The sequence below is a fragment of the Micromonospora sp. U21 genome, assembly GCF_018070045.1.
Taxonomy (GTDB): Bacteria; Actinomycetota; Actinomycetes; order Mycobacteriales; family Micromonosporaceae; genus Micromonospora.
This window is the reverse complement of sequence record NZ_JAGPYK010000010.1, coordinates 1-115,077: the sequence shown is the minus strand read 5'-3', so window position 1 is coordinate 115,077 and position 115,077 is coordinate 1. Positions and strand designations below refer to the sequence as shown.

101 protein-coding genes, 3 tRNA genes, 1 rRNA gene, 1 other RNA gene and 1 pseudogene (1 of these 107 only partly in view) are annotated in these 115,077 nt (G+C 72.4%); 52 read left to right on the top strand and 55 right to left on the bottom strand.

Annotation, left to right across the window (positions count from 1 at the left end; genetic code table 11):
* The 3 genes from eccCa to KBX63_RS15980 all read left to right on the top strand — a co-directional run.
* On the top strand, nt 1-3,472 hold the 3' portion of the coding sequence (eccCa, locus tag KBX63_RS15990; RefSeq protein WP_210912036.1) for a type VII secretion protein EccCa. It extends 512 nt beyond the left edge of the window; only the last 3,472 of its 3,984 coding nucleotides appear in the window; its start codon lies beyond the left edge, outside the window; its stop codon occupies nt 3,470-3,472.
* A 74-nt stretch (nt 3,473-3,546) separates the two neighbouring features.
* Nucleotides 3,547-4,881, top strand: coding sequence for a type VII secretion-associated serine protease mycosin (gene mycP / locus KBX63_RS15985; RefSeq protein WP_210912035.1), 1,335 nt, complete (start codon nt 3,547-3,549; stop codon nt 4,879-4,881).
* A gap of 53 nt (nt 4,882-4,934) precedes the next feature.
* Nucleotides 4,935-5,726, top strand: coding sequence for a phosphatase PAP2 family protein (locus KBX63_RS15980; RefSeq protein WP_210912034.1), 792 nt, complete (start codon nt 4,935-4,937; stop codon nt 5,724-5,726).
* Nucleotides 5,727-5,832: 106 nt separating this feature from the next.
* Here KBX63_RS15980 and KBX63_RS15975 read toward each other — a convergent pair whose 3' ends face one another.
* The 6 genes from KBX63_RS15975 to KBX63_RS15950 all read right to left on the bottom strand — a co-directional run bounded on the left by KBX63_RS15975 (nt 5,833) and on the right by KBX63_RS15950 (nt 11,101).
* Complete coding sequence (locus tag KBX63_RS15975) at nt 5,833-7,011, bottom strand: MarP family serine protease (RefSeq protein ID WP_210912033.1); 1,179 nt, start codon at nt 7,009-7,011, stop codon at nt 5,833-5,835.
* Nucleotides 7,012-7,074: 63 nt separating this feature from the next.
* On the bottom strand, nt 7,075-7,767 hold the full coding sequence (locus KBX63_RS15970; RefSeq protein WP_210912032.1) for a CoA pyrophosphatase: 693 nt from the start codon (nt 7,765-7,767) through the stop codon (nt 7,075-7,077).
* A complete protein-coding gene (locus KBX63_RS15965; RefSeq protein ID WP_210912031.1) occupies nt 7,764-8,378 on the bottom strand; it encodes a TlpA disulfide reductase family protein in 615 nt (204 codons plus the stop codon). The genes KBX63_RS15970 and KBX63_RS15965 overlap by 4 nt, the downstream gene beginning before the upstream one ends.
* Nucleotides 8,375-9,163, bottom strand: coding sequence for an endonuclease III (nth, locus tag KBX63_RS15960; RefSeq protein ID WP_210912030.1), 789 nt, complete (start codon nt 9,161-9,163; stop codon nt 8,375-8,377). Before nth ends, KBX63_RS15965 begins: the two co-directional genes overlap by 4 nt.
* Nucleotides 9,164-9,203: 40 nt before the next feature.
* Nucleotides 9,204-10,382, bottom strand: a complete 1,179-nt coding sequence (locus tag KBX63_RS15955) for a CapA family protein (protein WP_210912029.1) — start codon at nt 10,380-10,382, stop codon at nt 9,204-9,206.
* A 56-nt stretch (nt 10,383-10,438) separates the two neighbouring features.
* Nucleotides 10,439-11,101 carry an adenosylcobinamide amidohydrolase gene (locus tag KBX63_RS15950; protein WP_210912028.1) on the bottom strand — a complete coding sequence of 221 codons (663 nt, stop codon included), beginning with the start codon at nt 11,099-11,101 and terminating at the stop codon, nt 10,439-10,441.
* 143 nt (nt 11,102-11,244) lie between these two features.
* Between KBX63_RS15950 and KBX63_RS15945 the strand changes: the two genes are divergently transcribed.
* From KBX63_RS15945 to KBX63_RS15905, 9 genes are all read left to right on the top strand, one after another.
* Nucleotides 11,245-11,922 (top strand): Crp/Fnr family transcriptional regulator, encoded by a 678-nt coding sequence (locus KBX63_RS15945; RefSeq protein WP_007466162.1) that lies wholly within the window; start codon nt 11,245-11,247, stop codon nt 11,920-11,922.
* A gap of 135 nt (nt 11,923-12,057) precedes the next feature.
* The gene (locus KBX63_RS15940) at nt 12,058-12,801 is read left to right on the top strand and encodes a metallophosphoesterase (protein WP_210912027.1); all 744 of its coding nucleotides are present in this window, start codon (nt 12,058-12,060) and stop codon (nt 12,799-12,801) included.
* A 283-nt stretch (nt 12,802-13,084) separates the two neighbouring features.
* A complete protein-coding gene (locus KBX63_RS15935; RefSeq protein WP_210912026.1) occupies nt 13,085-13,690 on the top strand; it encodes a TetR/AcrR family transcriptional regulator in 606 nt (201 codons plus the stop codon).
* 37 nt (nt 13,691-13,727) lie between these two features.
* On the top strand, nt 13,728-14,537 hold the full coding sequence (locus KBX63_RS15930; protein WP_210912025.1) for a TIGR03084 family metal-binding protein: 810 nt from the start codon (nt 13,728-13,730) through the stop codon (nt 14,535-14,537).
* The gene (locus KBX63_RS15925) at nt 14,534-16,231 is read left to right on the top strand and encodes an acyclic terpene utilization AtuA family protein (protein WP_210912024.1); all 1,698 of its coding nucleotides are present in this window, start codon (nt 14,534-14,536) and stop codon (nt 16,229-16,231) included. The genes KBX63_RS15930 and KBX63_RS15925 overlap by 4 nt, the downstream gene beginning before the upstream one ends.
* Complete coding sequence (locus tag KBX63_RS15920; protein ID WP_210912023.1) at nt 16,228-17,424, top strand: acyl-CoA dehydrogenase family protein; 1,197 nt, start codon at nt 16,228-16,230, stop codon at nt 17,422-17,424. The genes KBX63_RS15925 and KBX63_RS15920 overlap by 4 nt, the downstream gene beginning before the upstream one ends.
* Nucleotides 17,421-19,022 (top strand): acyl-CoA carboxylase subunit beta, encoded by a 1,602-nt coding sequence (locus tag KBX63_RS15915; protein WP_210912022.1) that lies wholly within the window; start codon nt 17,421-17,423, stop codon nt 19,020-19,022. Before KBX63_RS15920 ends, KBX63_RS15915 begins: the two co-directional genes overlap by 4 nt.
* Nucleotides 19,023-19,091: 69 nt before the next feature.
* A complete protein-coding gene (locus tag KBX63_RS15910; RefSeq protein ID WP_210912021.1) occupies nt 19,092-21,176 on the top strand; it encodes a biotin carboxylase N-terminal domain-containing protein in 2,085 nt (694 codons plus the stop codon).
* Nucleotides 21,173-22,336, top strand: coding sequence for an acyl-CoA dehydrogenase family protein (locus KBX63_RS15905; RefSeq protein ID WP_210912020.1), 1,164 nt, complete (start codon nt 21,173-21,175; stop codon nt 22,334-22,336). Before KBX63_RS15910 ends, KBX63_RS15905 begins: the two co-directional genes overlap by 4 nt.
* A 27-nt stretch (nt 22,337-22,363) precedes the next feature.
* Here the strand turns inward: KBX63_RS15905 and KBX63_RS15900 are convergent, their stop codons facing one another.
* Nucleotides 22,364-23,554: a hypothetical protein gene (locus tag KBX63_RS15900; RefSeq protein ID WP_210912019.1), complete on the bottom strand. Its 1,191-nt coding sequence runs from the start codon at nt 23,552-23,554 to the stop codon at nt 22,364-22,366.
* Entirely contained in the window at nt 23,551-24,492 is a 942-nt protein-coding gene (locus tag KBX63_RS15895; protein WP_210912018.1) for a transporter substrate-binding domain-containing protein, read from the bottom strand. The genes KBX63_RS15900 and KBX63_RS15895 overlap by 4 nt, the downstream gene beginning before the upstream one ends.
* A gap of 207 nt (nt 24,493-24,699) precedes the next feature.
* Here KBX63_RS15895 and KBX63_RS15890 point away from each other — a divergent pair, with 207 nt between their 5' ends.
* Nucleotides 24,700-25,002 carry a hypothetical protein gene (locus tag KBX63_RS15890; protein ID WP_210912017.1) on the top strand — a complete coding sequence of 101 codons (303 nt, stop codon included), beginning with the start codon at nt 24,700-24,702 and terminating at the stop codon, nt 25,000-25,002.
* Here the strand turns inward: KBX63_RS15890 and KBX63_RS15885 are convergent.
* From KBX63_RS15885 to KBX63_RS15855, 7 genes are all read right to left on the bottom strand, one after another.
* Complete coding sequence (locus tag KBX63_RS15885; protein WP_210912016.1) at nt 24,989-26,485, bottom strand: serine/threonine-protein kinase; 1,497 nt, start codon at nt 26,483-26,485, stop codon at nt 24,989-24,991. The two genes, KBX63_RS15890 and KBX63_RS15885, sit on opposite strands and share 14 nt — an antisense overlap.
* Before the next feature lie 30 nt (nt 26,486-26,515).
* On the bottom strand, nt 26,516-27,040 hold the full coding sequence (locus KBX63_RS15880; RefSeq protein WP_247662453.1) for a hypothetical protein: 525 nt from the start codon (nt 27,038-27,040) through the stop codon (nt 26,516-26,518).
* 269 nt (nt 27,041-27,309) lie between these two features.
* Nucleotides 27,310-30,960, bottom strand: coding sequence for an adenylate/guanylate cyclase domain-containing protein (locus tag KBX63_RS15875; protein WP_210912015.1), 3,651 nt, complete (start codon nt 30,958-30,960; stop codon nt 27,310-27,312).
* On the bottom strand, nt 30,957-31,784 hold the full coding sequence (locus KBX63_RS15870; protein WP_210912014.1) for an MBL fold metallo-hydrolase: 828 nt from the start codon (nt 31,782-31,784) through the stop codon (nt 30,957-30,959). The genes KBX63_RS15875 and KBX63_RS15870 overlap by 4 nt, the downstream gene beginning before the upstream one ends.
* A gap of 121 nt (nt 31,785-31,905) precedes the next feature.
* Nucleotides 31,906-32,367 (bottom strand): RidA family protein, encoded by a 462-nt coding sequence (locus KBX63_RS15865; RefSeq protein WP_210912013.1) that lies wholly within the window; start codon nt 32,365-32,367, stop codon nt 31,906-31,908.
* A complete protein-coding gene (locus KBX63_RS15860) occupies nt 32,364-32,519 on the bottom strand; it encodes a DUF4177 domain-containing protein (RefSeq protein WP_088950574.1) in 156 nt (51 codons plus the stop codon). The genes KBX63_RS15865 and KBX63_RS15860 overlap by 4 nt, the downstream gene beginning before the upstream one ends.
* A gap of 44 nt (nt 32,520-32,563) precedes the next feature.
* On the bottom strand, nt 32,564-33,046 hold the full coding sequence (locus tag KBX63_RS15855) for a hypothetical protein (protein WP_210912012.1): 483 nt from the start codon (nt 33,044-33,046) through the stop codon (nt 32,564-32,566).
* A gap of 699 nt (nt 33,047-33,745) precedes the next feature.
* Between KBX63_RS15855 and KBX63_RS35225 the strand changes: the two genes are divergently transcribed.
* The 3 genes from KBX63_RS35225 to KBX63_RS15840 are packed head-to-tail and all read left to right on the top strand — an operon-like array spanning nt 33,746 to nt 36,450.
* Nucleotides 33,746-34,240, top strand: a complete 495-nt coding sequence (locus KBX63_RS35225) for a hypothetical protein (RefSeq protein ID WP_307871730.1) — start codon at nt 33,746-33,748, stop codon at nt 34,238-34,240.
* 26 nt (nt 34,241-34,266) lie between these two features.
* Nucleotides 34,267-35,244 carry an ArsA family ATPase gene (locus KBX63_RS15845; protein WP_210912010.1) on the top strand — a complete coding sequence of 326 codons (978 nt, stop codon included), beginning with the start codon at nt 34,267-34,269 and terminating at the stop codon, nt 35,242-35,244.
* 54 nt (nt 35,245-35,298) lie between these two features.
* The gene (locus KBX63_RS15840; protein WP_210912009.1) at nt 35,299-36,450 is read left to right on the top strand and encodes an ArsA-related P-loop ATPase; all 1,152 of its coding nucleotides are present in this window, start codon (nt 35,299-35,301) and stop codon (nt 36,448-36,450) included.
* A 6-nt stretch (nt 36,451-36,456) separates the two neighbouring features.
* Here the strand turns inward: KBX63_RS15840 and KBX63_RS15835 are convergent, their stop codons facing one another.
* Nucleotides 36,457-36,777: a WhiB family transcriptional regulator gene (locus KBX63_RS15835; protein WP_210912008.1), complete on the bottom strand. Its 321-nt coding sequence runs from the start codon at nt 36,775-36,777 to the stop codon at nt 36,457-36,459.
* A 405-nt stretch (nt 36,778-37,182) separates the two neighbouring features.
* On the opposite strand from KBX63_RS15835, the gene KBX63_RS15830 reads away from it, so the two are divergent.
* Complete coding sequence (locus tag KBX63_RS15830; RefSeq protein ID WP_210912007.1) at nt 37,183-39,618, top strand: transglycosylase domain-containing protein; 2,436 nt, start codon at nt 37,183-37,185, stop codon at nt 39,616-39,618.
* 140 nt (nt 39,619-39,758) lie between these two features.
* On the opposite strand, the gene KBX63_RS15825 is transcribed toward KBX63_RS15830, so the two are convergent.
* Complete coding sequence (locus KBX63_RS15825; RefSeq protein WP_210912006.1) at nt 39,759-40,214, bottom strand: GatB/YqeY domain-containing protein; 456 nt, start codon at nt 40,212-40,214, stop codon at nt 39,759-39,761.
* 25 nt (nt 40,215-40,239) lie between these two features.
* Between KBX63_RS15825 and KBX63_RS15820 the strand changes: the two genes are divergently transcribed.
* From KBX63_RS15820 to KBX63_RS15795, 6 genes are all read left to right on the top strand, one after another.
* Nucleotides 40,240-41,133: a metallophosphoesterase gene (locus KBX63_RS15820; RefSeq protein WP_210912005.1), complete on the top strand. Its 894-nt coding sequence runs from the start codon at nt 40,240-40,242 to the stop codon at nt 41,131-41,133.
* Nucleotides 41,134-41,325: 192 nt separating this feature from the next.
* Nucleotides 41,326-41,402 (top strand) — tRNA-Pro (locus tag KBX63_RS15815).
* 203 nt (nt 41,403-41,605) lie between these two features.
* Entirely contained in the window at nt 41,606-42,247 is a 642-nt protein-coding gene (locus KBX63_RS15810; protein WP_210912004.1) for a dihydrofolate reductase family protein, read from the top strand.
* 131 nt (nt 42,248-42,378) lie between these two features.
* On the top strand, nt 42,379-42,996 hold the full coding sequence (locus tag KBX63_RS15805; RefSeq protein ID WP_210912003.1) for a TMEM175 family protein: 618 nt from the start codon (nt 42,379-42,381) through the stop codon (nt 42,994-42,996).
* Between the two features lie 131 nt (nt 42,997-43,127).
* A complete protein-coding gene (locus tag KBX63_RS15800) occupies nt 43,128-45,725 on the top strand; it encodes an AAA family ATPase (protein ID WP_210912002.1) in 2,598 nt (865 codons plus the stop codon).
* A gap of 76 nt (nt 45,726-45,801) precedes the next feature.
* Entirely contained in the window at nt 45,802-46,620 is an 819-nt protein-coding gene (locus KBX63_RS15795; RefSeq protein ID WP_210912001.1) for a class I SAM-dependent methyltransferase, read from the top strand.
* 28 nt (nt 46,621-46,648) lie between these two features.
* Here the strand turns inward: KBX63_RS15795 and KBX63_RS15790 are convergent, their stop codons facing one another.
* On the bottom strand, nt 46,649-47,122 hold the full coding sequence (locus tag KBX63_RS15790; RefSeq protein ID WP_210912000.1) for a hypothetical protein: 474 nt from the start codon (nt 47,120-47,122) through the stop codon (nt 46,649-46,651).
* A 166-nt stretch (nt 47,123-47,288) separates the two neighbouring features.
* Between KBX63_RS15790 and KBX63_RS15785 the strand changes: the two genes are divergently transcribed.
* Nucleotides 47,289-48,572, top strand: a complete 1,284-nt coding sequence (locus KBX63_RS15785) for an MFS transporter (RefSeq protein WP_210911999.1) — start codon at nt 47,289-47,291, stop codon at nt 48,570-48,572.
* A gap of 169 nt (nt 48,573-48,741) precedes the next feature.
* Here KBX63_RS15785 and KBX63_RS15780 read toward each other — a convergent pair whose 3' ends face one another.
* From KBX63_RS15780 to KBX63_RS15770, 3 genes are all read right to left on the bottom strand, one after another.
* Nucleotides 48,742-50,448, bottom strand: a complete 1,707-nt coding sequence (locus KBX63_RS15780) for a bifunctional UDP-sugar hydrolase/5'-nucleotidase (RefSeq protein WP_210911998.1) — start codon at nt 50,446-50,448, stop codon at nt 48,742-48,744.
* A 297-nt stretch (nt 50,449-50,745) separates the two neighbouring features.
* Nucleotides 50,746-51,195, bottom strand: coding sequence for a hypothetical protein (locus tag KBX63_RS15775; RefSeq protein ID WP_247662452.1), 450 nt, complete (start codon nt 51,193-51,195; stop codon nt 50,746-50,748).
* Between the two features lie 229 nt (nt 51,196-51,424).
* A complete protein-coding gene (locus KBX63_RS15770) occupies nt 51,425-52,204 on the bottom strand; it encodes a phosphodiesterase (RefSeq protein WP_210911997.1) in 780 nt (259 codons plus the stop codon).
* 245 nt (nt 52,205-52,449) lie between these two features.
* Between KBX63_RS15770 and KBX63_RS15765 the strand changes: the two genes are divergently transcribed.
* Nucleotides 52,450-53,826 (top strand): sensor domain-containing diguanylate cyclase, encoded by a 1,377-nt coding sequence (locus KBX63_RS15765; protein WP_247662486.1) that lies wholly within the window; start codon nt 52,450-52,452, stop codon nt 53,824-53,826.
* Between the two features lie 144 nt (nt 53,827-53,970).
* On the opposite strand, the gene KBX63_RS15760 is transcribed toward KBX63_RS15765, so the two are convergent.
* Together KBX63_RS15760 and KBX63_RS15755 are read right to left on the bottom strand one after the other, a co-directional pair.
* A complete protein-coding gene (locus KBX63_RS15760) occupies nt 53,971-55,029 on the bottom strand; it encodes an aspartate-semialdehyde dehydrogenase (RefSeq protein ID WP_210911995.1) in 1,059 nt (352 codons plus the stop codon).
* 5 nt (nt 55,030-55,034) lie between these two features.
* Entirely contained in the window at nt 55,035-56,300 is a 1,266-nt protein-coding gene (locus tag KBX63_RS15755; RefSeq protein WP_210911994.1) for an aspartate kinase, read from the bottom strand.
* Nucleotides 56,301-56,565: 265 nt separating this feature from the next.
* Between KBX63_RS15755 and KBX63_RS15750 the strand changes: the two genes are divergently transcribed.
* The 3 genes from KBX63_RS15750 to leuA all read left to right on the top strand — a co-directional run bounded on the left by KBX63_RS15750 (nt 56,566) and on the right by leuA (nt 60,022).
* A complete protein-coding gene (locus tag KBX63_RS15750) occupies nt 56,566-57,351 on the top strand; it encodes a hypothetical protein (protein WP_307871728.1) in 786 nt (261 codons plus the stop codon).
* An 83-nt stretch (nt 57,352-57,434) separates the two neighbouring features.
* The gene (locus KBX63_RS15745) at nt 57,435-57,986 is read left to right on the top strand and encodes a nitroreductase family protein (RefSeq protein WP_210911993.1); all 552 of its coding nucleotides are present in this window, start codon (nt 57,435-57,437) and stop codon (nt 57,984-57,986) included.
* A 284-nt stretch (nt 57,987-58,270) separates the two neighbouring features.
* Nucleotides 58,271-60,022, top strand: coding sequence for a 2-isopropylmalate synthase (gene leuA / locus KBX63_RS15740; RefSeq protein ID WP_210911992.1), 1,752 nt, complete (start codon nt 58,271-58,273; stop codon nt 60,020-60,022).
* Between the two features lie 72 nt (nt 60,023-60,094).
* On the opposite strand, the gene KBX63_RS15735 is transcribed toward leuA, so the two are convergent.
* Nucleotides 60,095-61,588, bottom strand: a complete 1,494-nt coding sequence (locus KBX63_RS15735) for an MFS transporter (protein ID WP_210911991.1) — start codon at nt 61,586-61,588, stop codon at nt 60,095-60,097.
* Between the two features lie 107 nt (nt 61,589-61,695).
* Here KBX63_RS15735 and KBX63_RS15730 point away from each other — a divergent pair, with 107 nt between their 5' ends.
* Nucleotides 61,696-62,352 (top strand): HNH endonuclease family protein, encoded by a 657-nt coding sequence (locus KBX63_RS15730; RefSeq protein WP_210911990.1) that lies wholly within the window; start codon nt 61,696-61,698, stop codon nt 62,350-62,352.
* Nucleotides 62,334-62,828: a hypothetical protein gene (locus KBX63_RS15725; protein ID WP_210911989.1), complete on the top strand. Its 495-nt coding sequence runs from the start codon at nt 62,334-62,336 to the stop codon at nt 62,826-62,828. Before KBX63_RS15730 ends, KBX63_RS15725 begins: the two co-directional genes overlap by 19 nt.
* A gap of 136 nt (nt 62,829-62,964) precedes the next feature.
* Here the strand turns inward: KBX63_RS15725 and KBX63_RS15720 are convergent, their stop codons facing one another.
* The 9 genes from KBX63_RS15720 to ffs all read right to left on the bottom strand — a co-directional run bounded on the left by KBX63_RS15720 (nt 62,965) and on the right by ffs (nt 73,474).
* Entirely contained in the window at nt 62,965-64,068 is a 1,104-nt protein-coding gene (locus KBX63_RS15720) for an ABC transporter ATP-binding protein (protein ID WP_210911988.1), read from the bottom strand.
* Complete coding sequence (locus tag KBX63_RS15715) at nt 64,065-65,078, bottom strand: ABC transporter ATP-binding protein (protein WP_210911987.1); 1,014 nt, start codon at nt 65,076-65,078, stop codon at nt 64,065-64,067. Before KBX63_RS15715 ends, KBX63_RS15720 begins: the two co-directional genes overlap by 4 nt.
* Nucleotides 65,079-65,144: 66 nt before the next feature.
* Complete coding sequence (locus KBX63_RS15710; RefSeq protein ID WP_210911986.1) at nt 65,145-66,107, bottom strand: ABC transporter permease; 963 nt, start codon at nt 66,105-66,107, stop codon at nt 65,145-65,147.
* A complete protein-coding gene (locus tag KBX63_RS15705; RefSeq protein ID WP_210911985.1) occupies nt 66,104-67,108 on the bottom strand; it encodes an ABC transporter permease in 1,005 nt (334 codons plus the stop codon). Before KBX63_RS15705 ends, KBX63_RS15710 begins: the two co-directional genes overlap by 4 nt.
* Nucleotides 67,109-67,190: 82 nt before the next feature.
* Complete coding sequence (locus KBX63_RS15700) at nt 67,191-68,852, bottom strand: ABC transporter substrate-binding protein (protein WP_210911984.1); 1,662 nt, start codon at nt 68,850-68,852, stop codon at nt 67,191-67,193.
* A 313-nt stretch (nt 68,853-69,165) separates the two neighbouring features.
* A complete protein-coding gene (gene recR, locus KBX63_RS15695; RefSeq protein ID WP_074315222.1) occupies nt 69,166-69,759 on the bottom strand; it encodes a recombination mediator RecR in 594 nt (197 codons plus the stop codon).
* Nucleotides 69,760-69,767: 8 nt separating this feature from the next.
* Nucleotides 69,768-70,076 (bottom strand): YbaB/EbfC family nucleoid-associated protein, encoded by a 309-nt coding sequence (locus KBX63_RS15690; RefSeq protein ID WP_231931157.1) that lies wholly within the window; start codon nt 70,074-70,076, stop codon nt 69,768-69,770.
* Between the two features lie 366 nt (nt 70,077-70,442).
* Nucleotides 70,443-73,190: a DNA polymerase III subunit gamma and tau gene (locus KBX63_RS15685; RefSeq protein ID WP_210911983.1), complete on the bottom strand. Its 2,748-nt coding sequence runs from the start codon at nt 73,188-73,190 to the stop codon at nt 70,443-70,445.
* A gap of 194 nt (nt 73,191-73,384) precedes the next feature.
* Nucleotides 73,385-73,474, bottom strand: an RNA gene (gene ffs / locus KBX63_RS15680) — signal recognition particle sRNA small type.
* Between the two features lie 82 nt (nt 73,475-73,556).
* Here ffs and KBX63_RS15675 point away from each other — a divergent pair.
* The 3 genes from KBX63_RS15675 to KBX63_RS15665 all read left to right on the top strand — a co-directional run bounded on the left by KBX63_RS15675 (nt 73,557) and on the right by KBX63_RS15665 (nt 75,339).
* Nucleotides 73,557-73,641, top strand: a tRNA-Ser gene (locus tag KBX63_RS15675).
* Nucleotides 73,642-73,816: 175 nt separating this feature from the next.
* Nucleotides 73,817-74,410, top strand: coding sequence for a hypothetical protein (locus KBX63_RS15670; protein ID WP_210911982.1), 594 nt, complete (start codon nt 73,817-73,819; stop codon nt 74,408-74,410).
* Nucleotides 74,411-74,502: 92 nt separating this feature from the next.
* Nucleotides 74,503-75,339 (top strand): class I SAM-dependent methyltransferase, encoded by an 837-nt coding sequence (locus KBX63_RS15665; RefSeq protein WP_210911981.1) that lies wholly within the window; start codon nt 74,503-74,505, stop codon nt 75,337-75,339.
* Nucleotides 75,340-75,347: 8 nt separating this feature from the next.
* Here the strand turns inward: KBX63_RS15665 and KBX63_RS15660 are convergent, their stop codons facing one another.
* Nucleotides 75,348-75,587, bottom strand: coding sequence for a flavin reductase (locus KBX63_RS15660; RefSeq protein ID WP_210911980.1), 240 nt, complete (start codon nt 75,585-75,587; stop codon nt 75,348-75,350).
* Nucleotides 75,588-75,784: 197 nt separating this feature from the next.
* On the opposite strand from KBX63_RS15660, the gene KBX63_RS15655 reads away from it, so the two are divergent.
* Nucleotides 75,785-76,552, top strand: coding sequence for a helix-turn-helix transcriptional regulator (locus KBX63_RS15655; protein WP_210911979.1), 768 nt, complete (start codon nt 75,785-75,787; stop codon nt 76,550-76,552).
* Complete coding sequence (locus tag KBX63_RS15650; RefSeq protein ID WP_210911978.1) at nt 76,543-76,734, top strand: DUF397 domain-containing protein; 192 nt, start codon at nt 76,543-76,545, stop codon at nt 76,732-76,734. Before KBX63_RS15655 ends, KBX63_RS15650 begins: the two co-directional genes overlap by 10 nt.
* On the opposite strand, the gene KBX63_RS15645 is transcribed toward KBX63_RS15650, so the two are convergent.
* Entirely contained in the window at nt 76,709-77,944 is a 1,236-nt protein-coding gene (locus KBX63_RS15645; protein ID WP_210911977.1) for an MFS transporter, read from the bottom strand. The two genes, KBX63_RS15650 and KBX63_RS15645, sit on opposite strands and share 26 nt — an antisense overlap.
* A 154-nt stretch (nt 77,945-78,098) precedes the next feature.
* Here KBX63_RS15645 and KBX63_RS15640 point away from each other — a divergent pair, with 154 nt between their 5' ends.
* Complete coding sequence (locus KBX63_RS15640; RefSeq protein ID WP_210911976.1) at nt 78,099-78,653, top strand: hypothetical protein; 555 nt, start codon at nt 78,099-78,101, stop codon at nt 78,651-78,653.
* 103 nt (nt 78,654-78,756) lie between these two features.
* Here KBX63_RS15640 and KBX63_RS15635 read toward each other — a convergent pair whose 3' ends face one another.
* The gene (locus tag KBX63_RS15635) at nt 78,757-80,286 is read right to left on the bottom strand and encodes a hypothetical protein (RefSeq protein ID WP_307871727.1); all 1,530 of its coding nucleotides are present in this window, start codon (nt 80,284-80,286) and stop codon (nt 78,757-78,759) included.
* Between the two features lie 378 nt (nt 80,287-80,664).
* Here KBX63_RS15635 and KBX63_RS15630 point away from each other — a divergent pair, with 378 nt between their 5' ends.
* Nucleotides 80,665-81,159: a hypothetical protein gene (locus KBX63_RS15630; RefSeq protein WP_210912100.1), complete on the top strand. Its 495-nt coding sequence runs from the start codon at nt 80,665-80,667 to the stop codon at nt 81,157-81,159.
* A 105-nt stretch (nt 81,160-81,264) separates the two neighbouring features.
* A pseudogene (locus KBX63_RS15625) lies at nt 81,265-81,426 on the top strand (TetR/AcrR family transcriptional regulator C-terminal domain-containing protein); the annotation flags it as partial.
* Between the two features lie 17 nt (nt 81,427-81,443).
* Here KBX63_RS15625 and KBX63_RS15620 read toward each other — a convergent pair.
* Both KBX63_RS15620 and KBX63_RS15615 read right to left on the bottom strand, forming a co-directional pair.
* Complete coding sequence (locus KBX63_RS15620) at nt 81,444-82,076, bottom strand: TetR/AcrR family transcriptional regulator (RefSeq protein WP_210911975.1); 633 nt, start codon at nt 82,074-82,076, stop codon at nt 81,444-81,446.
* Nucleotides 82,077-82,258: 182 nt separating this feature from the next.
* The gene (locus KBX63_RS15615; protein ID WP_210911974.1) at nt 82,259-82,486 is read right to left on the bottom strand and encodes a hypothetical protein; all 228 of its coding nucleotides are present in this window, start codon (nt 82,484-82,486) and stop codon (nt 82,259-82,261) included.
* Nucleotides 82,487-82,598: 112 nt separating this feature from the next.
* On the opposite strand from KBX63_RS15615, the gene KBX63_RS15610 reads away from it, so the two are divergent.
* Nucleotides 82,599-82,862, top strand: coding sequence for a hypothetical protein (locus tag KBX63_RS15610; protein WP_210911973.1), 264 nt, complete (start codon nt 82,599-82,601; stop codon nt 82,860-82,862).
* A gap of 60 nt (nt 82,863-82,922) precedes the next feature.
* The gene (locus KBX63_RS15605) at nt 82,923-83,672 is read left to right on the top strand and encodes an SDR family oxidoreductase (RefSeq protein WP_210911972.1); all 750 of its coding nucleotides are present in this window, start codon (nt 82,923-82,925) and stop codon (nt 83,670-83,672) included.
* Nucleotides 83,673-83,765: 93 nt separating this feature from the next.
* Here the strand turns inward: KBX63_RS15605 and KBX63_RS15600 are convergent, their stop codons facing one another.
* From KBX63_RS15600 to KBX63_RS15590, 3 genes are all read right to left on the bottom strand, one after another.
* The gene (locus KBX63_RS15600) at nt 83,766-84,767 is read right to left on the bottom strand and encodes a CU044_5270 family protein (protein ID WP_210911971.1); all 1,002 of its coding nucleotides are present in this window, start codon (nt 84,765-84,767) and stop codon (nt 83,766-83,768) included.
* Nucleotides 84,764-85,228 carry an RNA polymerase sigma factor gene (locus KBX63_RS15595; RefSeq protein ID WP_374102225.1) on the bottom strand — a complete coding sequence of 155 codons (465 nt, stop codon included), beginning with the start codon at nt 85,226-85,228 and terminating at the stop codon, nt 84,764-84,766. The genes KBX63_RS15600 and KBX63_RS15595 overlap by 4 nt, the downstream gene beginning before the upstream one ends.
* Before the next feature lie 297 nt (nt 85,229-85,525).
* Nucleotides 85,526-85,612, bottom strand: a tRNA-Ser gene (locus KBX63_RS15590).
* Between the two features lie 75 nt (nt 85,613-85,687).
* Here KBX63_RS15590 and deoD point away from each other — a divergent pair.
* Nucleotides 85,688-86,395 (top strand): purine-nucleoside phosphorylase, encoded by a 708-nt coding sequence (deoD, locus tag KBX63_RS15585; RefSeq protein ID WP_210911969.1) that lies wholly within the window; start codon nt 85,688-85,690, stop codon nt 86,393-86,395.
* A gap of 648 nt (nt 86,396-87,043) precedes the next feature.
* On the opposite strand, the gene KBX63_RS35220 is transcribed toward deoD, so the two are convergent.
* A complete protein-coding gene (locus KBX63_RS35220; protein WP_247662450.1) occupies nt 87,044-87,469 on the bottom strand; it encodes a hypothetical protein in 426 nt (141 codons plus the stop codon).
* Between KBX63_RS35220 and KBX63_RS36735 the strand changes: the two genes are divergently transcribed.
* The gene (locus tag KBX63_RS36735; protein ID WP_374102228.1) at nt 87,425-87,622 is read left to right on the top strand and encodes a DUF559 domain-containing protein; all 198 of its coding nucleotides are present in this window, start codon (nt 87,425-87,427) and stop codon (nt 87,620-87,622) included. The genes KBX63_RS35220 and KBX63_RS36735 overlap by 45 nt on opposite strands.
* Nucleotides 87,623-87,725: 103 nt before the next feature.
* Here the strand turns inward: KBX63_RS36735 and KBX63_RS15575 are convergent, their stop codons facing one another.
* The 4 genes from KBX63_RS15575 to KBX63_RS15560 all read right to left on the bottom strand — a co-directional run bounded on the left by KBX63_RS15575 (nt 87,726) and on the right by KBX63_RS15560 (nt 89,685).
* Nucleotides 87,726-88,172 (bottom strand): nucleoside deaminase, encoded by a 447-nt coding sequence (locus KBX63_RS15575; RefSeq protein ID WP_247662474.1) that lies wholly within the window; start codon nt 88,170-88,172, stop codon nt 87,726-87,728.
* A gap of 196 nt (nt 88,173-88,368) precedes the next feature.
* Nucleotides 88,369-88,896 (bottom strand): tRNA adenosine deaminase-associated protein, encoded by a 528-nt coding sequence (locus tag KBX63_RS15570; protein ID WP_210911966.1) that lies wholly within the window; start codon nt 88,894-88,896, stop codon nt 88,369-88,371.
* 117 nt (nt 88,897-89,013) lie between these two features.
* Complete coding sequence (locus KBX63_RS15565; protein ID WP_210911965.1) at nt 89,014-89,181, bottom strand: hypothetical protein; 168 nt, start codon at nt 89,179-89,181, stop codon at nt 89,014-89,016.
* Nucleotides 89,182-89,292: 111 nt separating this feature from the next.
* Nucleotides 89,293-89,685: a hypothetical protein gene (locus KBX63_RS15560; protein WP_374102224.1), complete on the bottom strand. Its 393-nt coding sequence runs from the start codon at nt 89,683-89,685 to the stop codon at nt 89,293-89,295.
* On the opposite strand from KBX63_RS15560, the gene KBX63_RS15555 reads away from it, so the two are divergent.
* Complete coding sequence (locus KBX63_RS15555) at nt 89,678-90,514, top strand: peptidoglycan DD-metalloendopeptidase family protein (RefSeq protein WP_374102223.1); 837 nt, start codon at nt 89,678-89,680, stop codon at nt 90,512-90,514. The genes KBX63_RS15560 and KBX63_RS15555 overlap by 8 nt on opposite strands.
* A gap of 29 nt (nt 90,515-90,543) precedes the next feature.
* Entirely contained in the window at nt 90,544-91,614 is a 1,071-nt protein-coding gene (locus KBX63_RS15550) for a PHP domain-containing protein (protein ID WP_210911963.1), read from the top strand.
* Nucleotides 91,615-91,642: 28 nt separating this feature from the next.
* Here the strand turns inward: KBX63_RS15550 and KBX63_RS15545 are convergent, their stop codons facing one another.
* Nucleotides 91,643-92,623 carry a DMT family transporter gene (locus KBX63_RS15545; protein ID WP_210911962.1) on the bottom strand — a complete coding sequence of 327 codons (981 nt, stop codon included), beginning with the start codon at nt 92,621-92,623 and terminating at the stop codon, nt 91,643-91,645.
* A gap of 141 nt (nt 92,624-92,764) precedes the next feature.
* On the opposite strand from KBX63_RS15545, the gene KBX63_RS15540 reads away from it, so the two are divergent.
* Entirely contained in the window at nt 92,765-94,435 is a 1,671-nt protein-coding gene (locus KBX63_RS15540) for a DUF885 domain-containing protein (RefSeq protein WP_210911960.1), read from the top strand.
* Between the two features lie 75 nt (nt 94,436-94,510).
* Here the strand turns inward: KBX63_RS15540 and KBX63_RS15535 are convergent, their stop codons facing one another.
* Together KBX63_RS15535 and KBX63_RS15530 are read right to left on the bottom strand one after the other, a co-directional pair.
* Complete coding sequence (locus KBX63_RS15535; protein WP_210911958.1) at nt 94,511-95,977, bottom strand: DUF6114 domain-containing protein; 1,467 nt, start codon at nt 95,975-95,977, stop codon at nt 94,511-94,513.
* 77 nt (nt 95,978-96,054) lie between these two features.
* Nucleotides 96,055-96,678, bottom strand: a complete 624-nt coding sequence (locus KBX63_RS15530; protein WP_210911956.1) for a DUF6230 family protein — start codon at nt 96,676-96,678, stop codon at nt 96,055-96,057.
* A gap of 396 nt (nt 96,679-97,074) precedes the next feature.
* On the opposite strand from KBX63_RS15530, the gene KBX63_RS15525 reads away from it, so the two are divergent.
* Nucleotides 97,075-97,836, top strand: coding sequence for a class I SAM-dependent methyltransferase (locus KBX63_RS15525; protein WP_210911954.1), 762 nt, complete (start codon nt 97,075-97,077; stop codon nt 97,834-97,836).
* A gap of 87 nt (nt 97,837-97,923) precedes the next feature.
* On the opposite strand, the gene KBX63_RS15520 is transcribed toward KBX63_RS15525, so the two are convergent.
* Nucleotides 97,924-99,132 (bottom strand): DUF3068 domain-containing protein, encoded by a 1,209-nt coding sequence (locus tag KBX63_RS15520; protein ID WP_210911953.1) that lies wholly within the window; start codon nt 99,130-99,132, stop codon nt 97,924-97,926.
* A 111-nt stretch (nt 99,133-99,243) separates the two neighbouring features.
* On the opposite strand from KBX63_RS15520, the gene KBX63_RS15515 reads away from it, so the two are divergent.
* Together KBX63_RS15515 and KBX63_RS15510 are read left to right on the top strand one after the other, a co-directional pair.
* Nucleotides 99,244-100,503, top strand: a complete 1,260-nt coding sequence (locus KBX63_RS15515; protein ID WP_210911951.1) for an acyltransferase — start codon at nt 99,244-99,246, stop codon at nt 100,501-100,503.
* A gap of 88 nt (nt 100,504-100,591) precedes the next feature.
* Entirely contained in the window at nt 100,592-101,788 is a 1,197-nt protein-coding gene (locus KBX63_RS15510) for a glycosyltransferase family 4 protein (RefSeq protein WP_210911950.1), read from the top strand.
* Here KBX63_RS15510 and KBX63_RS15505 read toward each other — a convergent pair.
* The 3 genes from KBX63_RS15505 to KBX63_RS15495 are packed head-to-tail and all read right to left on the bottom strand — an operon-like array spanning nt 101,773 to nt 105,590.
* A complete protein-coding gene (locus KBX63_RS15505; RefSeq protein ID WP_210911949.1) occupies nt 101,773-101,967 on the bottom strand; it encodes a hypothetical protein in 195 nt (64 codons plus the stop codon). The genes KBX63_RS15510 and KBX63_RS15505 overlap by 16 nt on opposite strands.
* A 35-nt stretch (nt 101,968-102,002) precedes the next feature.
* Nucleotides 102,003-103,712, bottom strand: a complete 1,710-nt coding sequence (locus KBX63_RS15500) for a hypothetical protein (protein ID WP_210911948.1) — start codon at nt 103,710-103,712, stop codon at nt 102,003-102,005.
* Nucleotides 103,713-105,590: a hypothetical protein gene (locus KBX63_RS15495; RefSeq protein ID WP_374102227.1), complete on the bottom strand. Its 1,878-nt coding sequence runs from the start codon at nt 105,588-105,590 to the stop codon at nt 103,713-103,715.
* A 167-nt stretch (nt 105,591-105,757) separates the two neighbouring features.
* Here KBX63_RS15495 and KBX63_RS15490 point away from each other — a divergent pair, with 167 nt between their 5' ends.
* Both KBX63_RS15490 and KBX63_RS15485 read left to right on the top strand, forming a co-directional pair.
* Nucleotides 105,758-110,113, top strand: coding sequence for an alpha-(1->3)-arabinofuranosyltransferase (locus tag KBX63_RS15490; protein ID WP_210911944.1), 4,356 nt, complete (start codon nt 105,758-105,760; stop codon nt 110,111-110,113).
* Nucleotides 110,110-111,477, top strand: coding sequence for a lipopolysaccharide biosynthesis protein (locus tag KBX63_RS15485; RefSeq protein ID WP_210911943.1), 1,368 nt, complete (start codon nt 110,110-110,112; stop codon nt 111,475-111,477). The genes KBX63_RS15490 and KBX63_RS15485 overlap by 4 nt, the downstream gene beginning before the upstream one ends.
* Here KBX63_RS15485 and nudC read toward each other — a convergent pair.
* Entirely contained in the window at nt 111,374-112,300 is a 927-nt protein-coding gene (nudC, locus tag KBX63_RS15480; RefSeq protein ID WP_210911941.1) for an NAD(+) diphosphatase, read from the bottom strand. The two genes, KBX63_RS15485 and nudC, sit on opposite strands and share 104 nt — an antisense overlap.
* Nucleotides 112,301-112,480: 180 nt before the next feature.
* Between nudC and KBX63_RS15475 the strand changes: the two genes are divergently transcribed.
* The gene (locus KBX63_RS15475; RefSeq protein ID WP_210911933.1) at nt 112,481-114,298 is read left to right on the top strand and encodes a VanW family protein; all 1,818 of its coding nucleotides are present in this window, start codon (nt 112,481-112,483) and stop codon (nt 114,296-114,298) included.
* A 291-nt stretch (nt 114,299-114,589) separates the two neighbouring features.
* Nucleotides 114,590-114,781 carry a hypothetical protein gene (locus KBX63_RS15470; protein ID WP_210911924.1) on the top strand — a complete coding sequence of 64 codons (192 nt, stop codon included), beginning with the start codon at nt 114,590-114,592 and terminating at the stop codon, nt 114,779-114,781.
* A gap of 85 nt (nt 114,782-114,866) precedes the next feature.
* On the opposite strand, the gene rrf is transcribed toward KBX63_RS15470, so the two are convergent.
* Nucleotides 114,867-114,983, bottom strand: a 5S ribosomal RNA gene (gene rrf / locus KBX63_RS15465).
* Between the last annotated feature and the right edge of the window lie 94 nt (nt 114,984-115,077).

Sequence of the window (115,077 nt, the reverse complement as noted above, 5' to 3'; positions counted from 1 at the left end):
CGTCCCACCGGTCACCCGACCGCCGGAGGAGCTGGAGCCGATGACCGCCGGCGCGCTGCGCCGCTTCCTGGACACGTACTCCGTGGTGCCGGACCTGCCGGTGGCGCTGTCGCTGCGCAGCTTCGCCCGGGTGTACGTGCGGACCGCCGGCCGCACCGGCGGCGGCCCGCCCACCGGGGGTCCGCCCACCGGTGACCCGGCGGCACAGGCGCTGGTCCGGGCCGTGCTGACCCAGCTGGCCGTCTTCCACGCGCCCGACGAGCTACTGGTGGCGGTCTGCGCCGGGCCGGAACGCCGGGCCGTCTGGGAGTGGGTCAAGTGGCTCCCGCATGCCCACCATCCCGGCCACACCGACGCGCTCGGCCCGGTCCGGCTGGTCACCAGCTCCGCCGCCGAGCTGGAACGGCTGCTCGGAGACGTGCTGACCAGCCGGTCCCGGTTCAGCCCGGCCGGCCCGGCAACCGACGGCCCACACGTGGTGGTGGTCCTCGACGGCGGCGACCTGACCGGCGCCACCGACCTGACCGGCGACGGCGGCATCGACGCGGTCACCGTCCTGGACCTGGACACGCCGCCGCCGCGTCTGCTCGACCGGTACGCGCTGCTGCTGGAGCTGCGCGGCCGGCGGCTGCACTCCTGGTCGCTCGAGGGGCAGGCCGAGGTGGGCACCGCCGACCAGCTCGACCCCGCCGACGCCGAGGCGGTCGCCCGACGGCTGGCGCCACTGCGGCTGGCCGGCGCGGCGCGTGGCCCGGACGCCCCGCTCCAGGCCGAGCTGGGCCTGCCCGAGCTGCTCGGCCTCGGCGACCCGGAGAGCTTCACCGCCGAGCAGGGCTGGGCGCCGCGGTCGGCCCGGGACCGGTTGCGGGTGCCGATCGGGGTGGGCGCCGACGGCGGCGCCATCGAGCTGGACCTCAAGGAGTCCGCGCAGGACGGGATGGGCCCGCACGGCCTGCTCATCGGAGCAACCGGCTCCGGTAAGTCCGAGCTGCTGCGCACGCTGGTGCTGGGGTTGGCCGTCACGCACAGCTCCGAACAGCTCAACTTCGTGCTGGTCGACTTCAAGGGCGGCGCCACCTTCGCCTCGTTCGACCGGCTGCCGCACACCGCCGCCGTGATCACCAACCTGGCCGACGCGCTGCCCCTGGTCGACCGGATGGTGGACGCGATCAATGGCGAGCTGGTCCGCCGCCAGGAGCTGCTGCGGCGGGCCGGCAACTTCGCCAGCGTGCGCGACTACGAGCGGGCCCGCGCGGCCGGCAGCCCGCTGGCACCGCTGCCATCCCTGCTGCTGATCTGCGACGAGTTCTCCGAGCTGCTCTCCGCCAAACCCGACTTCATCGACCTGTTCGTGCAGATCGGCCGGCTGGGCCGGTCACTCGGCGTGCACCTGCTGCTCGCCAGCCAGCGCCTGGAGGAGGGGCGGCTACGGGGGCTCGACACCCACCTGTCGTACCGGATCGGGCTGCGGACCTTCTCCGCCCTGGAGTCCCGGACCGTACTCGGGGTGCCGGACGCGCACGAGCTGCCCCGCTCGCCGGGCCACGGCTACCTGCGCGCCGGCACGGACCCGCTGGCCCGGTTCAGGGCCGCGTACGTCTCCGGCGCGGTCCGTCGCCGGGCCACGCCGGCCGGTGGCACCGCCGGGAGCGGCGCCCGCCTGCTCACGTTCACCACCCACGTCGTGCCGGTGCCCGAGCCGGTCAGCCCGGCCGTGCCCGTCGTGGCCGAGGAGGAGAGCGGCCGGGAGACCCTGCTCGACCTGCTGGTCGACCGGCTCGTCGGGCAGGGCCCGCCCGCGCACCAGGTCTGGCTCCCGCCGCTCGGCCAGCCGCCGGCCCTGGACGACCTGCTCGGCCCGGTCGAGGTGGACCCGGCGCGCGGGCTCACCGTGGGCAACCCGGAGCTGCACGGCGCGCTCGGGGTGCCGGTGGCTATCGTGGACAAGCCGCTGGAGCAGCGCCGGGACCTGCTCTGGCTGACGCTGGACGGCGCCGCCGGGCACGTCGCGGTGGTCGGCGCGCCGCAGAGCGGCAAATCCACCGCGCTGCGCACGCTGATCTGCGCGCTGGCACTCACCCACACCCCCACCGAGGTGCAGGTCTACTGCCTCGACTTCGGCGGCGGAGGGCTGGCCGCGCTGCGCGACCTGCCGCACGTGGGCGGGGTTACCGGCCGCGCCGACCCGACGGCGGTGCGGCGCACCGTCGGCGAGATGACCACCCTGCTGGCCGACCGGGAGCGCCGCTTCGCCGAGCTGGGTGTGGAGTCGATGGTTGCGTACCGGCAGCGCCGGGCCGCGGCGGGGACAGCCGGCCAGCCGGGCGCCGACCCGTTCGGCGACGTGTTCCTGGTGATCGACGGCTGGAGCACGGTGCGTGGCGAGTACGACGACCTGGAGCCACTGGTCACCGAGCTGGCCACCCGGGGCCTGTCGTACGGGCTGCACGTGGTGGCCACGGCGCTGCGCTGGCTGGACTTCCGGCCGGTGATCCGGGACCTGTTCGGCTCCCGGCTGGAGCTGCGCCTCGGCGACCCGGCCGACTCGCTGGTGGCCCGGCGGGCGGCCGCGAACGTGCCGGAGCGGTCCGGTCGGGGGGTGACCGCGGAGGGTCTGCACTTCCTCACCGCGCTACCCCAGCTCGCCGCCGCGAGCGGGGACACCGCCGACCTGGTCAAGCGGGTCGCCGGCAGTTGGGCGGGCCCTCCGGCGCCCCGGGTGCGGCTGCTGCCGCCGGTGCTGCCGTACGCCGAGTTGGACCTCGCCGCGACGACCGGGTTGCGGCTGCCGATCGGCATCGCCGAGGCGGACCTGCGCCCGGTGCTGCTCGACTTCGCCACCGAGCCGCACTTCGTCGTCTTCGGGGACGCGGAGTGCGGCAAGTCGTCGTTCCTACACGCGCTGGCCACCTCGATCACCACTCGGTTCACCCCGGAGCAGGCCCGGGTGATCCTGGTCGACTACCGGCGCAGCCTGCTCGGCGCCATCGAGACACCGCACCTGATCGGCTACGGCACCGCTGCGGCGCACACCGCCGACCTGGTCGAGTCGGCCGCCGGCTACCTGGAGCGGCGGGCTCCGGGGCCGGAGGTCACCCCGCAGCAGCTGCGCGACCGGTCGTGGTGGTCCGGGCCGGAGCTGTTCGTGCTGGTGGACGACTACGACCTGGTGGCGACCGGGCCGGCGAACCCGTTGCGGGCCCTGGAGGAGCACCTGCCGCACGCCCGCGACGTCGGCCTGCACCTGGTGCTGGCCCGCCGCACCGGTGGCGCGGGCCGGGCCCAGTACGAGCCGATCGTGCAGCGACTGCGGGAGCTGTCCACGGCCGGCCTGGTGATGGCGGGCAGCCCGGAGGAGGGCGCGCTTGTCGGACCGGTCCGGCCCGGGCCGCTGCCACCGGGCCGTGGCCGGTTGGTCACCCGGCGGGAGGGCGTACGCCTCGTCCAGCTCGCTCAGCTGCCACCGCCGTGACCTGTCTCCCCGGTTCCTCCCGTGACAGGTGGGGAAACCGGTAATCTCCGATCGTCATGGTTCCGTCGGGATGAATGGCTGAGGATGTGACTGGGGTTCGGCACAGCTGTCCGGCAGCGGCCCGACGGGCAACCGGCCGGACGCTGCTCGGTGTGGTGGCGGCGCTCGCCGTCGTGGCCCCGGCCGCCGCGCCCGTCGCCGCGCCCGCCACCGGCGGACAGCTCGCCGGAGCGCCGGTGGCGTTCGCCCCCGGTGACAGCGTGAGCCGCACCGACCAGGTCCGCGACGAGCAGTGGCAGCTCGACGAGCTGCGCGCCGAGACGGCCTGGCGCAGCTCGACCGGGCGGGGTGTGACCGTCGCGGTGGTCGACTCCGGAGTGGACGCCAGCCATCCCGACCTGGCCGGCCAGGTGCTGCAGGGCGTCGATCTGGTCGGCCCGGACGGGGGCGCCGGCCCGGATCCGGTGGGGCACGGCACCACTGTCGCGGGCCTGATCGCCGGTCGGAAGGATGACAAGCGGGGCGTGGTCGGCCTGGCGCCGGACGCCCGGATCCTGCCGGTGCGCGTGCTCGACGACGAGAACCGCTACGACGACGCGCTGATCGTCGCCCAGGGGGTGCGTTGGGCGGTCGACCACGGCGCCCGCGTGATCAACCTGTCGCTGGGCGGCAGCGGCGACAGCCCCGCCCTGGCCGCGGCGCTGGACTACGCGTTCGCCCGGGACGTGGTGGTCATCGCCTGCACCGGCAACCTGGCCACCTCCAGCAACTCCAAGGTCTGGTATCCGGCCCGCGAGCCGGGCGTGATCGCGGTCGCCGGTCTGGAGCGCAACAGCGACAATCTGTGGTCCGGCTCGATCACCGGGCGGGCGACGGTGCTGACCGCACCCGCCACCGGGCTGGTCGGCGCCAAATCCCCGGACGGGTACTGGCGGGTGCAGGGCACCAGCTTCGCCGCGCCGCTGGTGACCGCCACCGCCGCGCTGGTGCGGTCCCGCTACCCGCTGATGCCCGCCGGCGAGGTGGTCAACCGGCTGCTGGCCACCGCGCGCGACCTCGGCCCGACCGGGCGGGACGACCGCTTCGGGTACGGGGCGGTGGACCCGGTGGCCGCGCTGACCGCAGAGGTCCCGCCGGTGACCGCCAACCCGTTGGACGACCTGACGTCGCCGGGCGTGGTCGGCTTCGGCCCGGCCCCCGGTTCCGCCGACAACGACCCGGTGACCGGCGCCGGCAGCGACCCGCTCGGTCTCACCGCACCCCGGCAGCAGACCCGGTGGACGGCCCGGGCGGCGGGCGCGCAGGCCGATTCGGCGCCGGAGCAGCTGTGGACCGGGGCCGCGCTCCTCGTCGCCCTGATCACCGGCGCGGCGTTGATGGTGCGGCGGTTCCGCCAGCGGACCCGCTGATCACTGCCGGAGCCGTAGGGCTGAGCGCACCGCCGGTGGGGTAGAACGTCCCCATGACCATGCCCGGCCCGCGCACCCTGGTCCGCGCCGACCACGCGTCCTGGCGGCGCCGCCGCCTCGACCCGGACCGTTCGCTGGGCCTGCGGCTGACCCTGGCCGCGACGGCGGCGTTCCTGGTCCTGGTGCCGTTCACGCTGCTCGCCCTGCTGGTGCTCGGGGGCTGGGCGCCGCTGCACCGGCTGGACGCGACGGTCACCGACGCGCTGCACGGCTACGCGCTCGATCACCCGGTCTGGGTCGCGCTGATGCGCATCTGGACCGAGGTGTTCGCACCGATGCCGCTGCGGGCCGCCGCCCTGCTCGTGGTGATCTGGCTGCTGCGCCGGGGAGCCCGCCGGCTGGCCCTGTGGGTGACCACCACCATGGTGGTGGGCGGATCGATCGGCCCGCTGCTCAAACTGCTCGTCGGCCGGGACCGGCCGGACCTGCTCGACCCGGTTGCCCGGGCAGCCGGCTACGCGTTCCCCTCCGGGCACGCGCTGAACGCCATCCTGACAGCCGGGGTGCTGCTGCTGGTGTTCCTGCCGTACGCCGGGCGGGGGCGATGGCGGGTCGCGCTCTGGGTCGCCGCAGTGCTGGTCGCCGTGCTGACCGGCCTGAGCCGGGTGGCGCTCGGCGTGCACTGGGCCAGTGACGTGCTGGGCGGCTGGCTGCTGGGTGCGGCGGTGATCGCGGCGACCACGGCAGCGTTCACCAGCTGGCGGGCGCACACCGGCCTGCGGCCGGTCCAGCCCACTCGCGGAGGCGTCGCGCCGGAGGTCGAGCGGCACCCGGGAGCGACCTGAGGCGTGCCGACGTCGGCCATGCGGGACCGGGGGTGCGGTGGGGCGGGCGAAGCTGCCCACGGCGGGCCGGCCCGCCGAGCCGGCCCGGAGCTGACCCGGGCGGCGATCAGGTGCACTCTCCGGTGCCGACACGCCGGTTGCGTTCCGCGCCGGCCAGGGCCACCGGGCGCGCCTCCGCGGCGGTCACCGCGAAGCCGGTGTTCGGGTCGTCGGCCGCCGCCGCGAAGATGACGCCGAGCACCAGGCCGTTGGCGGAAACCAGCGGACCGCCGGAGTTGCCGCTACGGACCAACGCCCGGATCGTGTAGATCTCCCGGGTGACGTCCCCGGAGGCGTAGATGTCCGGCCCGGTGATCCGGTCGACGTCGCGCACCCGCGCCGACTGGGCGTTGTACGGGCCGTCGAGCGGAAAGCCGAGCACGATGGCGTCCGTACCGCTGCCCGCGTCGCCGGCCGCGAACCGCAGCGACGGGCCGGGCAGCCCGGGTACGAGCAGCACGGCCAGGTCCCGGTCCGGGTCGTAGACCACCACCTCGCCGTCGTACCGGTCGCCGCCCAGCTCCACCGCCACCGAGCGGGTGCCGGCCACCACGTGCGCGTTGGTCATCACCCGGTCGTCGGCGTACACGAAACCGGATCCCTCGATCCGGCGCGAGCAGCCGGGCGCGGACCCGAGCACCTTGACCACCGACCGCTGACCGTTGACCACCACCTGGGAGCCGGCCAGCGCCGGGTCGGGAGGTTCGACCTGCCGGGCCCGGGTCGGTGCGAGGTCACCGAAGACGTCCGGGAAACCATCGGTGTCGACGGTGTCCCGCAACGCGGTGGAGAGCTCGTGGGCCTGCTCCGGCAGGACCTGGTTCACCACGGTGATCAGCGCGCTGTTGCGCACCGAGGCGGCGAGCCAGGGCACCGAGGACGAGCCGAGCGGCACGGCGACCAGCCAGGCGAGCAGGAGCACCGCGAACAGCGAGACGAACGCGCCGCCGACGTCGTCGACCTGCTTGCCGACGTCACTGGTGATCGTCTTGCGCACGTGCGAGCCGAGCCAGCCGGCGAGCGCCTGCCCGACCACGGCCAGCCCGAAGACGGCCACCAGCGAGATCAGCACCCGGATGCCGGGGTCCACGAACTGCCGCGCGAACAGCGGCCCGAGCTGAAGGCCCAGCAGCAGCCCCAGGAAGAAGCCGGAGAGCGACAGGATTCCGATGACGAAGCCCTGGCGGTATCCGCTGATCGCGAACACGAGCATGAGCAGCAGCAGTACGAGATCCACGACGGACACGGGTCCAGCGTACGGGCAGGGCGCCCAGCAGATGACCATCGCTTGCGGAAGGTGACCGCCGGGTCAGTGCAGGGCGGTCTCGTCGGCGTCGTCGGTGCCGGCCGAGGGCGCCGGCGTCGCCCCGGTCGGCGGCAGCTCGACCACCCGGCCACGCGGCCACGGGCGGGCCCAGCCGCCCATCTCCAGCAGGGTGGCCAGCACCCCGGCGGTGAAGCCCCAGACCAGCATGCCGCGCGCCGAGAACGCCGGCCCGATCCAGCCGCTGGGGTGACGGACGCCCAGCCGGTTGGCCGGGTCGACCAGCTCGCTGACCGGCAGCCGGGCCACGTGCGCCACCTCGGCGGGCTCCCGGGGGTGCACCGGGTGCGGGTCGTGCCACCAGGCCAGCACCGGGGTGACCACGAAGTCGCTGACCGGGATCCACAGCTTCGGCAGCTCGGCCAGCACGGTCACGCTCGCCGGGTCGAGGCCGACCTCCTCATTCGCCTCGCGCAGCGCGGTGGCGCGGACGTCGCTGTCCTCGGGGTCGGCCGCGCCGCCGGGGAAGGCCGGCTGACCGGCGTGGTTGCGCAGGGTGGCGGCGCGTTGCAGGACGAGCACGTCGGGGCCGGCGCCGGGCTGCTCGCCGAGCAGCACCAGCACGGCGCTCTCCCGGCCGCCCTCGGCCGGGGTGGTCAGCCGGGTGAAGTCCTCGGCGCGGGCGGTGCCGAGCCGGGCCAGCAACGGGTCGATCCACACCGGCGGGCGGCGGGTCACGCGGGCACCGCCAGACCGAGGTGCTGACGGACCAGTTCGGCGAGTCGGGCGTCGTCGAGCGCCCCGGTGGCGTCGATGTGCCGGATCCGGCCCTGGCCGTCGACGAAGAGGGTCAGCGGGATGGCGTTGCGGTTCAGCGCCCGTTGCAGCGCCTCACCCTGGTCCACCAGGATCGGGAACCGGACGCCGAAGTCCTCGCCGATGGACCGGGCGCCGTTGCGGCTGTCCCGGCTGTTCACCCCGACCACCTGGAGCCGGCCGGCGGCCCGCTCGCTGAGCCGCTGGAAGGCGGGCAGCTCCTTGCGGCACGGCGGGCACCAGGACGCCCACACGTTGATCACCGCCGGCCCGGCCACATCCCGCAACGTGACCGGGGCGCCGCCGGTGAAGCAGGTCAGGGTCAGCTCCGGCAGCGTCTCCCCGCCCGTGGCGGGTGCCGGCGTGCCCGCGCCGGCCGTGGGTGCCGTGCTCAGCGCGGCGCAGTCCCGGAACGGCGACGGACGCTCGGCGGCGGTCGCCCGGGGTGCGGGGGCGTCGTCCGCGGCCGCGGTGCACCCGGCGACGACGAGCAGCAGCAGCGGCAGGACCAGCAGGGCGAGGCGCCGGTTCACGGCACCTCCGCGGCGACCGCCTGGGCGGGCACCAACTCCGGGTCGACGCCGGCGGCCGCCGCGAGGTCGCGCGCCCGGGGCCCCTTGAGCAGCTTGGCGGCGGCGGCCGGCTCGGTCGGCCCGGTGCCGTACGAGGGGCAGAGCTTGGCCAGCGTGCACGCGCCGCAGGCTGGCTTGCGGGCATGGCAGACCCGCCGCCCGTGGAAGATGATCCGGTGCGACAGCATCGTCCAGTCGCGCTTGTCGTACAGCGCGCCGACCGCGTGCTCGATCTTGACCGGGTCGGTCTCGGCGGTCAGCCGCCACCGGTGGACCAGCCGTTGGAAGTGCGTGTCGACGGTGATGCCCGGAACGTCGAAGGCGTTGCCCAGGATGACGTTGGCCGTCTTGCGGCCGATCCCGGGCAGCGTCACCAGGTCGACGAGCCGGCCGGGAACCTGGCCGTCGTACCGGTCGAGGAGGGCCTGACCGAGCTTGAGCAGCGAGTCGGTCTTGTTGCGGTAGAAGCCGGTGGGCCGGATCAGCTCCTCCATCTCGCCCCGGTCCGCGCCGGCGTACGCCGCGGCCGTCGGGTAACGGGCGAAGAGCTTCGGCGTGACCTCGTTGACCTTCTTGTCCGTGCACTGCGCGGAGAGGATGGTGGCGACGGCCAGCTCAAGCGGGGTGGAATGATCCAGCTCACAGTGCGCGTCGGGGTGCGTCTCGGCCAGCGCCCGGCCGATCTTGCGGGCACGGCGTTTGCGCCCGAGGTCGGTCTCGCTGGCACCGGGAGGGCTACTGGTCACGACGGCCAGCCTACGTCGCGCACCGGACGTTCCCGCCGGGTCAACCGCCGGTCGGCGGGGAGATCTTGCCCTGCCCGTCGAACCGGGCGCCGCCCTTCGGGAAGTCGCTGCGGCTCAGCTCGGTGACCAGGCCCAGGCCCCGGTCGTCCGGGTCCATCGTCGGCTTGCCGGCGGAGTTCATGTACGTCGAGGTGAACGTGCCGCCAGACCAGCTGCCGTCCGGTTTGAGCGACACCTTCAGCACCCCGCCCCAGCCGAGCCGGCCGTCGTTGCTCAGCGAGTTGCCTCCACCGGCGAAGTTGCCCAGGCTGTACGCGATCAGCCGGCCCTTGTAGAACTCCATGCCGCGCAGCACGTGCGGCCCGTGCCCGACGATCAGGTCGGCGCCAGCGTCGATCATGGCGTGCGAGAACTTGACCGGATCGCCCCGGTTCTCGCCGAGGAACATCTCGGTGCCCGGCTTGACCCGGGTCTGCCCGGCGCCCTCGCCGCCCATGTGCACCTGCACCACGACCACGTCGGCCATGGTGGCGGCCTTGGCGACCACCGCCTTCGCCTTGCTGATGTCGACCAGGCTGTTCGACCAGACGTACGACGAGAAGCCGGCCACAGCGACCTTGACGCCCTTGACGTCGACCACGGTGATCTGGTCCGGAGCCCCGGTGTGCGCCAGGTCGTACTTCTCCAGCGCATCCTGGGTGTTCTGGTAACCCTTCGGGCCGTAGTCGTAGCCGTGGTTGTTGGCCTGGTTGAGCAGGTCGAAGCCGGCGTCCCGCAGGTGCGCGGCGTACTCGGGCGGGGCCCGGAACTGGAAGCATCGGGTCGAGTTTGCCCCGCACTTCCCGGTGCCGGTGTCCACCGTCAGCGGCTCCTCCAGGTTGCCCATCACCAGGTCGGCCTTGAGCGCCTCGGTGACCGAGGTGAAGAAGCCCTTCCCGCCGGCGGCGGGCAGCCGGTTCGGTGCGTTGCCCATGATGATGTCGCCGGTGGCGGAGAGCGAGATCGCGCCGCCCCCGCCGGAGGCCGACGTGCCGCCGCTGGCCTTCGGGCCGGCCGTCGCCACCGGCGCGCCGGTGCCACCGCCTCCGGCACCAGGCTGCCAGACGGGCCCCTCCCCGGAGTCGGCACAGCCGGCGAGGAACAGGGCGGCCAGCAGCGCCGCGAGGCCGAGGGCGACGCGGCGACGCGGGCGGGGCGTGAGGGGCTCGGGAGCGTACATCGTTCGCGACCCTACCGGTCGTTAAACGCGCCGACGAGGGCCGATCGGTCGGAAGTTCAGCCGGTCAGCTGGTCTGACCAGGGCACGACCGGTCGGTCGCCGCCGGCGAACACCGCGGCGTGCACCGCTCGGGCAAGTGGGGCGCCCCAGGCGGAGCGCGGCCCGCCGTACGCGGCCTCCGGCCCGTCCACCGGGCAGAGCACGGTGACCGAGTCGGTCGGCGTGCCGGTTCCGGGCAGCCCCAGCTCGGTGATCGCCTGGGTCTTCGCCTCGGTCGCGGTGGCCACCGCGTTGACCAGAGCCGAGTCGGCGAGCCGGGCCGGCACGTACACCACGATGTTGACCGTGCCGACCCGTTGGGTGAGCGCGGCCGGGGCCGGCGCGGCGGCCGGCACCGGGATGCCGAGCCCGACCGTCGCCCAGGCCCGAACGCCGGTGTCGGTCCGGGCCACCACCTCGGTCACATCGACACCGGTCAGCAGGCCCACCCCGGGCCCGTCGAGGGTCAGGTCGGTGGCGAGCACGGCCAGGTGCGCGGCCGGGTCGTCCCGGTCGTACGACATGGGCACGGTGGCGTTGAGCACCCAGCGCCGGACGCCGATACCACCCCCCAGCGGGCCGCTGCTGACGGCCCGCAGCGGCCCGTCCGCGCGCCAGACGAGCAGCGGGATGTCCCGCCCATCCTCGGTGCGGCTGGTCAGTGTCGGCTCGCTCAGCACGTCGGGCAGGTTACGCCCACCGATCAAGATTCCAGGGGCGACCTCTGATTCGTGCTCACGTGCGCCTAGACTTGGCGGCGCGCGAGGGGATCAGCGGACGGCGGACCCGGCCGACGGACGGCACGCGCAACCGGAGGTGCGCGATGGACGAGGTACTGGCCCGCAGCGGGATCTTCCAGGGTGTAGACCCGGAGGCTGCCGAGGCGCTCGCCAAGGAGATGGAGACGATCGAGGTCCGCAAGGGCGAGATCGTCTTCAATGAGGGCGAGCCCGGTGACAGCCTCTATATCCTGCTGTCTGGAAAGATCAAGGTTGGGCGCCGCGCGGCGGACGGCCGGCAGAACCTGATCGCGGTGATGGGCCCGTCGGACATGGTCGGTGAGCTGTCGCTCTTCGACCCGGGTCCGCGTACGGCGACCGCCACCGCGGTGACCGACACCCGGCTGGTGCGACTGCGCAAGCAGGCGCTGCGACCGTGGCTGAACAACCGCCCCGAGATCGCCGAGCAGCTGCTCCGGGTGCTCGCCCGGCGGCTGCGCCGGACCAACGACTCGCTCGCCGACCTGATCTTCACGGACGTGCCGGGCCGGGTCGCCAAGAATCTGCTCCAGATGGCCGGCCGGTTCGGCACGCGCGACGGCGGCGTGCTGCGGGTGACCCACGACCTCACCCAGGAGGAGATCGCCCAGCTCGTCGGCGCCTCCCGGGAGACGGTCAACAAGGCGCTGGCCGACTTCGCCTCGCGCGGCTGGCTGCGGCTGGACGGCAAGAGCATCATCATCCTGGACCCGGAGCGCCTGGCCCGCCGCGCCCGCGTCTGAGCAGCACGTCCGTCCCCGCCCGCCGTCGATGACGGTGGGCGGGGACGTCTCGTTGCGGCCTGGTGCTCACCGCTTCCTCCTCTGCCCGGCGCAGAATCGCTGGACGGGGTGCCGGTGCCCGGCGAGGGTGGAGCGATGCTGAACCGAGTTGCCGTCCTGTCCGACATCCACGGGGTACTGCCCGCACTGGAGGCGGTACTGGCCGAGCCGGACGTCGCCGCCGCCGACCTGATCGTGCTCACCGGCGACATCGCCGCCGGCCCGCAACCGGTCGAGGTGCTCGACCTGCTCGCCGGCCTCGGTGACCGGATCTGCTGGGTCGGGGGCAACGCCGACCGCGAGCTGGTCGAGGCCCGCGCCGGCCGGCCCGCCTCGATCGAGGTGTCGAACTGGGCCGCCGACCAGTTGCGCGAGGACCAGGTGGCCCGACTCGCCGCGCTGCCGGCGACGGTGACCCTGGAGATCGACGGCCTCGGCCCGACGCTGTTCTGCCATGCGACGCCCCGCGACGACGAGGAGATCGTGCTCGTCGACTCCCGGATGGCACGCTGGTCGGAGGTGTTCGCCGGCCTCCCGCCGGAGGTCGGAACGGTGGTCTGCGGCCACACCCACATGCCCTTCACCCGCCTGGTCGACCGCCGCCTGGTGGTCAACGCGGGCAGCATCGGCATGCCGTACGGCGGGGCGGGCGCGTGGTGGGTGCTGCTCGGGCCGGGGGTGCAGCTGCGCCGCACCGCATTCGACGTGGACGCGGCCTGCGCCCGGGTGGCAGCGGAGTCGACCTTTCCCGACGCCGCCGCCTGGGCCGACGAGTACCTGCGCTCGCAGCACAGCGACGCCGACGCGCTGGCCGTCTTCGGCCCCCGCGACGGCCGCTGACGCAGCAGCTGGGGGCATGGGTCAGGGTCCCTTTGGAGCTGAATCGTTTGCGACATCAGCCAACGACATCAACGGACGACATCAGCGGGCGACATCAGCGGGCGACATCAGCGGGCGAGATCGACGGATGACTCGTTTGTGACATCAGCTCCACAGCGAGCCAGCACACCGCAACCAACCCCGAGCCGGGCCGCCGCCGTGCCACCGCGTGCCCACAAGAGGGACGCGAGGCCCAGAAAAAGTCAGTCTTGACTGTTTGTTTCGTAGGCCGCAGGCTATGCCCGTGTCCACCGCATCGACCCGTGTCCCTCAGCAGGAGCGCAGTCGGGCCACCCAGGCCCGGCTGCTGGAGGCGACCGTCGACTGCCTGGTCGAGCACGGCTGGTCCGGGACCACCACGACCGTCGTCGCGACCCGGGCCGGCGTCTCGCGGGGCGCCCAGCTGCACCACTACCCCACCAAGGCCGCGCTGGTCACGGCCGCCGTCGCCCACCTGGCCGAACGCCGAGCCGACGAACTGCGCACCGAGGCGGAGGCGTTGCCGGCCGGGCCGCAGCGGCTCGACCGGGTGATCGACCTGCTCGGCGTGGCCTTCACCGGGCCGCTCTTCGTGGCCGCGCTCGAACTCTGGGTCGCCGCCCGCACCGACCGGGAGCTTCGGGACGCCCTGGTCCCTCTGGAGGCGACGGTCGGCCGGGAGATGCACCGGCTCACCGTCGCCCTGCTCGGCGTCGACGAACGCCGCCCCGGCGTCCGGGAGGCGGTGCAGGCCACCCTCGACCTGCTTCGTGGGCTGGGCGTGGCGAACCTGCTCAACGACGACTCCGCCCGGCGTACCGCCCTGCTGACCACCTGGAAGCGCCAGCTCGCCACTCTGCTCACGCCCTGACCGCCGGCCGCACCGGCCCGCACCGACCGGAGGCACCATGGTCGACCTCACCGACCTGCTCACGGACCTGGCCGACGAGTCCGCCGAGCTGGACGCCCTGGTGGCTCCGCTACCGGCCGACGACTGGACTCGGCCGACCCCCGCGCCGGGCTGGAGCATCGGGCACCAGGTCGCCCACCTCGCCTGGACCGACCACGTGGCGCTACTGGCCGCCACCGACGCCGCGGCCTTCTTCGCGACGGTGAGCGCCGCGCCCGAGCCGGCCCGACTGGTCGACCACGGCGCCGAGCAGTTCCTCGCCCCGCCGGCGGAGCTGCTGACCCGCTGGCGCGCCGGCCGGACGGCGCTCGCCGCCGCGCTGGCCGCCGTCCCGACCGGCGAGAAGCTGCCCTGGTACGGCACCCGAATGTCGGCCACCTCAATGGCGACCGCCCGAATCATGGAAACCTGGGCACACGGCGAGGACGTGGCCGACGCGCTCGGCGTCGCCCGCCCCGCCAGCGACCGGCTCCGGCACGTGGCGCACCTCGGCGTTCGTACTCTCGGGCACGGCTTCGCCGCGCACGGCCGACCGGCGCCGACGGCGCCGGTCCGGGTCGAGCTGACCGGACCCGGCGGCGACACCTGGAGCTGGGGTCCAGCGGACGCCGCCGACCGGCTGACCGGCCCGGCCCGGGACTTCTGCCTGCTGGTCACCCAGCGTCGGCACCGCGCGGACCTCGCCCTGCTGGCCACCGGGCCGGTCGGCGACGAATGGCTCGACGTGGCGCAGGCCTTCGCCGGTCCGCCGGGCGCCGGGCGGGAGCCGTCCGCCACGCCGGCCGGTGGGCACGGAGTACGGGCATGATCCGCATCGGCAACGCCTCCGGCTTCTACGGTGACCGGTTCACCGCCTGGCGGGAGATGCTCGACGGCGGCGAGCTGGACGTGCTGACCGGCGACTATCTGGCCGAGCTGACCATGCTGATCCTCGGCCGGGACCGGCTGCGCGACCCCGATCTGGGCTACGCGAAAACCTTCCTGCGCCAGCTGGAGACCTGCCTCGGCACCGCCCTCGAGCGGGGTACGCGGATCGTGACGAACGCCGGTGGGCTCAACCCGGCCGGCCTGGCCGCCGCCATCAACCGGCTCGCCGATCGGCTGGACCTGCCGGTGAAGGTCGGGTACGTCGGGGGCGACGCGATCCAGCGGCCCGACGCGCTGACGGCGAACGCCTACCTGGGCGCGTTCGGGATCGCCGCCTGCCTCGACGGCGGGGCGGACGTGGTGGTCACCGGACGGGTCACCGACGCGTCGCTGGTGGTCGGCCCGGCCATCGCCCGCTACGGGTGGGGCCGCGACGACCTGGACGAGCTGGCCGGGGCGACCGCAGCGGGGCACCTCCTCGAGTGCGGCGCGCAGGTCACCGGGGGCAACTTCAGCTTCTTCACCGAACTGCCCGACGGCGGGCACCGGCCCGGCTTCCCGATCGCCGAGGTGCACCCGGACGGTTCCACGGTGCTCACCAAGCATCCGGGCACCGGCGGTGCGGTCACCGTGGAGACGGTCACCGCCCAGCTGCTCTACGAGGTCGGTGGGCCCGCGTACCTGGGGCCGGACGTGGTGACCCGCCTGGACAGCGTGACGCTGCGCCCGGACGGGCCGGACCGGGTCCGGGTCTCCGGCGTCCGGGGCACGCCTCCGCCGGCCACCCTGAAGGTGGGCGTCAACAACCTCGGTGGCTTCCGCAACTCGATGACGTTCGTGCTCTGCGGGCTGGACATCGAGGCGAAGGCGGCCCTGGTCCAGGGGCAGGTCGAGGAGGCGGTGGGCAAGGACGGGCTGGAGTTCGTGCTGGCCCGGACCGACCATCCGGACGCCACCGACACCGAGGCGGCCAGCGCCCTGCTCCACGTCCACCTGCGCGACAGCGACCGGACGCGGGCCGGCCGGGCGTTCTCGGCCGCCGCGGTGGAGCTGGCGCTCGCCTCGTACCCGGGCTGCACCCTGACCACGCTGCCGGGCGACGCGACACCGTACGGCGTCTTCACCGCCGAGACGGTGCCGCAGGACGCGGTGGAGCACGTGGCCGTACTGCCCTCCGGCGAGCGGGTGCCGATCGCGCCACCACCGACCACGTGTTTGCAGGGGCCCCCTGTACAACAAAATCCGATAACAAGGGGCCCTTCCTTACCTCGAACGCGGCGGGGGGCGCTCGGTGAACTGGTCGGCGCGCGCTCCGGGGACAAGGGCGGGGACGCCAACCTCGGTGTCTGGGCGCGCTCCGACGCCGGGCATGCCTGGCTGCGGCACTGGTTGACGGTTGAACGGCTGGCCGAGCTGCTGCCGGAGACCGCACCGCTGACGGTGCAGCGGTACGAGCTGCCGAACCTGCGCGCGGTCAACTTCGTGATCGGGGGCCTGCTCGGGGCCGGGGTGGCCGCGTCCACCCGGTTCGACCCGCAGGCCAAGGCGCTCGGCGAGCTGCTGCGCTCGCGGATCGTCGACCTGCCGGTCGACGTGCCGAGCGGTCCGGCAACATCGGGCGGGGAGGCGGCGTGAGCATCGTGGACACCCCGGAGCGGCGGCAACTGCGCGAGCTGACCCGGGCCTTCGTGACCCGGGAGGTGCTGCCACACCTGGACGAGTGGGAACGGGCCGGCGAGGTGCCCCGGGCGCTGCACGCCACCGCCGCGAAGCTCGGTCTGCTCGGCATCGGCTTCCCCGAGTCGGTCGGCGGGAGCGGCGGCGACCTGCTCGACTCGATCCTCGTGACCGAGGAGCTGATCCGCTCCGGCGGTTCGTCCGGCCTGGTCGCGGCTCTGTTCACGCACGGCATCGCGTTGCCGCACATGGTCGCGGCATCCGGTGCGCGCACCGGTGGCTCGCTGGGCGGCCGGTTCGGCGGCGCGTCGACGGCCGGTGACGACGACCTGATCGAGCGGTACGTCCGGCCCACGCTGGCCGGAACGATGATCGGGGCGCTGGCGATCACCGAGCCGGATGGCGGTTCGGACGTTGCCGGCATCCGTACCGCCGCACGCCGGGACGGCGACCACTACGTGGTGAACGGGTCGAAGACCTACATCACCAGCGGGCACCGGGCCGACTTCGTGACCACCGCGGTCTGCACCGACTTCCCGGGCAGCGGAGAGCTCAGCCTGCTGGTCATCGACAAGGGCAGTCCCGGGTTCACCGTGGGTCGCCGGCTGGAGAAGCTGGGCTGGCACTGCTCGGACACGGCCGAGCTCTCCTTCGTCGACGTACGGGTGCCGGTGGCCAACCGGATCGGCGCGGAGAACACCGGCTTCCTGGCGATCATGCAGCACTTCGCCGCGGAGCGGCTCTCGCTGGCCACGCAGGCGTACGCCACGGCGCAGCGCTGCGTCGAGCTGGCGGTGCGCTGGTGCCGGGACCGGGAGACCTTCGGCCGCCCGCTGGCCAGCCGGCAGCTGGTCCGGCACCGGCTGGCCGAGATGCACACGCGTGCGGAGGCGGCCCGGTCGTACGTGCACGAGGTGGCCGGTCGGGTGGCGGCCGGCGAGCCGGTCGTGACCGAGGTGGCGATGGCCAAGAACGTCGCGGTGGCCGCCTGCGACCACGTCGTCGACCAGGCGTTGCAGCTGCACGGCGGCTTCGGCTACCTGCGCGACGCCGAGGTGGAGCGGCACTACCGGGACGCCCGGATTCTCGGCATCGGCGGCGGCACCACCGAGATCATGAACGAGATCATCGTGAAAGGCATGGGTCTATGACCACCCTGGACAGCGCGATCGACCCGTCCGCACCCGGGTACGCCGCGAACCGGGCGGCGCTGCTGGACCGGCTGGCCGAGCTGGACGCCGCACTGGACCAGGCGCGGGCCGGCGGCGGAGAGAAGTACATGACCCGGCACCACGCCCGCGGCAAGCTGCTGCCCCGGGAACGGATCGAGCTGCTGGTGGACGCCGACAGCCCCTTCCTGGAGCTGTCGCCGGTCGCCGCCTACGGCACGGACTTCCCGGTCGGGGCCAGCGTGGTCACCGGCATCGGCGTGGTCGAGGGCGTGGAGTGCCTGATCGTCGCCAACGACCCGACGGTCCGCGGCGGTGCGGTCAACCCGTGGTCGCTGGCGAAGACCCGGCGGGCCGGGGAGATCGCGCTGGCCAACCGGCTGCCGATGGTCAATCTGGTCGAGTCGGCCGGTGCGGACCTGCCCACCCAGGCGGAGATCTTCATTCCGGGCGGCCGGGTGTTCCGTGACCTGACCCGGCTCTCGGCGGCGGGCATTCCCACGGTCAGCGTGGTCTTCGGCAACGCCACGGCCGGTGGCGCGTACGTGCCGGGGATGTCCGACCACGTGATCATGACCCGGGACCGGTCGCAGGTCTACCTGGCCGGGCCGCCGCTGGTGAAGATGGCCACCGGCGAGGTCACCGACGACGAGTCGCTGGGTGGCGCGGCGATGCACGCGGGCACGTCCGGGCTCGCCGACTACCTGGCTGAGGACGAGCGGGACGGCATCCGACTGGCCCGGCAGTGCGTCCGGCGGCTGAACTGGCGCAAGCAGGGCCCGCCGCCGCGCACCGCCGTCCCACAGCCACCGAAGTACGACCCGGAGGAGCTGCTCGGCATCGCCAGCGCCGACCTCAAGGTGCCGTTCGACCCACGCGAGGTGCTGGCGCGGATCCTGGACGGCAGTGACTTCGACGAGTTCAAGCCGGCGTACGGTGGCGCGCTGGTCACCGGCTGGGGGGAGCTGCACGGGTACCCGGTGGGCGTGCTGGCCAACGCACGGGGTGTGCTGTTCAGCGAGGAGGCGCAGAAGGCGGCCCAGTTCATCCAGCTCGCCAACGCCGTCGACACCCCGCTGGTCTTTCTCCAGAACACCACCGGCTACATGGTCGGCACCGAGTACGAGCAGCGCGGCATCATCAAGCACGGCGCGTTGATGATCAACGCGGTGTCCAACTCGACGGTGCCGCACCTGACGGTGAACCTGGGTGCCTCCTACGGGGCCGGCAACTACGGCATGTGCGGGCGGGCGTACGAGCCGAGGTTCCTGTTCACCTGGCCGAACGCCAGGTCGGCGGTGATGGGCCCCGCGCAGCTCGCCGGCGTGTTGTCCATCGTGGCGCGGCAGGCCGCCGCCGCCCGCGGGCGCGACTACGACGAGGAGTCCGACGCGGCGATGCGGATGATGGTCGAGCAGCAGATCGAGTCGCAGTCCGGGGCGCTGTTCCTCTCCGGCCGGCTCTACGACGACGGGGTGATCGACCCCCGGGACACCCGGACCGTCCTCGGGCTCTGCCTCTCGGCGATCCACAACGGACCGGTGCAGGGCGCCGACGGCTTCGGCGTCTTCCGGATGTAGCCGGTGAGCGCGAGGAACGCACCGCAGCGGAGTCCCGCAGTCGCGAACGAGAGGCAGGCTCAGAGGAACATGATCACCCGACTTCTGGTGGCCAACCGGGGGGAGATCGCCCGCCGGATTTTCGCGACCTGCCGGGCGCTCGGCGTGGAGACGGTCGCCGTGCACTCGGACTCGGACGCCGCCGCGCCGTTCGTCGCCGACGCGGACCAGGCGGTCCGGCTGCCGGGGGACACGCCGGCCGAGACGTACCTGCGGGTCGACAGGATCCTAGCGGCGGCCCGCCGCAGCGGCGCGGACGCCGTCCACCCGGGTTACGGCTTCCTCGCCGAGAACGCCGAGTTCGCGGCGGCGGTGACCGACGCCGGCCTGACCTGGGTGGGGCCGCCGGCCAAGGTGATCGCCGCGATGGGCGACAAGCTGGCCGCGAAGGCGCTGCTCGCCGAGGCGGGCGTGCCGATGCCGCCCAGCTGGACCGACACCGACGAGATCACCGATTTCCCGGTGCTGGTCAAGGCGGCGGCCGGCGGCGGCGGGCGCGGGATGCGGATCGTCCGGGACGCCGGGGGGTTGGCCGAGGCCGTCGCCTCGGCGCGCCGCGAGGCGGCTGCGGCGTTCGGCGACGGCACGGTCTTCATCGAGCGGTACGTCGAGCGCGGCCGGCACGTCGAGGTGCAGATCTTCGGTGACGCCCACGGCACGGTCAACGCTCTGGGTGTGCGGGAGTGCTCGATCCAGCGCCGACACCAGAAGATCATCGAGGAGGCGCCGGGGAACCTCCCCAACGGGCTGCGGGATCGGCTGCACGAGGCGGCCGTGACCGCCGGGCGGGCGGTCGACTACGTGGGGGCCGGCACGGTCGAATTCCTGCTCGCACCGACCGGCGAGTTCTTCTTCCTCGAGATGAACACCCGACTCCAGGTGGAGCACCCCGTCACCGAGTTGATCACCCCGGGCGGGCTGGACCTGGTCCGGTTGCAACTGCTGGTGGCCGAGGGCGCCCCGCTGCCCGCGCACGCCCCCTACCCCGCCGCCCGCGGCTACGCGATCGAGGTGCGGCTGTGTGCGGAGGAGCCGGCGCAGGGCTGGCGGCCCGCCACGGGCACCCTGCACCGGTTCAGCGTGCCCGGGGTGGACCGCGAGTTCGGCTGGCTCCAGCGGTCGGGGCTGCGGCTCGACTCCGGCGTGGTGACGGGCTCGGTGGTGGGCGTGCACTACGACTCGCTGCTCGCCAAGCTGATCGCCGTGGCGCCGACCCGGTCGGAGGCGGCTCGGGCCCTGGCGGGCGCACTGGCCCGGGCCGAGCTGCACGGGGTGGCGACCAACCGCGATCTGCTGGTCCGGGTGCTGCGCAGCCGGGAGTTCGCGGCGGGCGAGATCGACACTGGTTTCCTGGACCGGCACCCGGAGGTCTTCGTTCCGCTGCTCCCCACCGACCAGCTCCCGGTCACCGCCCTCGCCGCGGCACTGGCGGGCGCCGCGCAGCGCCGAGCGAGCGCGCCGGTGCTTCCCGGGCTCCCCTCCGGCTGGCGCAACGTTCCCGCCTTCCCCCAGGTCGCCCGCTTCGCCGGCCCCGACGGCGACGAGCTGGAGATTCGCTACCGCCTGAACCGCACCGGAGGGCTCGACGACTGGTCCAGCACGCTGGCGGCTTCCGGTGCCGCCGGGGGATCCGGGGACCGGCCGGAAACGGCCGGGGCACCCATTGTGGCGCTGGTCGAGGCCACTCCGGACCGGGTCGTGCTCGACGTCGACGGCGTGCGGCGCGCGTACCGCGTACACCGGGTGGGGTCGGCGGTCTTCGTGGACGGCCCGGACGGGGCGGCGAGCCTGGCCGAGCTGCCGCGTTTCCCGCTGCCCACCGCGGAACTGGCCGCCGGGTCGCTGCTCGCGCCGCTGCCCGGCGCGGTGGCCCGGGTGCACGTTCAGGTCGGCCAGCGGGTCGCGGCCGGCGATCCGCTGCTCACGCTCGAAGCGATGAAGCTGGAACATCCCGTGCTCGCCCCGACCGACGGCGTGGTCGCGGAGCTGCCGGTGCCGGCCGGCGGTCAGGTTCGCACCGGCGCCGTGCTGGCCGTCATCGACACCTCCAGCTCGGCGCGTCCTGCGCCGGGCCGCGACCCCGAGCCGTCGAACCCCGAGGAGGACTCCCGATGACCTTCGACCTCACCCCCGAGCAGGACCAGCTGCGCGACGCCGTGCGGGCGCTGGGCCGCAGATACGGTCACCCCTACTTCGTAGCGAAAGCGAAATCGGGGCAACACACCACCGAGCTGTGGGCCGAGGCGGGCCAGCTCGGCTACCTGGGCGTCAACATCCCCACCGAGTACGGCGGCGGGGGCGGCGGCATCACCGAGTTGGCCATCGTCTGCGAGGAGCTGGCGGCGGCCGGCTGCCCGCTGCTGCTGCTGGTGGTCTCCCCCGCCATCGCGGCCACCGTCATCAACCGGCACGGCACGGAGGAGCAGCGCAAGCGGCACCTGCCCGGCCTCGCCGACGGCTCCCAGAAGATCGTCTTCGCGATCACCGAGCCGGAGGCGGGCTCCAACTTCCACCGGCTCGGCACGGTGGCCCGTCGCGACGGCGACGGCTGGCTGCTCTCCGGCCGCAAGTGCTACATCTCGGGGGTCGACGAGGCCGACCATGTGCTGGTGGTGGCTCGTACCGAGGACACGGGGACCGGAAAGCTCAAGCCGGCGCTGTTCCTCGTGCCGACCGACGTGGCCGGGCTGACCCGTTCCGAGCTGGACATGGAGATCCTGTCTCCGGAGAACCAGTTCCTGCTCTACCTGGACGACGTTCGCGTGCCGGCCGACGCGCTGGTCGGCGAGTCGCTGGACGCCGGGCTGCCGGCTCTCTTCGCCGGGCTCAACCCGGAGCGGATCACCGTCGCCGCCATGGGCGCCGGCACCGGCCGGTACGCCATCGAGCGGGCCAGCGAGTACACCGCCACCCGCAAGGTCTGGGGCGGCCGGAGCATCGGCTCCCACCAGGGGGTGTCGCACCCATTGGCGCACGCGGCGGTGCAGGTCGAGCTTGCCCGCTTGATGATCCAGAAGGCGGCGACCCTGTACGATGCGGGCCGCGACCTGGAGGCCGGGGTGGCCGGCAACATGGCCAAGTACGCCGCCGGGGAGGCCGCCGCGCTCGCCGTGGACACCGCCGTCCAGGTGCTCGGCGGGGCCGGCATGACCACCGAGTACGGGGTGGCCACCCTGCTCGGGGCGGTCCGGGCCGGCCGGATCGCCCCGGTCAGCCGGGAGATGATCCTCAACTTCGTCGCCCAACACGTGCTCGGCCAGGAGAAGTCGTACTGACCCGCATCGGTCCCCTGCCGGCGGGGCTCAGCTCGGGGCGCGGCAGGCGGCGTCGATCCGGTGCACCGGTCGGACCCGCCGGCCCATCCCCTCCAGCAGCGAGTCCTCGACGTGGAAGTCGTGGATCCGCAGCCGGTGCCGGGGCAACTCCTCCTCGCTGGGGCAGAGCACCTGGGCGCGGACCAGCTCGACCGGCACGTACCGCACGCCGCCCCGCTCCTGGAGGATCACCATGTTGACGTCGTCGGTGGTCACCACGTGCCCCCGTACGTCCTCGGTGGGCCCGTTCTCCGCGCCCACCGTGGTGACGGTCAGCGGCAGCACCGGCGTGCTGATCACCGGCAGCGCGGCCCAGACCAGCATGGCCAGCACTGCCACCTCGGTCACCGACGCCAGCGGCCGGATCACCAGGCCGGGCAGCGGCCCGGCGATGAACAGGGCCAGCACCGGCGGCACCACGATGAGCGCCAGCGCCAGCAGCTCGCCCTGCCCGCCGGCGTCGCGCAGCGTGGGCAGCACCAGCCAGCCGTACCCGGCGAGCAGCGCGACGATCAGCAGCAGCCGTGGCGCGACCCGTTCGTGCAGCCGCCCGGGGCGGAGCTGGAAGGCGGCCACAAACGCCGGCAGGAGCAGCGGCAGGTAGAGCAGCGGCCAGGTGAGCAGGGCGAGCAGGAAGCTGGCCAGCACGAGCCAGGCCGGGGTGAGGTCGGCCCAGCGGGCGAAGAGCGGGCGACGGCGGGTGCCGGGCGGCAACCGGTCCACGCTGACGCCCAGCACCGCGCCGAGCGCGAAGACGGCGACCAGCCCGGTGGAGAGCAGCCGGGCCGCCGTGGTCAGGAAGCCGGCGAGCAGGTTGACCGGCCCGACGTTGGCCACCAGCAGCAGCGTGGTCTGGAGTTCGCCGCCCGCCTCCACGCCGAGCCGGAGCACCGAGAAGATGGCCGGTACGCCCACCACCGCGGTCCAGAACGACTGGCTGGCGCGGGCCCGCCGCTCCGCCGGGTCCCACCGCACCCGCCCGGGCTCGACGTCGGCGACGACCGGCTCGTCGGGTTCGGCGGCCGGCACGCCCGCCGGCCAACCGGCGGCGCCCGCCTCGACGCCGGCCGGAACGTCGGCGACCGGCGAGACGGCGGTGCCGGTGGGCGCGGACGCCCGGGGCGGCGGGACCGGATCATCCGCGCCTGCTCCGCTGGTGACGGTCGGCGCCGTGCTCACCGCCGGGGCGCCTTGTCGTCGAAGTCGACCAGCTTCGGCACGTCCAACGGCTGCGGCTGCCGCTTCTCGGCGGGCAGCCAGGGGCCGAGCGTCCGGTTGTACGCGGTCTGCCAGGGGCTCGCCTGGCCGTCCCGGCCCTGCTGGTAGCTCTTCTGCAGGAAGAACGCGACCAGGTCGCGCAGCGCGGGATCGCCGATCGGAACGCCGATGCCCAGCAGCTCGCTGGTGCCGAACGGCATGTCCACGATCTCAAACTCCTTCGAAAAGGTGGCCAGGAAGCCGGCGAGAATCGCCTCGTCGGAGCTGACCGCGTCGTACCGGCCCTTCCGGATGCCGTCGACGCAGTCACCGACGTCCTTCACCACGAACGTCTTGACCTGGTGCTTCTCCAGCTCGGCCTCGGTCGTGGAACCGCCGCTGGTGCAGATCTTGTAGGCCGGGTCGCGGAGGTCCTCGATGGTGCGGATCCGGTCCTTGAGCCGGGTCGGCACCATCACCTCCTGCGTGGTGACGAAGTACGGCCCGGCGAAGCTGACCAGCTTCTTGCGGTCCTCGGTCATGGAGAAGCTGGACACCACCAGGTCGACCGTGCCGCCCTGCAGGGCCGGGATACGGTCCTCGGTGGACACCGAGACGAACTCGAGCCGTTGCTCGCCCTCGTAGCCGAGCGAGGCGGCGACGTACCGGCCGATCTCGACGTCGAAGCCGACGTGCTGACCGTTGCGCAATTCGCCCATCAACGGCTCGTTGGTGGCGACGCCGATGCGCAGCTTCGACTGGCCGTAGATGTGCGTCTCGCGCAGTTTCTCCTGCACGGACTGCAGGTCCGGCTCCTGCCGGCTGTCGCAGCCGGCCGCGGCGGCCAGGGTGAGGGTCAGGGCGACCGCCAGTGTCGTCGCGACCGAGCGGAGCCGGGACTGGGCACTGCGTGCGTTCATGGGCGACCTCGCTGACGGAACCGGCCTGCGGGACACCGAGAGTAGCGGTTTCGGTCCACTCCGTGTGGACACCGATCGGCCCTGTCGGTCGGTCCGGCTGGTCGCGTCGATCGGCACGCCGGGCGTCTCTGCGGTTGACAGCGGGCCGCGCGACGACATGCTGGAGAGGTGAGTCGATTGCCCAGGTCCGATGCGCGGACGGTAGCGGTGGTCGCAGCGCTGGGAGTCCTCGCGCTGCTGGTCACGCTGGTCGTCTGGCGCCGCCAGGACTTTCTCGGCGTGGTCCTCGCGTTGCTCTGTGTCCTGCTGGCCATGGTCGCCGGAGTGTCCGTGTCCGCCGCCCGGCAGGGCGACGACCCCAAGCCGGTGGACCGTCCGTTCGCCGCCGGGCCGCCGGAGCTGATGCCGTACGGAATCGACGCGGACACCCTCGAAGCCCTGGACAGCCGGGACGCGTTGCGTGCGGTGCGTGACCGGCGGCGCGGGTTGGGCGGGCTCAGCGACCGGTGAGTGTGGGCGCGGTGAGCGCGTCGACGCCTCGCCCGGCCAGGCACCGGTAGGTCCGGTCGAGGCTGCCGTCAATCGGCGGCAGCACCTCCAGGTGCCAGCCGACCGGCTCGGTGATCCCCGTGGTCAATCGGAACGTGGTCGCGCTGCACACCTGGCGCACCGGCTCAGCGGCGACCACGTCGTCATACTCGGCGCCGACCAGCGACACGGGCAGGATGCCCTCGGCGTACGTCTCCCAGGTGTGCCGCCCGGTGCAGGGGACACGGGCCGCCTCGGCGCGGGTGCCGCGGATCCGCACCGGGCCGAAGCACTCCAGCTCGGGCAGGCACCGGGCACCCTCCGGCAGAGTGGTCGGCGCGCCGGTGTCGGTCGTGCAGCCGGGCAGCGGCCCGGTCGCTGGCGCGGCGACCCGGCTGACCGAGGGGGACGGGCCGGGTTGCGGGCCGCCGCCGGCCATCCAGGCGCCGGCGCTGGCGGAGGCGGCGAGCGCGAGCGCCCCGGCGGCGCCGAGGAACCAGCGCCGCCAGCGCCGGCCGCCGGGGACCGTCGGGTGGACGTCCTCAACCGGGGGGCGGGGCATCGGCTGGCTGGCGACGTACGGGCCGGCGTGGCCCGTCGCGCCGCTGACCGGGGCGCCGCTGACCGGCGCCGACGGCGGGCCGAGCGGCAGGCTGGCGAGCAGGTCGTGCAGTTCGAGGGCGGACGGCCGATCGGCCGGGTCGTTGACCATGCCGGCGCGGAGTACGTCGATCAGCTCGTCCGGCACGCCGGGCAGGTGGGGGACCGGCTGGTTGAACATCTCCAGCACGGTGACGAGGCTGGGGTTGCGCTCGGACTGCCAGCGCGGCGGCCGGCCGTGCATCACCGCGTAGAGGGTGGCGCAGAGCGCGTACACGTCGACGGCCGGCGACGGTGGGCTGTGGTTGAACATCTCCGGCGGCGCGTACGCCGGGGTGAGCACCTCCAGGGTGACGGAGGCATCCCGGGCCTCGGCCAGCACGGCCAGCCCGAAGTCGGCCAGCACCGCCGAGTTGAAGTGCGAGTAGAGGATGTTCGCCGGCTTCACGTCCCGGTGCAGCACCCCGGCCGCGTGCGAGTGGGCCAGCGCGTCGGCGATCTTCAGGCCCAGGTCACGCGCCTCCACCGGACCCAGCGGGGAGGTGCGCATCCGTTCGGCGTACGACCCGTCGCAGAGCTCCATGATCAGGTAGGGGTGCTGGTCGACGGTGACCCCGACGTCGAAGAGGTCCACGACGTGCGGGTGCGACGACATCCGCCCGGCAGCCCGCGCCTCGCGCAGGAAACGGGCCTGGTCGCGCTCGCTGTCCAGCGTGCGGTTCTCCACCTTGACGGCGACCTCACGGCCCACCGAGATCTGGGTGGCCTGGTAGACGGTCGCGTAACCACCCCGGGCAAAAACCCTCAAATCAGTCAGACCGGGCACGTTCGGCACCCGCAAGCCGCCGTTCGGGGTGTCGGTCACTGCTCGAAAATACCCAACCCTGTCGGTGGCTCAGCGCACCGCGTCCGCCGGAGCGGCACCGGCCGCGCCGGGTCCCTCTCCAACGTCGTCCGCGACGTCCGTGCCGTCGGCCGTCGCAGCGGTGTGCTCCGGCGTCGCGCCGGCGCCGGCCGGCGCGCCCCTCCGGGCGTCCAGGCGCAGGCCGACGGCGGTGGCCAGCGCGCCCAGGCCCTCCCAGGCGGCCACGCCGAAGAACCGGTCGGGCGCGATGTCGGCCAGCACGGCGATGGTGAACACGGTGAAGGTCACCAGCCGGAAGACCACCGTGAACCGGTAGAACGCCCGCCACTCGGTCACCGTCGCGAGCAGGTAGTAGACGCCCATGTTGAACGCCGCCATCGAGGATGCCAGCAGGAAGGTGCCGGTGTGGTCACCAACGGCACGCGTCGCCGGCACCTCGAACCCGAGCATGCGCAGCTGCGCCTCCGGCCAGAGCAGCCCAACCGCGCCCATCACCAGCGCCAGCACGCCAAAGACCGCGATGGTCCAGCCCGCGATGGAACGCGGCAGCTTCATGAAGGGCCTCCCCAGGCACGGCAACGGTCACCACTGTGGACCGGCACACGGTGGTGACACGCTAGCCGCTCGCCCACGACCATCACATCCCCGAAACCGTCAGAACCGGATCCCCGTCCCGCCCGCCCCGCCCCGCCGATGCCCCGCCCCGCCGATGCCGCGCCTCGCCTCGCCTCGCCTCGCCTCGCCTCGCCGATCTAGGGCAAATCACGGCGAGTTGATCTCCTAGAGCAGCAATCGTCCCTAGATCGACGCGCGCCGGGGCGGGGTTAGGGGGTGGCGGCGAGCCGGGCGCGCAGGGCGTCCGCCTCGGCACGTTCGCTGCGCTGCTCGGTGGCGTACGCCAGGCGGACCGCCTCGTCCGCACAGGACAGGGCCTCCGCCGGGCGACCACAGGCAGCCAGCGCCTCAGCCAGCACGCTGGCCGCGATCACCTGGCTGCGTACGTCCTCGGCCGGTGCGGTGACCGCCCGCCGCGCCCAGTCCAGCGCCTGCTCCCGCTGACCGTGGGCGAGCAGCGCCGACGCGTACCGGGCCATCGTCTGGCGGCGGGAGAAGAGCAGCGACGGTGCGTTCGCGGCGGCGGTGGCCACCGGGGCGAGCAGCCCGACCGCGGTCGCCGGGTCGCCGGCCGCCAGCCGGGCGGTCGCCAGCAGCACCCGTGGCGCGACCTGCGCCGGGGCCTGCGGGTTGTGCGGTTCCACGGCGGTGAGCACCGCGCGGGCGGCCTGCTCGGCGGTCGCACAGTCACCCATGTCCAGCGCCACGAAACCACGCAGCGTGCCGGCCATCCCGGTGAGCAGCGGGTGCGAGGTCCGCTCGGCGTACGCCAGAGCGTCGGTGAGCAGGTCGGCCGCGTGCTCCGGCTCGCCCAGCCCGCGCGCCACCACGGCCCGGACCACCAGCGCGAACCCGCGCCCCCAGTCGTCGGACGCCTCGGCGAACTCCCGGTACGCCCGACGGGCCTCCCGATCCGCCTCGGCCAGCTCGCCCAGCTCGGCGGTGGCGAACGCCACCACCGCCCGCAGTGTGCCCACCGCCCACGCCTCGCCGACCCGCTCACCGAACGGCAGGAAGACCTGCGCCAACCGGCACGCCTCGCCGAGCCGGCCGGCGAGCAGCCGGGCGAACGCCGTGGTGCCCCGCAGCCAGGCCCGCCCGTACGGGTCCTTCAGCTCGGCGAAGAGCCGGGCGGCCCGGCCGAGCACCGCGTCGGTGCCGGCGAAGTCGCCCCGGGTGGTGGTCACCCAGGCCAGGTTCTGCAGCGACCAGGCCTGCCCCCGCCGGTCCTGCGCGCCGAGGCTGACCTGGTACGCGGCGGCCAACCGGCTGCTCGCCTGACTCAACCGCCCGGTCACGAAGTCGGCCATGCCCAGCCGGCGCATCGCCGAGGCTCGCAGGGTGGGCAGCCGACCGGCTGTGGCCACCTGCAACGCCTCCTGCCAGGCGGCCACCGCCCGGCCCTGGTCGCCGAGGGTCTGCTGGGCCTGCCCGGCGAGCAGCAGGGCGCTGGCCCGAACGGCCTCGTCCCCCGCGTTCGCGGCGATCTTCTCGGCGTACGCGAGCGCGTCGACGACCCGGCCGATCTGGAGCAGCGCCCGCGCGTGCACCACGCGGTCGGCCGCCGGCACCCCGTCGCGGGCCAGCTCGGTGGCGCGCTCGGCGTACTCCACGGCCAGCGCCGGCTCGCCGGCGGACAGCGACCGGCGGGCGGCGCGGCCCAGCGCGGCGACCCCGAGCGGGACCACCGCCCGGGCCGGCGCGTCCGGGCGCAACTTCACCGCGTCCGCGAGCGTGGCGGCCCGCTCGACATGGGTGGCCACGAAGTCGTCCCGGGCCTCGTCGGTGAACCCGCCCGGCGTGCCGGCTGCGACCTCGTCCCGCGGCGCCGCCCAGCGGGCCAGTGCGGCGTGCCGCTCGGCCAGCTCCGCCTTGCTCACCCCGGCGTAGGCGGCCTCCCGCATCAGCGGGGTGGCGAACGCGTAGCCGAGGCGGGTGCGGTGCAGCATCCGGCGTTGCAGCAGCTCGTCGACGGCCCGGTCGAGTTCCACCGCGGCCACGGCCGAGGGCCGGCCATCACGGCCGCCGTGCTGCTCGCGCAGCGCCTCCAGCGCACCGGTCGGCACCGTGTCACCGATGACCGCGGCGTCGCGCAGCACCGAGCGGGCGTCCGGCGGCAGCGCGTCGATCCGGGCGGCGAGCACGGCGGCGAGGTCCCGGGAGAGCAGCCGGCTGCCCAGCGAGCCGGGCACCAGCCGCCAGCCGGCCGTCGAGCCCTGGTCCCGTTCGCCGGGTGCCGCGCGGACACCACGCGCTGGATCCACCGTGTCGCGGACACCGCGCCCCGGCTCCACCGTGGTGAGCGCCCCGCGCTCGATCAGCAGGGTGACCAGCTCGGCCAGGTAGAACGGGTTGCCCTGGGCGGTGGCGAGCAGCCGGTCCGCGTCGGCCGGCGGCAGCTTGCCGCCACCGAGGTAGCTGGTGAGCAGCCGGGCCGCGTCGGCACCGCGCAGCGGCGGCAGGGAGTGCACCTCGGCGTCCGCGACCCGGGTCAGCGCGCCGGCGGTACGGACCAGCTCGGGGCGGCCGAGCAGCAGCACCAGCACCGGACCGGTGAGCCGGGACAGGGTCAGCCCGAGGGCGCGGATCGTCTCGGCGGTGGCGTCGTGCAGGTCGTCCACCACGATCACCAGCGGCGCCTCCGCGGCGAGCCCGCTGAGCAGGTCGGCGACCGCGTTCGGCACCGCCTCGGCGTCGGCCGCCGGCGCGCCCGCACCCCACTCGCCGTTGTCGGTGCCACCATGCGTGGGAAGTTCGGCGTAGCCGAGCAGCGCGAGCAGCTGGTCGGTGGCGATCGGTGCCGTCTCACCACCGGCGCGGGCGAGCCGCTGGCCGAGCCGGCGAAACCGCTCCTCGACCGCCGGCCGGGTCAGCGCGGTGGCCGCGTCACCGGGCAGGCCGACCGCGGCGCGGACCAGATCGGCCAGCGGCGCGAGCCGGCGCCGCTCACCGAAGGCGGCGCAGCGCACCGAGAGCACCCGGGCGCCGGTGTGCGCGGCGTACCGGCCGGCGCCCACGTCGTATCCGGCGGCGAGCCGTTCCACCTCGGCGGCGAAGCGGGACTTGCCGATGCCCGCCTCGGCGGTCATCAGCAGCACCCGCGGGTCACCCTGGTCGATCACCTCGGCGAGCCGGCCGGCGACCCGACCGATCTCGGTCTCCCGGCCCACGTAGGGCGCCTCGTCGCCGAGCCCCGACCGGGTGCCCGGCGCGTCCAGCAGACCGAGCAGCTCGTACGCCTCGACCGGCTCACGCTTGCCCTTGAGCCGCAGCGGTCGCAGTGCCCGCCAGGAGGCCACGTGCCGGGTGGCGGCGGACGTCCGCCCGCCGGCGTAGACCGCGCCGACGGCGGCGGCGTCGGCCAGCCGGGCGGCGGTGTTCACCGTGTCGCCGATGACCGTGTACTCGATGGCGGCCTGGATGCCCGCGATGACGTCGCCGGTGTTCAGTCCGACGCGGAGCCCGAGCGGCGCGCCGCCGCCCCGCTCGTCGTCGAGCACCCGACGGACCGCGCGCTGCATGGACAGGGCGGCCCGGACCGCCCGCTCGGCGTCGTCCTCGTGCGCCACGGGGGCGCCGAAGACGGCCATGATGCCGTCACCGGTCAGCTTGTCGACGTGCCCGCCGAAGGTCTTCACCGCCCCGGCGAGGGCCGCGAGCACCCGGTCGGTGACCGCACCGACCCGTTCCGGGTCGAGATCCTCCGACCACGAGGTGAATTCGGAGAGGTCGCCGAAGAGCACCGTGACCACCCGACGCTCGGCCGCCGGCAACGTCGCGGCGGCCGGCAGCGCGGCACCGCAGTTGTGGCAGAACCGCGCGCCGGGAACGGCGACGGTTCCACACACGGGGCAGGTCACATGTGCTCCAACCCACTGACCCCCGGCCCGGATTCCCCGGTGTCGACGCCCAGGTACTCGAGCTGGGCACGGACCGACCACTCGGCGGCCCACCAGAGCGAGCGGTCCACGTCCGCGTAGACAGCGGCGACCACCTCCCCGGGGGTGTGGGCGCCTGCGGCGACGGCCGCTCGGACCTGGTCGAGCCGGGCCCGGCGGTGGGCCAGGTAGAGATCGGCGGCGGCGGCGCAGTCGGCCAGCGCCGGGCCGTGCCCGGGCAGCGCCGGGATCCCGCGGTACGCGGACAGCCGCCCCAGGCTGGTCAGGTAGTCGCCGAGGTGCCCGTCCGGGTGCGCCACCACGGTGGTGCCCCGGCCGAGGATGGTGTCACCGGTCAGCACCACCCGCTCGTCGCCGCACTCGACCAGGAAGCACACCGAGTCGGCGGTGTGCCCCGGGGTGTCCAGCGGACGGATCTCGAGGCCGAAGTGCTCGCCCGGCTCGGTCAACGGCTCACCACCGATGGTGTGCACCGGGTCGACGGCGAGGACGGGCACGCCGCCGAGCAGTCCGCTCAGCCGCGGCGCGCCCTCGGTGTGGTCGGGATGGCCGTGGGTGATCAGCACGAAGCCGACCGGCGCGTACGCGGCGATCGCCGCCAGGTGGCCCTCGTCGGCCGGCCCGGGGTCGATCACCACTGCCGGCTCGCCCGGGGCCGCCCGCAGCACCCAGGTGTTGGTGCCGTCGAGGGTCATCGGGCCCGGGTTCGGCGCACGCAGCAGCGTCACCCAGTTCGGCAGCTCGTCGGCGAGCGCCGCCGCCGGCGCCGTCACGTGCCCGCTCATGGCTGCGATCGTACGACCCCGCTCGCCACACCCCGCGATCTTGCACGTGCGGTCCCTGATTCGTCCCCGTTCAGGGCTTTCATCCGGCCAGGAAGTGCACGACCGCGGGGGCGGCGACGCGTCAGGCGACCTCGACGATCAGTTCGATCTCCACCGGGGCGTCCAGGGGGAGCTCGGCCACCCCGACGGCGCTGCGGGCGTGGCGGCCGGCCTCACCGAAGACGGTGCCGAGCAGGTCGGAGGCGCCGTTGATCACCGCGGGCTGGCCGGTGAAGCCGGGCGCGGACGCCACGAACCCGGTCAGCTTGACCACCTTGACCACGTTCTCCAGGCCGACCAGCGAGTCGACTGCCGCCAGCGCGTTGAGCGCGCACCGTTGGGCCAGATCCTTCGCCTGCTCGCCGGAGATCCCGGCGCCGACCTTGCCGGTGGCGAGCAGCTTGCCCTCGGCGATCGGCAGCTGTCCGGAGACGTACACGTGCTGCCCGGACTGCACGGCCGGCACGTAGCTGGCCACCGGCGGCACCACCTCGGGCAGTTCGAGCCCCAGCTCCGCGAGCTTGCCGTGCGGACCGTTGCTCATGCCTTGGGCCGCTTCAGGTACGCGACCAGCTGGTCCGGGTTCGGCCCGGGGATCACGGCGACGAGTTCCCACCCGTCCTCGCCCCAGTTGTCGAGGATCTGCTTGGTCGCATGGACCAGCAGCGGGACCGTGGAGTATTCCCACTTCTGCATCGCTGGAGGGCTCCCTCTCGGTGCGGACGTATTCGAGGCACAGCCTACGGTCCGCTGGCGGGGCGAGGTGCGGGACGCTGCTCCGGCGCGGCCGGCAGTTCCCCGCAGGGCCCCTCGTGCTCGTACCCCTGCGGGCAGCGGGAGCGGTCGGGCAGCAGCAGGTCGCAGAAGACCCGGTGCCGATTGTTCTGGTCGTCGGCGTTGGACACGGTGGTCTCACCGGCGTCCAGCTCCGGCAGGAAACCCAGGGACACCGCGACCCGACCGGCCAGCGCGGTCGCCGCCGCCAGGTCGGGCACCCGGATCGGCAGGTGGATGACGAAGCCCGGCTCCTCGTCGTCCCGGCCCCGCTCGGCGGGGCGACTCGACGCCAGGGCCACCTCCGTCGGCTCCGGCACCCGGCGGTACGACCGCTCGTTGACCGGCAGGCCGCCGACCGGCCAGTCGGCCTCGCCGCGGGACCCGGGCCGGCGCGCCCGGTCGTTGGTCGGGAACTGGGTGCGAGGGATGTTGTCCACGTCGCGCATGCACTGCCTCCGGTCGTACCTGTCGGATCACGCTTCCGGTCCGGACCTTCATCCGCTCCGGGCCCCCGCACCCGGGTCGAAGGTAGGTCCGTGGCCGCAGTCCCGCCAACAGGACGCGCACGGCCGGTGACCCCTAGTCACATATGCGACACATCGCAGGTGAGAGGCCCGACGGGGCGCCGCACCGGAGATCCCGTCGGTCGGATCCGTGACCGGCGCGGGCCGGCAGGGGCGACACCGGTTCGGTGGTTGACCGCTACCCTTCCGGTCGGACGGTCGCGCAGTGCCGGCCACCCGCTCGATCACGCTCGGCGCCAGGGGTGGCGGCGGGCGCCGTACCCCCGGGGGAAAGACATGACCCAACCGCCCAGCGGCGACCAGGCCGGCTCGCCCGCACTCCCGCCGGCCCACCCGGATCCCGCCGGTCAGGCCGGCGGTCCCACCGTTCCCGACCAGCCGGCCCCCGCGGCGCAGCCCGGCCCACTCGCCCTACCCGCACAGCCCGACAGGCCGGCGCTGCCGGCCTCGCCGGCCGAGCAGGTATCGCCGGCCGGCTTCCCGGGGTCGCCGGCTGGGCCGGCCTTCGCCACCCAGCAGGCCTTCCCGGGGCAGGCCGGCGGGGCGGGTGGCGCTCAGCCCGAGAGCCCGGGTGGGTCGGCCGCAGCACCGGCGGGGCCCGGCACCTCGGACCCGTCGGCAATCCCGCCACCCCCGGCCGGCTACCCGCCGTACCAGGGCACCGCCGAGCCCAGGAAGAAGCGCGGCCTGCTTATCGCGGCGATCGCGCTTGTCGTGATCATGGTGCTCTGCGTGGGCGGCGGCGTGGTGGCGTTCCTGACCCTGCGCAACGCCGAGACCGGCGAGGGAGCCAAGGAACCGGCGGTCGCCGTCGACGAGTTCCTCACCGCGGTCTACAAGGATCGCGACGCGACCAAGGCGGCCAGCCGCGTCTGCGCGGCCTCCCGGGACGACGAGAAGATCGCCGCGAAGGTTGCCGAGGTGCAGAAATACGCCACCCAGTACCAGAACCCGCGTTTCCGGTGGACCAGCCCCAAGGTGGACAACCAGACCGGGGAACGAGCCACCGTCTCCACCCGGGTCACCATGACCACCTCCGACGAGAAGGTGGCCGACCAGGACCTGCGCTTCACGGTGGTGCAGAAGTCGGGTTGGTGGGTCTGCGAGGTCGCGTGACCGGCAAGCCTGGATAGGCTCGACGGGTGCGTGCAGCTGAGCGGCCGACCGACCCGGCCGGTACCGGATGGTCGGCCCGTCTCCACGTGGTGACCGGCAAGGGCGGCACCGGCAAGACCAGCGTGGCGGCGGCGCTGGCCCTGGCGCTGGCCGCCGGTGGCCGGCGCACCCTGCTGGTGGAGGTCGAGGGGCGGCAGGGCATCGCCCAGCTCTTCGGCATCGACCCGCTGCCGTACGAGGAGCGGCACCTCGCTGACGCCCCGGGCGGCGGTGAGGTGCGCGCGCTGGCGGTGGACGCCGAGGAGGCGTTGCTCGAATACCTCGACATGTTCTACAAGCTGGGTGCTGCCGGTCGGGCGCTGCGCAAGCTCGGCGCTATCGACTTCGCCACCACCATCGCCCCGGGCCTGCGCGACGTGCTGCTCACCGGCAAGGTGAAGGAGGCCACCACCCGCACCTCGGGGCAGCGGCGTGTGTACGACGCGGTGGTGCTGGACGCCCCGCCGACCGGGCGGATCGGCCGGTTCCTCAACGTCACGGCCGAGACGGCCAGGCTGGCCAAGGTGGGCCCGATCAAGACCCAGAGCGAGGGGGTCTCGGCGCTGCTCCGGTCTCCGATAACCGCGGTGCACGTGGTCACGCTGCTGGAGGAGATGCCGGTGCAGGAGACGATGGACGCCATCGCCGACCTGACCTCGCTCGGCTTCGGGATCGGGCGGGTGATCGTCAACGGCACGCGGCCACCGGTGCCCACCGGTCGGGCGGTCACCACGGCCGAGCTGAGGCGCGGGCTGGTCGCCGCCGGGCTGCCGGCCGACCGGGAGACCGTCGCCGGCCTGCACGACGAGGCGCGCGACCAGCTCATCCGGCGCGAGTTGGAGGATTCACTCCGGGCCGAGCTGGTGGAGTTGGGGCTGCCGATGACCGAGCTGCCGTTGCTGCCCGACGGGGTGGACCGGGCGGGGCTCGAGACACTGGCCCAGGCCCTCGTCCGGGCGGATTGACTCACACCTGAGGTCGGCACGGGCGCACGGACCCACCCGGCCCGATACGCTCGATTGGTGCCTTCCGAAGACGCGGCGCCGCAGCTGGACGTCGACAAGATCCTCGCCGACCCCGGCGTACGGATCGTCGTGTGCTGTGGCGCCGGAGGGGTGGGAAAGACGACCACCGCCGCCGCGCTGGCGCTGCGGGCCGCCGAGCACCACGGTCGGCGCACGGTGGTGCTCACCATCGACCCGGCCCGCCGGTTGGCCCAGTCGCTGGGCCTGACCGAGCTGGACAACACGCCTCGCCAGGTCAAGGGGATCGACGTCGAGACCAGCGGCGGCGAACTGCACGCCATGATGCTGGACATGAAGCGCACCTTCGACGACGTGGTGCTGCAGCACACCGATCCGGCGAAGGCGGCGGAAATCTTCGCCAATCCCTTCTACCAGGCGATGAGCTCGACCTTCGCCGGCACGCAGGAATACATGGCGATGGAGAAGCTCGGCCAGTTGCACGCCCGGGGTGAGTGGGACCTGATCGTCGTGGACACCCCGCCGTCCCGCTCGGCGCTCGACTTCCTGGACGCGCCGGCCCGGCTCTCCCGCTTCCTCGACGGCCGCATGCTGCGACTGCTGCTGGCTCCGGCGCGCAGCGGCGGACGGAGCATGTTCAGCCTGGTCACGGCCTCATTCGGGATGTTCTCGAAGGTGGTGCAGAAGGTGCTCGGCGCGCAGCTGCTCACCGACCTGTCCGGCTTCGTGGCCGCGCTGGATTCCATGTTCGGCGGTTTCCGGCAGCGGGCCGAGCAGACGTACCGCATCCTCCAGGCGCGGGAGACGGCCTTCGTGCTCGTCGCGGCGCCAGAGCCGGACGCGGTCCGGGAGGCGGCCTACTTCGCGGGCCGGTTGCGGGAGGAGAACATGCCGCTGGCCGGCCTGGTGCTCAACCGGGTGCACCGGCCTGCGGTGCCGGAGCTGGACGCCGAGCGGAGCCGGGCAGCCGCGGAGCGGCTGACCGACCTGGGTGGGCACGAGGCCACCGCGGACGTGCTGCGGGCGCACGCCGCGCTGGCCCGCCAGGCGGTACGCGAGCAGCGGGTGGCCGCGCGGTTCACCGGGGCGTTCCCGGCGGTGCCTGCGGTGTCGGTGACGGCGCAGCCCGCCGACGTGCACGACGTCGACGGGCTGCGGACGATCGGCGCGGCGATCAGCCGGCCGTGACCGACGTCAGTTGGCGGCGCTAACGAGGATCTTGTCCTTGTCGGCCTTGTCCTTGCTGTTCTTCTTCATCGCGGCCTCGAACATCTTGCGCCAGCTCGTCACCTGCGGGTGACGACGCAGCAGCGCCCGGCGTTCGCGTTCGGTCATGCCACCCCACACACCGAACTCGATCCGGTTGTCCAGCGCGTCAGCCAGGCACTCGTACCGAACTGGGCAACTCCGGCAGATCCGCTTCGCCACGTTCTGTTCGGCGCCCTGTACGAACAACGCGTCCGGGTCCCCGTTCTGACACGCCGCCAGCGACGGCCAGTCAGTGATCATGCCCATGTGTACACGTCCCCCCTTGCAGTACCTACCGACCTCGTTGCACGTCAGCCGGCAATTCCCCCCGATCGCCCGGCTCGCCTTCCCCAAGGCGGCACGAACGACATGTGGCGCTGTCGCCGCCCCCCATCATGCTCTGTAGTCGCCTGATTACGCAACGTTGTCGGCGAAATCCATCATTCCGGACACTCCCGGCTTCCCGGGCTCTCGACCGCCGGTTACCCCGCCGAGGTCGGCGAAAACGCTGCGCCGTCTCCTCTGGTCGGAGGAGACTCACGCCAGGTCACACGCAACCACGCACCGGGGGTCGTGCGTTTAGCACAACGAGGGCAGCGCGCGCAGGAAATGGGGAAAGAACGCCCCAGCGCCCCTCGTTCCCTACTCGCGTACTCTGTCGAGGTGACCTGGATGCGGAAACGTGACCACAATGTGCTGACCAACGCCGCATCGCTGCTCGTATGTGGCCTGCTGGCCGGCGTGGTGGTCGCAGCGGCGGCCTTCCCCGCGGTGGCGATGTCCGGCTTGGCCGCAAAGGCCGGCGCCGAGACCTTCGGCGCCCTGCCCTCGGAGCTGACGGTGGCCCGCGCGCCACAGATCAGCTACCTGCTGGCCTCGGACGGCAAGACACCGCTGGCGACGATGTACGACGAGAACCGGCGCGACGTGAAGCTCGCCGACATCTCGCCGTACATGCAGAAGGCCATCATCGCGGCCGAGGACCATGACTTCTACAAGCACAACGGCGTCGACATCAACGGCGTCGCCCGCGCCTTCGTGAACAACCAGAACGAAGGCGCCGGCCGGCAGGGCGCCTCGACGCTGACCATGCAGTACGTCCGGCTGGCCATCGCTTACTCGGCCACCCACCCGGCCGACGTGGTCGCGGCGACCGAGGACACCAGCGCCCGCAAGCTCCGCGAGATGCGGCTGGCCCTCCAGGTCGACGAGGAATTCTCCAAGGACGAGATCCTCACCCGCTACCTCAACCTCGCCTCGTTCGGCAACGGCGCGTACGGCATCTACGCCGCCAGCCAGGTCTACTTCGGAAAGCCGCCGAGCAAGCTGAAGATCGAGGAAGCAGCGCTGCTGGCCGGGATGGTGAAGGCGCCCACCACCAACGACCCGACCACCAAGGCCGGCTTCCCGCTCGCGCTGGACCGACGCAACTACGTCATCCAGAACATGCTCGACATCAAGGCCATCAGTCAGCAGGAGGCCGACGCCGCCAAGGCGGCCAAGCTGGTGGTGAAGGACAAGCGCACCCCGAACGGCTGCGTCGCCGCCAACCTCAACAGCTGGGGCTTCTTCTGCGACTACTTCTACCGCTGGTGGATGCAGCAGGAGACGTTCGGCTCGACGTCGTACGACCGGGAGCGGCGACTGAAGAGCGGCGGCTACACCATCGTGACCTCGCTCGAGGTTCAGGCGCAGAAGGGCGCGGACAAGGCGGTCCGCAAGGCCAAGAGCGAAAACAGCAAGGAAGCAGCCATGGTCGCGGTGGTCGAGCCCGGCAGCGGCCGGGTCCGGGCACTCGCGGTCAACCGCCAGTTCAAGCTGGACGACCCGAAGAACCCGAAGAACAAGCTCTCCAGCGATCCCGCGAAGAAGAGGAAGGGCATCCGGGGCAACTATCCGGCGACGGTCAACCCTCTGCTCACCGGCGGCGACGGCATCACCGGCTACCAGGCCGGCTCGACGTTCAAGATGTTCACCATCGTGGCGGCGCTGGAGAAGGGCATCCCCCTCAGCTACACCATCAACGCGCCGAAGCAGTTCAAGTCGGAATACATCATCGACAACAGCAGCCCGGCGGCCTGCAAGGGCACACACTTCTACTGCCCCACCAACTCGACCGACAGCATGGCCGGGGTGCACACCATGTGGGGCGCGTTCGGCCGGTCGGTGAACACCTACTTCGTGCCACTCCAGCAGCAGGTCGGCGCGGAGAACGTGGTCAAGGCCGCCAAGAGGCTGGGCATCAACTTCCGAGCCCAGGAGGATCTGGACCTGGAGCGGGGAGCGCACCAGTGGGGCGCGTTCACCCTGGGCGTCTCGCAGACCACCCCGCTGGACCTTGCCAACGCCTACGCCACCCTGGCCGCGGACGGCAAATTCTGCGAGCCGATTCCGGTGCAGGAGATTCGGGATCCGGACGGCAACAAGCTGGACATCGCCAACCCGCGCTGCGAGAAGCGGTTCAGCACCGACGTGGCCCGCGCCGCGGTGGACGCGGCCCGCTGCCCGGTCGGTGACCGCTCGTCGTCCTCCAAGTGCACGGGAGCCACCGCCGGCAACGTGCGCAGGGATGTCGGTGCGCCGGTGGCCGGCAAGTCCGGCACCACCGACTCGGAGAAGACCGCCGCCCTGGTCGCGATGACCAAGCAGTACGCGGTGGCCGGCATCATGGCCGACCCGGACTGGCCGCAGACCAACGTCAAGATGAAGCACGCCGAGAGGGACGGCATCAACCCGCCGGTGTGGGAGACGCTGCGGGACGCGATGAAGAACAAGCCGAAGATCCAGTTCGAGCCACCGGGCCAGAAGATCTCCGAGGGTGATCAGCGCAGCATCCCCAACGTGAAGTGCGCGCCGGTGGACACCGCGAAGTCCCGGCTCAGGGACGCCGGCTTCGAGCCGACCGTCTCCGACACGAAGGTGACGTCGACGTGCCCGGCTGGCACCGCCGCCGGCACCAGCCCGGACGGGCGCACCATCAAGGGCGGCGTGGTCACCATCCAGGTCAGCAGCGGCGGCGGTGCTCCCCCGCCGGGCAACACCACGCCGGGCAACCCGAACCAGCCCGGCACCAACGGTCGACCCGGCGCGGGCCGCCCGGGCGGCTGAGCCGACGAGCAGGACGCACGAATGGGCGGGCACCCGAGGGTGCCCGCCCATTCGCTTGTCCGAACCGCGTCTGCGGTACCGGGAACGCGCAGGTCACGAAAGTGCGGGGCCGGACCGCGTCGGTCCGGGTGCCGACGGGTTCAGAGGCCGAGCTGGCGGCGTACCTCAGCGGCGACCCGACCACCCTCGGCCTGGCCGGCCACCGCGGCCTGGGCCGCCTTCATCGCCGGGCCCATCTGGGCCTTTCCGGTGAAGTCGCCCGCGGCGAGCGCGCCGGACACCAGTTCGGTCAGCTCGGCGTCCGTGAGCTGCTTGGGCAGGTAGCGGTCCAGCACCTCGCCCTCGGCGGCCTCCTTCGCGGCCTGCTCGGCGCGGCCGGCGTCGGCGAAGGCGGTGGCCGCCTCCCGGCGCTTCTTCGCCTCCTTGGTCAGCACCGCGAGCACCTCGTCGTCGGTGAGCTCGCGCTTGGCCTTGCCGGCGACCTCGGCGGTGCCGACGGCGGCCAGGGCCAACCGCAGCGTGGAGGTGGTCAGCTCGTCGCGCGCCTTGAGCGCGGAACGCATGTCGGCGGTGAGGCGGTCCTTCAGCGTGCTCATGGACGGTCAAACTACCCTGAACGCCATGCGAAAGCGCACACTATTCCGGCTCGCCGCCGGATCCGCCGCGATCGGAGCGGCCACCCTCGCGTACGCGTCACTCGTCGAGCGCAACATGTTCACCCTGCGGCGGTACGACGTACCGATGCTGCCGGCCGACGCGGAGCCGCTGCGCGTGCTGCACCTGTCGGACCTGCACATGATGCCCGACCAGGCGCGCAAGCAGCACTGGGTGGCGTCGTTGGCCGCCCTCGACCCGGACCTGGTCGTGGTGACCGGCGACAACATGGCGCACCCGGGCGCGGTGCCGGGGGTGCTGCGGGCGCTGCAACCGCTGCTGGACTACCCGGGCGCGTTCGTGTTCGGCTCCAACGACTACACCGGGCCGGTGTGGAAGAACCCGTTCACCTACTTCCTGCCGGACCGGGAGTACACCGAGGGTGTCGACCTGCCCTACGAGGAGCTGCGGCAGGTGTTCACCGGCGCTGGCTGGATGGACCTGAACAACGCCCGCACCATGCTCAAGGCCGGCGGCCGGCAGATCGACCTGGTGGGCGTGGACGACCCGCACATCGAGCGGGACGACTACGGTGCGGTGGACGGCGCGGTCTCGTCCTCGGCAGACCTCTCCATCGCGCTGGCGCACTCCCCCGAACCGCGGGTGCTCGACCAGATGGCCGCGGACGGCTTCGGGCTGCTGCTGGCCGGGCACACCCACGGCGGGCAGGTCCGCGTACCCGGTGTCGGGGCCCTGGTGACCAACTGCGGGCTGCCCCGCTCGATGGCGCGCGGGCTGCACCGGTGGCCGGGCTCGGACTCCTGGCTGCACGTCTCCGCCGGCCTCGGCACCCACCCGACCGCCCCGGTCCGCTTCGCCTGCCCCCCCGAGGCGACCATCCTCACCCTGATCCCCCGCTGACCCGCCACGGGGCGCCCCGGCGCCCTCGGCTCAAGATCCGCACAACTTCGGGGAAACGGCTGCCTAACCGCGCCGCGAGGCCACAACATTCCCGAAGTTGTGCGGATCCTGGCTGCTCCGGAACGGGCCCGACCCCCGGGGGTACCGAGTTTGACCATCGGGGCGGGTGGGCTACTATTTGTCGGCACGCCTCGGGGTGTGGCGCAGCTTGGTAGCGCGCTTCGTTCGGGACGAAGAGGTCGTCGGTTCGAATCCGGCCACCCCGACCAGAGGTAAGTGAAGGTCAAGGCCCCTCCACCGAGGGGCCTTGATTCGTTTCCGGCGACCACTGCTCTCCCGGAGGCAGCAGACGACGCGATGCGCCGGGCGAGGCGGTCGACGAGTACGAAGCTGGGTGCCGTCGCAGCGATGAGTTCGCGGCGCCCACAGGCCTACCTTCCGACCGAGACAACCAATTCATCGGGAGCAGGGCATGGGTCTCATCCACATCGAGCTGTTCGCAACCCTCGACCTCGTCGCGCAGTCGCCCGGCCGCCCCGACGAGGACCCGGTGGGGTTCCCGTTCGGCGGCTGGCAAGCACCCCTGCTGGACGAGGTCGCCGGGGCGCAGGTCGCTGCCGCGTACGAGGGCACGGACGCCCTCCTGCTCGGCCGACGGACGTATGACATCTTCGCCGCCTACTGGCCGCACCAGGAGAGCGGCGAGGCCAACGAGATTGCCACGCTCTTCAACAGCGTCCCGAAGTACGTGGCCTCCCGCGGCAGGCCCGACCTCTCGTGGGCCGGGTCCACGCAGCTCGGCCGGGATCTGCCCGGCGCGGTACGCGAGATCCGTGACCGGCACGAGCACGTGAAGGTCGTCGGGAGCCTGAACCTGGTACAGACCCTCCTGCGCGAGAAGCTCTTCGACCGTCTCGACCTCTGGGTGCACCCGATCGTGCTCGGTGTCGGCAAGAAGGTGTTCGACGGTGGCACGGTGCCCACGAACGTCACACTCCTCGAACCGCCGGTGGCCAGCCCGAAGGGCACCGTGTACCTGCGCTACGGGCTCGCCGACGGCACGCCCGGGACGGGGGACATGAGCGCACCCGATCGCGGTGCCGGGCGCGACTGAAGCCCCCCGGAGCCTTGATTCGTTTCCGGCGGTCCCAGCGGACCGGGGCGGCGTGGCAGCGGCCGGGACCGGTGGTAGCGGGCCGGGTTGAACACCCACGACCCGTCCACGTGTTGCGGTAGAACTGTCGAGTGAGCCGAAATCGGCTGGAGGTGTTCAGCGATGCCGTCTTCGCGGTCGCGATCACGCTGCTCGCGCTGAACCTGGTGGTGGCCGGCCCGGGTCATGGTCCGCTCCTGCACCAGGTCGTGGACCACTGGCCGTCATTTGTCGTCTATCTGATCAGCTTTCTCACGATCGGGCTCATCTGGGTCAACCATCACGCCCTCATCGAAAACGTCGCCGTCGTCGACCGGACCCTGGCCCTCCTCAACCTCGTCCTGCTGCTGTTCGTCGTCCTCATCCCGGTCGACACCGCGACGGTGGCCAAGTACCTCACGCTGGGCGGGCAGGACGCCCGGGTGGCGGTGCTCTTGTATGCGGCTGCCTTCCTGGGCATGGGGTTCAGCTTCGCCGGGATCTTCGAGTGGAGCTTGCGTTCGGGGCGGCTCCGGCAGCCGCTGCTGGGAAGGGCCCGTTGGACGGCGCGGCTGCGAACCGGGGTTGCCTCGGTCATGTATCTGGCCGCGATCGCAGTCGCCTTCGTCAGCCCGCCGGTGGCACTGGCCATCATCGCCGCCGTTCCCGTCTACTACATCTTCGAACACCTCCCGGCGATCAACCCTCCTGCGGGCGACGGGCAGCAGTGAGGCGCCGCCCAACCGCTCGATGCCCGCTTGCGTGTGCGTCGAGCGAGGGCTGTGCCGGGGTGTCGGTTGAGGTCGTCGAGCGTTTCCACCGGCACACCGGCTGGACGCCCCACTGACTAGCATCGACCGTGATGGAGCTGCTGGAGCGTGCGGACGCGCTCGCCACCCTGGACAGGCTGCTGGCCTCCCCCGGCGGCGCGGTCGCCCTCGTCGCGGGCGAGGCGGGTGCCGGCAAGTCCGCCCTGGTCAGCGCGTTCGCGGCGACGGCCGCGCCGGGTGCGCGGGTGCTCTGGGGCAGCTGTGACCCGCTGTTGACGCCACGGGCGCTCGGCCCACTGCACGACATCGCCCGTCACGTCGGTGGCGTACTCGCGGAGCGACTGACCGCGCTGCACGAGGCGGCGGAGGCCGAACGCCGCGGGGCGGTGTTCGACGCGCTGCTCGACGAGCTGACCGACCCCCGGCCCGGGCGCCGGACGGTGATGGTGGTGGAGGACGCGCACTGGGCGGACGGGGCGACTCTGGACCTGATCGCGTACCTGGGGCGACGGCTTGCACGACACCCGGCGCTGCTCGTGTTCACCCTGCGCGACGACGAGGTCGGGGAGCAGCATCCGCTGCACGGCGTGCTCGCCGGCCTGCCCCGGTCGCTGGTCCACCGGCTCCCGCTGCCCGCCCTGTCCACGGACGCCGTCGCGGCGTTGGCCCGCCGCGCCGGCCGCGCCCCGGCCGGGTTGTACCAGGCCACCGGGGGCAACCCGCTGCTGGTCACCGAGGTGCTGGCCGCGACCGGTCCGGGTGTGCCACCGACCGTACGCGATCTGGTGCTGGCCCGGCTGGCCGCGCTGTCGCCGCCGGCGCGGGAGGTCGCCACCCTGGTCTCGGTGGTGCCGTCCCGGGCCGAGTCGTACCTGCTGGACGATCACCCGCCGGCCGCCGTGCAGGAATGTCTGGACCGGGGCGTGCTGGTGCCGGCGGGCAACGGGGTGGCGTTCCGGCACGAGCTGCTGGGCCGGGCGGCGCGGGAGTCACTGTCGCCGGTGCGCCGGGCCGCGCTGCACGCGGCCGTGCTGGCCCGGCTCACGCCGCGGGCCGACGTCGACGCCGCCCGGCTGGTGCACCACGCGCACCACGCCGACGATCCCACGGCGGTGCTGCGCTGGGCGCCCGTGGCGGCCCTGCGGGCGAGCCGGGCGGGTGCGCACCGGCAGGCGGCGGACCACTACACCGTCGCGCTCCCGCACGCCGCGGGTCTGCCGCCGCCACGCCGTGCCGAGTTGCTGGAGGCGTACGCGATCGCCGCATATCTGGCCGGGCTGGGCGCGCAGGCGCTCGCCGCCTGGCGGGACGCGCTGGCCCTGCGGGAGGCCGAGGGCGATCCGCTGCGGATCGGCGAGAACCTGCGCTGGATGTCCCGGCTCTCCTGGTGGACCGGGGACAGCACGGCAGCCCGGGCGGCGGGCACCCGCGCGGTCCAGGTGCTGGAGTCCGCGCCCCCCGGCGTGCAGTTGGCCATGGCGTACAGCAACATGTCGCAGCTGTTCATGCTCGGCGACGACACCGACCGGGCCATCGACTGGGGTGACCGGGCACGGGAGCTGGCCGGGCGGCTCGGCGACGCGGAGACCGAGGCCCACGCCCTGGTCAACGTCGGCTCGGCACGCCTTCAGCGCGGCAACCTCGCCGGGGTCATCGAGCTGGAACGTGCGCACACGCTGGCGGCCGCCCACCACCTCGACGACCACGCGGCCCGCGCGCTGGTCAATCTCGCCACCATGTCGGTGGACTGGCACCGGTTGGCGCCGGCCGCCGAGGCGCTTGACCGCGCACTGCGCTTCACCACCGACCGGGACCTCGACGGGTACTTTCGCCACCTGCTCGGCTACCGGGCCCGGCTGCGGCTGGCCACCGGGGCCTGGTCCGGCGCCCGCGCCGACGCCGAGCAGGCGTTGACCGGCACCGAGCAGCCCGGCGGGAGTCTGGCCCCGGCGCTGGTCACGCTGAGCCGGCTGGACGCCCGTTGCGGTGGCCCGGCCGGGCCACCTCACCTCGACGGCGCGACGCGCTGGGCCGCCCAGAGCCAGGAACTCCAGTTCGTCGTGCCGGTGGCCGCGGCTCTGGCGGAACGGCACTGGCTGGCCGGCGAGCCGACACGGACGGCCGCCGAGCTGCGCCGAGCCCACCAGCTCGCGGTCGAGGCGGGCCAACCGTGGTTCGCCGGCGAGCTGGCGTACTGGCTGTGGCGGGCCGGGGAGCCGGTCGGGGACACCGGTGTGCTGGCGTCGCCGTACCGGCGGTTGATCGAGGGCGACTGGGCCGGCGCGGCCGAGGAGTGGCGCCAGCTCGGCTGCCCGTACACCCGGGCGGAGGCGCTGGCCTGCGGCGACGACTCCGCGGCCGGCGAAGCGCTGCGGATCCTGGAAGGGCTGGGTGCGGTCGCCGTGGCCCGGCGGGTCCGGGCCGACCTGCGCGTACGCGGGATGGCCCGGGTGCCTCGGGGGCCGCGCCCGGCGACGGCCGCACACCCGGCGGGCCTGACCGCCCGGCAGCGGGAGGTGCTCGCGCTGCTCGCCGAGGGGCTGAGCAACGCCGAGATCGCGGCCCGGCTGTCGCTCTCCACCCGGACGGTGGGTCACCACGTGTCGGCGGTGTTGAACAAGCTCGCGGTGCCCAGCCGAGGTCAGGCGGCCGCGGCGGCCCGCCGGCGGGGCCTGGTGCCTCCAATATAGGTGTTTCTGCCGATCCCCCCGGGTAGCGCGCCACCTAGCGTCGGTGGCACAACGATCCGTCCGAGGGGGACCACCCATGACCATCGCACTCGATCTCAGCGCCGTGAAGGCGCGCCAGCAGGTGACCTGGGCCAGCGGCGACTACGGCGCGGTCGCGGCGCTCATCCACCCGATCGCGGAGTGGCTGGTGGCGGCGGCCGACCTGCCGGCCGGCGCCCGCGTGCTGGACGTGGCGACCGGGACCGGCAACGCCGCCATCGCCGCCGCCCGCTGCGGCTGCGTGGTGACCGGCGTCGACTACGTACCCGAACTGCTGGAGCGCGGCCACGCCCGGGCGGCGGCGGAGCGGCTGCCGGTCACCTTCGTCACCGGCGACGCGGAGCGGTTGGCGTACCCCGACGGCTCCTTCGACGCGGTGCTCTCCGTCGTCGGCGTGATGTTCGCGCCGGACCAGGAGCGGGCGGCTGCCGAGCTGCTCCGGGTCTGCCGATCCGGCGGCATGGTGGCGTTGGCGTCGTGGACGCCCCAGGGGTTCATCGGCGAACTGTTCCGCACGGTCGGGCGGCACGTGCCGCCGCCGGCCGGGCTCCGCCCGCCGGTCCAGTGGGGCGACGAGGGCCGGCTCCGCGAGCTGCTGGGCGGGTCCGTGGGGGAGATGCGGACGGTACGCCGTGAGTTCGTCTTCCGGTTCGGCACGCCGGAGGAGTTCGCCGACTTCTTCCGGGCCAACTACGGGCCGACGCTGAAGGCGTTCGAGGCGCTGCCCGAGGAGCGGCGCCCGCAACTGCACGCCGACCTGGTGGAGCTGGCCCGGACGCACAACCACGCCAGCGACGGCACGGTACGGATCGCGGCGGAGTACCTGGAGGTGGTGGCGCAGCGGACGCCGGCATGAGCCGAGGCGGAGCGCACCGGGCGTGGCGTCAGTCCTGCCGTTCGGTGCGCTCGATCTCGGCGAACGCGGTGGCCAGATAGCCGTCGAGCGGCCGGCCGGCGGCCGACACCAGGTCGGCGACGAGCAGCGGGGCGTGCCGGGCCACCGCCGCCGGGCCCGGCGGGTTGTCGTCGTCGCCCGGGTCGTACACACCGAGCGCCCCGGCGAGCAGCACCAGCACCACGTGCGGATCGACCTCCGGAAGCCAGCCGGCGGCCGAGCGAACAGAGCCCTCCAGCACCTGGCGGACGTCGTCGCCGTCCAGCCCGTCCGGATGTGTCTCCTCCAACAGCAGCCGGACCGCCGCGCCGAGCACCAGACCGGACCGGTCGGCAGCGCTGAGCCGATCCACGGCCGGCTCGTACGCAGTGGGGTCGCGCTGCTGTACGGCGGCGACGGCCTCGCCGGCGGCGACGGCGATCTCACGGGCCGGTGCGGGCAGGTGTCGCCAGGTCACGCTCACCGGGCCAGCATGGCAGAGCGCACCGACACCCGGCGCGCCCACCGACCGGGCGGGACGCCGGGCTGGATGGCCGCGTCGTGGGAGCCGTCACGGACCCGTCGATGGGCGCGCGGCGGGGCGGTAATCGGTTCGCCAATCGTCACACCCGGCGAACAGAATGCCGGACATGCTGCGTCGCTCCCTCCCCCGCCGTTCGGAAGCTCGCCGGCTCCTCATCGGCACCCTGCTGTCGGCGATCGGGCGCGGGCTGACCCTGCCGTTCCTGTTCATCTACCTGACCGACGTGCGGGGGCTCACCGACACCCGCGCCGGCCTGGTGATCGGCTGGTACGGCGCGGTCACCCTGGCACTCTCGCCGCTGGGCGGGACGCTGATCGACCGGTTCGGCGCGCGCCGGGTGGTGGTGCCGTGCCTGCTGATCGAGGCGGTGGGCACCGGCTCGCTGGGGCTGGTCCACTCGACCGGCTCGGCGCTGCTGGTGATGACGGTGGTCGCCATCGGCAGCTCGGCGATCTGGTCCGGGCAGAACACGATCCTCGCCTCGTTGACCGACGACGACGAGCGGCAGCGTGTCTTCGGGCTGAACTTCGCCCTGCTCAACCTCGGTATCGGCATCGGCGGCATGACCTCCGGCGCGATCATCGACACCGGCCGACCCGCCACCTTCCAGGTGATCTACCTGCTGGACGCGATCAGCTACCTGATGCCGGCGCTGATCCTGCTCACCCTGCCGGGCGTCGGGCACCGGCTCGGCCAGCGTCGGTCCGGCGACGAGCCGTCGCCCGGCGGCTACCTGACCGTGCTCCGTGACCGCCCGTTCCGCCGGCTGGTGATCTTCGGCCTGGTCCTCACCACCTGCGGGTACGCCCAGATCGAGGTGGGCTTCGCCGCGTACGCCGTGCGGGTCGCCGAGGTCAACCCCCGGGTGGTGGCCTGGGCGCTCGCGGCCAACACCGTGATGATCGTGCTCGCCCAGCTGCTGGTGATCCGCCGGATCGAGGGGCGCAGCCGCACCGCCGCGCTCGCGGTGGTCGGCGCGGTGTTCGCCACCGCCTGGTTGGTCCTCGGCGCGGCCGGCCTGGTCAGCACGGAGAGCGCCCTGGTGGCCGCCCTGTGCGTGGTGGCCTGCTCGGCGATCTTCGGCTTCGGCGAGACGATGCTGTCGCCGGTGATGCCGGCGCTGACCAACGCCCTGGCCACCGACGAGCTGCGCGGCCGGTACAACGCCATGAGTTCAATGATCTTCGGGGTCAGTGGCGTGATCGGTCCGGTGACCGCCGGCCCGCTCATCGGCGCCGCCAACGGCATGGTCTGGGTGGCCGTCGTGGTCGGCGGCTGCCTGGTCGCCTCGCTGGTGGCGCTCTCCCTGCGCCGGCTGCTCACCGCCGAGCAGGACGGCCGGGTGACGACCGGCTCGACCTCCCCCGAGCCGGCACCCGCACACGCCTGAACGCACCCGCGCCGCCGCCACCCCTCCCCGGCCCCGCCCCACCCCGCTTCGCCCCGCGCCCGCGCGGCGACAAGCGTTGGTGGCGGCCTCGGCGGCGGTGCGACGTGTGCCGGGACGGGTCGGGCCCCGGAGCGGGTGCTCCGGGGCCCGGTCGTCGCGGGGTCGTCCGTCAGGCGGCGGGGACCTCGGCGGTGGTGCGGATCCGGTCCAGCGTCGGAGCCGAGACCGGCGACTGCGCGGTCAGGTACGCCACGAACGCGTCCAGGTCGATCTGGCCGGTGACCAGGTCCGTGCCGCCGGTGAGGGCGCTGAACCCGTCGCCGCCGCCGGCCAGGAAGTTGTTCACCGTCACCCGGTAGGTGGCGGCGGTGTCGACCGCGGTGCCGCCGAAGGTGAGGCTGCCCCGGGCGACGCGGGTGCCGGCGCACGGGTCGGCGGCAGTGCCGGTGGTGCCGGCCGGGTCGACCACGTAGCCGACCGTCGCGGACGGGTACAGCGTGCGGCCGGTGACGAACTGCTGCTCCAGGACGCAGTAGAGCTGGGCGCCGGTCAGGTCGAGCGTCACCAGGTTGTTGGCGAACGGCTGCACCGTGAACGCCTCCTCATAGGTGACCGGGCCGGCGTCGAGGTCGGCCCGGACCCCGCCCGGGTTCATGAACGCGGCGACCGCGCCCTGCTCGTCGTCGGTGGCGGCGAGCTGCGCGTCGGCGATCACGTTGCCCAGCGGGGACTCGCCCATGGTCGTACCGAAGAGGGTCTCCTGGCTACGGGTGATCGCCTCGGTGGTCTCGCCGACCTGACGGTCGGCGACCGGGCCGAGCACCGTCTTGTACCGGTCGATCAGAGCGGTCTGCTTCGGGTCCTTGGCGACGTCCCGGGTGACCACGACGTTGTTCGCCCCGGCGGAGATCACGTCCCCGCTCCGACGGTCGATCTTGAGATCGATGTCGGTGACCAGGCGACCGAACGAGCTGGCGCTGGTGACCAGCTTGCCGTTGATGTCGCAGTTGTACGCCTGGTGCGTGTGCCCGCTGACCACCACGTCGATCGACGGGTCCATCCGGTTGGCGATGTCCACGATGGGGCCGGTCATGCCGACGCAGTCGTTGATGCCGCCGGTCGCGGCCTGGGTGCCGCCCTCGTGCAGCAGGACGACGATCGTCTCCACGCCCTTGCGGCGCAGCTCGCGGGCGTACCGGTTGGCGGTGACCGCCTCGTCGGCGAAGGTGAGGCCGGCGACGCCCTGCTGGCTGACGACCTCCGGGGTGCCCTCCAGGGTCATCCCGATGAAGCCGACCTTGACGCCCTGCACCTTGTGGATCGCGTACGGCGCCATCAGCGGCTTGCCGGTCGCGGTCTTGAAGGCGTTCGCGGACAGGTACTGGAAGCCCGCGCCCCGGTACGGGGTGCCGTCGGCGCAGCCGTCCACCGGGTGGCAGCCGCCGTTCTGGATCCGCAGCAGCTCGGCGGCGCCCTCGTCGAACTCGTGGTTGCCGACGCTGGCGTAGTCCAGGCCGGCCATGCTCAGTGCCTCGATGGTCGGCTCGTCGTGGAACGCCGCGGAGAGCAGCGGAGACGCGCCGATCAGGTCACCGGCGGCGACGGTGATGGTGTTCTTCTTCTTGGCGGCGGCACGCAGCTCGGCCAGGTGGGTCGCCAGGAACTCGACACCGCCCGCGGCCTGCCCGGCGATGGTGCCGCTGGACCCGCTCGGCGGTTCGAGGTTGCCGTGGAAGTCGTTGAGGGCCAGCAGGGTGACGTCGACCGGCTTCGGTCCCGCCTCGGCCTGCTCGGGGGAGGTGGCGACCGCGCCGAACGCGGCCAGCGCGAGTGCGGTCAGGCCGACGGCGGCCCGACGCATCCCGGGGATGGACATGGAACTCCTCATGAGAATCGGCGCGTGCGGTGCCTGGACTGTGGGTCGACCGGGCCGCCGACCGACGCCGTCGGAAGGGTCGATCGCGGATGCCGGCGGTTGGGATCGCCGCCCGCCCGGACAGCCTCTCATCCAGACGGCCACCGGTCGACCCGGGCAGCACATCAGAGCTGCGGATACACCGGACGGCCGGGGGGCGGCGGCCGGGTGGGCCGACCTGACCGTCGGTTGACGGGCGTCCGCCGGGCATGGTCGGACGCAAGGTCCGGAAAGGACGCGATCATCGTGCTGTGGCGGTCAGCCGGCGACGAGTGCCTCGGTTACCAGCGCCGCGACGGCCTCGGGCGGCCAGCAGTCCGTGACCCCGGGGCGCTGCGCCAGGTAGCCGGCGATCCGCTCGGCCGGCCAGCCGTGCGACTGGTGCAGCCCTCGCGCGATCATGCTGAGGTAGACCGGCGCCGGCGGCCGGCAGTGCACGGCGGACGCCGGCTCCGGCGCGGTGAAGGTGAGCATCGGCGCTCCCGCGCGGCGGCCCGGGCAGACCAGCGTCTCGTAGCGCCCCGGGCCGAGCGTGGCCCGTCCGTCGGCGACGGCCGCGTCGATCGCCGCGCCGGTCGCCGCGATCAGGTCGGCGTGACCTGCTGGCTGGTACATCTCCTGCGCCGCGATGTCGGTGAACTGCTCGAGGGTGACCAGGTACGCGCGGGCAGCGGCCACGCCCGGCAGCTGCGGGTCGTGGAACGCCATCCGCCGGTCCAGGCGCCCGACTCGCCGGCGAAGTAGATCCCGCCGGGCAGCGACACCGGCACCGACCGGCTCGGTGGACGGCGGTCCCGGCAGCCCGGGTAGGTCCGCCGCCCACCGGGCGGGCAGCCGCCGCCGATGTACCACGCCGGCCGGGCGGCGTGCATGTTCGAGCCGTACGCGACGTACCAGACCAGCCGCTCTTCGGTGTCGACCACGACCGGAGGCGTCCTCAGAAGCCGCACGTCTGGCCGGCGGAGTGGCTGACCTGCACCGTGTGCGTCACGCAGCCGCCCGGCTCGACCGCGTGCAGCAGGAAGGCGTTCGGCTCGGCGACCCAGCCGATCAGCTCGTCGGCGCTCATGGTGAGCGTGCTCTGCCGCCAGGTGCTGGGCGCCACGGTGAGCACGGTGCCGGCGTACCCCGTGGTGACCGGGCGGTGCAGGTGCCCGGCGGCGACCCGCACGACGTGCCGGTGCCGACCGATCACCTCGGCCAGCGCGTCCCCGTCGGCGAGCCGGATGGCGTCGGCCGCCGGGATGCCGACCGCGACCGGCGGGTGGTGCAGGCAGACCATCGCGGGCACCTCGGGCCGCCCGGCCAGCACGCCGTCGAGCCAGCCGAGCTGCTCCTCGCCGAGCTGGCCGCCGTCGCTGCCGGGGATGAGCGAATCGAGCACCACGACGGTCGCCGCTTCGTGGTCGACGTGGTAGTAGGCGGAGAATCCGCCGCCGAGCCAGGGCGTACCGCCGAAGGCGTCGAGCAGGGACTCCCGGTCGTCGTGATTACCGGCGACCAGGTGCACCGGCAGCGGGAACCGGCCGATCAGCTCGCGCAGCGCCGCGTACTCGTCGGGCCGGCCGTGGTCGACCAGGTCGCCGGTGATCACCACGCAGTCCGGTCGGGGCCGCAGCGCCAGCACCCGGCCGAGCGCGCGGTGCAGCCCGGCGGCCGGCTCCGCGGCGAGCACGCCGGTGGTCAGGTGGGGGTCACTGAGCTGGGCGATGAGCATCGGTTCGCCTCCTCGGTGCCGGAAGCTCCACGCTATCGCCGGCCGGCACCGTCCGGGGACCCGCGCCGCCCACAGGCTGTGTCCACAGCCTGTGGATGGCACATGTGTACGAAGCCCGGCCGACCCCGGCCGGCCGTGAGTACGCTTGATCGTGTGGCCTGGCGCCGGCCGGCCCCTCCCCTACCTGGAACGACGTGCGAGTGGATCATCAGCGAGTCGTCCGTGACGTCACCGTCCGCCTGCCGATGGCGTCGAGCGCGCAAGAGGCCTGCCGGTGGACGGTCACCGCGCTGTCCCGCTACACCCCGGCGACCATCTCCGTGCTGCTCCAGGTCCACGACCGGCTGCGCTGCGTCGCGGCGACCGGCGCATGGCAGGTCTTCGCCACCGTGCCGCCGGAGACCGGGATCGTCGGCCGGGTGTACGCGACCGGCGCCGCGGCCGTCGTCCCGGATGTCACCGCCGACCCGGACTACCTGCCGATACGCCCCGACGTGACCGCGGAGCTGTGCGTGCCCGTGCTGGATCGGTCCGGCCGGGCGATCGGCGTGCTCGACCTCCAGTGGAGCGGGCCGGTCGACCTGGAGCCGTGGCGGGAGACCGCGCAGCGGCTGGCCGCCCGACTCGGCGCGCGGATCGTCGCGCTCGGCGGCCCGCCGGCGGAGAGCCGCAGCGAGAAGCTGCTCCGGCATGCCGCCGCGGTGTCCTCCGCGCCGACCGAGTGGGATCTGATGGGCGCGGCGAGCTGCGCCGCTCGGGAGGTCTCCACCCTCTCCACGGCGGTGCTGCTGATCGCCGGCCCGGAGGGTGCTCTGCTGGGGCCGTCGCCGCTGGTCCCGGGCGAGCTGGAGACCCGGATCCGCGCCGAGCTGACCGAGGCGGGTCCGGCGGCGCTCGGTCGGATGCTCGATCGGGCGCACCGGTACGGCGCCGGCTACACGCTGGGCGAGGCGGATCAGCCGCCTACCGAGGACTACCGGCCGTTGACCCGGGCCGGGGTGCGCACGCTGGTCGCCGTTCCCGTCGGACCGGTGGACGCGGGCGGGGTGCTGCTGGTCGCCGACGAGCGGCTGCTGCGCCCCGATCCGACCACGGTCAGCCTGATGGAGCTGCTCGCCGGGCAGGCCTGGACCAGCCTGGACCGGCTGCGCACGCTGGCCCGGCTTCGGGAACAGGCCAGCTCCGACCCGCTGACCGGGCTGCGGCACACCGGCCCGTTCGGGCAGCGGATCGCGGCAGCCACCCCGGGCCGTACAGCCCTGCTCGCGATCGACGTGGACGGTTTCAAGACCGTCAACGACACGTACGGCCACCAGGCCGGCGACCGGGTGCTGGTCGGGCTGGCCCGGGCGCTGGAGGGGGCGCTGCGGCACGGCGACGAGCTGTACCGGATCGGCGGAGACGAGTTCGTCGCGGTGATCGAGGTGAGCCGCCCGGAGGAGGCGGTCCGGATCGCCGAGCGGCTGACCGAGGCGGCTCGGCGCACCGGCCGCACGATCAGCGTGGGTGTCGCGCTGCCCCGTCCAGGCGAGTCTCCCGACCTCACCCTCCGCCGCGCCGACCAGGCCCTCTACGCGGTAAAGCGCCAGGGAAGGGACGGCGTCCACCTGGCCGCCGCCTAACCCGCCCAACGCCCCCGCCCTCCACCGTCCGCGCCCAGCCCGCGTCGATCTAGGGCATATCGCTGCGCCAGGAGATCAACTCGCGACGATATGCCCTAGATCGACGGGGCGGCCGGAGGGAGGGAGGGAGGGAGGGAGGGAGGGTCAGGCGGTCAGGTCCTTGGCTAGGAGTTCGGCGATCTGGGCGGTGTTCAGGGCGGAGCCCTTGCGCAGGTTGTCGCCGGTGATGAAGAGGTCGAGGGCGCGCGGGTCGTCGAGGGCGCGGCGGATCCGGCCGACCCAGGACGGGTCGGTGCCGACCGCGTCGATCGGCATCGGGAACTCACCTGCGGCGGGGTCGTCGACCAGGATCACCCCGGGTGCGTTGCGCAACGCCTCGCGAGCGCCCTCGGCGTCGACCTCGGTGGCGAAGACCGCGTGCACGGCCACCGAGTGGCCGGTGACCACCGGCACCCGGACACAGGTGGCGGAGACCTTCAGGTCGGGCAGGCCGAGAATCTTCCGCGACTCGTTGCGGACCTTCATCTCCTCGGACGACCAGCCACCGTCGGCCGGCGAGCCGGCCCACGGCACGACGTTGAGCGCCAGCGGCGCCGGGAACGGGCCGAGGTCGTCGCCGACCGCCTGCCGCACGTCACCGGTCCGCGAGCCGAGCCCGCGGCCTCCGGCGACCTTGGCGAGCTGGTCGTGCAGGATGTCCACGCCGGCCTGACCGGACCCGGACACCGCCTGGTAGGAGGCGAGCACCAGCTCCCGCAGGCCGTACTCGCGGTGCAGCGGGGCCACCGCCACGATCATCGCGAGGGTGGTGCAGTTGGCGTTCGCGATGATGCCCCGGGGCCGGTTGCGGACCTGCTCCGGGTTGATCTCCGGGACCACCAGCGGAACGTCCCGGTCCATGCGGAAGGCACCGGAGTTGTCGACCACGATCGCGCCACGGGCGACGGCGACCGGCGCCCACTCGGCGGAGACCTCGTCGGGTACGTCGAACATCGCCACGTCGACGCCGTCGAACGCCTCCGGGGTCACCGCCTGGACGACGAGTTCCTCGCCCCGGCAGCGCACCCGCCGCCCGACCGAACGCTCCGAGGCGAGCAGCCGGATCTCACCCCAGACGTTGCGACGCCCGGTGAGCAGCTCACACATCACAGTGCCGACGGCACCGGTCGCTCCGACCACGGCGAGGGTGGGCAGCGCCGTCATCGGCGCTACCTACCCGTCCCCGCGTAGACCACGGCTTCGGTGTCGCCGCCCAGCTCGAACGCGTCGTGGATGGCGCGGACCGCGGCGTCGAGGTCGGTGTCCCGGCAGACCACGGAGACCCGGATCTCGGAAGTGGAGATCATCTCGATGTTGACCCCGGCCGCGCCGAGCGCGGCGAAGAAGCCGGCGGCCACACCGGGGTGCGAGCGCATGCCGGCGCCGATCAGCGAGACCTTGCCGACGTGGTCGTCGTAGAGCAGGCCCTTGAACTTGACCGACTCCTGGATCTTGCTGAGCGCGGCCATCGCGGTCGGGCCGTCGGTCTTGGGCAGGGTGAACGAGATGTCCGTCCGGCCGGTGCCCTCGGTGGAGACGTTCTGCACGATCATGTCGATGTTGATCTCGGCGCCGGCGACCGTGTCGAAGATCCGCGCGGCGGCACCCGGCTCGTCGGGCACCCCGACGATCGTGATCTTGGCCTCGCTGCGGTCGTGCGCCACCCCGGTGATCAGTGCCTGCTCCACGGAAAGGTCCTCCATCGATCCGGTGACCATCGTGCCGGTGTTGGTCGAGTATGACGAACGGACGTGGATCGGCAACCCGGCCCGCCGGGCGTACTCCACGCTACGCAGGTGCAGAACCTTCGCGCCGCACGCGGCCAGCTCCAGCATCTCCTCGTACGTGATCTGCCGGATGTGCCGGGCGTTGGGCACGATCCGCGGGTCGGCGGTGAAGATGCCGTCGACGTCGGTGTAGATCTCGCAGACGTCGGCGTACAGCGCGGCGGCGAGCGCGACGGCCGTGGTGTCGGAACCGCCCCGGCCCAGCGTGGTGACGTCCTTGGTGTCCTGCGAGACACCCTGGAAGCCAGCCACGATGACCACCGAGCCCTCGTCGAGCGCGCCCTTGAGCCGCCCGGGCGTGACGTCGATGATCCGCGCGCGGCCGTGCACCGAGGTGGTGATCACGCCGGCCTGCGAGCCGGTGAACGAGCGGGCCTCGTACCCCAGGTTGTGGATGGCCATGGCCAGCAGCGCCATGGAGATCCGCTCCCCGGCGGTGAGCAGCATGTCCAGCTCGCGGCCCGGTGGCAGCGGGCTGACCTGATTGGCCAGGTCGAGCAGCTCGTCGGTGGTGTCCCCCATCGCGGAGACCACCACCACCACGTCGTCGCCGGCCTTGCGGGCGGCGACGATGCGCTCGGCCACCCGCTTGATGCGCTCGGCATTGCCGACGGAGGACCCGCCGTACTTCTGCACCACGAGTGCCACGACGGTGCACTCCCTCCCAGTGACCCTGAGCGTGCCGACGCCGCCGGCACCGGGGCCGGCGGCGCGTGTCAGACCCCTTGAGGGTATCCGGCGGGTCGCGGCGCCGGGTCGGGTGATCCCACCATCCGGCCCGACCGGGCCGGGGGCAGCGCGGGCGGCCCCGTCCGCGAGGTCGGGCGGTACGCCGGGGCGGCCGGGCCCGACACGCCGGGGCGAGCCGGGTACGGGGGCCCCGCCGGCCGCCGGCACCCACCAGAATGGGTCGGTGCCCGTCCTCATCCGCTCGGCCGGCCGCGTGCTCGGGCCGCTCGTGTTCGCCCTGCCGGCGCTCCTGGTCGCCTGCACCAGCGAGCAGCCCTCGCCCCCGCCACCGACCGATCCCGGCCCAGTAGAGGTCGACGCGACCCGGGACGAGTTGGCCGCGCTCGCCGCTGCGGCCCAGGACCGCCACCTGGTGGCGCAGTACGTGTTCAGCCGCGCCGACCAACCGGACCGCACCATCGTGTTCACCAGCGCGAACGACGGCAGCTGGCGGGTCGACGTGCCGGGTGGCGCGCTGGGGGGCACCGCCGACGTCTCGCTGGCCGCTACCGCCGACGGGCTGTTCCAGTGCGCCCTGCCGTCGGCCGGCCGGCCGGAGCCGGCGCGCTGCGTACGCCTCGGTGAGCGTGACGACGCGCTCCCCCGCCGGCTGGACCCCCGGATCCAGCACCCGCTCACCGACTGGCTGGACGTGCTCACCGACCGCCGCGCGCCGCTCGCGGTCGCTCCGGCCGAAACGCCCAAGGGCCTCACCGGCACCTGCTACTCGGTGGACTCCACGTCCGCCTCGCTCAACGCCCCGTTGGACGTCGGCATCTACTGCTACGACCGGGACGGCACGCCGACCGGCGTGCGGACGGCGACCGGGACGCTGAAGCTCGCGGCTCCGCCCGGTCCGGCGCCGGCCACCGTGCAGCTCGCCGGGCCCGTGGTGGACGAGGAGCCGCTCGACACCGCAGCTCCGCCGACACCCGACCCGTCGAGCAGCCCGAGCGCGGGAACGCCCTGATCTTCATCCCGTTACGGGTGCGTTTGCCCACATTTAGACAGCCCCGAGCTGAGGGCGAATCACCCATACAGGACGATCCTCGTATGACCGACCTCACCCCCCTGCTCGCCTACCGCTGGAGCCCGCTGGCCTTCGACCCGACCGAGGAGCTGGGTGAGGCCGAGGCGGCCTCGCTGCTGGAGGCGGCCCGCTGGGCACCGTCCCTGCGCAATCGCCAGCCCTGGCGGTTCACTCTCGGTCACCGTGACGACGAGACCTGGAAGCGGATCCTGGTCAACCTGCTCGAACGCGACCAGCGCTGGGCCCACCGGGCCGCCGCGCTACTGCTCGCCGCGCACGTCGACACCGACGCCGAGCCGGACGCCGCACCGGCGGACGGGGTCGCGTACGACCTGGGACAGGCGGTCGCCCACCTCACCGTGCAGGCCACCGCGCTCGGGCTGCACGTGCGCCAGGTGCTGACCGTGGACCGCGTCGGCCTCGCCGCCGACCTGCAACTGCCGCCCGGCGTGCGGCCGTACGCGGTGGTCGCCGTCGGGAAGCTCGGCGACCCGCTCAGCCTCCCGGCCGACCTGGTCGCCGAGGAGACCGGCCTACGCCGCCGCCGACCCCTGGCCGACCTGCTGCTCGGCTGACCCGTGCCCGGGTCGACGGTCGATGTACGCGTGAAGTCCGTCCCACACTCCGGACCGACCTTCCCAGACCTGATCCCATCACGTAGGGTCACCCTGTCATGTGGCAGGCGCACCTCCTCCTTGGTCGCCGCGACGAGGCCTGACGGCCGGCACCTCGTCGCGGAGTCGGACCGCGCCGCCCATCAGCACGCAGCACACCTCGGCCCGCCGGGCAACGACGCACCGGCAGTGACGCCGACTCCGTCCGATTGCTGAACGCCACGTGACCACGGGAGCACTCTGAGATGGCTCAACCTGCCACCGACGCTGAGACCGATCCGATCGCCCGGCAACGGCCGAGCCGGATGCCGTACCACCGCTACCAGCCCTACCGCGAACAGTTCCGGGTCGACCTGCCGGACCGCAGCTGGCCCACCCGGCACGTCGACGCCGCGCCTCGCTGGTGCGCCGTGGACCTGCGGGACGGCAACCAGGCGCTGATCGACCCGATGTCGCCCGAGCGCAAGCGCCGGATGTTCCAGCTGCTGGTCCAGATGGGCTACAAGGAGATCGAGGTCGGCTTCCCGTCGGCCAGCCAGACCGACTTCGACTTCGTCCGGCAGCTCATCGAGCAGGACATGATCCCGGACGACGTCACCATCCAGGTGCTCACCCAGTGCCGGGAGCACCTGATCGAGCGCACGTTCGAGTCGCTGCGCGGGGCGAAGCGGGCGATCGTGCACTTCTACAACTCGACCTCCACCCTCCAGCGTCGGGTGGTCTTCGGCCTGGACCGGGACGGCATCACCGACATCGCCACCTCCGGCGCACGGCTCTGCCAGAAGTACGCCGAGATCCACACCCCGGACACCGACATCCACTACGAGTACTCGCCGGAGTCGTACACGGGCACCGAGCTGGAGTACGCGGTGGAGGTCTGCGCCCGGGTGATCGACGTGATCGACCCGACGCCCGACCGGAAGCTGATCATCAACCTGCCGGCCACCGTCGAGATGGCGACGCCGAACGTGTACGCCGACTCGATCGAATGGATGCACCGGCACCTGCCGCGCCGGGACAGCCTGGTGCTCAGCCTGCACCCGCACAACGACCGGGGCACCGGCGTGGCCGCCGCCGAGCTGGGCCTGCTCGCCGGTGCGGACCGGATCGAGGGCTGCCTGTTCGGCAACGGCGAGCGCACCGGCAACGTGGACCTGGTGACGCTGGGGCTCAACCTCTTCTCCCAGGGCATCGACCCGATGATCGACTTCTCGAACATCGACGAGGTCCGGCGGGCCGTCGAGTACTGCAACCAGCTGCCGGTGCACGAACGCCACCCGTACGCCGGCGACCTGGTCTACACCGCCTTCTCCGGCTCCCACCAGGACGCGATCAAGAAGGGCTTCGACGCCCTCACCGCCGACGCGGTGGCTGCCGGCGTACCGGTGGACGAGCACACCTGGGCGGTGCCGTACCTGCCGATCGACCCGAAGGACCTGGGCCGCACCTACGAGGCGGTCATCCGGGTCAACTCGCAGTCCGGCAAGGGCGGCGTCGCGTACATCATGAAGAGCGAGCACCAGCTGGACCTGCCCCGCCGGCTCCAGATCGAGTTCTCCGGCGTGGTGCAGCAGGTCACCGACCACGACGGCGGTGAGGTCGACCCGGCCGCCATGTGGGAGATCTTCGCGACGCACTACCTGCTCGACCACCAGCCCGACCCGGCCGTGCGGCTGGCCGGGTACACGATCGGCACCACCGACGGCAAGGTCGAGATCGAGGCCCAGGTCGGCGTGGGCGCCGAGCAGCGGTCGCTGTCCGCCGTCGGCAACGGCCCGATCGACGCGTACGTCAACGCGCTCCAGTCGGTCGGGGTGGGCGTCCGGGTGCTCGACTACCACGAGCACGCACTCTCCTCCGGCGGGGACGCGCAGGCCGCCGCGTACGTGGAGTGCGAGGTGGACGGCCGGGCGGTCTGGGGCGTGGGCACCGACGCCAACATCGTCACCGCCTCGATCAAGGCGGTCACCAGCGCCGTCAACCGCGCCCGCAGCTGACCGCAAGCTCCCGACGCCCGTGTGAAAGGAAGGGCCCCTTATCAACGCCTGGCGTTGATAAGGGGCCCTTCCTTACTTCGGGGGTGTGGCGACGGGCAGCGAGTGGCAGGGCTGCGACGGCGGGGCCGAGCGGGGCGGTCGGTGGACCAGGACGAGGGCCAGCACCGCGCCGGCCAGCAGCAGGCCGGCGCACCAGACCATCGCGCCCCGGAACGCGTGCGTCAGCTCGGCCTTCTGCTCGTACCCAGCGCCGGAGAGGCCGACCAGCAGCGGCAGTGAGGCCACCGCGAGCAGGCCGCCGGCCCGGGACGCGGCGTTGTTGAAGCCGCTGGCCACGCCGGAGAACCGGTCCTCCACCGCGGCCAGCACCGACGCGGTCAACGGCGCCACCACCAGGGTCAGCCCGAGGCCGAAGAGCAGCACCCCGGGCAGCACGTCCCACCAGTACGACGCGCCCGGGCCGACGCCAAGCAGCAGCAGCAGACCGGCGGCCGCCACCACCGGCCCGACGGCCAGCGGCAGCCGCGGGCCGATCCGCGCCGACAGCGCGCCGGCCCGGGCCGACCCGATCAGCAGCAGCACCGTCATCGGCAGCAGCGCGATCCCGGTGCGGAACGCCGACCACTCGACCACGTTCTGCAGGTAGACGGCGAAGAAGAAGGTGAAGCCGCCGAGCGCGGCGTAGACCACGACGGTGAAGATGTTCAGCACCGAGAAGAGCCGGCTGCGGAACAGCCCGGTGGGCAGCATCGCGCTGTCGCCGCGCCGCCGTTCCAGCAGCACGAAGGTCACCGCGGCCAGCACCCCGACCAGTGCCGCGACCACCACCGGCGCCGAGTCGAAGCCACGCGCCGGCGCGTCGATCAGGGCGTACGTGACGCCGGCGAGCGCGAGCGCGCCGAGCAGCGTGCCGGCCACGTCGAACCGGCGTCGGGTCCGGCCCGGCCCCTCGGTCCGGGAGGCGTTCTCGTCCCGGCTCTCCGGCACCCAGCGCAGGGCGGCCAACACCACCAGCACGGCGATCGGCAGGTTGAGGAAGAAGATCCACCGCCAGGACAACGCGTCGATCAGCCAGCCACCGATGAACGGACCCAGCGCGGTGGACACGCCGGACAGCCCGGCCCAGGCACCGATCGCCCGACCCCGATCGTCCGGGTGGAAGCTGGCCTGGAGCACCGACAGCGACCCGGGGGTGAGCAGCGCGCCGCCGGCGCCCTGGAGGAACCGGGCCGCGATGAGCCAGCCGGTGTCCTGGGCCAGCCCGCACAGCACCGAGGCGGCGGTGAACCAGAGCACCCCGATCAGGAAGACCCGCCGCCGGCCGAAACGGTCCCCGAGCGCGCCGCCGAGCAGCACGAACGCCGCCAGCATCAGCAGGTAGCCGTTGACGGTCCATTGCAGATCCGCCACGTTCGCGCCGAGGTCCTGGCCGAGCTTGGGCAGCGCCACGTTGACGACCGTGCCGTCCAGGAAGACCATGCCGGACGCGAGCACCGCGGCGAGCAGGGTGCCCCGGCCGGCGGCGGTGCCCATCCGCAGTGCGGGCGCCGGTGCAGGTGTGGTCATCCCACCAATCTTCCTTGCAGCATGTGGGAGACGCCACGAAACGCCGAAACCATGCCCGGGTACTGTGCGCAATCGCCGGGAGACCGCAAGCTGGAGAGGTGTCGTCTGTGCGTACCAGATCAGGACCGCGCGCGGCGGTGGCCGCGCTCGTCGCGGCGCTGGCGCTCGGCGTGGCCGGTTGCGTCCCGTCGGGTGAGCCGGACTCGCCGCCACCGAGTGACGGTGGCAACGCCGTCGATCAGTTGGGCCAGCTGACGGTCGCCAGCGCCGGCTCGATGAAGGGCTACAGCCGGGAGCACTTCCCGCACTGGCGGAACACCGGCAAGAACTGCGACGTGCGGGACACCATCCTCCAGCGCGACGGCAAGGACGTGAAGCTCTCCGGCTGCAATGTGGTCGGCGGGCGCTGGGAGAGCGTGTACGACGGCCGCAGCGCCACCGATCCCTCCGACGTGGACATCGACCACATGGTGCCGTTGGCCAACGCGTGGCGCTCGGGTGCCGACGAGTGGGACGACGCGAAGCGCGGCGATTTCGCCAACGACACCACGCGGCCTCAGCTCATCGCGGTTTCCGCGTCCTCCAACCGGGCAAAGGGTGACCAGGACCCGTCCCAGTGGAAACCGGCGAACCGGTCGTACTGGTGCCAGTACGCCGAAAGCTGGGTGACGGTCAAGCACCACTGGCGGCTGACGGTGACCAGTGCCGAGAAGGCCACCCTGACGGACATGTTGGAGGGCTGCACATGGGCGAACAAGCCGTAACGGGCGCCGGGGCCACCCCCGCCCCGGAGCAGACGCCGGACGCGGGCGGCGACGACGCGGCGGCGGCGACCGGCAGCGCGCCGGTCGGGCCGGCGACCGCGGGCATGACCGTGGACGGCAGCACCGGCACCGCCGGTACGGTCCCCGGCGCGGGGATGAGCGCGGACGGTCCCAACCCGGCCGACACCGCGTCGCCGGGTGCCGGCATGGACGCCGACGCGGCCAGCGGCGCCACCCGCACGGCGGACATCGTGCCGGGGCCGGGCGGGGTGATGACCGACGAGGTGGGTGTGGTGACCGGGGAGCTGACGCTGCGCACCAGCTACGCCGACGGCAAGGTCACGCTGGGGGTGCAGTACAAGGACGCGGACGAGTGGTACGCGGTGACCGGCGGTTCGGTGCCGCTGCCCGACCCGGCGGGCCTGGACGCCGTGCACGGCGTCGCGGTGGCCCTGCTGCACCGCCCCGAGGGCTGACCCACTTCGAACGCCCCCCGGCACGGCTCGGCGTCGCGACCGCCTCCGGCGCTGAAACCACGTCGAGCGTGATACCTCTCCGGCATGTTGATGCCGCAGAGGTATCACGCTCGCCAAGGGCACTGGCCGCGCGGCTTCAGACGTACGAGCCGGGCTCACTCGGGGCGGAGACCACGCCCGGCGACTCGCCCTCGCCCTCGGGGCGGACGATCTGCACGCTGACCTGGTGCGGGCGCAACTCCCCGCTGGCGATCCGCTCGGCGAAGTGGCAGGCAACCCGGCTGGCGCCGATCTCCCGCAGCGCCGGCCGCTCGTCGGCGCAGCGGGTGGGCTGCGCCCACGGGCAGCGGGTGTGGAAGCGGCAGCCGGACGGCGGGTTGGCCGGCGAGGGCAGGTCGCCGGCGAGCAGGATCCGCTCCCGCCGGTCCTCCACGTCCGGGTCCGGCACCGGCACCGCGGACATCAGCGCCCTGGTGTACGGGTGCAGCGGCTCGGTGTAGAGCCGGTCGCTCGGCGCCTCCTCGACCAGCGCGCCCAGGTACATCACGCCGACCGTGTCGGAGATGTGCCGGACCACCGCGAGGTCGTGCGCGATCACCAGGTAGGTCAGCCCCAGGCTGTCCTGGAGCTCGTCCAGCAGGTTGACCACCTGGGCCTGGATCGAGACGTCCAGCGCCGAGACCGGCTCGTCGGCGACGATCAGCTCCGGCCCGAGCACGAGCGCACGGGCGATGCCGATGCGCTGGCGCTGCCCTCCGGAGAACTCGTGCGGGTAGCGGGACAGCGCCCAGCGGGGCAGCCCCACCGCGTCCAGCGTCTCGCCGATGATCCGGCGACGGTCGGTGCGGTCGGTCCCGATCCCGTGGGTCTGCAACCCCTCGGTCAGGATGGACTCGACGTTCTGCCGGGGATCGAGGCTGGACATCGGGTCCTGGAAGATCATCTGCATCCGGCGACGCATGGTGCGCAGCTTGCCCGGCGGCAGCGTGGTCAGTTCGACGCCGTCGAAGCTGACCTCACCGGAGGTCGGCGGGTTGAGCTGGAGCAGCGCCCGGCCCAGCGTGGACTTTCCGCAGCCGGACTCGCCGACCAGGCCGTACGTCTTGCCGCGCGGGATGCTCAGGTCGACCCCGTCGACGGCCTTCACGTGGCCGACCACCCGGTCGAAGAGCACTCCCCGCTTGATCGGGAAGTGCACCTTCAGGTCGCGTACCTCGACGAGGATGTCGTTGTCGCTCACGCTGGTTCCTCCTCGCGTGGGGCGGGCACCGTGCCAGGCACCGGCTCCGGGTTGACGCACCGGTAGCTACGCCCGTCGTAGGTGTGCACCAGCTCCGGCGGCTGACCGACGCAGTCGTCGATCCGGCGGGCGCAGCGCGGGGCGAAGGCACAGCCGTCCGGCCAGGGCAGCAGGTCGCGGACCGATCCGGGGATCGGGTTGAGCTTCTCGCCCCGCCCGGCGTCGAGGCGTGGCACCGAACCGAGCAGACCCACGGTGTACGGGTGGCGCGGCTCGCGGAACAGCGGACGACGGCGGGCCGTCTCCACCACCCGACCGCCGTAGAGCACGTTGACCGTGTCGACCATGCCGGCCACCACACCGAGATCGTGCGTGATCATCAGCAGTGCGGTGCCGGAGTCCCGGACCAGCTCCTTGAGCAGTTCCAGGATCTGGGCCTGGATGGTGACGTCCAGCGCGGTCGTCGGCTCGTCGGCGATCAGCAGCCGGGGCTGGCAGGCCACCGCCATCGCGATCAGCGCCCGCTGCCGCATCCCGCCGGAGAGCTGGTGCGGGTACTCCTTCAACCGGCGCTTCGGGTCGGGGATGCCGACCCGGTCCAGCAGCGCCGCCGCCTCCTTCGCGGCAGCGTCGCCCTTCATCCCCCGGTGCCGGGTGAGGACCTCGGTCACCTGCAACCCGATCGGGATCACCGGGTTCAGCGAGGAGAGCGGGTCCTGGAAGATCATGGCGATGTCCCGGCCGCGGATGTCCCGCCGCGACCGGTCGTCGAGCTGGAGCAGGTCGGTGCCGTCGAAGACGGCCTTGCCGCCGACCCGCAGACCGGGCTGCTTCGGCAGCAGACCCATGATCGCCAGTGACGTGACGCTCTTGCCGCAGCCGGACTCGCCGACCAGGCCGACCACCTCACCGGCGTCGACCGAGAAGGACACGCCGTCGACCGCGTGCACGGGACGCTGGCCGCGCCGCGCGAACGTGACGGAGAGATCGTCCACTTCGAGCAGTGACATTATCGGCCTTCCGTTCGCGACTCCGGGGCTCGCAAGCTCACTCCTCGCGCTTCACACATGTCGGGCCTACTTCCGGAGCTTCGGGTCGAGGGCCTCGCGCATCGCCTCACCGAGCAGGGTGAAACCGAGCGCGGTGATGATGATCCCGATCGCCGGGTAGATCGCCAGCGACGGCCGGATGCCGAGGTACTGCTGCGCGTCGGCGAGCATCACGCCCCACTCCGGTACCGCGGTGTCGGGGTTGCCCAGGCCCAGGAAGGAGAGTGCCGCGGCCTCGATGATCGCGGTGGCCAGCGTCAGGGTGGCCTGCACGATCACCGGGGCGAGCGAGTTCGGCACCACGTGGGTCAGGGCGATCTTCGACTTCTTCACGCCGAGCGAGGTGGCCGCCAGCACGTAGTCGCTGTTGGCCTGGGAGATCATCGAGCCGCGCAGCAGCCGGGCGAAGACCGGCACCGAGACCACGCCGACCGCGATCATCACCGTGGTCAGGCTGGCCCCGAGCAGGGCGGCGATGCTCACCGCCAGCAGCAGGCTCGGCATCGCCAGCAGCATGTCGACGAACCGCATCAGGGTGGTGTCGATCCACCGTCCCCACTTGCCACCGAGGCCGACCGCGGCGCCGGAGACGCCACCGATCAGCGCGCCGACCGCCAGACCGATCAGGGTGGAGACCACGCCGACCAGCAGGGTCTGCCGGGCACCCACGATCATCCGGCTGAACTCGTCGCGGCCCTGGTGGTCGTAGCCGAACCAGTGATCGCCGGTGGGGCCGGGGATGACGCCCGGCTTGATCAGCCCTTCGCGGATGCCGATCGTGTCGGTCGGCGCGTACGGCACAAGGAACGGCCCGACCACCGCGACCAGCACGAAGATCGCCAGGATGATCGCGCCGACGATCGCCGCCGGGTTGCCGCGCAGCCGGCGGAACGCCTCCTGCCAGAGGCTGACCCCCCGCTCGTCGTCACGGGCGGCCAGTTCCGAGAGCCGGTCGATCTTCTCGCGCTTCTTGCCCGGACTGAGGGTCATCGCACCCTCACCCTCGGGTCGATGAAGCTGTAGGAGAGGTCGACCAGGAGGTTCACCAGCACGTACACCACCGCGATGATCAGAATGAAGCCCATCAGCACCGGATAGTCGCGCTGGCCGATGGCCTCGGCGACGAACGCTCCGATGCCACTGAAGGCGAAGACGGTCTCGGTCAGCACGGCGCCGGAGAGCAGGCCGCCGGCGAGCAGACCGATCGAGGTGGCAACCGGCAGCATCGCGTTGCGCAGCACGTGCCGGCTACGGACCGTCTGCTCGGTCAGGCCCTTGGCCTCGGCGGTCCGGACGAAGTCCTCGTTCAGCACCTCCAGCACGCTCGCCCGGGTGATCCGGACGATGATCGCCAGCGGGATGCTGGCCAGCGCGATGGCGGGCAGCACCAGATGCCAGAGGGCATCGGCCGCGGCGTCCCACTCGCGGGTCATCAGTCCGTCGAGGACGAAGAAGTTGGTGACACGGGTCGCCCCGAGCGTCGGATCCTGCCGGCCGCTGGACGGGAACCAGTGCAGGTTCTCCGAGAAGATCGCCTTGAGCACGTAGCCCAGGAAGAAGACCGGGATGCAGATTCCGATCAGCGAGCCGCCCACGGAGGCGTGGTCCAGGAACCGGCCCCGACGGCGGGCTGCCAGATAGCCCAGCGGGATGCCGATACCGATCGCGATCACCATCGCGGTGATGGTCAGCTCGACGGTGCCGGGGAAGCGCTCGATGAACTCCGTGGTGACCGCCCGCTTGGTGGAGGTCGAGGTGCCCAGGTCGAGCTTGATCATCCGCCGGACGAACCGTCCGTACTGCACCAGGATGGGCTCGTCGAGGCCCATGTTGCGACGGATGGCGGCACGCATCTCGGGCGTGCCGCGCTCACCGAGGATGGCGGTCTCGGGGCCGCCGGGAAGCCGGCGGAGCCAGATGAAGAGCAGGAGGGAGAGCCCGAACAGCGTGGGTATCAGCTGAAGCAGGCGTCTGACGATGAACCGGAACACGGCGGCCTCGAAGGGGTGCGGAGGGTTGCGGGCGGGCGCTGTGCGACAGCGCCCGCCCGCGTTCCTTGCGTCAGATCAGGACTTACTTGAACTCGGCGCTGGCGTACCGCTCGTCGGTGAGCGGGCTCGCCTTGACGCCGGTCACGTCCTTGCCGAACACGATGGCCGGCGGGGAGTGCGAGATCGGCACACCGGGCAGGAAGTCCATCACGGACTTGTTCAGGGCCTTGTACTTCTCGGTACGGGCCGCCACGTCGGCGGTGGTGTCCGCGTCCTTGAACTGGTCGAACAGGGCCTTGTTGTTGAAGCCCCACTCGTCCTTCGGCCGGTCGAAGAAGGTGCCGATGAAGTTGTAGGCGTCGCCGTAGTCACCGGTCCAGCCGAGGAAGTGGATGTCGTGCTTGCTGCCGGACGTGGTGGCGTTGAGGTAGTCCGGGCTCCACTTGAGCGGGATCGCCTCGACCGTGATGCCGACCGCCTTCAGGTCCGCCGAGAGCAGCTCGAAGATGTCCTTCGGGTTCGGCATGTAGGGCCGGGTGACCTCGGTCGGGTAGTGGAACTTCAGCGTCAGGTTCGACGCGCCGGCCGCGGCCAGCAGCGACTTCGCCTTGGCCGGGTCGTAGGTGTACTTGGTGACGTCACCGTTCCAGCCCTCGACGGTGTCGGGCATGAAGTTGTCCGCCACCTTGGCGCCCGGGGGCAGCTTCGAGTCGACCAGCTGCTGACGGTTCAGCGCGTACGCGATCGCCTGCCGGACACGGATGTCGGCGAGCTTCGGGTTGCCCTTCTGGTTCATCGCCAGGTAGAGCACGTTGAACGCCGGGCGGGTGAGCATGTTGAAGCCCTCGCCCTTCAGCGGCTCGACGTCGGCCGGGCCGACCAGGTCGTAGCCCTGGATGTCGCCGGAGCGCAGCGCCTGCTTGCGAGCGTTCTCGTCCGAGATCGTCTTGAAGATGAGGGTCTTCAGCTTGGCCTTGGCGCCCGAGTAGTCCTCGTTGCGCTCCAGGGTCAGCGTCTTGTTGGCGACGTCCCAGGTCTTGAACTTGAACGGGCCGGTGCCGGTCGGGTGCTCCGTCGCGTACGCCGGGTACTTGATGTCCTCGGCGGTGCCGCCCACGTTGCTGGCGTCGAACTCCTGCAGCGCCTTCGGGCTGTGGATGGAGAACGAGGGGAGCATCAGCGCGGCCGGGATCTTGCTGGAGACCCGGGTGAACGACAGGTCGACCGTCGTCGCGTCCTTGGCGGCGCAGGACTTGAAGAGGCTCGGCGGCAGGTCCGCGTTCTCGTTGGTGGCGAAGCCGCCCATGACGTCCTGCCAGTACGCGGTCACGTCCGGGCTCTGCATGAGGCCCTTGGCGTTGTACCACCGGTTGAAGTTGACGCAGACGGCCTCGGCGTTGAAGTCGGTGCCATCGTGGAACTTCACGCCCGAGCGGAGCTTGAAGGTCCAGGTGGTGCCGGCGGCGTCCGGGGTCCAGGATTCGGCCAGGCCGGGGGTGACCTTGGTGCCACCCTCCTCCGGACGAACCAGGGTCTCGAAGACCTGACGGGCCACGCGCAGCGACTCACCGTCGCTGGCGAAGCTCGGGTCGAGCACCTTCGGGTCTCCGGCAACGCCGAAGACGAGGGTGTCCTTCTTGCTACCGCTGGAGCTGTCGTCGCGGTTGCTCTCGGCGCAGCCTGCTACCGCGAGGGCCGCGACCGCGACGGCCGCGATCGCGACCTTCGGCCTGGGTGCACGCATCGTGCTTCACCTCGTCCTTGGGGGTACGGACAACGTGGTGACAGGGGTCACCGATGGCGGTGACCATAGCTCCCGTTGCGTCCAGCCGGAAACCGTTGGGTGGACGGTTGGTATCGGATCGTGCCTCAATCGTCGCTTGACATTCGATTCGAAGGTCAACAGGGCTTGAAACCGTGCAATCCGCACCCGCGATGCCAAACTGTTACGTCGAACGGGCCGCAGGAGGAAGCAGGTGTCAGATCATTTCCGGGCAGTGACAAGCGATGGCCGGCACCCGGACAGGGTGCCGACCACCGGCCGTACGTGGACGGGCTCAGACCGCCCGGCGCCCCTCGAACGCCCGGCCGAGGGTGATCTCGTCGGCGTACTCCAGGTCACCACCGACCGGCAGCCCGCTCGCCAGCCGGGTCACCGCGATCCCCATCGGCTTCACCATCAGCGCCAGGTAGGTGGCGGTCGCCTCGCCCTCGGTGTTCGGGTCGGTAGCCAGGATCAGCTCGCGCACCGCGCCGCCACTCAGGCGGGTCATCAGCTCCCGGATGCGCAAATTGTCGGGACCGATCCCCTCCAGCGGATTGATCGCGCCGCCGAGCACGTGGTAGCGGCCGCGGAACTCACCGGTCCGCTCGATGGCCACCACGTCCTTGGGCTCCTCCACCACACACAGCACCTCGTCCGTGCGGCGTGGGTCGCGGCAGATCCGGCACTGCTCCGACTCGGCCACGTTGTAGCAGGTCGTGCAGAACCGAACCAGCTCCTTGACCTTGCGCAGCGCGCCGGCCAGCCGGTTGACGTCGGCCGGATCCGCCGACAGGACGTGGAACGCGATCCGCTGGGCGCTCTTCGGGCCCACGCCCGGCAGTCGACCCAGCTCGTCGATCAGATCCTGGATGGCACCTTCGTACATCTCTCGGCTCAGAAACCGGGCAGGCCGAGGCCGCCCATGCCACCGGTGACCGGGCCCATCTTGCGCTCGGTCAGCTCACGCGCGGCCTCGGCGGCGTTGTGCACGGCCGCGACGACCAGGTCCTCCAGCGTCTCCACGTCGTCCGGGTCGACGGCCTTCGGGTCGATCTTGATGGCCTTGAGCTCCCCGGAGCCGGAGACGGTCGCGGTGACCAACCCACCGCCGGCGGTGCCGGTCAGCTCGGCCTCGGCCAGCTCGGCCTGGGCGGCGGCGATCTGCTGCTGCATCTTCTGCGCCTGCTTCAGCATCTGCTGCATGTTCGGCTGTCCACCTGGGCGCACGGATGGCTCCTTCTCGCACTCGTCTGCTCGGCCGCCGCCCAGCCTATCCGCTGGGACCGACCCCGCCCCGCCCGGTGCGTCCGCCCACGCCGGGGGCGGAAGGACGACGACCGGGTACGGCTACCACCACCCCGAACCGACCATCTGAGGGTAGTGCGGCGAAGATCGCCTACCTGGTCTGCTCGTGGGCATGAACCTCAACCGCACCGGCCGGGTCGGTGCTGTTCTTCGCCCAGCAGGGTTTCGGCATCGGGGTGGGCGGCATGGAACGGGTCGCCGTCCTGCCCTTCCCGCTCTGGGCCTGCTGCCTCGGTGTCCTGCTCGCCGGGGCACCCCCCGCCGCTAGCGGGCGTCGACCTCGTCGATCTTCTCGGCCCCGAACGTCTCGCGGAGCAGCCGTACCGCCTGCTCCTCGCTGGACTCCCGGGCGGTCTTCTCGTCGATGACCTCGTCCAGCGGCTCGTCGCCCGGGTCAAACCCCTCGTAGGTCGGTGTGGCCGCCGGTGCCGCACCACCTGGCTTGGCGCCGCGCAACGGACCGTCGAAATCCGGGTCGTAGGGCGGTTCGCCGGCCCATTCGGCGTCCGCGGTGGGCCGGGCCGCCGCTCCGGTACGCGGACCGCGCCCCGCCGCCGCCGCGCGGGCGGCGGCGATGGCGCTGCTCACCGGCGCACCGCCGGTGGCCGGCTGGCGGGCCGCCGGAGTCGGATTGGCCCGCGCGTTCGGCTTGCCGCCGCCGGTCGCCGTGGCCGGGCCGTCGCCATTCGCGCCGGTGCCGCTTCCACCCGTGCGGCCCTGGTCGGTACCGTTCGCGCCGGCCGGGGCGGGTGCCGAGCCGGAGCCGGCCGGCGCGGCGTCGGCCACGGCGGTGACGCCGCCCGGCCGGGCAGCCTCCGGCCAGTCCTCGTCATCCGTCGCCTCGGCGGCGGGGGCGCTGCCACCGGGGCGGGCCGCCTCCGGCCAGTCGTCCTCGGCTTCGGCCGGCGGGGTCGACCCGGACGGCTGCCCGCCGGGCTGCCGACTCGTACCGCGACCGCTGGACGTGCTCCCGCCGGCACCCGCGCCGGAGGAGACACCGGGTCCGCCCGGCGCACCAGCCGGGCCGCCGGGCAGGCCGGCGCGGGCCTCCGGACCGCCGGTGGGGCCGCCGCCGCCGGCGATCGCGTTCGTCGGCGTGGGTGAGGCGTCCGCCTGCGTGGGCGACGAAGCTGGTCGGGCCGGCGCGGCGGCCTGCGAGCGCGGCGGGCCGGACAGCGACGCGCCGCCCCGCTCGCCGGCAACGTCGCAGCGGATCTGCCAGCGCCCGCCCAGCTCCTCGTAGAGCGCGTCGGTGAGCACCGCCGCGTGGTCGGCCATCATCTTGGCCAGCACGGTGGACTTGACCGTCAGCACCAGCGTGTCGCCGTCGAGGTCGCGCACCACCGCGTCGCGCATCAGGGCCGCGATCCGCTTGTTGGTCCGGTTGACCTTGCCGACCACGTCCGGCCAGACCCGGCGGACCGCGACCGCGTCCAGCGCAGCGGCCGGCGCACCGGGTCGGGGCGGCTCCGGCGTCGCCGGGTCGGGCAGCACCGCCGACGGTGGCACCGCACGGCGGGGGGCCGGCGACCCACCGGGCGAGCCGGGCCCGGCCGGCGAGACGGGTGCGGACCGGTCGGCGGTTGCCGGCCCGGCGGCGGTCGCCGACGCACCGGGAGACGCCGGGATGGGCGTGCCAGCGGCCGAGGCGGAAGTGCTCGGGGCCGGAGCGGCCGAGGACGGAGTGTTCGGGGATGCCGCCGGGTCGACAGCCCACGGGGGCGCGGAGGTCGGGGCGGCGGCGGGTGCCGGGGCGGCGGCAGCCGGGACCGGAGGGGCCGGCTGTGGGCGTACCCCCGGGTGGGTGGCTGGCGCCGAGCCGGCGGTGGCCGACGGCGCGTCGGCGCCGCTCAGGGTGAGCCGGCGTTCCATCCGCTCCAGACGCTGGAGCAGGCCACCGGTGGAGTCGTCCGCGCCGGGCAGCAGCATCCGGGCGCAGATCAGCTCCAGCAGCAGGCGGGGCGCGGTGGTGCCGCGCATCTCCACCAGGCCGTCGTGCACGATGTCGGCACAGCGGGAGAGGGTGCCCGGACCGAGTTGCGCGGCCTGGGCGGCCATCCGCTCGATCTGGTCCGCCGGGCCGTCGATGAGGCCCTTCGCGGCGGCGTCCGGCACCTGCTGGATCACGATGAGGTCGCGTAGCCGCTCCAGCAGGTCCGAGGCGAACCGGCGCAGGTCGTGGCCGGCCTCGGCGACCCGGTCGACGGTGGCGTACGCGGCCGCGCCGTCACCGGCGGCCACCGCGTCGCACATCTCGTCGATCAGCGCGGAGTCGGTGACCCCGAGCAGCGCGACGGCCCGGGCGTAGCTGACCCCCTCCGGACCTGCGCCGGCGATGAGCTGGTCGAGCACGGAGAGGCTGTCCCGCATGCTGCCGCCACCGGCGCGCACCACAAGCGGAAAGACCGCCGGCTCGACGGTGACCCCCTCCGCCTCGCAGAGCTGCTCCAGATAGGGGCGGACCACCTTCGGCGGAAACAGCCGGAACGGGTAGTGGTGGGTCCGCGACCGGATGGTGCCGAGGACCTTCTCCGGCTCGGTGGTGGCGAAGATGAACTTGACGTACTCCGGAGGCTCCTCGACCAGCTTGAGCAGGGCGTTGAAGCCCTGGGTCGAGACCATGTGCGCCTCGTCGATGATGTAGATCTTGAAGCGGCTGTTGGCCGGCGCGAAAAAGGCACGCTCGCGCAGCTCGCGGGCGTCGTCGACACCACCGTGGCTGGCCGCGTCGATCTCGATCACATCGATGGAGCCGGCACCGTCGGTCGACAGCGAGCGGCAGGAGTCACATTTGCCGCACGGCTCGGGGGTGGGGCCCTGCTCACAGTTGAGCGAGCGGGCCAGGATCCGGGCGCTGGTGGTCTTGCCGCAGCCGCGCGGGCCGGAGAAGAGGTAGGCGTGGTTGAGCCGCCCGCTGCGCAGCGCCCGCGACAGCGGCTCGGTCACGTGCTCCTGACCGATGACCTCAGCGAAGGTACGCGGCCGGTACTTGCGGTAGAGCGCCAGCGTCACTCGTCCCGCCTCCTCTCGACCGAGCCATTCTGCGCCGGTCGGGCGCGGGTGACCACCCACCACCCCGGCCCGGCGCCTGGGTTGCCGTGGGTTGCCCCGCTTGATCGACTCAGTTTCCTGAAAGTCGCGGTGTCCCTAGGCCCGGGATGCCACGACATCACGGATGTCGAGTGGATCAACCGGCCCACAGACAAAAAGGCCTCCCGTGCACCCGGCAGAGCTCGCTTATCCTTGCTGCCTTCCGGCCCTGGGGAGGTTCACGAGATACCGCCGCACGGGAGGTGACGCCAAGCCTACCCGACCGTCCGTCGATCTTCAGGGGGTGGTGGGGTGGCCGGGCCGGCGGGGGCCTGTATCCTGGCTCGCGGAGGATTCGCCTAGAGGCCTAGGGCGCACGCTTGGAAAGCGTGTTGGGTTTACACCCTCACGAGTTCGAATCTCGTATCCTCCGCTCGCTTGATCACAAACGCGAGGGTCGGCGCCCCACCGGGGACCGGCCCTTCGTCGTCTCTACGTCGCTCCCGGGTCCGGTCGCCACCGCGACTCGCAGTTCAGCGCCAATCCATGTTGCCGATCTCCCCTTCGGGAGGGAGGACCTGACTGCGGGACTGCTGTTGACTACCGGAATGGCAGCCTCTGCTTTCGCAACCGATCGTCCCGAGGCCCCTGCGCGACCCGGCACCGGCATCACCGCGACCGGCCGTCTGGTGGCGCTGTGCTGCATCGGGTTCGCGGTCGTCAACATCGTCTTCGAGCTGACCGACCGCTTCGCCGACGGTCCCTATGCCGAATATTCCACCGGGATCGCCGTGATGAACTGGCTCGTCGTCGGGCTCAAGGCGGTGGGCGCGGCTGTGGCACTGTCGTCGGTCGCCAGCCGCCCGAGATTTCTTCCTACGGTGTTTCTGGGCGTGTTGTTGTGGGGAGCGTTTGCGATGCTCGCCGTGTACGCCCTGGGCAGCGTGGTGCAGGCGATCGGCATGGCCTCGGGCCTGGCTGGCAGCGCCGACCAGATCGACCTGGCCGGGGTCGCTTACGTGCTCTTCTTCCTGTTGGTTGGGGCCGGCTTCGGCGTCCTGGCGATCTCATACTCGCGGCGCTTCAGACTCCGGAAGGGCGTCGTCGTCCTCGGCGCGCTCGGCGCACCCGTGGCGTTGGGCGTGATCCTGCTGGCCGTGCCCATGCTGCTGGCCGCCCTCGGTGTCATGCCCGCGCCCTGAGGCCTCAGTCCCGCCGCCAACTCGAACAGGACCGCCGCCCGGCAGACCATAATCGGTCCGTCGGGCGTTGATCTTGTGGTCTCATCGACGTCGTGGCGGACACGGCGTGGCAGTGGGACGAGACGTTGTACGCGGGCAGCGCGAGCCACTACCGCATCGGACGCATGCCCTACCCGCCCCGGCTCGCCCAGGCCATAGCCGACGAACTCGGCCTCGACGGCACCGGCCGGCTCCTGGACGTCGGCTGCGGGCCCGGATCGCTGACGCTCCTGCTCGCGCCCCTGTTCGAGGCGGCGGTGGGTGTCGACGCCGACCCGGACATGCTCACCGAGGCGCGACGAAGAGCCAGCGAGGTCGGAGCCACCACCATCGAGTGGCGGCACCTACGCGCCGAGGCCCTGCCCGCAGGTTTGGGCACGTTCCGGGTGGCCACGTTCGCCCAGTCGTTCCACTGGATGGATCGGCCTCTCGTGGTCCATCGCGTCCGCGACATGCTCGCGCCGGGCGGGGCGTGGATCCACGTTTCCGCCAACACGCATCAGGGCGTGGCCGACGACGAGACGCTGCCGTACCCCCGGCCGCCGTGGCGGCAGATCGACGACCTGGTCGCCAGCTACCTGGGACCGGTCCGCCGGGCCGGTCAGGGGTGGCTGCCGACGGGCACACCCGGCGGGCAGGAGGAGATCATGCGGCAGGCCGGCTTCACCGGCCCCGCCCGGATCGAGGTCGACGGGGGAACGCTGGTGGAGCGCCCTGTGGACGAGATCGTCTCGGCGGTGTTCTCCCTGTCCAGCTCAGCACCACACCTGTTCGCCGACCGGCTCCCCGCCTTCGAGGCGGATCTGCGGCACCTCCTGTCCGAGGCGGCGCGAGATGGCCGCTTCGCTGAGCGGAGACGGGAGATCGCCGCCGCGATCTGGCGCCCCTGACCACCCCGTCACCCGCGGGGGCGGGCCCAGGAGAGGAAGCGCTCGGCCAGCCGAGCCGGATCGATCCCGGTGAGCTGTTCGCCGGCCTCGGCCTGGAGCGTCGCCAGGTAGACCATCAACGCCACCCGGTCGCGCCGGTACTCGGCGAGCAGCCGCAGCTTCGCCGCCGAGCAGGGCCAGGCAATGCCGCACGCCGCGCAGCGCCAGGTGGGACGGGTCGGCAGGTGATCCCGGTGGCGGCGGGGCATGGGCGGGCTCCTTCGCGGTGGAAGGGGGCCACCCGGCCTCCGCGCCCGGGCGGCCCCCTGACTGGCGCCGACCGCCGGGCTCTTTCGCCTCCACCGACCGCGCCGTCTTCTGCGGACCACCCTCGCGCGCGTCACCAGACAGATACACCGCGTAGCGATATGGTCAACAGATATTCGAGACATCCGATGGAGGGGCCGTGAACGACGCGTTGCGGGTGGCGCTCAGCGACACCGGGCACACCACCGAATCCCTCGCCGAGACCGTCGGCGTCGACCCGAAGACCGTGGCGCGCTGGCTGACCGAAGGCCGCATTCCGCATCCGCGACACCGCTTCGCAGCCGCCGAAGCCCTCCATCGGGACGTGTCGGACATCTGGCCGGACACTTCGAGACGTCGGGATCCCATCTGGTTCCGTCCCTGGCAGGAGATCGAGCGCGAGGCGGTGTCACTGCGGTCCTACGAGTCGGTGGTCCTGCCGGGACTGCTCCAGACCGAGGCGTACGCCCGCGCCGTCCTTAGCGGCGCGGGCCTGATCCCCCGGGCGGACATCGAGCGGCACCTCACGGCCCGGCTCGCACGGCAGGGCTTGCTGAAGCGAGATGACCCGCCGCAGTTCACGGCCGTCATCGACGAGGCCATCCTTCGCCGGCCGGTCGGTGGCCGGTCGACCATGCGCGAGCAACTGCTGGCCGTGGTCGCGGCCTGCGCCGAGCCGCACATCCGGGTGCACATCGTGCCCGCCACCGTCGGCGCCTACGCCGGCCTCAATGGACCGTTCGTGATCGCCCACAGCCACGATCACCGGGTCGCGGGTTACTTGGACAACCAACTCCAGGGACAAGTCGCTAGCGACCCGGAGGACATCGCGGCCATGATGGCAGCGTGGGAGAACGTGCGCGGCGAGGCGCTGTCCCACTGGCAGTCGGTCGATCTCATCACGGAAGTGGCGGAGACATGGAGCTGAACGGTGCCCGGTGGCGCAAGAGCAGCCGCAGCAGCGGCAACGGCGGCAACTGTGTCGAGGTCGCCGACAACCTGCCCGGCGTGGTGGCCGTGCGGGACTCCAAGGACCCGGCCGGGCCGGCGCTGACCTTCACCCCGGCTACCTGGCGCGCGTTCGTCACCCGGCTCGCTCGACGGCCCTGACCGAGGCCGACGCCTCCGGCCCGCCCGGCGGGACAGGCGGGGCTCTGAGGGACCAGAGCGCAAGGGGTACGGCGGCGAGCGCGGCGGTCAGCAGGATCAGGCGGTGGTCGACGATTTCGAGCAGGCTCGCGCCGGCCAACAGGGCCACGGTGGACGGGCCGAAGGTCAGCGTGTTGACCGTGGACGCCACCCGGCCCACCAGCTCGCCCGGCGTCTCCCGCTGCATCGCCGTCCAGACGGTGACCAGCACCAGCGGCACGCCGAGCCCCACCGCGAGCCCGCCGACGACCACCAGCCCGACCGAGGTCGTGGCCCGCAGGGCCAGCCCGACGGCGAAGACCGCGACCGCCGCGGCCACCACCCGCCGGTCACCGAAGCGGCGCAGCAGTGATCCGGCGGCCAGGCCGCCGAGGAGCGACCCGACGCCCTGCACTGTGGCGAGCACGCCGTTGAACTCGGGCGGCCGCCCCAGGCCGGCGTCCACCACGGCGTACGCGACGGCGCCGTTGAGCCCCATCAGCACCATGGTCAGCGCGGCGCAGCCGACGATGTGCCGCAGTGCACGATGCCGGCGCAGGTGTCCCCACCCGTCGGCGAGCTGCCGGCTCCAGCGCTCGGGGCGCCCCGGCGGCTGCTCCCGAACCCGGAGCGACCAGAACACGATGCCGGCCAGCACGAAGGTAGCCGCGTCCAGCAGCACCACGGGATGCGCGCCGTACGCCGCGAACAGGCCCGCTCCGGCCAGCGGGGCGAGCAGCTTCATCCCCTCGTTGATCGTGGTCCGCAGCCCGTTGAAGTCGCCGAGCAGCGGGCCGGACACCACCGCCGGGACCAGCGCGGCCTCGGCCGCGTCGCTCAGCACGAAGCTGATTCCGTACGCGGTCATCACCACGAAGATCAGCCACACCCGGGTCGCCGAGTCGACCAGCAGCAGCACCGGCAGCAGCGCCGCCATCACCGCGTGCAGGACGATCAGCAGCGGCCGTCGGCGGAACCGGTCGGCGAGCAGCCCCAGCAGCGGCCCGACCAGGGTGGGCGCCCACACCCCCAGGGTCACCAGGGCGGCGAGACTGCTCGACCCGCTCAGCTCCTTCACCCAGATGCCGGCGACCAGCAGCATCGCCGCGGTGCCGAAGCCGGACACCAGCACCCCGCCGAGATAGCGGCCGGCGTCGCGGTCGGTCAGCACCCTGGCCGTACCCCAGCTCATCGCACCTCCCCCACCAGCGGCAGATTCTGCCCGAGCGGTGGCCGCGGCGGGTGCCCGCCCCGGCCGGCGGGTACGGTCCGGGGATCGACGCCGGCCGGCCCGGAATCCGTCGTACACATGTTCTATCCACAGGCTGTGGACGGCGGAGGGTTCGATGGGTTACCAGCTCAGCGCGGTGGTCGCGGACGCGGAACTGCTCCGCGAGCAGACCACGGAGCTGGATCACGCGGTGCTCGGTGAGCTGCGCCAGGATTTCGCGCTGCTGCCGGTCACCCCACAGTTGGTGGTGGAGCTGACCGGGTCGCTGCCGGATTTCGCGGTGGACGAACGGAGTGCCGAGCACCCGTTCGGCCTGGTGTTGTCGCCGGCACTGGTCGAGGTGCTGGCCCGTTGGTCGCAGTCCGGACCGGTGGCGTACCTGGAGGCGGAGTTCGGCGGCGGCGCCGGCTACCAGTCGGCGGCGGTGTGGCTGAGCGGCGCGCTGTCCTGGGGGCCGCGGTTCGACGGCGTGCTCGACGCGCCGCGCGGGGAGTGGCCGATCAACATGGCGCTCACCCGGCTCGGCGTCGAGCCGGGCACGTGGATCGACCCGTTCGCCGAACTGGGGTTGCACCTGGAACGGAACACCAATGGTTGGCTGGCGCACGGGCGGCGTCGGCTCAGCGCCGACTACTGGGATGAGCTTGTCGAGCAGTGGGAAGACCGGTGATCCGCCGGACCGCATCGACCGTCGCCGGCCAGGCCCGACGGCCGGCACTCGCAGAACGCCCGGCCGGTCCCTGACGGACCGGCCGGGCGTTGCCGTGCGCAGCTCAGTACAGCGGGCCGCCACTCTGCGGCCCGGCGATCCGGAGGCCGTAGCGCTGGGGCCAGACGACCCCGGTGCGCAGAGACAGACCAGTCCACGACTTGTTGAGCGGTTCGAGCCCGCCGGCGGCACCGTGGAACGGCATGACGACCCCGGACGGATATCCGGCAAGGTCACCGCCCACCTCTTCCCCGGTCGACGCCACGACGGCATCGAGCCCGCCGGTGCCGTTGAGGTTCAGCAGGGCGACGGAGGCGCCGAACTTGTCTCCGCTCTCGGACCCGCCCGGAACGGCCGGGTGGTTCTGGTCGAATCCCTGCGCACCGCTCCCGGTCAGCCCGGCGGCGGAGCCCTTGAGCAGGGTGAGGCTGCCGGCCTCCGCCTGCGAGCCGATGTCCTCGCCCGGGGCGCCGACCAGCACGTCCGCTCTGCCGTCGCCGGTCACGTCACCGGCCGCCAGCGCACCACCGAAGCGATCGTCGTCTCCAGGATCCCCCGGTACGCCGGCCGTGCGCTGTGTGATGACCTGTACCGCACTGCTGGACAGGCCGCCGGAGCGGCCGGTGAAGACCGCGACGAGGCCGCCATTGATGTGCGGGGTCTGCGCGCCGGGCGCCCCGGCAACCACCTCGCCCAGCCCGTCGCCGTTCACGTCGCCGACAGCGAGCGCGTCACCCAGGTACCACGCGATGGTGCCGCTTTCATCGTTCGGCAGCACCGCCGCACCTGTGACCGAGGTGGCCCCGGTGGACGACACACCACTCGCCGAGCCCCACATCAGGGTGACCATGCCACTGCCGTCCCAGCTCACGCCGTCGTTCTCGCGAGGAGCGCCGATGACCAGGTCGTTGTAACCGTTGTTGTCGACCTTTCCGATCGCGAGTGTGAAGCCGAACTGGTCGTTGACCTCGGCCCCGCCGGGCACCGCGGCCTGGTCCTGGTGGAGGTGCTGCGCTCCGGTGGCCGTGAGACCGGTCGGCCCGCCCAACAGGACGGTGACCGCGCCTGCGCTCGCCTTGCTTCCGATCGCCTCCCCGAACGCGCCGATGGCGAGGTCCTCGCGGCCATCGCCGTTGATGTCACCGGCCGCGAGGGCGGCACCGAACCGGTCGTAGCTCTCCGGGTTGTCCGGAACACCCGGCGAATCCTGGTTGAAGTGGACTGCCGAGTCGACGACCAGGCCCGTACGGCTGCCTGGGATGACCCAGACCCCGCCGGCGTGGGTCTTGGTCCGGGCATCCTCCTCGTCACTGTTGCCGATCGCCAGGTCGTCGTAACGGTCGCCGTTGAAGTCCCCCGCCACCAGGGCAAGACCGAAACAGCTGCAGCCGCCGTCGGGTGGCACGACGCCCATGAGGTAGTCGACCTGCGCGGCCGACGAGTAGCGCACGGTGACCACGCCGGCCGGGGTCTGGGGCAGGTTGTAGTTGAACGGATCGCCGGTGGCCGCGATGTCATCGACGCCGTCGCCGTCGAAGTCGGAGCGGCCGACGCCCGCGCCCCGCACCGGGGTGATCGTCCTCGGCAACGACACCCGGTGGTGCTGGAGGACGACGCCCTCCCGGGTGATGGTCCGGACGCCTTGCGCAGCCTCTGCCGGGACACTGAGTGCCAGGCTGGCCAGAATGGTGGAAACAACTAGAATCGGTGCACTTCGCTGCAAGGGAACCCCGCTTCCGTTAGGCGCCTGGACACAGTAGGCGGACGATTGGATTGCTCCAATAAGGCGAACGGGCAGGGCGGGCGCCGACCGGGCATCCCCGTCGACCAAACGGAATCCGTGGGCTGGCGGCCACAGAGTCTCCACGCCGCTCCAGAAATCCGGCGACCGGCAGCAACCTGAACGCCCCGGTTCCGTTGGGGACTGGGGGATTCCATGAAATTGCGACAATTTGCGTTTATTGCCACGCTGCTGACGGCTGCCTCGATCGCCGGCAGCGGCGTGCCGCCACCGGGACCGGTCCCGGACGGCCGGCCCGCCGGCAGCGTGGAGATCATCGACCTGAACGGCCTGCGCAACATCGAGTTCGGTGACACCGAGGCTGAACTGACCCGCCGGGGCATCCTGCGTACCGACCTGGACGCCTGCGGGCCGATGCTCGCCGGCCACGACACGGTCAGCCCGGTCTTCGCCGAGGACAAACTGGTGCTGCTGTGGGTTGGCGACCCGATGCGGACACCGGAGGGCATCACGGCTGGCTCACCCGTCGACCAGGTCTGGTCCCGCTATCCGTCGGTGACCCGGCTGCGGGCTCCACAGGGGAGGTACCGGCTCGACGGGCTGCTCGCCCGCCGCGGCGACCGCGCGTACCTCTTCCTGCACGACGGGCGCACGGTCCGGAAGACCATCGCCGGTTACGCCGACTGGGCCCGCCGCCTCTTCGACGAGGGCACCGGCCCCTGCTGATCCGGGTGTCGAGCGGGTCGGTCCACGTAGGACCGGCCCGCTCGGCATGCCGGGCCATGGCGTCAGTCGCGGAACGACCGCCAGAAGTCGTACGAGTGGGCCTCCGCGAAATCCGTCGTGCCCGACCTGACCGCGCTGCTCGCGGCGGGCGAGTTTGCGCACCTGGCCCGGCTCACCCGATCGGCGGTCGACCTCAACGTCGAGAGCCTCTTCGAATTCGGCCTGCAACGGCTGCTCGACGGGGTGGCGGCGCTGCTCCAACGGTGAGCGCCCGTCGCCGGGGCTCAGGCCGTGTCGGTCGCGTGTTCGGGCAGCCGTGCCCCCGACGCGGCGGCGAACCCGGCGAGCGCGATCTCGGCCGCCTGCTGCAGGGCCTCCCGGGTGACCCCGGCGGCGGCGTGCACCGACTGGCCTTCGGTGACGATCATGACGAAGCGGGCGAGCGCGGCCGGGTCGGCGTCGGCGGGTAGGTCGCCTTCGGCGACGGCGCTGGCGAACCGGTCGGCGAGGGCGCGTTCACCGGCCAGGCGGCTGGCGGCGAGGAACCCGGCGACCGGCGCGTTCTGGGTGGAGCAGGCGGTGCCGCCCTGGATCGACAGGCAGCCGGCCGGACGGTCGGGCCGGGTCACGGCGAGCACGTTGTCGCGCAACAGGGTGGCGACGACCTGGTACGCGGTGGGTTGGGCGAAAGCGTTTCGCGCGTACCCCATGTCCTGTTCGGCGTAGCGGGCCACGACCTTGCGGAACAGCTCCTCCTTGCCGCCGTACGCGGCGTAGAGGCTGGGCTTGTTGATGCCCATGGCGGCGGTGAGGTCGCTCACCGACGCTCCCTCGTACCCCTGACGCCAGAACACCTCCACCGCGCGTTCCAGCGCCGCGTCGGCGTCGAAACCCCGTGGTCGTCCTCGCTGCGGCACGGCTCCACCACCTCCCGCCAGCCACACTACCCCGCGGCGCAACCGATCGGTACAGAAATTTGCGAACCAGGCCAGGGGTTGCTACGGTCAGATCAGTACCGATCGGTACAGAATTCTTGGAGGATGGTGTGGCGACTCGACCGAACACCTCGCTGCCTGCGGTCGGGCTCTGGAGCATGGAGCTACGCGGCGCCGCGAACCCGGCCGTCCGGGACGCGGCGGCCGAACTCGACGAGCGAGGCTTCCGGGCGCTGTGGGTGCCGGGCCTCGACGGTGGCGGCGCCGTCGACGACGTCGGGCACCTGCTGACGGCCGCGCCGCAGGCCACGGTGGCGCTGGGTGTGCTGGCGATCTGGGGCCAGGACCCGGTGGTTCTCGGTGACCGGCTCGCCGCGCTGGACGCCGCACACGGGCCCCGGACGATTTTCGGCTTCGGGGTGAGCAACGCCCACTCAGCCGCACAGGCAGGCCAGGACTACGGCCGGCCGGTGGAGACGATGGGCCGCTGGCTGGACGCCCTCGATGCGGCGCCCCGGCCGCCTGGGGTTCACCGACGACGACCTGATCCCCGGGGGCAGCGACCGCCTGATCGACGCCCTGATCGCCTGGGGCGACCTGGACGCGGTGGCCACGCGCATCCACGAGCACCTGGACGCGGGCGCGGACCACGTCGCCCTCCACGTGCTGCGGCCCGACGGTCCGGATCGGCCGGCGCTGCCCCTGCCGCAGTGGCGCGACCTGGCGACCCTCCTACCGAGCTTCGCCTCCACCCCCGCAACCCCTTGACCACCGGCCGGCACAACAGCCCGGCAGGACAACCGCACCACAAACAACAGGAGACCAATCGTGGGACAGCTTGACGGCAAGATCGCCCTCGTCACCGGGGGCACCGCCGGCATCGGCCTGGCCGCCGCCCGCCGCTTCGCCGCCGAAGGCGCGTACGTCTTCGTCACCGGACGGGGCAAAGAGCAGCTAGACGAGGCCGTGACGAGCATCGGCGCCAACGCCACCGGCGTCGCCAGCGACGTGAGCGATCTCGACGACCTGGACCGCGTGATGCAGGAGATCCAGGCCCGGGGCGCGGGGCTGGACGTGGTATTCACCAACGCCGGAGGCGGGGAGTTCCTCCCCCTGGGCTCGATCACGGTCGAGCACTTCGCGAGCACCTTCGACCGCAACGTGCGCGGCACCCTCTTCACCGTGCAGAAGGCCCTGCCCCTGCTCAACGAGGGCGCCTCCGTCGTGCTGTCCGGCTCGACGGCCGCGGTCAACGGCACCCCGGCGTTCAGCGTCTACGCCGCCTCCAAGGCCGCGATCCGCTCGTTCGGCCGCACCTGGGCCGCAGAGCTGGTCGGCCGGAACATTCGGGTCAACACCCTGATCCCCGGCCCGACCGAGACCCCGGGCGTCGCTGGCCTGGCGCCCAGCCCGGAGGAGGCACCCGGGTTGTTGCAGGCCATCGCCTCGGGCGTGCCCATGCGTCGGATGGCCCAACCGGACGAGATCGCCAACGCCGCGCTCTTCCTCGCCTCCGACCAGAGCAGCTACATGACCGGCGGCGAGCTCTTCGTCGACGGCGGCCAGCAACAGCTCTGAGCAGAAACGCCCGGTCGATCCTCGCGGATCGACCGGGCGTTTTCGCATCTCAGGAGCGGTGGCGATCGCCAACCGCATGTCGCCGTCACGTCGTCAGCCGAGCACGTCCGTGTAACCCCGTTCCAGGTACACGGTCGACCACGTCACACCGCCGGCTGCGGAGTTGGCGCCGCCACCCCTGGCCAGCAACTCCCCGGTCTGCGGGTCGAAAAGCAGATACTCCCTGCCCCAATCGCCGGGGCTCGGCCGGGGACCTCGGCCGAAGTCGGCCGACACCACGACCCCGGTCCGTCCCGCCGGATCAGTCTGCTCATCGCGACAGGTCACCCCCTCCGTTCCGGCAAGGAACCGCAGCACCGCAACCCGATGCGCAAAGCCCACGACCCGCTCGTTGTTCAGCTCCGCGACGCTGACAAGCACCTGCGATGGCCCGTTCTCCCGCGGCTGGTACAGCGCCTGACCCATTGCCGCAGGTTCCGCCGCCGGCAGCGGCAGGACACTGAGGTCTCCGGGGCGCAGGTCGTCCGTCTCGGAACCTTCCTTCGGGATCATGCCTGGGTGCCGGTTGTAGAAATCCCGCGACGCTTCGTCCGGATAGGTCGGTGCTCCTCGCACGATGCGCATGCGTCCCGAGCCGTTGGCGGCGAGCCACCGCGACGTCTCCTCGCTGAACTGGACGGTCGCTGACCAGGCGGGATCACCGTGCAATGCCGAACTGCCACCCCGCCCCCTCCTGTGCAGGTACTCATACCGTCCGGTCTGCCCGTCGTACGAGGTGGCTCGCATCCGGTTCGCGATCGTGGCCAGGCAGTGGGCCGGAACGCCAGCGGCACCCGGAACAGCCGAAGGCCGGGATGATTCGACGGGTCCGGCGGTGGATCGGAGGACCGTGACCGTCATCGCCGCCACGGCGACTACGGCGAAGGCCGCCCCGACGGCAACGAGTCGGCGCGCCCGCTGAGCAGGTACCACGGCGTCGTAGGACGTCACGTCGTTGCTGGCGAGCCGCAACACTTCCTCGACGTCACCGGCCCCCAACTGGATCCCACGGGCCGGGTCAGCGGCCTCCAGCAATTCCCGCGCACGCTTGTTCATCGCGCCCCTCCTAGCTGGCCGTCGAGTGAGGGGGTCTGTTCGGGATGCTCCCGCAGCATCTCGGTCAGCCGCCGTCGAGCCCGGTGCAGCCGCACTTTGGCCGTGGCCGCACCGCAGCCCAAGACCTGCGCCGCCTCGCTCAGCGACGACTGCTCCCAGCCGACCAGCCGCAGGATCTCCTGATCGTCGTCCGAGAGCCGACTGAGCGCCGCACGCACATCGACCAGCCGCACCACGCCGTCATGGCGGTCCAACACGACAGCCTCGGTCAGCTCCACGGGCGGCGGTACGGCCCGTTGGGCACGCCAATGGTTGGCCAACAGCCGACGAGCGACCCCATACAGCCAGGGCAACGTCCGCGGGGGCAGTTCCGACCGGCGCCGCCAGGCCACCAGGAAGACCTCCTGGGCGAGTTCCTCCGCCGCCGTCAGGCCTTCGAGTCGCCGCAGTCCGTAGCGCACGACGTCTGGATAGTGCCGTGCGTAGATCCCGCGGAACCAGTCGGCTCCCCGGGCGTTGACTTCCCTCATACCCCTACTTGTGTCAGTCAGCGGCCGGAGGTTACGGGACCTGGACCGAATCCGCCTGTTGCGCGTCCCACCATCTACTGCAACCGGCGACCCAGTCTGCCGACCGTCGCACCTCAGTACATCAACACCTGACCGCCCAGGTCCGTCGGGACATCGCCCAGCGAGACCACATGCAGAAACGCCCGGTCGATCCTCGCGGATCAACCGGGCGTTTTCGCATCTCAGGAGCGGTGGCGGAGGGATTTGAACCCTCGGAGGGCGTTAACCCTCACACGCTTTCGAGGCGTGCTCCTTAGGCCGCTCGGACACGCCACCGCCGACGAGGGTACAGGACCCCCGGTTGGGACGCCGAACCGGTATCACCCGCAGCGGCCTGGCAGGATCTTTGCCATGAGTACGCACATCGGCGCGAAGCCGGGAGAGATCGCCGAGCGGGTCCTGATGCCGGGCGACCCGCTGCGGGCCAAGTGGATCGCGGAGACCTACCTCGAGGGCGCCACCTGCTACTCGACGGTCCGGGGCATGCTGGGCTTCACCGGCCGCTGGAACGGCGTCGAGGTCTCCGTCCAGGGCTCCGGCATGGGCATGCCGTCCGCCTCCATCTACGCCCACGAGCTGATCAACGAGTACGGCGTGAAGACGCTGATCCGGGTCGGCTCCTGCGGCGCCCTCAGCACCGACCTCCAACTGCGCGACGTGGTCGCCGCGATCGGGTCGTCCACCGACTCGAACATGAACCGGATGCGCTTCGACGGCTTGATCGACTACGCCCCGGTGGCCGACTTCGGGCTGCTGCGTACCTCGGTCGAGGTGGCCGAGCGTCGCGGCATCACCATGCGCGTCGGGCCGATCCTGGCCGCGGACGCCTTCTACACGGACCGGCCGGACCTCTACGACACCCTCGCCGACTACGGCGTGCTGGCGGTGGAGATGGAGTCCGCGGCGCTCTACACGATCGCCGCCCGGTTCAAGGCGCGCGCGCTGACCGTGCTGACCGTCAGCGACCACATCAAGACCGGCGAGAAGACCACCTCGGCGGAGCGGGAGCAGACCTTCAGCCAGATGGTGGAGATCGCGTTGGACACCATCGTCGCCTGACCCTTCGTCGTACCCACCGCCCCGTCGCCCGCCCGCCACCCCGTACCCCGCCCCGCCCCGCCCCAGCCTCGTCGATCTAGGGCATCTCGCTACTAGTGGATCTTCACTTGCGACGACATGCCCTAGATCGACGGCGGGCGGCGGGCGGCGGGGGCGAGGGGTGGGGCCGGAGGGGCGGTGGGGGCCGGAGGGGCGGGGTAGCACAGGGGTGGAGTTGACGGGGATTGTGCACAGGGCTGCGGGTTATCCACAGGTGGAGGCCGTGGGTGAGCGCAGCGACGGTAAGCGGGGGAAGCCTTCCCCCTCGTGGACCTCTACTCGCAAGCGGCTGAGCTACCCTGGCGAATCCCAATCGACCTACAGCCGACCCGCTACCGCCAGCTACTGGATGCGGGGCTGTCAGCGGGCGCGATCAGGTGGCGCTCGAACAGAGGGCGACTGCACCGGCCGTACCACGGCAGGTACATCTCCGGCCCGGACGTGCCCGGGCTGTGGGGGCGGGCGCGAGCCGCACTGATGGACAACCCGGACGCGGTGCTGGGCTTTCACAGCGCTGCCCAACTCCACGGCTTCGGGATTGCACCGACTGACAACGTTCACCTGCTCACGCCCGCGGGAAGGCCGTTCCCTCAACGGCGAGGGATCACCTCACACCAGACAGTTTTGTCGACTGCCCCACCCGTCTGCATCCTTGGCGTCCCCTGTGCGAGAGCACCCCGCGTCGCCGTTGATCTGGTCCGGACGCTCCCCCGGTTCGACGCACTGCCGGTCCTCGACGCCGCGCTCTTCGCCGGTGCGGTGACACCGGAGGAACTGCTCGTCGAGGTAAGCCGGCACGACGGTCTGCGCGGTGTGCGTCAGGCTCGCGAACTGGTGGCGATCGCGGACGGGCGCGCGGAGTGCAGGCAGGAGACCGAGCTTCGGCTGCTCCTCATTGATGCCGGCATCAGGGATTTCGTACCCCAGTTGCCGGTACGCGACGGCACGGGTCGAGTCCGGTGCCGCCTTGACCTGGGCGATCCATGCCGCATGATCGCAGCGGAGTACGACGGCTCTTCCCACCTCAACCGCCACGCTCTGCGACGGGACCGGTCACGCCACAACTGGCTTGAGCAACAGGGGTGGGCTATGCGTTACTTCACCGCAGCAGACCTGTATTACTCCCCCGAAAACGTCCTTTCCACCATCGCCGCCGCTCGCCGATCTAGGGCAAAGCGCCGCCCATGAAGGTCAACTAACGCCGATGAGCCCTAGATCGACGCGGAGGGCGACGCGGAGGGCGACGCGGGGGCGACGCGGGGGCGACGCGGGGGCGACGCGGGGGCGGGGGTCAGCGGAAGAAGGCGCGCAGCACGGCTGCGGTCTCGGCCTCCAGCACGCCGCCGTAGACCTCGGGGCGGTGGTTGAGCCGACGGTCACGCAGCACGTCCCACAGTGAGCCGGCCGCGCCGGTCTTCGGCTCCCAGGCGCCGAAGACGACGGTGGAGACCCGGGCCAGCACGAGCGCTCCCGCGCACATCGTGCACGGTTCCAGAGTGACCACCAGGGTGCAGCCGTCCAGTCGCCACCGGCCGGCCCGCTCGGCGCCCCGGCGCAGTGCCAGCACCTCGGCGTGCGCGGTGGGGTCGCCGGTCAGCTCCCGCTCGTTGCGCCCGATCGCCAGTTCGGTGCCGTCCGGGCCGTAGAGGACCGCGCCCACCGGCACGTCGTCCACATCGGCAGAGCGCGCGTCGTCGACGGCGGGGCCGGTGACCGCGACCTCCAGGGCACGGCGCATCCACAGTTCGTGCCGCTGTCGCCGGCCGGCCCCGCCCGGGTCGGCCAACCCCTCGTGGGCGCCCGGTCCGGCGCGGCTCACCGCGCCGGGGGTCGGCTGCCCCGGCCGGATCGTCTCGAGCCGAGGATCGGTGGCGTCGGCAGGCTCCCCGCCGCCCACGGGCGGCATCCCACCGCCCGATCCCGATCCGGTGGGATCAGACCTCACGCAGGTCCTCGACCTCGTCGGCGCAGCCGAGCACCTGGCAGATCTCTGCGGTGACATCGGCCGGCAGCATTCCCTCGTGCGTACACAGGGTCAGCAGTTTCTGCGCGGAGATGCCCAGGTTGGCCAGCAGGTCGGCATCGCCCACGGGGTCGGCCTCCGGGTCGACGACCGGTTGCTCGCTCTCCTCGTCGCCGCTGGTCGCCGGGCGCGGCTCGTCGCCGTCGTCGAGACCCGTGACCGAGGTCTTCAGATCACCGACCAGGAGCGAACCCAGCCGGGACTCCTCGGCGAACGCGGAGTCCGATCCGAACACCCGCAGGTCCTCGCCCTCGTCGAGGCGCAGGATCACCAGGTAGGCGTCGTCCGCCTCGACGAAGAGCAGCGAGATGTCGGCCTCCTGGTCGACGTCACGCAGCCGGTCGGCGACCTCGTCAATGTCGGTGGCGCCACGCAAGCTGACCTCGGCGGCGGTCCAGCCGCTGTCGTCGCGCACCACGGCCGCAGCGAAGTACGACACGGTCCCCCCAATAGCCCTCGGCACTGCGCCGACTCGTTACGCGTGCACGTTAGCCGGTCGGGTCGGCAGGCGACCGGTCAACGCCCCGAAGGGCCGGTCATTCCTGACAAAGTCGGATCAGCCGGCGACCCGACGGCGGGTGGCGATGAGCTGGCGCAGACGCTCGGTGCGCAGCCGCTGGGGCCGGTTGCGCTGGCGTACCGCCCGGGCCCCCGCCAATTCGGCGAGCAGCTGCAGGCGGCGGCGGCTTCGATCGGGGTCCTGCCGCGGGGTGGTCCAGACCATAGTGCCGAGCGTGCCGAGTCTCGGCGGCCACGTCAAGACGGCGTTCGCTGTGCAGCCAACCGGGCACACGGCGCAGTCACCGGCGACCCGAATTGGCGCCACCGGGCCCGGTCACCACAGCGGCCAGTCACCACCGGTCGCCCACCGGACCGCCACCACGGCGGCGGCGATGCTCCAGCCACCGGCGGTGACGATGGCCACCCCGGTGGCCACCCCCCGGTCGCCAAAGCGCACGAGCACCAGGGCGGTCAGCCAGGCCAGCAGACCGGCCATCACCGTCCACCACGCGTAGCTGGCCACGTCGGTGCCGAGCAGACCGAACAACACCAGCCAGGCGGCTGCCGCCCCACCGCCGACGGCGACACCGCCGCCGGTGACCGGGTGCGGTTCGCGGTAGGTGGGGCGGGTCGGTGGCCCGGCCGGAAAGAGCCCCGAGGGGGTACGCGACGCCGGGCGTGCGACGGCGCCGGGATCCGGGCCGGGATCGGGCCGGGCGATGGTCACCGTCGCTGCCCCTCCCTCACTCGCGTCGCTCGTGCCCACGGTACCGGTCTGCCAGGATGACCGGATGCCCTCGCCGACGATCGGCCGCCGCGCGCGTCCGGCGTACCCGATCCTGCTGCTGCTCGCCCCGGTGCTGGCCGCCGGCTGCGCGACCACCCGGCCCGGCGTGTCACCGGACGGCGCCGCGCCGACGCCGCCGGCGGTCTGGGCGACCACCGTGCAGCCGGCGGCCCCGTCGGCCGTGCCGGCGCCGACCGGCCCCGCCCGACCGGCGCCGTCCTCGGCCGGGCCGCCGGCAACCGCACCCCGGGCCGGGCTGCGGCACGTCTTTCCGGTACGCGCCGACGACGTCGCGTATCACCCGACGCACGGCGCGTACCCGGCGACGGACCTCTTCGCCGACTGCGGTGAGCCGTTCGTCGCGGTGACCGACGGGACGGTGCTCGAGGTAAGTCGCACCGACCGGTACGACAAGCGCGGGCCGCAGGGTCCGGAGAACGGTGGCCTGTCGGTCGCCCTGCTCGGCGATGACGGGGTGCGGTACTACGGCTCGCACCTGAGCGTGGTGACCACCGGCATCGACGCCGGGGTGCGGGTGCGCGCCGGGCAGCAGCTCGGCAAGGTGGGCCGCACCGGCAACGCGAACAACGTCTGCCATGTGCACTTCGGCATCTCGCCGCCGTGCACGGGCAGGGACGGCTGGTGGATCCGGCGCGGGGTGCTCTGGCCGGCGCGCTACCTGGACTCCTGGCGGCGTGGCGACAATCGCGAACCGGCCGCCGAGGTGACCGCGTGGCAGCGCAAACACGGCTGCCCGAAGGCTCCCTGAGTGGCCCCGCAACGGCTAGGTTCGGTGGGATGAAGGCCCGGGACCCCATCGCCGACCTGCGCCGGATCGCGTTCCTGCTGGAGCGGGCGAACGAGGCCACCTACCGGGTGCGGGCGTTCCGGTCGGCGGCCAAGGCGCTGGCCGGCCTGCCGGCGGCCGAGGTTACCGAGCGGGCCGGCAACGGCACGCTCACCAAGCTGGCCGGGGTCGGTGACGTCACGGCCCGCTGCGTGGCGGAGTCGCTGGCCGGTGAGGAGCCGGTCTACCTGCGCCGGCTGGTGGCGACCGAGGGCAGCGACCTGGACGCCGAGGCGACGGCGCTCCGCGTCGCGCTGCGCGGCGACTGTCACACCCACTCGGACTGGTCCGACGGCGGCTCGCCGATCGAGGAGATGGCGCTGGCCGCGGTGGAGCTGGGCCACGAGTACATGGTGCTGACCGACCACTCGCCCCGGCTGAAGGTGGCCCGGGGGCTGACCGCCGATCGGCTGCGCCGTCAGCTCGACCACGTGGCGCAGGTCAACGCGGCGCTGCCGGAGGGTTTCCGGATTCTGACCGGGATCGAGGTGGACATCCTCGCCGACGGCTCGCTGGACCAGGACGAGGAGCTGCTGGCCCGGCTGGACGTGGTGGTCGGCTCGGTGCACAGCGGGCTGAACGACGAGCGGACGAAGATGACCCGGCGGATGCTGACCGCGGTCGCCAACCCCCACCTGGACATCCTCGGTCACTGCACCGGCCGGATGGTGTCGTCCCGCCCGGCCGGGGTGACCGGGCCGGGCGACCGGGGGCACCGGGCCCGGACCCGGGGGGAGAGCGACTTCGACGCGGACGCGGTCTTCGCCGCCTGCGTGGAGCACGACACCGCCGTCGAGATCAACTCGCGGCCGGAGCGGCAGGACCCGCCGAAGCGGCTGATCCGCCGCGCCCTGGAGGCCGGCTGCCTGTTCGCGATCAACACGGACGCGCACGCCCCCGGCCAGCTCGACTGGCAGCGGTTCGGCTGCGAGCGGGCCGCCCGCTGCGGCGTGCCCGCCGACCGGGTGGTCAACACCTGGTCGGCGAAACACCTCGTGGAGTGGGCCGGCGACCGGTCCTGAGCCGGCCGCCGGGGGGCCAGCCGGTGTGTCAGCGGCTGACCGGTTCGGCAGCGGGGGCGGCGGGGGCGCCGATGCCTTCCACCGGTCGCGGACGCCGCCGGCCGAGCACGCCCTGCGAGACCGCGACCCCCAGCAGCACGATCAGCGCGCCGACCGGCTGGTGCCAGTTGAGCCGCTCGTCGAGCGCGACGGCTCCGATCAGCACCGCGAAGATCGGGATCAGGTAGGTGACGGTGGAGGCGGTGCTCGCCCCGGCCACCCGGATGTTGCGCATGTTGATCACGAAGGCGAGACCGGTGCCGAGCGCACCGAGGGTCAGCACGCTGGCCACCACCTTCGCCGACAGGTCGGTGGGCAGCGGCGGCGCACCCGCGACGAACGGGGTGACGATGGCCAACTGGCCGGCGGCGAGCAGCAACTGTGCCGCGGAGAGCGACAGCCCGGAGTGGGTGCTGCCCGCGATGAACCGCTTCTGGTACGGGATGGCGACGCCGTAGCACGCGGCGGCGCCGAAGCACATCAACTGCCCGATGAAGTGCGCCCCGCCGATGCCCTCCCAGACCCCGAGCACCACGAGCACGCCCAGGAAGCCCAGCCCGAGCCCGACCGCGCGGCGCACGGTCAGCCGCTCGGTGCGGAAGACCAGCACCGCCAGCGGCAGCACGATCAGCGGCGTGGTGGCGTTCCAGATGCCGGCGAGCATCGACTCGACCCGCTGCTCGCCGTAGCCGAAGAGGGTGAACGGCACGGCCACGCCGAACGCGGCGACCACGAAGAGGTGCGCCCAGACCCGGGGCTCGCGGGGCAGTCGGTCGTGCAGCACCGCGAGCACCACCAGCAGGGTGAGCGCGCCGGCGACGACCCGGTAGAGGGTGAGCTGGACCGGGTGCAGCTCGGCCACCCCGATCTTGATGAACAGGAAGCTGGAGCCCCAGATGGCGGCCAGGGCGATGAATCCCGGCAGCCAGGCGCGCAGCGACGCCTTGTCAGGAGTGATGTCGGTGTTCACCCCTGACACTCTGCCCGAGGCGTACGACAAAGTCGCGCGACTTTCGGACACCATCTCCGGCCACCACGGTGCCGCCAACCGCTGGCTGAACACGACAAACGTCGTCGACACCGGGGCGGGTTGGTCACGTAGGGTCGCACCGTGGGACGAATTGATGAACTCGCCAACCGCTACGTCGCCGAGTGGGCGCCGTTGAGCCCGACCGGCGCCACCTACGTCGGCATCGCCGGCCATGACGATCAGCTGGACGACCTCTCGCCCGATGGTTACCGGGCGCGCGCAGACCTGACCCGCCGGACGCTCTCCGAGCTGGAGGTGACCGAGCCGGACACCGAGGCGGAACGGACCGCCAAGGAGGCCATGCAGGAACGGCTCGGCCTGGACCTGGCCCGGTACGAGGCCGGCGAGGCCACCAGCGAGGTCAACGTGATCGCCAGCGGGCTGCACGACATCCGCATGGTGTTCGACCTGATGCCGACCGCGACGTCCGACGAGCAGGCCAACATCGCCGCCCGGCTCAACGGCTTCGCCGGCGCGCTGGAGGGCTACAAGACCACTCTGCGGGAGGCGCTCGCCGCCGGCCAGATCAGCTCGAAGGTGCAGCTGGTCGAGGTGGCCAAGCAGTGCGACATCTGGGTCGACCCGACCGGGGACAACTTCTTCCACGGGCTGGTCGAGCGGCTGGGCGCGGACGGCACGCTCGGTGCCGAGCTGCGCCGGGGCGCGGCGGCGGCCACCGCGGCGACCGCGGAGTTCGGCCAGTTCCTGCGCGCCGAACTGGCGCCGCACGGGCGGGACAAACAGGCTGCCGGCCGGGAACGCTACGAGCTCGCCTCGCAGTACTTCCTCGGCGCCAAGGTCGACCTGGACGAGACGTACGCCTGGGGCTTCGCGGAGTTGGCCCGCCTGGAGGCGGAGATGCGCGTCGTCGCCGGGCGCATCGCGGGCCCCGGCGCCAGCGTCGACGAGGCCGTGGCCGCGCTGGACGCCGACCCGGCGCGGACCATCCAGGGCAAGGAGGCGTTCCGGGACTGGATGCAGGCGCTCGCCGACAAGGCGATCAGCGAGCTGCACGGCACCCACTTCGACATCCCGGAGCAGGTCCGCCGGATCGAGTGCTGCCTCGCCCCGACCAGCGACGGCGCCATCTACTACACCGGGCCGAGCGAGGACTTCTCCCGCCCGGGTCGCATGTGGTGGGCGGTGCCGCAGGGCATCACCGACTTCTCCACCTGGCGGGAGGTGACCACGGTCTACCACGAGGGCGTGCCGGGTCATCACCTCCAGGTGGCGCAGACCGCGGTCCGCGCCGACCTGCTCAACCGCTGGCAGCGGCTGCTCTGCTGGGTCTCCGGGCACGGCGAGGGGTGGGCGCTCTACTCGGAGCGGCTGATGGACGAGCTGGGCTACCTGGAGGACCCGGGCGACAAGCTGGGCATGCTCGACGGCCAGGCGATGCGCGCGGCCCGGGTGATCGTCGACATCGGCATGCACCTGGAGCTGGAGATCCCGAAGGACAACCCGTTCGGCTTCCACCCCGGCGAGCGGTGGACGCCGGAGCTGGGCTGGGAGTTCATGCGGGCGCACTGCCGGGTGCCGGACGAGAACCTGCGTTTCGAGCTGAACCGCTACCTGGGCTGGCCGGGGCAGGCGCCCTCGTACAAGGTCGGTGAGCGGATCTGGCTCCAGGCCCGCGAGGATGCCAAGGCCCGCAAGGGCGCGGACTTCGACCTGCGGGAGTTCCACCGGCAGGCGTTGGACCTGGGTGCACTGGGCCTCGACCCGTTGCGCAAGGCGCTGGCCCGGCTCTGAGCCGGTGACGACTCCGGGTGCCGGCGGTGCGACAGGTCCGCTGGCACCCGGAGCCGAGGTGACGGGGTGCGCCGCTCAGCCGAGGGTCAGCGCCAACGACGGCCGGGCGGTCAGCGTGTCGCTGCTGACGTACGCCAGGTCCATGACGGGCTCGGTGAACGTGATCGAGAACGGCAGGGTGACCGGGATGCCGTCCGGCAACGGCAGGTCCGGGGTCAGAGTCAGCTTGACACCGAGCAGCTTGCCGACGAACCGGGTGGCGTAGAAGGCCACGTCACCGCGCACGGTCAGCCGGTCGGTCGCGTACCGCTGGCTGCGCCCGTCGGGACCGTCCGCGCGCAGCAGGAAGTCGTCGGTCACCGCCTCCCGCATGCTGAACTTCAGCACCTTGAGGTAGCCCTTCTCGGACTGCAGCTCGGTGGTCCCTTCGAACCGAAGCCCGGTCATGGTCACCGAGGACCCGGTGAGCTTGGACGGCGTCTGCGCCACCTTCGGCAGGCCTGGATCGGCGGCGATACGCGGCAGCGGCCTGCCCGGTTCCACCGGGCCCGGCCTGCCCGGGTCCACGCCGCCCGGCTTGCCCGGTCGGCCCGGAGTCGACGGCGGGCACGCGGTGGCCCCCGGGTGGGTGGCCGACGGCGTGCCGGTTGGCTTCGCCGACGGCGTGGCGGTCGGACTCGCCGATGGAGTCGGAGTGTCCTCTCCGCGTCCACCGGTCAAGAGGTCCCCGATCCCGTCCAGAATGTCGGTGATCAGGTTGCCGTCCGAGCTGCGCTCCGGCTCCGGGCTCGGGCTGGCCGTGGGCGTCGCCGTGGGCGCGCTCCGGCTCGGCGACGGGGTGACGGTCCGGGACGGGGTGGGACAGGCGGTCGCGGCGGGCCGGCTCGGGGCAGCCTGCACGGGTCGGGGCTGGGTGGCCAGTCCGGCGGCGGCGAGGCCGAGCACCACCAGGGCGACGCCGAAGGAACGCGGATCGACGGAGCGTCCCGGCCACTCGGGCGGTGCCCCAGCGTCGGCCGTCGGCTGGTCCGGCCGCGCGTGGGCCCCGCCGGCCCGCTCCGGGTCGACCGGCTCGACGTCGGACTGCTCGGCTCCGTCCTGTCCCACGTCGGACTGCTCGGCGTCGGACTGTTCCGTGACGGGCGGAGCGGGTCGGGTGGGCGTCCAGGCGAAGGCGAGTGCGCTGCCGATCATGCCGAGTAGCAGACCGACGAAGAAGCCGCCGAGGTTGAGCCCGATCAGTGCGTAGACGGTGGTGACCGCCGCGACGATCGAGTAGAACAGCCGCTGCGCCGGGCTGAGCCAGAGCAGCAGGCCACAGGTCACCAGGATGACCGGGATCAGCAGCGAGAGCAGGCCGGTGGCTCCGCTGTGGAAGCTCAGGCCGTTCAGCGTCATCCGGGTGGAGGCGAACATCTCCACCCCGGCCAGGACGGTGAACAGACCGCCCCAGAACGGCCGGCTCCGCTGCCAGCGGCGGAAGATCCGCCACGCCTGAACCGGACCGCCGGGCCGGGCGTGGGACGGGTTGTCGGTGGTCACGTACTCCTCCTGGCGGAGCGGGGACGGGGACACGGACGTGGCCCGCGATGGTCGGGCACCGCGGGCCACGGCTCAGCTCAGAAGCACTCCTTGCCCTTGGCGTCGTCGCCCACGTTCACCTTCAGCCGGAGTCCGACCAGGTTGAAGGTCGCCGCCGTGGTGTACCGGGACACCTGCCGGAGGTTGGTGATGGTGACGTGGTCGGAGTTCTGACCGAACGAACCGGCCTTCGCCGTCGGGTTCAGGTCGGTCGCGTCCCGCCCGATCTTGATGTTGGTGAACGTCGCGTTGCCGTTCAGCGAGTCCATCGCGATCAGCAGGTCCTTGGCCCGGGCGGGGTCCTTGCCCTCACCGGCGTTGATGGTGAGCACCACCGGCAGGCCGGGCAGGTCGGCGCGGACGGACTGGCAGAGGCTGTACAGCTCGGCACTGCTGATCTCGGAGAGGGCGATCGGGTGGACCTCGCCGGCCTTACCGTCCTTGCCCTTCTCCCGGACGATGCCGCCGTACTGCTTGAAGCCGTCGCCCTCGAGGCGCTCGGCGCCGATCTTGAACGTCTGCCCGGACACGGTGATGTCGGAGGCGATCGCGCCGGTCGACATCCCGAACAGGATGGCGCCGGCGGCGGCCGTGGCGGGCACCATCATGGCGGCGAACCGCCGCCACCGGGTACGACCCTGATTGTCAAACCGATCCTGCACGGGTTCCTCCTCAACCGGATGCGCGCGGGTGGCCGGTCCCGGACAGGCGGCCCGCACCGGGCCCGTCATCTGTTACCGGCGGGTAACGATCGAGCCTGATCGTGCACCCGTCGCGGTGCAGCTCACAACCCCCCTGATTACCGGGCGGTAACACGAGGGTGACCCACGAGCAGGACGACGTCACCGAACGTCGAAGTCACCATGCGGCGAGAAGCCCTAGGGAGTGACAAAGGTGGCATAACCTCGGGTCGGAAAAACGGAGAGTCGCAGAGCATCGACGGATTACAATTAAGTAACGGATGTAAAGTGCGCAGGTCGGAGACCCGCTCGCCCATAGCCCGGCAACCGGGAACCAGCCGGCCCCCGGTGGACGCCCGGGTGCCCTAGGGTTTCGGCGTGGATCTCAACGACGTGCGACGCGACTGGACCAAATTGGGCACTGAGGATCCACTGTGGGCCGTCCTCGTTCAGCCCGGCAAGCGGGGCGGGCAGTGGGACGTCGAGGAGTTCCTGGCCACCGGCCGCGCCGACGTCGAGGAGACGACGGGCTGGCTTCGCGAGCTCGGCCTGCCGAATCGCTGGGAGCGGGTGCTCGACTTCGGCTGCGGCGTCGGACGGCTGTCGCAGGCGCTCGCTCCGCACGCAGGCGAAGTTGTCGGTGTGGACATCGCCCCGCCCATGCTGGAAGCCGCCCGACGACTGAACCGGAGCGCCGGGAACATCCGGTTCGTCCTGAACAATGCGCCGGACCTGAGCCAGTTCCCCGACGGCCACTTCGACCTGGTCTACAGCGCCCTGGTGTTGCAGCACCTGCCGCGTCACGCCATCGACCACTACCTGGCCGAATTCCTGCGCGTGCTGCGACCGGGCGGCATCGCCGTCGTGGGGTTGCCCACCGAGCCGGCGCGTACGGCCAGAGGCATCATCTGGCAGGTGGCACCCTTCCGCCTGATCAGCTGGGCGCAGCGCCACCTGCTCAACTATCCGGCGCCGATGAACATGACGGCCGTACCGCACGCCGACATGGTGCGGCTGATGGCCGCACACGACGGGGACATCGTCGGGCATCGGCGGGATCTGCGGTACAGCGAAGACTGGGTGAGCATGCGGTACGCGGTGCGCCGCGCCCAACCGATCCACCCGCCGGACCACCTCTGACGACCGGACACATGGCTGGTACCGCTGGACGACTCAGGGGTGGACCAATCGCGGTCCACCCCTGAGTCGTACTTCCTGTCGTACCCGTTAGCGCTGCTCTACCTCGCCGGGCGCCGGGCGCTGGGTCGGCACCGTCGGATCCTCGGACTTCCAGTTCGTTGACGCTGGCGGGATCTCGTCGGTCAGCGGACCGCCCGCGGCCTCGGTCCTGGGCTGCCCGGCGGTCTCCGTGTCACGTACCGGTTCCTGGTCCACCCGAGTCTCGGCGGGGTCGGCGGCCGGTGCGGCGGCCGCCGCGGCGGCGCGGTGCCGGGCGTTACCGCCGTTGCCCCGCGTCACCAGCCAGACGCCGACGACGAGAGCGAGCAGGCCGAGGGCACCGGCGGCGATCGGGCCCCAGAGACTGATCAGGCCGATCTTGAAACGATTGTCCTTGGCCGTCTTGACGCTGTTGCTGACCGTCTCGTCGGTGTAGTTGAAGTCCGCGTCCAGCAGAACGGTGGGGCTGCCGGTGTTCGGGCGCAGCTCCTTGCGCTGCTGCTCCCGAACGTTCAGGTACGAGCCGGTCACCGGGTCGACCCAGAGCGTCCGGGTGTTGCTGTAGACGATCTGGCCGCTCGTGGCGCCGGGAGCGAACTTGCCGATCAACGTCTGGAGGCTGCTCTCCGGGGTGGTCAGCGCCTCGTTCTCGATCCGCTGCTCGAAGCGGTACGCCTCGACGCCCTTGACCTTCTCGGTACCGGTGAACTTCGCCGGGAGTGCCCGCTTCAGATCACGGTCGAAGACCTGGTAGTCCCGCTTTCCAGTGCCGAACGGGAACTTGTAGATCTGGCCGGAGTAACTCACGTTGCCGACCGGTGTCTCATCTGCCCCGGTCTCGTTGAGCCACTGGTCCTTCCACGGGGCGGCGGCACCGGAGATTCGGTAGAGCGCGAGCTCGGTGCTGTACTGGCTGACCACATCCTCGTTGTCGGCACGCCTGACCGTCTGGTAAACGTCCCAGATCACCGCGTCGCCCTTGAGTTCCTTCGGCAGCCGCTCCTTCGTGTCGTCCGGCTGCGGAATGACCTCCACGTTGGACAGCAGGGTGGCCTGCGGGACCTCGATGCTCACCGAGCTTCCGGTGGCGGTGATCTTCAGGAACCTGGCGTCCTTCGCTTCGGCGATGGACGTCGTCGGTTCGAGGTCATAGGGGAGCTTTGTCACGGCGGGGGCCACGTAGAACGGCAGCCCGGCCGCGAAGACCAGCAATAAGACGCCGAGCCCGAAGAGCGCGGCGCCCACGCGAAGCTTCACTCATCCTCCTGTAACCTGCCGCCCTACGACCTGTTGTCCGGGGCACCCGATCCTTAACATGGCGGGAGGTTACTCCCCGGTCACCTTCAAAGCGACCCCCTGGATGTCCAGATGTCCACAGCCGCCGCGCCAACCGCGTCGGAGCCTTCGGTCACCGGCCGACTCCCCGCGCTCGACGCGCTGCGTGCGATCGGCGCCATTGCGGTCGTCGGTCACCACGTCGGATTCCAGACCGCCGTCACCATGAACGCCCAGTGGGGCGGCTGGCTCGCTCGGCTGGACGTCGGCGTCGCCATCTTCTTCGTGCTCTCGGGATTCCTGCTGTTCCGGCCCTGGGCTTCCAACATCGCGACGGGCCGGCCCCGGCCGCGCGCCGCGCGGTATCTCTGGCGTCGGGGTCTGCGGATCCTGCCGGCCTACTGGCTGGCGGTGGTGGTCTGCCTGATCGTCCTGCCGCAGAACCGGCCGGTCTCCGCCGGTGACTGGATCCGGCACCTCACCTTCACCCAGATCTACGAGGCCGGTCAGCTGCGCTACGGGCTCAGCCAGACCTGGAGCCTCGCCACCGAGGTCGTGTTCTACCTGATCCTGCCGCTGGTCGCCGCGCTCGCCGTGGGGCGGTCATGGCGTCCTGTCCGGACCGTCATGATTGCCGGCGCGGGAGTGTTGGTGACGGCGGGCTGGCTTACCCTGATGGCGATCGGCCGGCTCGACATGGGCCTGCACACCACGTGGTTCCCCTCGTACGCGGGCTGGTTCAGCGCGGGCATGGCCCTGGGTGCGGCGCACGTCGCGCTGCGGACCGGGACCGCGCCCGCCGTCTTCCGGGTACTGGACGACCTCGCCTCGGCGCCGGTCGCCTGCTGGGTGGCGGCCGCCGGCCTGCTGGCCATCGCAACGACGCCCGTCGCCGGCCCCCGCGACCTCGCCGGACCGACAGTCGCCGAGTTCGCCGTCAAGCTGACTCTGTACGTCGCGATCGCGTCGCTGATCCTGATTCCGGTGGCATTCGGTGGGCCGACCCGGGTCAAGCAGGCCCTCAGCAGCGGCCCCTCCCGGTGGCTCGGCGTGGTCTCCTACGGCCTGTTCCTCTGGCACCCGCTGGTCCTGGAGCTCATCTACCTGCTGGACGACCGGCCGCTGTTCACCGGCGGGCTGCTCAGCACCTTCGCCCTCACCATGCTCTTCGGTCTGGCGTACGCCGCGGCCAGCTACTACGGCGTCGAGCGACCCATCCAGCTCCTCGGCTCGCAGCGGGGCCCCGGGCCGCGTGGGCCCGAGCCGGTGTCCGCCGCCGCAGCGGCCTCCCCGGGCCCTCCGCCCACCGTCGAAACGGGCGCTGCGGCACCGACGGCCGGCACGTCAGGCTGAGCGGCGCTGGCTTCTCGGGGATTGCCGGCCGCGACTCCCAGCCCCTAGTGTGACGCGCGTCGCTAAATTACCTGAGAGTAGGGTTCGCGTGCAGCGTTGCGTCGACGTGCCGGGGCACGTGCTGTTTCTCAATTGGCGGGACACCCGCAACCCTGAGGGTGGCGGTTCTGAGGTGTACGTGGAACGCGTCGCCGCCGAGCTCGTGGCGCGCGGTTTCCGCGCCACGTTGTTCTGCGCCGCCCACACCCAGGCCCCCGCAGACGAGGTCAACGGGGCGGGCGTACGGCTGGTGCGCCGCGGCGGCCGGCACACGGTCTACCTCTGGGCGGCTCTCTGCTACCTGGCCGGCGCGCTGGGCCTGGGTCCGCTGGCGGCGCGTCGGGGCGGCCGGCCCGACGTCCTGGTCGACGTCTGCAACGGCCTGCCGTTCCTCGCTCCGCTGTGGGCACGGCGACCGGTGGTCCGGCTGATCCACCACGTGCACCGCGAGCAGTGGCCGGTGGTCCTCCCGCAGTGGGCCGCCCGGATCGGTTGGTGGGTCGAGTCGTCGCTCGCCGTACGCCTCTACCGGCGGTGCCGCTACGTCACCGTCTCCGAGGCCACCCGGAGGGAGCTGGCCACCCTCGGCGTACCGCCGGAGCAGTGCGCGGTGGTGTACAACGGCACGCCCGGGCTGCCCCGCACCGACGCCGAACGGTCGCCGTTCCCGCTGCTCGTGACGCTGGGCCGGCTGGTGCCGCACAAGCGGGTGGAGGTGGCGCTGCGGGCGGTGGCCGCCCTGACCGACGACCTGCCTCAGCTACGGCTGGTCGTCGCCGGCCAGGGCTGGTGGGAGCCGCACCTGCGAGAGCTCGCCGCAGAGCTGGACATCACCGAGCGGGTGGACTTCCGGGGCTTCGTGACGGAGGAGGAGAAGGCCGCCCTGCTCGCCTCGGCCTGGGTGGCGCTGACCCCGTCGCTCAAGGAGGGCTGGGGTCTGACGATCGTGGAGGCGGGATCGGCGGGTACGCCCACGGTGGCGTTCCGGGAAGCCGGCGGCGTCGCCGAAGCGGTCGTCGACGGACGCACCGGCCTGCTGGCCGACGACATCGACGACTACCTCGCGAAGGTGCGCCTGCTGCTGCACGAGGACGAGATGCGGCGAGAGATGGGCGTCGAGGCCCGGGAGCACGCGGCGAGCTTCACCTGGCAGGCCGCGGGTGGACGCTTCGCGGCCCTGCTGGAGGGCGCGGAATCGCCCCGCCCGGTACAGCGGCGGGGCGAGCCGTCCTACCTGGTGCCGTAAACCTCGGGGGCGTACGGGTCCTGCTTTCCGGCCCGCTTGGCCGCTTCCGAAACGTTCCTGGCCTCGGTGGCGGCCTCGTCGTCGGTGGCGGTCGCGGCGGCCGAGAGCCCACCGAGGGCCAGGATCCCCAGCAACGCCGCCACCAGGCCGGACACGACCAGGGTCAGGGTTCTACGCATGCCAATCCTCCAATGGCGAGACGTGCGAGCGGACGTTACCACGCGGTAGGCCGCCGGTGTAGCGCCGAAAAGATGGCAGCCACGCACAACAAGAGGGCAGCACCCAGCGCCGCCACCACAGCCCACCGAGCGTGCCCCGACGCCACCGGCCCGGACGACACAGCCGGATTGCGGTAGAGCGTCAGGAACGGTCCCTCGTGGACGATCTGGAGGTCGGCGAGCGCGGCCGGGTCCACGCTGCCGGGGAGATGGTGCTGCACCACCACCCAGCGCACGCCGGTGGCCGAGACGGGCCGTCCGTCGGCCAGCAGCCGGCGCACCTCACGAAGCCGTGGATTCTCACCGGCCACCGCGACGTCGCCGACCCGGAGCGTGTCGTCGGTCAGCACCGTCCCGGGCAGGTAGCGGGGCGCCGGGTCCAGGACGACCCGGCCGGGGTTCCACGGGTACGCCCGGTAGGCACTCAGCGGCAGCGCGAGGATCTCACCCGGTTCGTCGGCCACACGCTCGGCGACCACCCGCCAGTCCGCCGGATAGTTCACCGGACGAAGCCGACCGGCACCGCCGAACGCGAGATCCGGCATCACGGCCACCGGCAGGAACAGCAGGCCGACCAGGACCACCCCCGCCACCTCCCGGTCGATCCGGGCCACCAGCCGCTCGGCACCCAGCGCCGCGCAGACCACCAGCAGCAAGGCGTACGGGGCCAGGAGCTTCTGGCCATCGCGGAGCAACCCCGCCCCCGGCAGGTGCACCACCGCCCAGCGCAGCGCGGCGTCCCCGCCGGGGAGCACCCCGAGGGCGGCCAGGAGGTAGGCGGTGCCGGCGAGCAGCGCCAGCCGCACCGCCGCGCCCGGGGGCAGCCGGCGGCGCAGCAGCCCGGCACCGACGCCGGCCAGGATCAGCAGTACCAGGGTCGCCAGCGGCACCAGCGGGGCGGCGCGACTGGCGGGCGTGGCCTGCGCGTTCCAGATGCCGCCGGTACCCGCGAGCGCCACCAGCGGGCCGGCCCAGTTCTCGGAGCGCGTCGCGAACGCCGCCACCCCGGCCGGGTCGGAGGAACCGCCGGCACCGGTCACCAGGGCTGCGGTCACCCAGGGGGCGTTCAGCAGCGCGACACCGGCCACCGCGAGTGCCGATCGGCGCGGGCGCGTCCGGTCGGGAACGAGCAGGATCACCGTGCCCAGCGCGATCAACCCGCCGGTCGGGGTGATGGCGGCCGGCGCCGCGGCGAGCACCACCCGGGCGAGCGCGCCGTCGCGTCCCGCCCGCAGGTCCAACGCGGCCCGCACCAACCAGGGCAGGGCGGCGTACGCGATGAGCAGCCCCCACTGCCCGATCAGCAGCCGCTCGGCGAGGTAGGGCGCCCACGCGTACGCCACCGCGGCGAACAGCCGGACCGCACGCCGATCGGTCGGCACCAGCCGGCCGGCGCCGACCGCGGCCAGGACGATGGCCCCTCCGAGCACCAGCCTCTGCACCAACCAGCCCGGGACGAGCTGAGTGACCAGCGAGACCAGCGCGTCCATCGGCACCGCCCGGGGCAGGCTCTGCGCCGGGGCGACGAGATCCCAGCTCAGCGGCTGGCGGGGTACGAACACCATGTCGTACAGCAACGCGTACCCCGGTGCCGCGAGCGGGGCGAGCACCAGCACCGTGACGACCGCCGCGACGGCGTACAGCGGCAGCGTGTCCCGGGCCGGCCGGCTCGGTGGGGGGTCGACGCCGACGTGTGGCTCAACCATTCACGGTGCCGGCACCGCCCGGCCGACGGTGAGCAGATTGGTGCACACCCCCACTGCCGGGCCCTGGATGGTGACCTCGACGGCGCTCCCGGCACCCTCCAGCAGGAAGAACACCTCGTTCAGCCCGCGCCGCAGGGTGATCTCCCGGGCGGCGTTTCCGAGCCGGACCACTGCGGTGGAGTCGCCCGAGCTGAGGTAGCCGAAGTGCAGCACGTACGGCCACTCCTCCAGGTACCCGTCCAGCGGGATCCGGGCGGGCCGGCCGCTCTCCGCCAGGTGCCCACAGTCGGGCACCGGACCGGGCAGGATCTTTCGCCCCTGGACCGCGACCGGACGGATCCGGCCGTTCTCGTCGAACATCGACGGCTTCTCGGCCTCCGTCACGAACGTGGGCCGGCGGTCCGCCGGGCGGAAGAAGTGCGACTGGAGGTTGTCCGGCCAGAAGTACCCGGCGACGACACGGTCCGGGACGGTGGCGTCCAGAAAGACCGTCCCCGGCGGCGCGGCGGCCAGCTCGGCCTGCGCCGTCGCGAGGTACTCCCGTCCGTGCTTGGTACTCCAGTTGTCCCCGAATCGGGCCGTGCTCCACAGGGTGCCCACCCCGATGGTGGCCAGAAGGACGATCATCGAGACCAGGCCGACCGCGAAGGCGCCCGGTTCCCGCAGGACGGTGGGCACCGGCCACGTAGCCACGTCGTCCTCGTTGGCGTCCCTCGTCCCGAGCAGGGCCACACCGACACAGATCGCCGCGACCAGCATCACGTCGGCGACGTACCGGGGGATGATGCCGACGAGTGGGCCGAGCGGGCCGCCGAGCCGGGTGACGGCGAAGAGCGTGGCGACCAGCCCGAGGTAGCACACGAGCAGCAGCCAGGCCCGACCGGCCGACGGGCGCAGCCGGACAGTGACCACGACGAGCGCCACCAGCACCGCCCAGGACAGCCACTTGGCGACGTCATACGGGTAGACGAGCGGAGGCCCGTCGCCGGCGTACGTCCAGCGCCAGGGCCCCCCGAGCAGACCCGGTACGACGGTGTCGCCGACCAGGTCACCGAGGAAGCTGAGGACCTGACCAACCGATGTCGGTTCGTCCAGTTCGCGAGCCGGGCGGGTCAGGTAGAACGCCAGGTACGCCCCCGAGAGCACGCCGAGCACGAGCCACGCCGGCCAGTGCCGGCGGATCGCCGTCACCAGGCTGCGCCACGCGCCGCCCGACGTGAAGAGGAAAACGCTCAGCAGGAACAGCAACGGCACGATGAGCAGTGCCTTGGTGTCGAAGAGCAGGCCGAAGACCACCCAGAGGGCGACCACCACGAGGTGCCGCAGGCGGCCGGTTCGCACATACCGGACGTGGGCCGCCACCGCCAGCACCAGGGCCAACTGCACCGGCAGCACGAGCAGCCCGACCAGCCACAGCGAGGACACCTCCAGCGTCAGCGGGCTGAATACGTACAGGCACAGCGGGATGAGCAGGCCCCAACCCGGCCGGAGCAGGTCACGCAGCAACCGGTAGAGGGCGATGCCGACCGCCGCCTGGCCAACCGCCAACAGCAGCACCCACGGCCAGCTGACGAAGCCGGCCGCTCGCACCATCGCCCACGCAACCAGCAGGCCGCCCGGCATGAGGTGGTTGTTGAAGGTACGCAGGAGGTAATCCGCGTCCAGCCGCGTGTCGAGGACCTGGGCGGCGATCACGAACTCGTCCTGGGAGAACCAGCCACGGGTGGCGAGGCCGGCGCGCCAGGCGACGGACACGACGATGAGGGCCATCGCGACCGCACGCACCCGGTCGGCCCGGAGCCACCGGCCGAACGGCCCCGGTCCGTCGCCATCGGAGGCGGCGGCTACCGGATGCGTCTCGGCCTCAGCTTCTGGCATTGACATGGTCGGCAGCCTGCCACACGCTTACACGCCGTGGGGACGGCCGTTCGCCCGATAACGCCACCGCAGTGCCCCAGGTCGCCCGTCCGTGCCCGGTCCGGATAACGTCGCGCGACAGTCGTCGGTTGCCGGTGCGCGTCCGGCCGGCGCAGACAGGAGCCGAAATGCGTGCAGAGGTCACCAACGGTGCTGCTCCGGGATCCAGTCGCACCCGGCGTACAGCCCGGCGGTTCCGGCACCTGGCCATCTGCATCGCGCTCACCGCCCTCGCCTTCCAGCAGGCCCCGGGGCTGATCGTCCCGGACACCAAGGTTGATCTGAGCGTCAACCCGGCCGGTTGGCTGCTCCGATCGCTGCACCTGTGGGACCCCACCGGCACGTTCGGGCAGCTCCAGAACCAGGCGTACGGATATCTGTGGCCGATGGGTCCGTTCTTCCTGCTCGGAACGGAAGCCGGCCTCGCGCCGTGGGTGGTCCAGCGGCTGTGGTGGGCACTGCTCTTCTGTGTCGCGTACCTGGGTGCGGTGCGGCTGGCCGGGCGGCTCGGCATCGGCACACCCGCCGGCCGCATGATCGCCGGTGTCGCCTTCGCACTGTCGCCCCGGATCCTCACCCAGTTCGGCTGGGCCTCGGTGGAGTCCTGGCCGAGCGCCATCGCCCCGTGGGTGCTCATTCCGCTGGTGGGCCTCGCCCGCGGCACGCCGCTGCGGCGCGCCGTCGCCGGGTCGGCCGTCGCCGTCGCCTGCGCTGGCGGAGTCAACGCCACGGCCGTGGCCGCGGTGGTGCCACTCGCCCTGCTCTGGCTCGCCACCCTCCAGCCCGTACGCCGCCGCGTAACCGCCATCGCCGCCTGGTGCGGCGCGGTCGCCCTGGCCACGGCGTGGTGGCTGGTTCCGCTGCTGATCCTCGGGCGGTACAGCCCACCGTTCCTGGACTACATCGAAACCGCGCGGAACACCACCAGCGTCACCGACGGGGTGACCACGCTCCGTGGCGCCTCGTACTGGGTCGCCTACCTGGGCAGCCCGTTCGGAGCGACCATCCCGGCCGGCGCACGGCTCGCCAACGAGCCGCTGCTGATCGCCGCCACTCTGGCGGTCGCGGCCCTCGGTATCCTCGGGTTGTCCCGGCGCGGCATGCCGCACCGCCGGTTCCTGGTCACCGGCCTGGTGCTCGGCGCCGCGCTCGTCGGTCTCGGGCACGTCGGCGACCTGCCGAACATCCTCGCAGGGCCGCAGCAGGAGTTTCTCGACAGCGCCGGCGCCCCGCTGCGCAACGTGCACAAGTTCGATGTCCTGCTCCGCCTGCCGCTGGCGCTCGGCGTGGCGCACCTGATCGGCCTGGTCGTCCGCGCGGCGCGCACCGCGCCCGCGCAGCACCGCCCGCGAACCGTCGCACGCGCCTGGGTCACGGCCGTAGCGGCCATGGCGGCGGTCGCGGCGGTCGCTTCGCCAGCGCTCGCCGGCGGGCTCGCCACGCCGGGTGGTGTCAAGGAGGTGCCCGGCTACTGGCACGAAGCCACCGACTGGCTCGACGCGCACGCGGGGCGGGGGCGGGTGCTCGTCGTCCCCGGGGCACGCTTCCCGTCATACGACTGGGGTAGCACCACCGACGAGATCACCCAGCCGTTGCTGGACAGCCGGTGGGCGGTGCGCAACGCCATCCCCTTCACCCCACCCACCACGATCCGACTCCTGGACGCGATCGAGTCGACGCTTGCCACCGGCTCCGGGTCCACCGGCCTGGCCGACCTGCTCGCCCGCTCCGGAATCAGCCACGTCCTGTTCCGCGCCGACCTCGACCACGGCCGCTCCGACACGGCCCGCCCGGCGGTGGTCCGCCAGGCGTTGGAACGCTCACCCGGGCTGACCCGCGTCACCGGCTTCGGCCCGTTACGCGGCGGACCCTCGGCCCCCGACGAGTTCCGCGACCAGGGACTCGACGTACCCGTACGGGCGCTGGAGGTCTACCAGGTCGACCGGCGTGTCGAGCCGGTGGTCGCCTACGACCGTGACGATGTGACCACCGTCGTGGGCGGCCCGGAGTCACTCCTCGACCTCGCCGAGGCGGGCCAACTGAGCGCGGCGCCCACGATCCTGGCGGGCGACGCACCGGCCGGTGACGTCACCGGGTCGGTCGTCATGACCGACGGGCTCCGCAAGCGGGACGTGTCGTTCGGCCGGCTCCGCGACAACGCTTCTCAGACCCTCACCGCCGAAGACACCTTCGAGGTGTCGGCGCCCGCGCACGACTACCTGCCCGAGTGGGGGGCGGAGCAGTCCACCGTCGCCCGTTTCGAGGGCATCAGCACGATCCGCGCGTCGACCGCGCGCTCGCAGGTGGACTCCCCCGGTGGCGCCCGCCCTGAACACCAGCCGTACGCGGCGATGGACGGCGACCCGGCAACCTCCTGGCAGTCCGCGCCGCACTCGCCGAGCGACCAACAGTGGATCAAGGTGAGCCTCGCGAACCCGACGCGGGTCACCCGGGTGGAAGTTCGGTTCGACCTGAAGGCCGACTCCCTGCCGACGGCGGTGACCGTCACGGCCGGCTACGAGAGCAGGACCATCGAGCAGTTCACCGATCACATGGTCTTCGACCTGCCCGGTGTCCACGCGACCCGCGAGGTTGAGATCTCGGTCGACGCCGCGTTCGGCCTCCGCCCGCTCGGCGCCGGGACGGTGGGCATCGCCGAGATCAGCATCCCCGGCATCCGGACCAGCCGTACGCTCCAACTTCCCGCCGCGCCGGCCACCAATCGGCCGGCGACCGTCGTCGTGTCGGCGGCCCCCACCACACCAGCCTGCTTCTCCGTCGACGGGCGGCCCCGCTGCTCCAACGATGCCGTCCGCGGCTCCGAGGACGGGTCCACCATCGACCGGACGCTCACCCTGCCCGCCGACGGGGCGTACGCCCCCACGCTGTGGGCGCGGCCGACGCCCGGCCCGGCCCTGGACGCGGCGCTCGACGAGCTGGTGACCGACGCCCAGTCGCTGCGCCTCGCACCACAGGTCAGCGCCTCCTCGACGGCCGTATCCGACCCGACTGGCCGGCCCGGCGCGGTGCTCGACGGGGACCCCACCACCAACTGGTCGCCGGCGGTCAGCGATGAGGCACCGATCCTGCGCCTCAAGTGGCTCAAGCCGCGGGTCATCAGCGGGCTCCGCTTCTCCGTCGATCAGGCGACCGCCGCCACCCGGCTCGGCAGCGTCCGGGTGGTCGGTGACGACGGTTTCCGAAGTAGCCTGCTGGGCGACGACGGCGTGCTCACCCTGGACCCACCGATGCGGACCGACGAGGTCACCATCCAGTTCCTCGACAAGCCGTCCGCCTCCAGCACCGACCCGTACCGGTTGCGGCTGCCGGAGTCGTTGCCAGTCGCGGTCGGCGAGGTGACCGTGCTGCCGGGGGCGCCGACGATTCGGCCACGCCTCGACGCGCCGCTGAAGCTGGCGTGCGGATCAGGTCCGACGCTTGGGGTCGGCCGGGCCCGGGTGACCACGACGCTCCGCGGCACGCTGCGCGACCTGCTGGAGCTGCGGGAGATGGCGGTCGCGCCCTGCGGACTGGACACGCCCCGGCAACTGAAGCTGGGCCGTGGCGAGCATCGCCTCGTCACCACACCGAGCGCGCTGGCCGCGCCCACCCTGGTCGCCCTGGTGCCGCAGGCGGCCGCCCCGGCCCCGGCGGTGGCTTCCAGCGCCATCGAGGTCAGGTCCTGGGCTGCCACTGAACGACGGGTACGGGTGTCCGACCACCCCGTCGACCGTGTGTTCGCCGTCCGGGAGAACACCAATGCCGGCTGGCGGGCGACCATCGGCGGGCGGACGCTGAAGCCGGTGGTCGTGGACGGCTGGCAGCAGGGCTGGATTCTTCCCGCCGGCACGTCGGGGGAGGTGGTGCTGCGCTTCGCCCCGGACGCGACGTACCAGGCGGGTCTGCTGGTCGGCGGCATCCTGCTGGCGGCAGTGGTCCTCCTCGCGGTACTGCCCGCCCGACGGCCCACCGGGCTCACCCCGTCGGCCGCCGTGCCACGCGGCCGACGCCGGGTCACCCGGTCGCTGCCGCTGCTGGCCGTGGGAGCCACCGCGCTGGTGCTGTCGAGCGGCCTCATCGGCGGCCTGCTGGTCGCGGCGGGGTTCATGCTGGCCGTACCCGGCCCGCGCCGCCTGCCCTGGACGGCTGACCCACGGCGGGCCAGGATGATCAGCCGAGCGGTCGAGACGTGGCTCCCCGGCGCACTCGTCCTGCTTGTCGGGTGGCTCTACCTCGGTTCGGAGCAACGGCACACCGACGCCTTCTCGCAGCTCGCGATCGTCGTCGCCCTGGGTGCTCTCTGGCTCTCCACAGCCGCCCGGCGACGACCCGTACCGACCACGGGCGGGCCGCTGGCGCCTCCGACCGATCCGGCCGGCTCGGCGAAGTCGGCGGCTCCCGTGGTGCCGGAGCAGCAGACGCCGGACGAGGCCTCCTCGGCTCCGGCCGACGGGCATGTTCCCAACCTCTCCCAGATCACGTGAGCCCTCGGCGACCGGCGCGTTCGGAGCGGGCGGGAGGACGCGACACCGGCCTGGGCGTGGCGGGGGCCGCCGTCACCCTGGCCGGCGTCCTCGTCAACGGCCTGGCGTACCTGGTGCCGGTGCTGGCTGCCCGACGGCTCGACCCGGCCGACCTCAGCGCGCTCGCCACCGCCCTCGGTCTGGTGGCCATCGCCGGCGTGCCCGGGCTCGGTCTGCAACTGGCCGTCGCCGTGCATCACGCGCGGCACGGCTCGTCCGACACCCGGCGACTCACCGCGGTGACCGCGGCTGTGTGCGCGGGAACGCTGGTCCTGGCCACTCCACTGCTGGTCGCCGCGCTGGACCTCCCGGTCGAGGTGCCCACGCTGCTGGCGGTCACCACGGCGGCGGTCGTACTCTCCTCCCGTCCATTGGGGGAGTTGCAAGGCAGCCAGCGCTTCCTGCGACTCGCCGCCGGGATGGCCCTCCTCGCCGTGGGCCGCTACAGCGGGGTGGTGGCAGGGCTGCTGCTCGATGCGGGACTGACCGGCTCGCTCGCCGCCGGCGCGCTCGCCGCCGCGCTCGCCCCTGCGGTGCTGGCGCGACTCGCGCGCACACCCGGACGCCGGTCCACCGCACCGGCCGTGCCACGGCTGACCGCCGCCCAGGTGGTCGCCGGCTGCGGCGCGACCCTGGCGATGCTCGTCATCTCCTACGCCGATCTTTTCCTCGCCCGGCAACTGCTTTCCCCGTCAGGGGCAGGTGCCTACTCGATGGGCACGGTATTGAGCAAGGGCGCGCTCTGGGCGCCACAGGTCGCCGCCGTCCTGGCCCTGCCACGCCTGGCGCGAGGCGACCGCCGCAGTCACACGGTGGCGCTCGCGGTGACCGGCGGGTGCGGCCTGGTTCTGGTGCTCGCGTCGACGCTCGCCGGTGGGCTGGCCTTCCGCCTCGTCGGCGGACCCGACTACACCCACCTCGGCCGGTACGCGCCGATCTTCGCCGCGGTCGGTGCGCTCTACGCGGTAGCGTTCGTGCTGCTCAACGCTCGCCTGGCGGCCGGCGTACGGTGGGCAGCCGCACCGCTGTGGGTGGGCGCGGCCGGCCTGGTGACCATCGTGGCGACCGTACGGCCGCGCACCGTCTCCGATCTCCTGCTCGCGGCTCTCGGCACGGCACTCCTCACGACCTTGATCATGGCGGTGACCGCCCGTCGGTCCGGTCCGGCGCCGGCGCCGGCGTCCATGGAACCGGTCATCGCACCCCGTCGGGCTGACCGGGTCAGTCGTCCGCGAGCCAGTCGTGCAGCAGTTGGTGGTCGATCGAGTCCACCCGACCGAGCGGACGACCCGCCACGATCCGCTCCCGCAGTTCCGCCCGGGTGAACCAGCGTGCCTCCAGCAGCTCGACGCCGTCGACGCATATCTCCTCGGACCCGGCGGTGACCCGAAAGCCCACCATCAGGCCCGCGGGGAACGGCCAACCCTGCGATCCCTGGTAGGTCACGTCGGTGACGGTGACACCCGCCTCCTCGGCCATCTCCCGGCGGACCGCGTCCTCCAGGCTCTCGCCCACCTCGACGAAGCCGGCCAGCGTCGAGTACGAACCCTCGGGCGCACCAGCGTGCCGGGCCAGGAGGCAGCGCTCCGGCACACCCGGCCGACCGGGCGCCTCGACCAGCACGATGATCGCCGGTTCGATCCGGGGAAACAGCAGCCGCCCGCACTCGTCGCCGGTGCACGTCCGGACGTGCCCGCCGCCGCCAGCGACAGCCGGCGAACCGCACGCGCCGCAGTACCTCTGCTGCCGGTGCCAGTGCAGCAACCCCCGCGCGTACGCCTGCACGGCTGCCTCTCCCGGCTCGAGCCGCCCGACCAGCGCCCGTACGTCGACGGCCCGCGCCGCACCAGCCATCTCGATGGCGGACTGCTCGCTGAGCGCGGACAGGTCCGCGGCGAACACGGCGGCGGCCCCGTCGAGCCCCAGGAAGACTGCCTCGCCGGCGGCGGACCGGACGAGGGACGCCCGTTCCGCGGTCAGCCGCACCGGGCCGTTCCCGTCGACGAGACAGCGGTCCCGCCACAGCGGCAGCACCACGGTGGTCGCATCGGTGAGCAGTGCGCTCAGCCGGACCGGATCGGTGCGCAACTCGCCCGCCCGGTCCAACCACCCGCCGCCGTACGCCAACACCCGCTCCGCAGTGTTCACAGCGTCACCGTGCCACGTCAGCGGTCCCCCGCGGGGGCCACCCCCCGCCCCGCCCGACACGCCGGGACGACACGCGGTACCGGCACCGGTGGGCGCAGCCCGCGAGGACGGCCCGGCATTCGTTACCGTAGGGCCTCCGGGAGGGGGGACCTCCCGCAGCACCTGGCGATCGAGGTTGCAGTGACGCTGTACGGCGAAAAGAGCCCACCCGCCGACGACCGGCCCACCGTGCAGGTCACCGCGGTCACCTGGCCGGACGACGGGCCGGGGCCGGACACGGTGCCCACCGGGAAGCCGGAGGGCGACCCGCGCCGTCCGCGGCGGGTGCGGATGCTGCTCGCCGCCGGCGTCACCGGCGGCGTGCTCGCCGCCGTCGCGGGCGCTGGCGCCTGGGCGTACGCCGGGGACGTTCCCCGCGGCACCAGCGTGCTCGGCGCCGAGCTGGGTGGCCGGAGCCGCACCGATGCCCACCGGGAGCTCCGGGCGGAGCTGGACCGGCGGGCGGCTACCCTCGCCGCGCCGCTGGGGGTCACCGTCGGGGAGCGCACGGCCGAGATCAACCCCACCGACGTGGGGCTGGTCGTCGACGTCGCGGCCACCGTGGCGGCCGCCGCCGAGGCCGACGCGCACCCGGTCAGCCGGCTGGTCGGCTCCCGCACCGTCGACCCGGTCGTCACCGTCGACGTGGATCGGCTGGACACCGCGCTCCGCAAGGTGCTCGGCGACCAGGCCCGCCCGATGACGATGCCGGCGATCACCTACCAGGGCACCACGCCGAAGGTGGTCCAGCCCAAGCCGGGGCTGGCGTTCGACCCGCAGCGCTCCGCCGACGCTGTTCGCGCCGGGTGGCTGACCGGCGCCCCGGTCACCGTTCCGCTGGTGGAGAGCCAGCCGGCGACCACCGCCGACGAGTTGAACCGGCTGGTCACCGAGTTGGCGAAGCCGGCGGTGGCCGCACCGGTCACCCTGCGCAGCAACAAGGGTTCGGTGAAGATCCCGCCCTCCGCCATCGCGAAGAGCCTGCGGTTCAGCGCCGACAAGGCCGGCAAGCTGACCCCGACGGTGGACGTCAAGCGGCTGCGCTCGGCTCTCGGCGACGACCTGGACGCCATCGAGGTGCCGCCGAAGGACGCGACGATGACCATTTCCGGTGGCCGGCCGAAGGTCACCGAGGGGCGACCCGGGCAGCAGCTGGACACCGCCACCCTGGGCCGTGACCTGCTGGCCGTGCTGCCGAAGTCGGACGGCCGCGAGGTGACCGGCGAGCTGAAGCCGACGCCGCCCGAGCTGACCGCGGAGAAACTGGCCGGGCTGGGCATCAAGGAGCGGGTGTCCACCTTCACCACCCGGTTCACCGGGGGCATGGCCTCCTCGCGCAGCCAGAACATCGCCACGATCGCCAGGGAGGTGGACGGCACGCTCGTGCTGCCGGGGAAGACGTTCTCACTGAACGGTCACACCGGCGAACGCGGCTACGCGCAGGGCTACCGGGACGCACCGGTGATCCTGGACGGCAAGCTGGTGCCGGGGGTCGGGGGCGGCACCTCGCAGTTCACGACCACGCTGTTCAACGCCACCTACTACGCGGGGCTGGAGGACGTCGAGCACAAGCCGCACTCGTACTGGTTCGACCGGTACCCGGCAGTCATCGAGTCGACCATCTTCTGGCCGAACCTGGACTTCAAGTTCCGCAACAACACCCAGTACGGCCTGCTCATCGACACCTCCTACACGTCGAGCACGATCACCGTGTCGATCTGGAGCACGAAGATCTACGACAGCGTGAAGACGGAGTACGGCCCGCGCCGCAACATCACCACGCCGAAGCTCATCCACCTCGAACCAGGCCCGACGTGCATCCCGAGCAACGGCATCAACGGCTTCACCCAGGACGCCTTCCGGGTCATCAAGAAGGGCGGGGCGATGGTCAAGCGGGAGAAGTTCACCTGGCGCTACGACGCGGAGCCCCGCTACGTCTGCGGCCCGAAGCCGTCCTGAGCGTCGGTGAACCGTCGCACGACCCGGGTGCTGAGGACCGCTGTGGCCACGGGCAGGGTCGGGGAGCCCCTGACCAGTAGCCTGGCGCCACGCCGGCGACCGATGACTACGACGACCTGGTGCTCGGCTCGTTGGAGGGTTACCAGCGTGTGGTACGCCGGGTGGCGGACGACTTCGCCCAGCGCGGCGCCGTGGTGGAGCCGCTGAGCGTGGATCTGAACGACCTCGACAACGTGATGGTGAGCTACAAGCTTGCGGGGGCAGGCGGGGGACGGCGCCCTCAGCCTCCCTGTGACCAGCGACCTCGAGCAGGCCGTCGTCGAGTTGGCGGACACGTTGCAGGAGAAGGAGTTCGACGAGGGCGACACGACCTGGCCCGACTGCACGGCTGGCCACACCCATCCACCTACCGCGGCTGTGGTCGACGGCGTCGCCTGCTGGCAGTGCCCGCGGAGTCAGGCGGCTCTCTCCCGGATCGGATAGCCACTGGCGTCCAGGCCGGCTCCGGTTCTGGGTGCCGAAATGCGTCAGGGCCACCCCATTTCTGGGGTGGCCCTGACGAATGTTTGTCCGGCGGCGTCCTACTCTCCCACACCCTCACGAGTGCAGTACCATCGGCGCTGGAGGGCTTAGCTTCCGGGTTCGGAATGTAACCGGGCGTTTCCCCTCCGCCATGACCGCCGTAACTCTATCGACATGTCAAACAACACCACACAGTGGTCTGTTGTTCGTTCATCGAGAGTTGCACAGTGGACGCGTAGCAGCTTAGTAGTCAAGTC

Bases quoted from the DNA above. Each gene is read 5' to 3' on its own strand.
- KBX63_RS15860 (WP_088950574.1), bottom strand. From the start codon at position 32,519: ATGCAGAAGTGGGAATACTCCACGGTCCCGCTGCTGGTCCATGCGACC.
- KBX63_RS15795 (WP_210912001.1), top strand. From the start codon at position 45,802: ATGACCATCGCACTCGATCTCAGCGCCGTGAAGGCGCGCCAGCAGGTG.
- KBX63_RS15735 (WP_210911991.1), bottom strand. From the start codon at position 61,588: ATGACCACACCTGCACCGGCGCCCGCACTGCGGATGGGCACCGCCGCC.
- KBX63_RS15880 (WP_247662453.1), bottom strand. From the start codon at position 27,040: ATGAAGCTGCCGCGTTCCATCGCGGGCTGGACCATCGCGGTCTTTGGC.
- KBX63_RS15660 (WP_210911980.1), bottom strand. From the start codon at position 75,587: ATGCCCCGCCGCCACCGGGATCACCTGCCGACCCGTCCCACCTGGCGC.
- KBX63_RS15870 (WP_210912014.1), bottom strand. From the start codon at position 31,784: ATGAGCGGGCACGTGACGGCGCCGGCGGCGGCGCTCGCCGACGAGCTG.
- KBX63_RS15945 (WP_007466162.1), top strand. From the start codon at position 11,245: ATGGACGAGGTACTGGCCCGCAGCGGGATCTTCCAGGGTGTAGACCCG.
- KBX63_RS15780 (WP_210911998.1), bottom strand. From the start codon at position 50,448: ATGTCCATCCCCGGGATGCGTCGGGCCGCCGTCGGCCTGACCGCACTC.
- KBX63_RS15700 (WP_210911984.1), bottom strand. From the start codon at position 68,852: ATGCGTGCACCCAGGCCGAAGGTCGCGATCGCGGCCGTCGCGGTCGCG.
- KBX63_RS15500 (WP_210911948.1), bottom strand. From the start codon at position 103,712: ATGGTTGAGCCACACGTCGGCGTCGACCCCCCACCGAGCCGGCCGGCC.
- KBX63_RS15930 (WP_210912025.1), top strand. From the start codon at position 13,728: ATGGTCGACCTCACCGACCTGCTCACGGACCTGGCCGACGAGTCCGCC.
- KBX63_RS15775 (WP_247662452.1), bottom strand. From the start codon at position 51,195: ATGGCGTTCCACGACCCGCAGCTGCCGGGCGTGGCCGCTGCCCGCGCG.
- KBX63_RS15760 (WP_210911995.1), bottom strand. From the start codon at position 55,029: ATGACGGCGCTGCCCACCCTCGCCGTGGTCGGAGCGACCGGTGCCGTC.
- KBX63_RS15715 (WP_210911987.1), bottom strand. From the start codon at position 65,078: ATGTCACTGCTCGAAGTGGACGATCTCTCCGTCACGTTCGCGCGGCGC.
- KBX63_RS15800 (WP_210912002.1), top strand. From the start codon at position 43,128: ATGGAGCTGCTGGAGCGTGCGGACGCGCTCGCCACCCTGGACAGGCTG.
- KBX63_RS15820 (WP_210912005.1), top strand. From the start codon at position 40,240: ATGCGAAAGCGCACACTATTCCGGCTCGCCGCCGGATCCGCCGCGATC.
- KBX63_RS36735 (WP_374102228.1), top strand. From the start codon at position 87,425: ATGATCGCAGCGGAGTACGACGGCTCTTCCCACCTCAACCGCCACGCT.
- recR (WP_074315222.1), bottom strand. From the start codon at position 69,759: ATGTACGAAGGTGCCATCCAGGATCTGATCGACGAGCTGGGTCGACTG.
- KBX63_RS15865 (WP_210912013.1), bottom strand. From the start codon at position 32,367: ATGAGCAACGGTCCGCACGGCAAGCTCGCGGAGCTGGGGCTCGAACTG.
- KBX63_RS15770 (WP_210911997.1), bottom strand. From the start codon at position 52,204: ATGCTCATCGCCCAGCTCAGTGACCCCCACCTGACCACCGGCGTGCTC.
- leuA (WP_210911992.1), top strand. From the start codon at position 58,271: ATGGCTCAACCTGCCACCGACGCTGAGACCGATCCGATCGCCCGGCAA.
- KBX63_RS15765 (WP_247662486.1), top strand. From the start codon at position 52,450: ATGGCGTCGAGCGCGCAAGAGGCCTGCCGGTGGACGGTCACCGCGCTG.
- KBX63_RS15785 (WP_210911999.1), top strand. From the start codon at position 47,289: ATGCTGCGTCGCTCCCTCCCCCGCCGTTCGGAAGCTCGCCGGCTCCTC.
- KBX63_RS15830 (WP_210912007.1), top strand. From the start codon at position 37,183: ATGCGGAAACGTGACCACAATGTGCTGACCAACGCCGCATCGCTGCTC.
- KBX63_RS15810 (WP_210912004.1), top strand. From the start codon at position 41,606: ATGGGTCTCATCCACATCGAGCTGTTCGCAACCCTCGACCTCGTCGCG.
- KBX63_RS15640 (WP_210911976.1), top strand. From the start codon at position 78,099: ATGGGTTACCAGCTCAGCGCGGTGGTCGCGGACGCGGAACTGCTCCGC.
- KBX63_RS15895 (WP_210912018.1), bottom strand. From the start codon at position 24,492: ATGAACGCACGCAGTGCCCAGTCCCGGCTCCGCTCGGTCGCGACGACA.
- KBX63_RS15745 (WP_210911993.1), top strand. From the start codon at position 57,435: ATGACCGACCTCACCCCCCTGCTCGCCTACCGCTGGAGCCCGCTGGCC.
- KBX63_RS15690 (WP_231931157.1), bottom strand. From the start codon at position 70,076: ATGCAGCAGATGCTGAAGCAGGCGCAGAAGATGCAGCAGCAGATCGCC.
- KBX63_RS15515 (WP_210911951.1), top strand. From the start codon at position 99,244: ATGTCCACAGCCGCCGCGCCAACCGCGTCGGAGCCTTCGGTCACCGGC.
- KBX63_RS15650 (WP_210911978.1), top strand. From the start codon at position 76,543: ATGGAGCTGAACGGTGCCCGGTGGCGCAAGAGCAGCCGCAGCAGCGGC.
- KBX63_RS15955 (WP_210912029.1), bottom strand. From the start codon at position 10,382: ATGTACGCTCCCGAGCCCCTCACGCCCCGCCCGCGTCGCCGCGTCGCC.
- KBX63_RS15610 (WP_210911973.1), top strand. From the start codon at position 82,599: ATGCGGCGCCCCGGCCGCCTGGGGTTCACCGACGACGACCTGATCCCC.
- KBX63_RS15905 (WP_210912020.1), top strand. From the start codon at position 21,173: ATGACCTTCGACCTCACCCCCGAGCAGGACCAGCTGCGCGACGCCGTG.
- mycP (WP_210912035.1), top strand. From the start codon at position 3,547: ATGGCTGAGGATGTGACTGGGGTTCGGCACAGCTGTCCGGCAGCGGCC.
- KBX63_RS15575 (WP_247662474.1), bottom strand. From the start codon at position 88,172: ATGCGCCGTGCCCTGGAGGTCGCGGTCACCGGCCCCGCCGTCGACGAC.
- KBX63_RS15710 (WP_210911986.1), bottom strand. From the start codon at position 66,107: ATGACCCTCAGTCCGGGCAAGAAGCGCGAGAAGATCGACCGGCTCTCG.
- KBX63_RS15505 (WP_210911949.1), bottom strand. From the start codon at position 101,967: ATGCGTAGAACCCTGACCCTGGTCGTGTCCGGCCTGGTGGCGGCGTTG.
- KBX63_RS15490 (WP_210911944.1), top strand. From the start codon at position 105,758: ATGCGTGCAGAGGTCACCAACGGTGCTGCTCCGGGATCCAGTCGCACC.
- KBX63_RS15925 (WP_210912024.1), top strand. From the start codon at position 14,534: ATGATCCGCATCGGCAACGCCTCCGGCTTCTACGGTGACCGGTTCACC.
- KBX63_RS15495 (WP_374102227.1), bottom strand. From the start codon at position 105,590: ATGCCAGAAGCTGAGGCCGAGACGCATCCGGTAGCCGCCGCCTCCGAT.
- KBX63_RS15555 (WP_374102223.1), top strand. From the start codon at position 89,678: ATGGTCACCGTCGCTGCCCCTCCCTCACTCGCGTCGCTCGTGCCCACG.
- KBX63_RS15980 (WP_210912034.1), top strand. From the start codon at position 4,935: ATGACCATGCCCGGCCCGCGCACCCTGGTCCGCGCCGACCACGCGTCC.
- KBX63_RS15565 (WP_210911965.1), bottom strand. From the start codon at position 89,181: ATGGTCTGGACCACCCCGCGGCAGGACCCCGATCGAAGCCGCCGCCGC.
- KBX63_RS15825 (WP_210912006.1), bottom strand. From the start codon at position 40,214: ATGAGCACGCTGAAGGACCGCCTCACCGCCGACATGCGTTCCGCGCTC.
- KBX63_RS15670 (WP_210911982.1), top strand. From the start codon at position 73,817: ATGGCAGCCTCTGCTTTCGCAACCGATCGTCCCGAGGCCCCTGCGCGA.
- KBX63_RS15855 (WP_210912012.1), bottom strand. From the start codon at position 33,046: ATGCGCGACGTGGACAACATCCCTCGCACCCAGTTCCCGACCAACGAC.
- KBX63_RS15725 (WP_210911989.1), top strand. From the start codon at position 62,334: ATGGGCGAACAAGCCGTAACGGGCGCCGGGGCCACCCCCGCCCCGGAG.
- KBX63_RS15645 (WP_210911977.1), bottom strand. From the start codon at position 77,944: ATGAGCTGGGGTACGGCCAGGGTGCTGACCGACCGCGACGCCGGCCGC.
- KBX63_RS15600 (WP_210911971.1), bottom strand. From the start codon at position 84,767: ATGAACAAGCGTGCGCGGGAATTGCTGGAGGCCGCTGACCCGGCCCGT.
- KBX63_RS15910 (WP_210912021.1), top strand. From the start codon at position 19,092: ATGATCACCCGACTTCTGGTGGCCAACCGGGGGGAGATCGCCCGCCGG.
- KBX63_RS15940 (WP_210912027.1), top strand. From the start codon at position 12,058: ATGCTGAACCGAGTTGCCGTCCTGTCCGACATCCACGGGGTACTGCCC.
- KBX63_RS15835 (WP_210912008.1), bottom strand. From the start codon at position 36,777: ATGGGCATGATCACTGACTGGCCGTCGCTGGCGGCGTGTCAGAACGGG.
- deoD (WP_210911969.1), top strand. From the start codon at position 85,688: ATGAGTACGCACATCGGCGCGAAGCCGGGAGAGATCGCCGAGCGGGTC.
- KBX63_RS15550 (WP_210911963.1), top strand. From the start codon at position 90,544: ATGAAGGCCCGGGACCCCATCGCCGACCTGCGCCGGATCGCGTTCCTG.
- KBX63_RS15915 (WP_210912022.1), top strand. From the start codon at position 17,421: ATGACCACCCTGGACAGCGCGATCGACCCGTCCGCACCCGGGTACGCC.